General features: G+C 68.0%; 101 protein-coding genes and 6 pseudogenes (1 of these 107 cut by a window edge). 54 read left to right on the forward strand and 53 right to left on the reverse strand.

Annotation, left to right across the window (positions count from 1 at the left end; genetic code table 11):
• Both CSC76_RS03030 and CSC76_RS03035 read left to right on the forward strand, forming a co-directional pair.
• On the forward strand, positions 1-777 hold a 777-nt coding region (locus tag CSC76_RS03030; RefSeq protein ID WP_162108590.1), incomplete at its 5' end, for a murein hydrolase activator EnvC family protein.
• 116 nt (positions 778-893) lie between these two features.
• A pseudogene (locus CSC76_RS03035) lies at positions 894-2,213 on the forward strand (S41 family peptidase); the annotation flags it as partial.
• 31 nt (positions 2,214-2,244) lie between these two features.
• Here the strand turns inward: CSC76_RS03035 and CSC76_RS03040 are convergent.
• The 3 genes and pseudogenes from CSC76_RS03040 to CSC76_RS03050 all read right to left on the reverse strand — a co-directional run.
• Positions 2,245-3,510 carry a cation:proton antiporter gene (locus CSC76_RS03040; protein WP_162108592.1) on the reverse strand — a complete coding sequence of 422 codons (1,266 nt, stop codon included), beginning with the start codon at positions 3,508-3,510 and terminating at the stop codon, positions 2,245-2,247.
• 63 nt (positions 3,511-3,573) lie between these two features.
• Positions 3,574-3,894: a DUF1820 family protein gene (locus tag CSC76_RS03045; protein ID WP_162108593.1), complete on the reverse strand. Its 321-nt coding sequence runs from the start codon at positions 3,892-3,894 to the stop codon at positions 3,574-3,576.
• A gap of 82 nt (positions 3,895-3,976) precedes the next feature.
• Positions 3,977-4,540 (reverse strand): annotated as a pseudogene (locus CSC76_RS03050) (rhomboid family intramembrane serine protease); the annotation flags it as partial.
• A gap of 355 nt (positions 4,541-4,895) precedes the next feature.
• Here CSC76_RS03050 and CSC76_RS03055 point away from each other — a divergent pair.
• Positions 4,896-6,332 (forward strand): outer membrane protein transport protein, encoded by a 1,437-nt coding sequence (locus tag CSC76_RS03055; RefSeq protein ID WP_162108595.1) that lies wholly within the window; start codon positions 4,896-4,898, stop codon positions 6,330-6,332.
• 109 nt (positions 6,333-6,441) lie between these two features.
• On the opposite strand, the gene CSC76_RS03060 is transcribed toward CSC76_RS03055, so the two are convergent.
• Together CSC76_RS03060 and CSC76_RS03065 are read right to left on the reverse strand one after the other, a co-directional pair.
• The gene (locus CSC76_RS03060; RefSeq protein WP_238394855.1) at positions 6,442-7,395 is read right to left on the reverse strand and encodes an SMP-30/gluconolactonase/LRE family protein; all 954 of its coding nucleotides are present in this window, start codon (positions 7,393-7,395) and stop codon (positions 6,442-6,444) included.
• 14 nt (positions 7,396-7,409) lie between these two features.
• Positions 7,410-8,294 (reverse strand): GGDEF domain-containing protein, encoded by an 885-nt coding sequence (locus CSC76_RS03065; RefSeq protein ID WP_162108596.1) that lies wholly within the window; start codon positions 8,292-8,294, stop codon positions 7,410-7,412.
• Positions 8,295-8,341: 47 nt separating this feature from the next.
• On the opposite strand from CSC76_RS03065, the pseudogene CSC76_RS03070 reads away from it, so the two are divergent.
• Together CSC76_RS03070 and CSC76_RS03075 are read left to right on the forward strand one after the other, a co-directional pair.
• Positions 8,342-8,560: pseudogene (locus CSC76_RS03070) on the forward strand (transposase); the annotation flags it as partial.
• Positions 8,561-8,643: 83 nt separating this feature from the next.
• Positions 8,644-9,624 (forward strand): IS5 family transposase, encoded by a 981-nt coding sequence (locus CSC76_RS03075; protein WP_162108597.1) that lies wholly within the window; start codon positions 8,644-8,646, stop codon positions 9,622-9,624.
• A 409-nt stretch (positions 9,625-10,033) separates the two neighbouring features.
• Here CSC76_RS03075 and CSC76_RS03080 read toward each other — a convergent pair whose 3' ends face one another.
• On the reverse strand, positions 10,034-10,840 hold the full coding sequence (locus tag CSC76_RS03080; protein ID WP_162108598.1) for a hypothetical protein: 807 nt from the start codon (positions 10,838-10,840) through the stop codon (positions 10,034-10,036).
• Between the two features lie 348 nt (positions 10,841-11,188).
• On the opposite strand from CSC76_RS03080, the gene CSC76_RS03085 reads away from it, so the two are divergent.
• A complete protein-coding gene (locus CSC76_RS03085; RefSeq protein ID WP_162108687.1) occupies positions 11,189-13,168 on the forward strand; it encodes a lipase family alpha/beta hydrolase in 1,980 nt (659 codons plus the stop codon).
• Between the two features lie 515 nt (positions 13,169-13,683).
• Here CSC76_RS03085 and putA read toward each other — a convergent pair.
• On the reverse strand, positions 13,684-16,899 hold the full coding sequence (gene putA / locus CSC76_RS03090) for a bifunctional proline dehydrogenase/L-glutamate gamma-semialdehyde dehydrogenase PutA (protein WP_379606023.1): 3,216 nt from the start codon (positions 16,897-16,899) through the stop codon (positions 13,684-13,686).
• 262 nt (positions 16,900-17,161) lie between these two features.
• Between putA and CSC76_RS03095 the strand changes: the two genes are divergently transcribed.
• The 6 genes from CSC76_RS03095 to CSC76_RS03115 are packed head-to-tail and all read left to right on the forward strand — an operon-like array spanning position 17,162 to position 21,867.
• Positions 17,162-17,638 carry a DUF2244 domain-containing protein gene (locus CSC76_RS03095; RefSeq protein ID WP_162108599.1) on the forward strand — a complete coding sequence of 159 codons (477 nt, stop codon included), beginning with the start codon at positions 17,162-17,164 and terminating at the stop codon, positions 17,636-17,638.
• A gap of 18 nt (positions 17,639-17,656) precedes the next feature.
• A complete protein-coding gene (gene coxB / locus CSC76_RS03100; protein WP_162108600.1) occupies positions 17,657-18,583 on the forward strand; it encodes a cytochrome c oxidase subunit II in 927 nt (308 codons plus the stop codon).
• A gap of 35 nt (positions 18,584-18,618) precedes the next feature.
• On the forward strand, positions 18,619-20,232 hold the full coding sequence (gene ctaD, locus CSC76_RS03105) for a cytochrome c oxidase subunit I (protein ID WP_162108601.1): 1,614 nt from the start codon (positions 18,619-18,621) through the stop codon (positions 20,230-20,232).
• A gap of 19 nt (positions 20,233-20,251) precedes the next feature.
• Entirely contained in the window at positions 20,252-20,386 is a 135-nt protein-coding gene (locus CSC76_RS19225) for a hypothetical protein (RefSeq protein ID WP_260618863.1), read from the forward strand.
• A complete protein-coding gene (locus CSC76_RS03110; protein WP_162108602.1) occupies positions 20,383-20,961 on the forward strand; it encodes a cytochrome c oxidase assembly protein in 579 nt (192 codons plus the stop codon). The genes CSC76_RS19225 and CSC76_RS03110 overlap by 4 nt, the downstream gene beginning before the upstream one ends.
• A 27-nt stretch (positions 20,962-20,988) precedes the next feature.
• Positions 20,989-21,867: a cytochrome c oxidase subunit 3 gene (locus tag CSC76_RS03115; RefSeq protein WP_162108603.1), complete on the forward strand. Its 879-nt coding sequence runs from the start codon at positions 20,989-20,991 to the stop codon at positions 21,865-21,867.
• Between the two features lie 120 nt (positions 21,868-21,987).
• Here CSC76_RS03115 and CSC76_RS03120 read toward each other — a convergent pair whose 3' ends face one another.
• Complete coding sequence (locus tag CSC76_RS03120; RefSeq protein ID WP_162108604.1) at positions 21,988-22,209, reverse strand: twin transmembrane helix small protein; 222 nt, start codon at positions 22,207-22,209, stop codon at positions 21,988-21,990.
• A gap of 89 nt (positions 22,210-22,298) precedes the next feature.
• Between CSC76_RS03120 and CSC76_RS03125 the strand changes: the two genes are divergently transcribed.
• From CSC76_RS03125 to cyoE, 4 genes are all read left to right on the forward strand, one after another.
• A complete protein-coding gene (locus CSC76_RS03125) occupies positions 22,299-23,033 on the forward strand; it encodes an SURF1 family protein (RefSeq protein ID WP_162108605.1) in 735 nt (244 codons plus the stop codon).
• Between the two features lie 253 nt (positions 23,034-23,286).
• On the forward strand, positions 23,287-23,859 hold the full coding sequence (locus CSC76_RS03130; RefSeq protein WP_162108606.1) for a hypothetical protein: 573 nt from the start codon (positions 23,287-23,289) through the stop codon (positions 23,857-23,859).
• A 25-nt stretch (positions 23,860-23,884) separates the two neighbouring features.
• Entirely contained in the window at positions 23,885-25,030 is a 1,146-nt protein-coding gene (locus CSC76_RS03135; protein ID WP_162108690.1) for a COX15/CtaA family protein, read from the forward strand.
• Positions 25,030-25,968, forward strand: a complete 939-nt coding sequence (cyoE, locus tag CSC76_RS03140) for a heme o synthase (protein ID WP_238394856.1) — start codon at positions 25,030-25,032, stop codon at positions 25,966-25,968. The genes CSC76_RS03135 and cyoE overlap by 1 nt, the downstream gene beginning before the upstream one ends.
• A gap of 152 nt (positions 25,969-26,120) precedes the next feature.
• Here cyoE and CSC76_RS03145 read toward each other — a convergent pair whose 3' ends face one another.
• Both CSC76_RS03145 and dnaG read right to left on the reverse strand, forming a co-directional pair.
• Positions 26,121-26,612: a protein tyrosine phosphatase family protein gene (locus CSC76_RS03145; protein WP_162108607.1), complete on the reverse strand. Its 492-nt coding sequence runs from the start codon at positions 26,610-26,612 to the stop codon at positions 26,121-26,123.
• A 10-nt stretch (positions 26,613-26,622) separates the two neighbouring features.
• Positions 26,623-28,353 (reverse strand): DNA primase, encoded by a 1,731-nt coding sequence (gene dnaG, locus CSC76_RS03150; RefSeq protein ID WP_162108608.1) that lies wholly within the window; start codon positions 28,351-28,353, stop codon positions 26,623-26,625.
• Positions 28,354-28,424: 71 nt separating this feature from the next.
• Here dnaG and dld point away from each other — a divergent pair, with 71 nt between their 5' ends.
• Positions 28,425-30,113 carry a D-lactate dehydrogenase gene (gene dld, locus CSC76_RS03155; protein WP_162108691.1) on the forward strand — a complete coding sequence of 563 codons (1,689 nt, stop codon included), beginning with the start codon at positions 28,425-28,427 and terminating at the stop codon, positions 30,111-30,113.
• Between the two features lie 45 nt (positions 30,114-30,158).
• On the opposite strand, the gene CSC76_RS03160 is transcribed toward dld, so the two are convergent.
• From CSC76_RS03160 to rpsU, 4 genes and pseudogenes are all read right to left on the reverse strand, one after another.
• Positions 30,159-31,040, reverse strand: a complete 882-nt coding sequence (locus tag CSC76_RS03160) for a YihY/virulence factor BrkB family protein (RefSeq protein WP_162108609.1) — start codon at positions 31,038-31,040, stop codon at positions 30,159-30,161.
• A 58-nt stretch (positions 31,041-31,098) separates the two neighbouring features.
• Positions 31,099-31,593, reverse strand: a complete 495-nt coding sequence (locus tag CSC76_RS03165) for a GNAT family N-acetyltransferase (RefSeq protein WP_162108610.1) — start codon at positions 31,591-31,593, stop codon at positions 31,099-31,101.
• A gap of 42 nt (positions 31,594-31,635) precedes the next feature.
• On the reverse strand, positions 31,636-32,082 hold the full coding sequence (locus CSC76_RS03170; RefSeq protein WP_162108692.1) for a GatB/YqeY domain-containing protein: 447 nt from the start codon (positions 32,080-32,082) through the stop codon (positions 31,636-31,638).
• Positions 32,083-32,184: 102 nt separating this feature from the next.
• Positions 32,185-32,397, reverse strand: a pseudogene (rpsU, locus tag CSC76_RS03175) (30S ribosomal protein S21); the annotation flags it as partial.
• A gap of 122 nt (positions 32,398-32,519) precedes the next feature.
• On the opposite strand from rpsU, the gene tsaD reads away from it, so the two are divergent.
• The 4 genes and pseudogenes from tsaD (at position 32,520) to folK (ending at position 35,854) form a co-directional block, all read left to right on the forward strand.
• Positions 32,520-33,557: a tRNA (adenosine(37)-N6)-threonylcarbamoyltransferase complex transferase subunit TsaD gene (tsaD, locus tag CSC76_RS03180; RefSeq protein ID WP_162108611.1), complete on the forward strand. Its 1,038-nt coding sequence runs from the start codon at positions 32,520-32,522 to the stop codon at positions 33,555-33,557.
• A gap of 132 nt (positions 33,558-33,689) precedes the next feature.
• Positions 33,690-34,951, forward strand: a pseudogene (locus CSC76_RS19230) (mechanosensitive ion channel family protein).
• A 53-nt stretch (positions 34,952-35,004) separates the two neighbouring features.
• Entirely contained in the window at positions 35,005-35,364 is a 360-nt protein-coding gene (gene folB, locus CSC76_RS03190) for a dihydroneopterin aldolase (RefSeq protein ID WP_162108612.1), read from the forward strand.
• 4 nt (positions 35,365-35,368) lie between these two features.
• Entirely contained in the window at positions 35,369-35,854 is a 486-nt protein-coding gene (folK, locus tag CSC76_RS03195; protein ID WP_162108613.1) for a 2-amino-4-hydroxy-6-hydroxymethyldihydropteridine diphosphokinase, read from the forward strand.
• 111 nt (positions 35,855-35,965) lie between these two features.
• Here the strand turns inward: folK and CSC76_RS03200 are convergent, their stop codons facing one another.
• A complete protein-coding gene (locus tag CSC76_RS03200) occupies positions 35,966-36,706 on the reverse strand; it encodes a pteridine reductase (RefSeq protein ID WP_162108614.1) in 741 nt (246 codons plus the stop codon).
• A gap of 182 nt (positions 36,707-36,888) precedes the next feature.
• Between CSC76_RS03200 and CSC76_RS03205 the strand changes: the two genes are divergently transcribed.
• Positions 36,889-38,346, forward strand: coding sequence for a circularly permuted type 2 ATP-grasp protein (locus CSC76_RS03205; RefSeq protein ID WP_162108615.1), 1,458 nt, complete (start codon positions 36,889-36,891; stop codon positions 38,344-38,346).
• On the forward strand, positions 38,346-39,287 hold the full coding sequence (locus CSC76_RS03210) for an alpha-E domain-containing protein (RefSeq protein WP_162108616.1): 942 nt from the start codon (positions 38,346-38,348) through the stop codon (positions 39,285-39,287). Before CSC76_RS03205 ends, CSC76_RS03210 begins: the two co-directional genes overlap by 1 nt.
• A gap of 6 nt (positions 39,288-39,293) precedes the next feature.
• Here the strand turns inward: CSC76_RS03210 and CSC76_RS03215 are convergent, their stop codons facing one another.
• Complete coding sequence (locus CSC76_RS03215; protein WP_162108617.1) at positions 39,294-39,482, reverse strand: hypothetical protein; 189 nt, start codon at positions 39,480-39,482, stop codon at positions 39,294-39,296.
• Positions 39,483-39,488: 6 nt separating this feature from the next.
• Positions 39,489-40,322, reverse strand: a complete 834-nt coding sequence (locus CSC76_RS03220; protein ID WP_162108618.1) for a proteasome-type protease — start codon at positions 40,320-40,322, stop codon at positions 39,489-39,491.
• Between the two features lie 120 nt (positions 40,323-40,442).
• Between CSC76_RS03220 and CSC76_RS03225 the strand changes: the two genes are divergently transcribed.
• Both CSC76_RS03225 and CSC76_RS03230 read left to right on the forward strand, forming a co-directional pair.
• Positions 40,443-41,627 (forward strand): class I SAM-dependent methyltransferase, encoded by a 1,185-nt coding sequence (locus CSC76_RS03225; protein WP_162108619.1) that lies wholly within the window; start codon positions 40,443-40,445, stop codon positions 41,625-41,627.
• Positions 41,615-42,037, forward strand: a complete 423-nt coding sequence (locus CSC76_RS03230) for a VanZ family protein (protein WP_374500532.1) — start codon at positions 41,615-41,617, stop codon at positions 42,035-42,037. The genes CSC76_RS03225 and CSC76_RS03230 overlap by 13 nt, the downstream gene beginning before the upstream one ends.
• A gap of 55 nt (positions 42,038-42,092) precedes the next feature.
• Here the strand turns inward: CSC76_RS03230 and CSC76_RS18970 are convergent, their stop codons facing one another.
• The 4 genes from CSC76_RS18970 to CSC76_RS03245 all read right to left on the reverse strand — a co-directional run bounded on the left by CSC76_RS18970 (position 42,093) and on the right by CSC76_RS03245 (position 48,453).
• The gene (locus CSC76_RS18970) at positions 42,093-42,536 is read right to left on the reverse strand and encodes a hypothetical protein (protein WP_238394857.1); all 444 of its coding nucleotides are present in this window, start codon (positions 42,534-42,536) and stop codon (positions 42,093-42,095) included.
• A 35-nt stretch (positions 42,537-42,571) separates the two neighbouring features.
• Entirely contained in the window at positions 42,572-44,428 is a 1,857-nt protein-coding gene (locus CSC76_RS03235) for a beta-N-acetylhexosaminidase (protein ID WP_238394858.1), read from the reverse strand.
• 102 nt (positions 44,429-44,530) lie between these two features.
• Positions 44,531-47,263, reverse strand: a complete 2,733-nt coding sequence (locus CSC76_RS03240) for a TonB-dependent receptor (RefSeq protein ID WP_162108621.1) — start codon at positions 47,261-47,263, stop codon at positions 44,531-44,533.
• Between the two features lie 113 nt (positions 47,264-47,376).
• Complete coding sequence (locus tag CSC76_RS03245; RefSeq protein ID WP_162108622.1) at positions 47,377-48,453, reverse strand: glucokinase family protein; 1,077 nt, start codon at positions 48,451-48,453, stop codon at positions 47,377-47,379.
• A gap of 178 nt (positions 48,454-48,631) precedes the next feature.
• Here CSC76_RS03245 and CSC76_RS03250 point away from each other — a divergent pair, with 178 nt between their 5' ends.
• The 6 genes and pseudogenes from CSC76_RS03250 to CSC76_RS03275 all read left to right on the forward strand — a co-directional run bounded on the left by CSC76_RS03250 (position 48,632) and on the right by CSC76_RS03275 (position 54,953).
• Positions 48,632-49,267 carry a hypothetical protein gene (locus CSC76_RS03250; RefSeq protein ID WP_162108623.1) on the forward strand — a complete coding sequence of 212 codons (636 nt, stop codon included), beginning with the start codon at positions 48,632-48,634 and terminating at the stop codon, positions 49,265-49,267.
• Positions 49,268-49,278: 11 nt separating this feature from the next.
• Positions 49,279-50,346, forward strand: a complete 1,068-nt coding sequence (locus CSC76_RS03255; RefSeq protein ID WP_162108624.1) for a LacI family DNA-binding transcriptional regulator — start codon at positions 49,279-49,281, stop codon at positions 50,344-50,346.
• Positions 50,343-51,380, forward strand: a complete 1,038-nt coding sequence (locus CSC76_RS03260; protein WP_162108625.1) for an SIS domain-containing protein — start codon at positions 50,343-50,345, stop codon at positions 51,378-51,380. Before CSC76_RS03255 ends, CSC76_RS03260 begins: the two co-directional genes overlap by 4 nt.
• Positions 51,377-52,522 carry an N-acetylglucosamine-6-phosphate deacetylase gene (gene nagA / locus CSC76_RS03265; RefSeq protein WP_162108626.1) on the forward strand — a complete coding sequence of 382 codons (1,146 nt, stop codon included), beginning with the start codon at positions 51,377-51,379 and terminating at the stop codon, positions 52,520-52,522. Before CSC76_RS03260 ends, nagA begins: the two co-directional genes overlap by 4 nt.
• A gap of 10 nt (positions 52,523-52,532) precedes the next feature.
• Entirely contained in the window at positions 52,533-53,603 is a 1,071-nt protein-coding gene (locus CSC76_RS03270) for an acyltransferase family protein (protein WP_162108627.1), read from the forward strand.
• A 280-nt stretch (positions 53,604-53,883) separates the two neighbouring features.
• A pseudogene (locus tag CSC76_RS03275) lies at positions 53,884-54,953 on the forward strand (PQQ-dependent sugar dehydrogenase).
• Here the strand turns inward: CSC76_RS03275 and CSC76_RS03280 are convergent.
• The 5 genes from CSC76_RS03280 to CSC76_RS03300 form a co-directional block, all read right to left on the reverse strand.
• Positions 54,954-55,292 carry a lipid-A-disaccharide synthase N-terminal domain-containing protein gene (locus CSC76_RS03280; RefSeq protein WP_162108628.1) on the reverse strand — a complete coding sequence of 113 codons (339 nt, stop codon included), beginning with the start codon at positions 55,290-55,292 and terminating at the stop codon, positions 54,954-54,956.
• Positions 55,289-56,023 carry a glycosyltransferase family 2 protein gene (locus CSC76_RS03285; RefSeq protein ID WP_162108629.1) on the reverse strand — a complete coding sequence of 245 codons (735 nt, stop codon included), beginning with the start codon at positions 56,021-56,023 and terminating at the stop codon, positions 55,289-55,291. Before CSC76_RS03285 ends, CSC76_RS03280 begins: the two co-directional genes overlap by 4 nt.
• Before the next feature lie 24 nt (positions 56,024-56,047).
• A complete protein-coding gene (locus tag CSC76_RS03290) occupies positions 56,048-57,664 on the reverse strand; it encodes a phosphoethanolamine transferase (RefSeq protein WP_202923476.1) in 1,617 nt (538 codons plus the stop codon).
• On the reverse strand, positions 57,616-58,431 hold the full coding sequence (locus tag CSC76_RS03295) for a phosphatase PAP2 family protein (RefSeq protein ID WP_162108631.1): 816 nt from the start codon (positions 58,429-58,431) through the stop codon (positions 57,616-57,618). Before CSC76_RS03295 ends, CSC76_RS03290 begins: the two co-directional genes overlap by 49 nt.
• A 130-nt stretch (positions 58,432-58,561) precedes the next feature.
• Positions 58,562-60,280: an ArnT family glycosyltransferase gene (locus CSC76_RS03300; protein WP_162108632.1), complete on the reverse strand. Its 1,719-nt coding sequence runs from the start codon at positions 60,278-60,280 to the stop codon at positions 58,562-58,564.
• A 136-nt stretch (positions 60,281-60,416) separates the two neighbouring features.
• Between CSC76_RS03300 and CSC76_RS03305 the strand changes: the two genes are divergently transcribed.
• From CSC76_RS03305 to CSC76_RS03315, 3 genes are read left to right on the forward strand one after another with little or no spacing between them, the layout of a single operon-like run.
• Entirely contained in the window at positions 60,417-61,109 is a 693-nt protein-coding gene (locus CSC76_RS03305) for a response regulator transcription factor (protein WP_162108633.1), read from the forward strand.
• Between the two features lie 32 nt (positions 61,110-61,141).
• A complete protein-coding gene (locus tag CSC76_RS03310; protein WP_162108693.1) occupies positions 61,142-62,374 on the forward strand; it encodes a sensor histidine kinase in 1,233 nt (410 codons plus the stop codon).
• 28 nt (positions 62,375-62,402) lie between these two features.
• The gene (locus tag CSC76_RS03315; RefSeq protein WP_202923472.1) at positions 62,403-63,080 is read left to right on the forward strand and encodes an MliC family protein; all 678 of its coding nucleotides are present in this window, start codon (positions 62,403-62,405) and stop codon (positions 63,078-63,080) included.
• Positions 63,081-63,092: 12 nt separating this feature from the next.
• Here the strand turns inward: CSC76_RS03315 and CSC76_RS03320 are convergent, their stop codons facing one another.
• The 3 genes from CSC76_RS03320 to CSC76_RS03330 form a co-directional block, all read right to left on the reverse strand.
• Positions 63,093-63,752: a DUF3011 domain-containing protein gene (locus CSC76_RS03320; protein ID WP_238394859.1), complete on the reverse strand. Its 660-nt coding sequence runs from the start codon at positions 63,750-63,752 to the stop codon at positions 63,093-63,095.
• A 99-nt stretch (positions 63,753-63,851) separates the two neighbouring features.
• Positions 63,852-65,081 (reverse strand): multifunctional CCA addition/repair protein, encoded by a 1,230-nt coding sequence (locus CSC76_RS03325; protein WP_162108634.1) that lies wholly within the window; start codon positions 65,079-65,081, stop codon positions 63,852-63,854.
• Positions 65,082-65,205: 124 nt separating this feature from the next.
• Positions 65,206-67,164, reverse strand: coding sequence for a transglycosylase SLT domain-containing protein (locus CSC76_RS03330; protein ID WP_162108635.1), 1,959 nt, complete (start codon positions 67,162-67,164; stop codon positions 65,206-65,208).
• 77 nt (positions 67,165-67,241) lie between these two features.
• On the opposite strand from CSC76_RS03330, the gene CSC76_RS03335 reads away from it, so the two are divergent.
• Both CSC76_RS03335 and CSC76_RS03340 read left to right on the forward strand, forming a co-directional pair.
• Positions 67,242-68,024: a sulfite exporter TauE/SafE family protein gene (locus CSC76_RS03335; RefSeq protein WP_238394860.1), complete on the forward strand. Its 783-nt coding sequence runs from the start codon at positions 67,242-67,244 to the stop codon at positions 68,022-68,024.
• A 210-nt stretch (positions 68,025-68,234) separates the two neighbouring features.
• Positions 68,235-71,126 carry a TonB-dependent receptor plug domain-containing protein gene (locus tag CSC76_RS03340; protein ID WP_162108636.1) on the forward strand — a complete coding sequence of 964 codons (2,892 nt, stop codon included), beginning with the start codon at positions 68,235-68,237 and terminating at the stop codon, positions 71,124-71,126.
• 98 nt (positions 71,127-71,224) lie between these two features.
• On the opposite strand, the gene CSC76_RS03345 is transcribed toward CSC76_RS03340, so the two are convergent.
• From CSC76_RS03345 to CSC76_RS03360, 4 genes are all read right to left on the reverse strand, one after another.
• Positions 71,225-72,001: an endonuclease/exonuclease/phosphatase family protein gene (locus tag CSC76_RS03345; RefSeq protein ID WP_162108637.1), complete on the reverse strand. Its 777-nt coding sequence runs from the start codon at positions 71,999-72,001 to the stop codon at positions 71,225-71,227.
• A 23-nt stretch (positions 72,002-72,024) separates the two neighbouring features.
• Positions 72,025-72,846, reverse strand: a complete 822-nt coding sequence (locus tag CSC76_RS03350) for a thiol:disulfide interchange protein DsbA/DsbL (RefSeq protein WP_162108638.1) — start codon at positions 72,844-72,846, stop codon at positions 72,025-72,027.
• Between the two features lie 97 nt (positions 72,847-72,943).
• Entirely contained in the window at positions 72,944-73,600 is a 657-nt protein-coding gene (locus CSC76_RS03355; protein WP_162108639.1) for a thiol:disulfide interchange protein DsbA/DsbL, read from the reverse strand.
• Positions 73,601-73,699: 99 nt separating this feature from the next.
• Positions 73,700-74,482, reverse strand: a complete 783-nt coding sequence (locus CSC76_RS03360) for a c-type cytochrome (protein ID WP_162108640.1) — start codon at positions 74,480-74,482, stop codon at positions 73,700-73,702.
• Positions 74,483-74,610: 128 nt separating this feature from the next.
• Between CSC76_RS03360 and yihA the strand changes: the two genes are divergently transcribed.
• On the forward strand, positions 74,611-75,210 hold the full coding sequence (gene yihA / locus CSC76_RS03365) for a ribosome biogenesis GTP-binding protein YihA/YsxC (RefSeq protein WP_162108641.1): 600 nt from the start codon (positions 74,611-74,613) through the stop codon (positions 75,208-75,210).
• A 3-nt stretch (positions 75,211-75,213) separates the two neighbouring features.
• On the opposite strand, the gene CSC76_RS03370 is transcribed toward yihA, so the two are convergent.
• Positions 75,214-75,930, reverse strand: a complete 717-nt coding sequence (locus tag CSC76_RS03370; protein ID WP_162108642.1) for a VIT1/CCC1 transporter family protein — start codon at positions 75,928-75,930, stop codon at positions 75,214-75,216.
• Between the two features lie 176 nt (positions 75,931-76,106).
• Here CSC76_RS03370 and CSC76_RS03375 point away from each other — a divergent pair, with 176 nt between their 5' ends.
• Positions 76,107-77,471 carry a glutamate--cysteine ligase gene (locus tag CSC76_RS03375; RefSeq protein WP_162108643.1) on the forward strand — a complete coding sequence of 455 codons (1,365 nt, stop codon included), beginning with the start codon at positions 76,107-76,109 and terminating at the stop codon, positions 77,469-77,471.
• Between the two features lie 38 nt (positions 77,472-77,509).
• Here CSC76_RS03375 and arsN2 read toward each other — a convergent pair whose 3' ends face one another.
• From arsN2 to CSC76_RS03405, 6 genes are all read right to left on the reverse strand, one after another.
• Positions 77,510-77,941, reverse strand: a complete 432-nt coding sequence (gene arsN2, locus CSC76_RS03380) for an arsenic resistance N-acetyltransferase ArsN2 (protein WP_162108644.1) — start codon at positions 77,939-77,941, stop codon at positions 77,510-77,512.
• Positions 77,942-78,018: 77 nt separating this feature from the next.
• On the reverse strand, positions 78,019-79,239 hold the full coding sequence (gene arsJ, locus CSC76_RS03385) for an organoarsenical effux MFS transporter ArsJ (protein ID WP_162108645.1): 1,221 nt from the start codon (positions 79,237-79,239) through the stop codon (positions 78,019-78,021).
• Positions 79,240-79,243: 4 nt separating this feature from the next.
• Complete coding sequence (locus CSC76_RS03390) at positions 79,244-80,248, reverse strand: ArsJ-associated glyceraldehyde-3-phosphate dehydrogenase (protein WP_162108646.1); 1,005 nt, start codon at positions 80,246-80,248, stop codon at positions 79,244-79,246.
• 44 nt (positions 80,249-80,292) lie between these two features.
• Positions 80,293-80,787: an arsenate reductase ArsC gene (locus CSC76_RS03395; protein WP_162108647.1), complete on the reverse strand. Its 495-nt coding sequence runs from the start codon at positions 80,785-80,787 to the stop codon at positions 80,293-80,295.
• Positions 80,788-80,829: 42 nt separating this feature from the next.
• On the reverse strand, positions 80,830-81,855 hold the full coding sequence (gene arsB, locus CSC76_RS03400; RefSeq protein ID WP_162108697.1) for an ACR3 family arsenite efflux transporter: 1,026 nt from the start codon (positions 81,853-81,855) through the stop codon (positions 80,830-80,832).
• 32 nt (positions 81,856-81,887) lie between these two features.
• On the reverse strand, positions 81,888-82,223 hold the full coding sequence (locus CSC76_RS03405; protein WP_162108648.1) for an ArsR/SmtB family transcription factor: 336 nt from the start codon (positions 82,221-82,223) through the stop codon (positions 81,888-81,890).
• 41 nt (positions 82,224-82,264) lie between these two features.
• Between CSC76_RS03405 and arsH the strand changes: the two genes are divergently transcribed.
• The 5 genes from arsH to fghA all read left to right on the forward strand — a co-directional run bounded on the left by arsH (position 82,265) and on the right by fghA (position 85,752).
• Positions 82,265-83,083 carry an arsenical resistance protein ArsH gene (arsH, locus tag CSC76_RS03410; protein WP_162108649.1) on the forward strand — a complete coding sequence of 273 codons (819 nt, stop codon included), beginning with the start codon at positions 82,265-82,267 and terminating at the stop codon, positions 83,081-83,083.
• Between the two features lie 79 nt (positions 83,084-83,162).
• Entirely contained in the window at positions 83,163-83,438 is a 276-nt protein-coding gene (gene frmR / locus CSC76_RS03415) for a formaldehyde-responsive transcriptional repressor FrmR (RefSeq protein WP_162108650.1), read from the forward strand.
• A 14-nt stretch (positions 83,439-83,452) separates the two neighbouring features.
• A complete protein-coding gene (locus tag CSC76_RS03420; RefSeq protein WP_162108651.1) occupies positions 83,453-84,562 on the forward strand; it encodes an S-(hydroxymethyl)glutathione dehydrogenase/class III alcohol dehydrogenase in 1,110 nt (369 codons plus the stop codon).
• 7 nt (positions 84,563-84,569) lie between these two features.
• The gene (locus tag CSC76_RS03425; protein WP_162108652.1) at positions 84,570-84,914 is read left to right on the forward strand and encodes a DUF3658 domain-containing protein; all 345 of its coding nucleotides are present in this window, start codon (positions 84,570-84,572) and stop codon (positions 84,912-84,914) included.
• Position 84,915: 1 nt separating this feature from the next.
• Positions 84,916-85,752, forward strand: a complete 837-nt coding sequence (gene fghA / locus CSC76_RS03430) for an S-formylglutathione hydrolase (protein ID WP_162108653.1) — start codon at positions 84,916-84,918, stop codon at positions 85,750-85,752.
• A gap of 59 nt (positions 85,753-85,811) precedes the next feature.
• On the opposite strand, the gene CSC76_RS03435 is transcribed toward fghA, so the two are convergent.
• The 3 genes from CSC76_RS03435 to CSC76_RS03445 are packed head-to-tail and all read right to left on the reverse strand — an operon-like array spanning position 85,812 to position 87,842.
• Positions 85,812-86,498, reverse strand: a complete 687-nt coding sequence (locus CSC76_RS03435; protein ID WP_162108654.1) for a Dph6-related ATP pyrophosphatase — start codon at positions 86,496-86,498, stop codon at positions 85,812-85,814.
• On the reverse strand, positions 86,495-86,839 hold the full coding sequence (locus CSC76_RS03440; protein WP_162108655.1) for a hypothetical protein: 345 nt from the start codon (positions 86,837-86,839) through the stop codon (positions 86,495-86,497). The genes CSC76_RS03435 and CSC76_RS03440 overlap by 4 nt, the downstream gene beginning before the upstream one ends.
• Before the next feature lie 55 nt (positions 86,840-86,894).
• Complete coding sequence (locus tag CSC76_RS03445) at positions 86,895-87,842, reverse strand: DegV family protein (RefSeq protein ID WP_162108656.1); 948 nt, start codon at positions 87,840-87,842, stop codon at positions 86,895-86,897.
• A 267-nt stretch (positions 87,843-88,109) separates the two neighbouring features.
• Between CSC76_RS03445 and CSC76_RS03450 the strand changes: the two genes are divergently transcribed.
• Complete coding sequence (locus CSC76_RS03450; RefSeq protein WP_162108657.1) at positions 88,110-89,792, forward strand: sensor domain-containing diguanylate cyclase; 1,683 nt, start codon at positions 88,110-88,112, stop codon at positions 89,790-89,792.
• Between the two features lie 11 nt (positions 89,793-89,803).
• On the opposite strand, the gene CSC76_RS03455 is transcribed toward CSC76_RS03450, so the two are convergent.
• Positions 89,804-91,117 (reverse strand): amidohydrolase family protein, encoded by a 1,314-nt coding sequence (locus CSC76_RS03455; RefSeq protein WP_162108658.1) that lies wholly within the window; start codon positions 91,115-91,117, stop codon positions 89,804-89,806.
• Positions 91,118-91,185: 68 nt separating this feature from the next.
• A complete protein-coding gene (locus CSC76_RS03460; RefSeq protein ID WP_162108659.1) occupies positions 91,186-92,607 on the reverse strand; it encodes an amidohydrolase in 1,422 nt (473 codons plus the stop codon).
• A 114-nt stretch (positions 92,608-92,721) separates the two neighbouring features.
• On the opposite strand from CSC76_RS03460, the gene CSC76_RS03465 reads away from it, so the two are divergent.
• From CSC76_RS03465 to CSC76_RS03480, 4 genes are read left to right on the forward strand one after another with little or no spacing between them, the layout of a single operon-like run.
• Entirely contained in the window at positions 92,722-93,498 is a 777-nt protein-coding gene (locus tag CSC76_RS03465) for an AMP nucleosidase (RefSeq protein WP_162108660.1), read from the forward strand.
• A 34-nt stretch (positions 93,499-93,532) separates the two neighbouring features.
• Positions 93,533-94,360, forward strand: coding sequence for a three-Cys-motif partner protein TcmP (gene tcmP, locus CSC76_RS03470; protein ID WP_162108661.1), 828 nt, complete (start codon positions 93,533-93,535; stop codon positions 94,358-94,360).
• Between the two features lie 11 nt (positions 94,361-94,371).
• Positions 94,372-95,118 (forward strand): phage Gp37/Gp68 family protein, encoded by a 747-nt coding sequence (locus CSC76_RS03475; RefSeq protein WP_162108698.1) that lies wholly within the window; start codon positions 94,372-94,374, stop codon positions 95,116-95,118.
• A complete protein-coding gene (locus tag CSC76_RS03480) occupies positions 95,115-95,654 on the forward strand; it encodes a DUF924 family protein (protein WP_162108662.1) in 540 nt (179 codons plus the stop codon). The genes CSC76_RS03475 and CSC76_RS03480 overlap by 4 nt, the downstream gene beginning before the upstream one ends.
• Before the next feature lie 182 nt (positions 95,655-95,836).
• Here the strand turns inward: CSC76_RS03480 and grxD are convergent, their stop codons facing one another.
• Positions 95,837-96,766 carry a Grx4 family monothiol glutaredoxin gene (grxD, locus tag CSC76_RS03485; protein ID WP_162108663.1) on the reverse strand — a complete coding sequence of 310 codons (930 nt, stop codon included), beginning with the start codon at positions 96,764-96,766 and terminating at the stop codon, positions 95,837-95,839.
• 54 nt (positions 96,767-96,820) lie between these two features.
• Between grxD and CSC76_RS03490 the strand changes: the two genes are divergently transcribed.
• Positions 96,821-97,633 carry a polysaccharide deacetylase family protein gene (locus CSC76_RS03490; RefSeq protein ID WP_162108664.1) on the forward strand — a complete coding sequence of 271 codons (813 nt, stop codon included), beginning with the start codon at positions 96,821-96,823 and terminating at the stop codon, positions 97,631-97,633.
• Positions 97,634-97,783: 150 nt separating this feature from the next.
• Here the strand turns inward: CSC76_RS03490 and CSC76_RS03495 are convergent, their stop codons facing one another.
• On the reverse strand, positions 97,784-98,431 hold the full coding sequence (locus CSC76_RS03495; RefSeq protein WP_162108665.1) for an SGNH/GDSL hydrolase family protein: 648 nt from the start codon (positions 98,429-98,431) through the stop codon (positions 97,784-97,786).
• Between the two features lie 191 nt (positions 98,432-98,622).
• Positions 98,623-99,903: a pyridoxal phosphate-dependent aminotransferase gene (locus CSC76_RS03500; RefSeq protein WP_162108666.1), complete on the reverse strand. Its 1,281-nt coding sequence runs from the start codon at positions 99,901-99,903 to the stop codon at positions 98,623-98,625.
• 101 nt (positions 99,904-100,004) lie between these two features.
• On the opposite strand from CSC76_RS03500, the gene rsgA reads away from it, so the two are divergent.
• Positions 100,005-101,129, forward strand: a complete 1,125-nt coding sequence (gene rsgA, locus CSC76_RS03505; RefSeq protein ID WP_162108667.1) for a ribosome small subunit-dependent GTPase A — start codon at positions 100,005-100,007, stop codon at positions 101,127-101,129.
• 189 nt (positions 101,130-101,318) lie between these two features.
• Here rsgA and gltS read toward each other — a convergent pair whose 3' ends face one another.
• On the reverse strand, positions 101,319-102,521 hold the full coding sequence (gltS, locus tag CSC76_RS03510) for a sodium/glutamate symporter (protein ID WP_162108668.1): 1,203 nt from the start codon (positions 102,519-102,521) through the stop codon (positions 101,319-101,321).
• A gap of 102 nt (positions 102,522-102,623) precedes the next feature.
• Between gltS and CSC76_RS03515 the strand changes: the two genes are divergently transcribed.
• Both CSC76_RS03515 and CSC76_RS03520 read left to right on the forward strand, forming a co-directional pair.
• Positions 102,624-103,862, forward strand: a complete 1,239-nt coding sequence (locus tag CSC76_RS03515) for a flavohemoglobin expression-modulating QEGLA motif protein (protein WP_162108669.1) — start codon at positions 102,624-102,626, stop codon at positions 103,860-103,862.
• A gap of 141 nt (positions 103,863-104,003) precedes the next feature.
• Complete coding sequence (locus CSC76_RS03520; RefSeq protein WP_162108670.1) at positions 104,004-106,301, forward strand: NADP-dependent malic enzyme; 2,298 nt, start codon at positions 104,004-104,006, stop codon at positions 106,299-106,301.
• A gap of 155 nt (positions 106,302-106,456) precedes the next feature.
• Here the strand turns inward: CSC76_RS03520 and CSC76_RS03525 are convergent, their stop codons facing one another.
• The 4 genes from CSC76_RS03525 to CSC76_RS03540 form a co-directional block, all read right to left on the reverse strand.
• A complete protein-coding gene (locus tag CSC76_RS03525; protein WP_162108699.1) occupies positions 106,457-106,843 on the reverse strand; it encodes an STAS domain-containing protein in 387 nt (128 codons plus the stop codon).
• Between the two features lie 99 nt (positions 106,844-106,942).
• A complete protein-coding gene (locus CSC76_RS03530) occupies positions 106,943-107,329 on the reverse strand; it encodes an STAS domain-containing protein (RefSeq protein WP_162108671.1) in 387 nt (128 codons plus the stop codon).
• Positions 107,326-107,763 carry an ATP-binding protein gene (locus CSC76_RS03535; protein WP_162108672.1) on the reverse strand — a complete coding sequence of 146 codons (438 nt, stop codon included), beginning with the start codon at positions 107,761-107,763 and terminating at the stop codon, positions 107,326-107,328. The genes CSC76_RS03530 and CSC76_RS03535 overlap by 4 nt, the downstream gene beginning before the upstream one ends.
• Complete coding sequence (locus tag CSC76_RS03540) at positions 107,735-109,765, reverse strand: SpoIIE family protein phosphatase (RefSeq protein WP_162108673.1); 2,031 nt, start codon at positions 109,763-109,765, stop codon at positions 107,735-107,737. The genes CSC76_RS03535 and CSC76_RS03540 overlap by 29 nt, the downstream gene beginning before the upstream one ends.
• Before the next feature lie 232 nt (positions 109,766-109,997).
• Between CSC76_RS03540 and aceE the strand changes: the two genes are divergently transcribed.
• Complete coding sequence (aceE, locus tag CSC76_RS03545) at positions 109,998-112,691, forward strand: pyruvate dehydrogenase (acetyl-transferring), homodimeric type (protein ID WP_162108674.1); 2,694 nt, start codon at positions 109,998-110,000, stop codon at positions 112,689-112,691.
• 215 nt (positions 112,692-112,906) lie between these two features.
• Positions 112,907-113,122, forward strand: partial view of a S8 family serine peptidase gene (locus tag CSC76_RS03550; RefSeq protein ID WP_162108675.1) — the 5' end (the start) only. It continues 1,296 nt past the right edge of the window; only the first 216 of its 1,512 coding nucleotides appear in the window; the start codon lies at positions 112,907-112,909; its stop codon lies off the right edge, out of view.

Below are 113,122 nucleotides of genomic sequence, written 5' to 3' on the forward strand. Positions count from 1 at the left end.
TCCACCGATCTGGCGGCGCTCGAGCAGGTGGAACAGGAGATCGTCGCACGCGCGGCCTCGAGTTGGGCGCGCCGTGCGCAGCAGCGCGACGCGGTCATGCAGCTGGAGAAGGACCGCAAGACGCGCGCGAGCCTGGTCGCCGACCTGGACGAGCGCTACCAGGACCGCGCGGCCAAGGAAAAGGCCCTGGGCCAGGACGCCCGTTCGCTGGAACGCCTGCTCGCCAACCTGCGCGCCGCCGCCGCGCGTGCCGAAGCCGAACGCCGGGCCGCCGCGCGCCGCGCCGCCGCCGAAGCCGCCGCGGCAAAGAAGCGCGAGAACGCCGCGGGTACCGGCCGGTCCACGCGCGACAGCGCGCCTGCGCGACCCGTCGTCGCATCGGCGCCGCCCTTGAAGGTGGGCGGCCTGGGCTGGCCGGTCTCGGGCAGCCTGCTGGCGCGTTACGGCGGCCGCATGCCCGATGGCCGCACCAGCACCGGCGTGTTGATCGGCGCAGCGGCGGGCACGCCGGTGACGGCGGTGGCGGACGGCCCCGTCGCCTTCTCCGAATGGATGACCGGCTACGGCCTGATCCAGATCCTGGACCACGGCAACGGCTACATGAGCCTGTACGCGCACAACGACAGCCTGCTCAAGGACAGCGGCGACCGGGTCAAGCGTGGCGATGCGGTGGCCCGCGTCGGCACCTCGGGCGGACAGGGCCAGGCGGCGCTGTACTTCGAACTGCGGCGCAATGGCCAACCCGTGGACCCGTCCTCGTGGCTGCAGCGGCGATGAACGGTGCGGCGGTGCATAACCGGGCTTGAACATCCGCGTCGCACGGCTTCACGCATAATCCGGGGGAGCTCCCGCACCGTGCGCGGAGTCCATCCAGGCCCCACCCGGAGTTCCGCATGCTGCAGCGTCTTCCCCTGGCCCTCCTGACTGTCGCGCTGCTCGCGGCCATGCCCGCGCGGGCGCAGCAGGCGCCGCAGGAATCGCCGCCGGTGGTGGCGCCCAGCGACGACCCCGATGCCGCCGAGAATGCGCCGTCGAAGGTGCCGCTGGAGGAGATCCGCCGCTACGTCGCCGTATTCAATGCGGTGAAGGAAGCGTACGTGGAGCCGGTGGAGGACAAGCAGCTGATGCAGTCCGCGATCCGTGGGCTGCTGCTGGACCTGGACCCGCACAGCACCTACTTCGACAAGGCGGATTCGGAGGCGTTCGACGAGCAGGCCAACGGTGCCTACGAAGGCATCGGCGTGGAACTGCAGCAGGAGCCGGACCGCAGCCTGCGCGTGGTCGCGCCTATCGACGACACGCCCGCGGCCCGCGCCGGCATCCGGTCCGGCGACCTCATCACCGCCATCGACGGCAAGCCCATCAGTGCCGAAGACGGCATGGAGCCGCTGCGTGGCGCACCCGGCAGCAAGATCGTGCTGACCATCGTGCGCGAGGGCACGCCCAAGCCGTTCGACGTCACCCTGGTGCGCGACACCATCCGCGTGACCAGCGTGCGCGGCCGCCTGCTGGAGCCGGGCTACGGCTACGTGCGCATCAGCGCGTTCCAGACCGACACCGCCGCCGATTTCCAGAAGCAGCTCGAGCGCCTGCAGGAAGGCGGTGCCCTGCGCGGGCTGGTGCTGGACCTGCGCAGCAACCCGGGTGGACTGCTGCTGGCCGCCGTGCAGGTGGCCGACGACCTGCTGGACAAGGGCACCATCGTCAGCACACGGGGGCGCCTGCCGATCAGCGATTCCAAGTTCGATGCCACGCCGGGCGACCGCCTGAACGGTGCGCCGGTGGTGGTGCTGGTCGACGCCGGCTCGGCCAGCGCCTCGGAAGTGCTGGCCGGCGCGCTGCGCGACAACGGCCGGGCACGCGTGGTCGGCAGCCGCACCTTCGGCAAGGGCTCCGTGCAGACGGTGCTGCCGCTGGACAACGGCGACTCGGTCAAGCTCACCACTGCCCGTTACTACACGCCCAGCGGCAAGTCGATCCAGGCCAGCGGCATCGTCCCCGACGTGGTGGTCAAACCGGAAGACGGAACGCCCGATGCCATCGTCGGCCAGGACGGCCAGCTCTATGTCACCGAGGCCACCCTGCCCGGTCACCTGCGCGGCGATGAAGAAGGCCTGGCGGGCTACACGCCCGGCGATGTGCTGGACGGCGAAGCGCCGGTGAATGCCGCACTGGCGGAGCTGAAGAAACTCGCCGTCACCGCGCGCGCCAGACCGACCGCCGTCCCGCGCTGATTCCCGCGGCTCATGCCGGCGGGTCGCCCGTCGCCGGCAAGGCGGTCGCGGGACGGTCGCGCATGATCCGGTTGAACAACGGCGTGGCCATCAGCGTGGTCAGGATCGCCATGATCACCAGGATGGTGAAGAGGCCGGGCTTGATGAGGCCCGCCTGCAGGCCGATGTTGATGATGATCAGCTCCATCAGGCCGCGCGCGTTCATCAGCGCACCGATGGCTTTCGCGTCGCGCGGCGATTCGCCGGACAGCCGTGCCGCCGCCCAGCACGCGATCGCCTTTCCGCCGAACGAGGCCAGCAGGATGACGATCGCCGGCATCAGGATGGCGGGATCGAGCAGCACGGAGAGCTGGGTCTTCAAGCCGGAGTAGGTGAAGAACAGCGGCAGCAGGACCACCACGACCATGCCCTGCAGGCGCTCGCGCAGGCGTTCGGTCAGCGCGCCACGCGGCAGGCAGACACCGAGGATGAAGCCGCCGAACACCGCGTGGATGCCGATGGCGTCCATCGCCCACGCGCACAGGAAGAAGGCGGCCATCACCCACGCGAATACCGGTGTGGGCAGGGGGCCATCCGCCGGCACCTGTGCTGCCAGCGGCGCCAGAAGGCGTCGCCCTGCCAGCAGCATGAAGGCGGCGTAGGCGATGCCGCCGCCGATCGCCAGCCATGCCTGTTCCCAACTGCCGCCGAAGCTGGCCAGCACGATCGCCAGGATGCACCAGGCGGCCGCGTCGTCCATCGCGCCGGCGGTGAGCGCCAGCGTGCCCAGTGGCGTTCCGGCCAGGCCGCGCTCCTGGATGATCCGCGCGAGCATCGGAAACGCGGTGATCGCGATGGCAGCACCGAGGAACAGGGCGACTTCGAGGAAGCGCGCGTTATCCGCGAACAATCCCGGCACGTGCTGCAACCACGGCGCCAGCGCGAAAGCGAGCAGGAAGGGCACCGCGATGCCGGCCCACGATACCGCCATCGCGCTGCGGTAGCGCGAGCGGATATGCGCCGCCTGGAATTCCGTGCCCACCAGGAACATGTACATGCCCACGCCCACCTGACCGCCCACGTAGAGCGTGTCGAGCGTGGCCTTGGGGAACAGGACCTCCTGCGCCTCGGGCAGTACCGCGCCCAACAGCGAGGGTCCCAGCATCACGCCGGCGATCATCTCGCCCACCACCTGGGGCTGGCCCAGGCGCTGGGCGAGCTTTCCGACCAGGCGGCAGGCCACGATGATCAGGCCCGCCTGCAGGAAGAAGTAGACCGACAGCTGTGAGGTGGACATCGGGCGCCCCGTGCGTGGAGCGCCATCATAGGGCCGGCGGGGCCGCCCCGTGCCTGCGTCGGGTCAGCGCGGCTTGGCCGGCATGGGGAACGGCGTCACCACCTTCTCGCCGGTGGCGGCATCGCGGATCGCGGACTGGCCTTTCCGTTCCACTTCTTCCACCCGGATGATGCTCTGCATCGGCAGGTGCAGCACCTTGGTGTTGCCGAACTCATCGCGCAGGCGCTCTTCGGTGGGGTCCACCACCAGTCCTTCGTGCACATCGAACACCAGTTCGGCGACTTCCGTGAACCCCCACAGGCCGCTGGCCGCGACCTTGCGCGCGTACACCTCGTAGACCTTAGTGTGGTTGTGGAAGGTGACCTTGTAGAGCGTGTTCTTCATGCAGGGATTATAGGAGCGAGCGAGGAGTAGTGAGGAGTGAGTGGAAACCGCAGCGGCCGTCGCGCTCCCCTCACTCCTGCCTTCAGTATCCCTGTCGCTTGCGCATCCGGCGGGCGATGGCGGCGCGCACGAACAGCGCGAACACCACGCCGAACAGGAAGCCGGCGATGTGCGCCCACCAGGCCACCGCGCCGAAGGCCGGGCCGGTATAGGCGAACACCACCTGCAGCAGCGCCCAGATGCCGATCAGCAGCGAAGCCGGAGCCTTCACGAACTCCAGGAACAGTCCCAGGGGCAGCACGACGCCCAGCTTGGCCGTCGGGAACAGGGCCAGGTAGGCGCCGATGACGGCGGAAATGGCGCCGCTGGCGCCGATGATGACGCGGTCCGGCGTGCCGATGCTCAGCACCGCCGCGACATTGGCCACTGCGCCGCCCACCAGGAACAGCAGCAGGAACCGCCACGGCCCCATGGCCCGCTCCGCGGGCAGGCCGAAGATCAGCAGGAACACCAGGTTGCCCAGCAGGTGCGCCCAGTCCGCGTGCAGGAACAGCGCCGTGAACAGCCGCAGCACGGTGCCGCGCTGCAGCGAGGCCAGCCAGACTTCGGGCGCCACCATGCCGCCGGTCAGCGCGCCCCATTGGGTCAGCAGGTGGGCCTTGGCCGCTTCCTCCAGGGTCAACGCCCAGCAGAACGTCGCCGACAGCAGCACCAGCAGCGCCGGCGTGGCCCAGCGGACGGGGGGTTTCCGGCGGGAAGGCAGGGAAACGAACATGGCGCCGCACTGTACCGGGTCGCCGCCGCACTGCCCATGGTGCGATGCGGCGAAACTGAATAGGGGCAATGACTTACAGCCGATTGTTAGTGTTTGGTTAGCAGGTATACTGCATACGGCGTCGTATGTCGGGAGGGGCTTCCGGCAGGCCGGAAAGGTGGATTACACACCGCGGCCGTGGACGACGCAGACGAACTTTTTACCCACGTCTCCGGAGAGATCACTGATGGAATTCACCAAGAACCTGGCCCGCGTTTCCGCGCTGGCCCTCGGCATTGCGGGCGTGCTGGCCTACGGCGACGTGCATGCCGCCGCCTTCCAGCTGAAGGAAAACAGCGCCAAAGGCCTGGGACGCGCCTTTGCTGGTTCGGGCAGCGCAGAGGGCGACGCGTCGGTCATCGCCGTCAACCCCGCCGCCATGCGCCAACTTGATGGCCGGCAAGTGCAGGCCGATCTCAGCGTCATCAGCTTCAGTGCCGATTTCGACGGTGAAGGCCGCTATCTCAACGGTGCGGGTGCCCCCATTTCGGGTGGCAACGGTGGCGATGCTGGCAAGGTCGCGCCGGTTCCGGCCGCGTACTTCCACCTGCCGTTCGGCGAGAACGACAATCTGCACTTCGGTGTGTCGCTGACTGCGCCCTTCGGTTTTGCTACCGATTACGACCGCAACTGGGTGGGCCGCTATAACGCCGTCAAGACCGAGCTTGAGGCCGTCGATCTTGGTCTGGCACTGTCCTATGACGTAAATCCCTACGTGTCTTTTGGCGCGTCGGTGTTCGTCGAGCACCTGAAGATCGAACTGGGCAGCGCGGTCGACTTCGGTACCGTGATCAACGTGGGTGCCCAGCAGTCAGCCGCCGCTGCGGTGCTGGCCCAGGGCGGCCCGCCGGCCCAAGCCGCCGCGGCGGCGGCGCAGGCGGCCCAGCAGGCGGCGGCGCTGGGCTTCAGTCCGGGCAGCGTCGATGGCTTCAGCACCATCAAAGGGTCGAACAACGAAGTCGGTTTCACTATCGGCACGCTGCTCAGCCCCAGCGACAACACCCACTTTGGCCTGAGCTACCGCTCCAAGGTCGAGCACAAGATCAACGACGGCGAAGCCATCTTCGATGTGCCGGACAACGCAGCCGCTTTCCTGGCGGCATCACGTCCGGGCTGGTTCGTGGATACCGATGGCCGCGCTACCGTGACCCTGCCGGCCACGCTGACCTTCAGCATCACGCACAAGGTGAACGACAAGTGGACGGTGATGGCCGATCTGACCCGCACCGCTTGGGCCTCGGCCTTTGACAGCGTCGTGGTGGACTACGCCTCGAACCAGGCCGACACCGTGCTGGATTTCGGTTACGACGATAGTACGTTTGCCTCCATCGGTGCCGACTTCCACCTCAGCGACACGCTGACGCTGCGAGGCGGCCTGGCATACGATGAAACCCCGACCTCCTACGCCCATCGTGAACTGCGCGTACCGGATGAAACCCGCAAGTGGCTGTCGCTGGGTCTGACCTGGACGCCGTCGGACAAGATCGAATACAACGTGGGCTACACACATCTGTTCGTCAACGACGCGAACGTCAGCACGACGTCGAGCACCGGCAACCGCGTGATCGGCGCGTTCGATGTGGGTGGCGACATCCTGGCTGCGTCGGTCAACTACAAGTTTTGATAGCCACGCATGGTTTGACTACTGAAAAATCCCGCTTCGGCGGGGTTTTTCTTTGTGCGTCCGCGCCGGAAGCCGCCGCCGACGGGGCCGCTTGCCACAGGGCACCTGATCAATACGGCAGGCCGGCAACGTCCAGCTCGATCGCCCACAGGCTCGCCGCGCCGGTGAGGAACAGCGTGCGCCGGTCGGCGCCACCGAAGGCGGCATTGGTGATGTTGGCATCCACGCCGATGGTGGCCAGCACCTCGCCCGCCGGCGAGAACACGCGCACGCGCCGTTCGCCGTGTTCGGTCACGTAGAGGTTGCCCAGGCAGTCCACCGCCAGGCCGTCGCCGCCCGAGATGCGGGCCAGGTCGCGACCGGCACCCGGGATACCATCGACCACCGGGTAGGCGCGCAGCACATCGCCGTCGGCCGTGCCTCCGGCCACATACAGCGTCCCGCCCTCCGGCGACAGCGCGATGCCATTGGGATTGCGCAGCGTGTCGTCCACCACGGTGGTCGCGCCGTCGCGATGGCGGTACACGCGGGTCAGCGGCTGGCCGCCCGGCGCCGCCTTGCGCTGGTAGTCCGGATCGGTGAAGAACAGCGTGCCGTCGGCGGCCATCACCAGGTCGTTCGGCGAATTGAACGGCGCACCCTCGTACGTGGAAACGAGCGCCGTCCGCGTGCCGTCGTCCAGAGCGATGCGCGCCACCTGCTTGCGGTCGTGGGTGGCGGCGATGAGGTGGCCCTCGGTATCCAGCGCCAGACCATTGCTGCCGCTGTCCTCGACCACGGTCTCCCAGCGATCGGGCGGGGTGAAACGGCGGATGCGCGAAGGGAAGCGTCCGCTGTGCACGAAATCCGACAGGTAGAGCGCGCCGTCCTTCCACACGGCGCCTTCATAGAGGCGGTCCTGGTCGTCGTCGACGGTGGCTGCGGCGATGCGTGTCGCGGTCAGTTCGCCCGACGGTGCATGGCCGGGATCGGTGGGGCACACCGAACGGTACGCGGATGCCTGGGCGAGGGGCGCGGCACCGCACAGGAGCAACGCAAGGGCAAGACGATGGCGCCGCGGCACGGCGGTCCTCGGGTTCAGGCGGGGTGCCAGCGTACCTCGATCCGGTTGCGGCCCTTGTGCTTGGCGGCATACAGGGCTTCGTCGGCCAGGCGCACCAGGGTGTCGTAGGGCGCATGGCGGTCGGCGGTGAACGACATGCCCAGGCTCACGGTGACGCGGAAACCGGTGCCGATCGGCGCGAATTCCAGCGCCATCACCTGCTGGCGGATGCGCTCGGCCAGCGCATGTGCGGCATCGGCCTGGGTGTCGCGCAGCACCAGCATGAACTCCTCGCCGCCCAGCCGCGCGAACAGGTCGTCGCTGCGGATGCACCCGCGCACCACGTCCGAGAACCGCTGCAGCACCAGATCGCCGGCCTCGTGCCCATGGTCGTCGTTGACCGTCTTGAAGTGGTCCAGGTCCAGCGCGATGACCGCCAGCCCGTGCTCGGCCGCGCGCCACGCACCTTGCGACTGCAGCTCGTTGTCCAGGCCGCGGCGGTTCAGCGCGCCGGTCAGCGGGTCGAAGAGCGCGCCGCGCCGCAAGGGTTCGGCGGCACGGAAGCTGGCCAGCATCAGCATGCAGAAGTTGAGCAGGTACCAGATCGAGAGATCCAGGTTCACCCAGATCGGATTGGGCCCGTACGTTCCGGTCAATGCCGCCAGCAGGTCGCTGCCGTACAGCCACAGCGGCACCAGGCAGCCGCCGATCATCAGGCGCGCAGGGACATGGTCGGGCGCCCGCCGAAGCACCAGCAGGTGGCCGATCATCACCACCAGCACGATCACTTCGGTGGCGCTCATCGCCGCGCCCTGCGCATCCACCGTGCCGCGCAGCACCCAGCCGCGCAGCACCCAGCCGACCAGCGAGAATTGCGATGCACACCGGCAGCAGCGCGCGTTCGCACCGCGAGAGCGCACGCTGCTGCACGAACTGGATGATCGACTAGGCCAGTCCCTCCAGGCCCGCCCTGATCCACTTCGCCAAATGTCTCAAGCCTTACTGGCGCGGCATCCTGAGCCGGGTACGCTGGCCCCTGCATACCGGGCTGCTCGAGGGCATCAACAACAAGATCAGGGTCATCAAGCGCATCGCCTACGGCTTCCGCGATCACGCCTATTTCTTCCTCAAGATCCGGGCGTCCCTCCCCGGAGTTGGGAGATCAACCATTATTTATGCCAGATAGTTGCGGGACGGGACACTAGGGAAGGTCTGAACAACACGCCATCTGTCGGCGACAATACCGCCTCACCTCCGGGATGACTTCTGATGCAGCTGACGTTCGGGGACGCCGAAGATCTTGGGCAACGCAAGCAGACGCGGCGGGAGGTGTTACTGGCGGAGATGGAGCAGGTAGTGCCGTGGAAGGCGCTGTTGTCGCTGATCGAGCCGCATTATCCGAAGCTGGGGCGTCCCGGCCGGCAGCCATACGCGTTGTCCACGATGCTGCGCATCCGCTTCCTGCAGCAGTGGTACGCGCTCAGCGACCCGGCGATGGAAGCGGCGTTGTACGACACGCCGGTGATGCGCCGGTTTGCGGGGATCGGCGGGCTGGATGGTATTCCCGACGAGACCACGATCCTCAACTTCCTTCGCCTGCTGGAGATGCATGGCCTGGCGGCCAAGCTGCTGGCGAAGGTCAATGCGCACCTGCAGCGCGAGGGTATGAGCCTGCGCAGCGGCACGATCGTGGATGCCACGATCATCGCCGCGCCCAGATCGACCAAGAACCGGGATGGCGAGCGGGATCCTGCGATGCACCAGACGAAGAAGGCCAACCAGTGGCACTTCGGGATGAAGGCGCACATCGGTGTGGACGATGCGTCCGGGCTGGTGCATCACGTGGGATGCACGGCGGCGAACGTGGCCGACGTGACCCAGGTGCACAAGCTGCTGCACGGCAAGAAAGCCACGATCTGCGGCGACAGCGGCTACACGGGCGCGGACAGGCGCGAGGAGTTGCAGCACATGGACGCCGGCTTCTGGATCGCGGAGAAACCATCGAAGCTGCGCGCGATGAAGAACAAGCGGGATCGTCGCCATGCCGCGCGCTGGGAGCACTGCAAGGCCAGCCTGCGGGCGAAGGTGGAGCACCCGATCCGGGTGATCAAGCGGCAGTTCGGCTACGTCAAGGGGCGCTATCGCGGTCTTGCGAAGAACACAGCGCAAGTACAAACCCTGTTCGCCGTGTCGAATCTGTGGATGGCGCGCCGGCAATTGCTGCCGGCGACGGGATCAGTGCGCCTGTAAGGCGGGGAAACCCCCCAAGCAGCGCCGGAAACAGCGCGTAAACGCGGTGAACGAAGCTAAAAACTGCTCTGTGGCCCGGAATTGAAGATTCGGGGCGTGTTGTTCAGATCTTCCCTAGATCATAGCGCGTATGGTTCAGGGTATGAGAGCGGGGTTTCTGCAGACTTTTTGCCACATGAGGGCCTGCAAGTAATGCCGCGGCGATGATCAGGTAGCGCCAATCCGCCGCGATCACCGCGTGCCCTAGGAAAGGTCGTCGTGCGAGCCGCAACTATGATCTCATGACCGCCAAAGAGGGCCGTTAGAACCCGGCTTGCATGTGGACGGTGTGTGCCTACAGACCAAACCAACAGCGTCAATGGTGCAGTGAAACGGCCCCTGATGTTGTGCCTTTCCAGCTACCTGCTATTCAGAACGCCAGTGTCACGCCCGCGACCGGGCCCTTGAACCGCTGGTCCAGTCCCAGCACGCTATCGCTGCCTGCCGTGCTTACATCCAGCTTGAACCAGTCGTAGCCAGCGAACAGGCCGAAGTTCCTAGTGAAGCGGTATTCCACCACAGCATTGGCGCGGCTGATGTCGCCGTCGTAGTCGCCGAAATCGCCCCAGCCTGCGTCCATGTACTGTGCCTGCAGGTTGACCAGCCACTTCTCGCCCGGGGTGAAGGTGACGCGTGCGCCCACGACGGGTGCGAAACCGTCTTCGCTGGCGCGACCGTCATAGACGTTCTCGCCGGCTTCGGCGCGAAGGCCGCCTTCCAACTTGGCCCATTGTGCGCCGATCTGCAGGCCTACGCTGACCGCATCCGACTGCATGATCGAGAAGTCGTACAACAGGCTGGCGAGTTCGAAGTTGGCTTCCGCGCGCGCGAAACCGCCGGCCGGAATGGTCACGTCGTCGTAGGACAGGTCTTCGCCGAGAGTCACTTCGCGATCCTTGTCATACTTGAAGTAATCGAAGATCAAGCGGTTGCGGTCGCTGAAGCGGAATACGCCGTCGACACGCGGTACGACCTCGCTGCCGAGGTCGAAGTCCTGCGAGAACTGCAGGTCTTCGCCCTGGAAAACGGTACTGGCATAGAATTCACTTGGGGTATCCGCGTCCATCGCACCCAGTCGAAGGGTGAAGCGATCATCGTTGTCTGCGGCATGGGCAAAGGGGGCGGCGAGGACCGACGCAAGTGCGCCGGCAAGTGTCAGCGGGGCCACATATTTCATATCGAGGTTGTCTCCTTGTGGGGGGGCGGAGTCTTTCGCCCGCGGTCATACTTGCTGGATGGGGCGTCAAGGAAGTGTGAATAGTGCGACGGTTGGACTTGCTGCGCACTGATGCGATGATATCGCCACCCTGCGGTCGATCATGACGCTAGGTATTCGCCGGAACGACGCCCCGGCCTTCAAATCCAAAGTGGCCTTGGCCGCGAACAAGGACGAGCACGAGTTGGCCGAGCGCTTCGACATCGATCCGAGGCAGATTGCTTCATGGGAAGATCAGCGGCGACCGTGCGCGGCTCCCGCAGGCGATCCGCCACAGCGCCCCCGGCATCGCGCCACGGAAGCCCCCGAATGAGCACCAGTGCAGCCACCACCCGAACCGGATCGCGGCGCTGGCGTGCGCTGCCGGCCTTGCTGCTGGCCTGCGTCCTGCTGACCGGCGGCTGCGCGATGGTCGAGGTCAAGTCGCTGGGGCCGGGTGAGTACATCGCGATGAAGCGCGGCGACATCCTGACCACGGGCAGGCTCAGCGCCGCCACCCAGGATACCGTGCGGGTTGCCGGGCTCGACGGCAAGGGGCCGTGCGCCACGCCAGCACAGGCCTGCCTGGAGGCGCTTGCCGGCACCGAGGGCATCGACCCCGAGCGCCGCCTGGCTGCCTTGACCGAACTGCGGTTGCAGCAGGTGATGGAGATCGCCTCCCGGGAAGGCGAGCCGATGTCCGACCTGCAACTGGATGCCTGGCTGGAGGTCGGCCGGCACGCCTATGCCTATCTGTTCTTCAGCGGACGCGCGCCCGGCGAACGCGCCTTCGAGGATCGCCAGACCCAGGTCCGCGACTACTACAACTACGCCATCCAGCAGGCGACGATCGGGCTGTTTCAGCGCCGGGACGAACACGCCGACCCGTCCGGCATCGGCTACACGACGCACGCGGCCGGCTGGACCATCCGCATCGACCTGTCCCGCGTGCGCCTGCCAGAAGGCCTGACCATGCCCCATGAGGTGGTCCCGGCCGCGTCGCTGGCCTTTACCGGGCTGCGCAGCACATACCGCCGCGACGGTTTCGGCGCCGAGGTGGTGGCTGTCATGGAGGACGACCCGGCGACGGCCGTCACGGAAGCTCCGCCGCCGGGAACAGAGCGTAGCCCGCGCAGGAAGGCCTACAGCGAGATGACGTCGCCTGCGCTGACCGTGCTGATCCGCTACGTCGGCGACGATCTCGACCAGGTCCTCGACACGCGCGAGATCGTGCTCAGCGCGTACGACCCTTACCGCGACGCGGCCACCGAACTGCACGGACAGAAGATGCCGCTGGCCGCCAACTACACCGCCGGGTACGGCCTGTGGCTGGCGCGCTCCGACTTCGCCACACAATCCCTGCACACCGTGCTTGGGCGGGAACAGGGTATCGACCGGCCGCACCTGTACCTGATGCAGCCGTATGACCCGCAGCGCCGCATCATCCTGATGGTGCACGGACTGGCGAGCAGCCCGGAGGCTTGGGTGAACGTCGCCAACGAGATCCTCGGCGACGAGACCCTACGCCAGAACTTCCAAGTCTGGCAGGTCTACTACCCGACCAACCTGCCGATCGCCTACAACCAGTCCGCTATCCGCCGGATCATGACCGAAACGCTGCAACACTTCGATCCGGACGGCAGCGATACGGCCTCGCGCGGCATCGTGCTGATCGGACACAGCATGGGTGGCGTGCTGTCGCGGTTGCTGGTGTCCTCATCGGGGGACCGCCTGTGGAACTGGCTGCTGGAACACCGCGACCTCGACGACGGCCGCCTGGCGCGGATCCGCGGCCGGCTGGAGCCGATGCTGCGATTCGAGCCCTTCCCCGGCGTCGAACGCGCGATCTTCATCGCGGCCCCCCACCGCGGCACGAAGGTGGCCGGCAACCTGCTGGGGCGCTGGATCTCACGGCTGGTGCGGCTGCCGCTCACCGTGCTCGCAGGTTTCGAGGACGTCCTCCACACGCTGGCCGACAGCGACGACGACCGCCCCGCCGCCCCGCCAAACAGCATCGACAACCTCAGCGAAACCGATCCCTTCATCCAGGTCGCAGCTGACCTGCCCATCTCGCCGCGGGTGCGTTACCACTCGATCATCGCCCAGAATAATCCGGATACCCCGCTGCCGGCCTCCGACGACGGGCTGGTGCCCTATCGCAGCGCGCACCTGCCCGGCGCGGCGTCGGAGAAAGTGATCGTATCCGGGCACAGCGTGCAGGAAGCCCCCGAAGCCATCCTCGAGATCCGGCGCATCCTGCACGAAGACCTCGATCAGCGCGGCCGGCTACCTCGCAAAGTGGCTCAGTGACAGGGAAGCTGCAATATGCGGCTGAATTCAGGTTGTGGGGTTGATTTCGCAAGAACTGCGAACTGGCGGTCTTGATGTCCTCGATCAGGGGGCGCCCGGCCCTTCCTTCCTCGCGCAGCAGTTCGGAGCGCGCGCGCTGATACGGCGCCACTCACTCGCGCCAGAACGAGTCCTTTCTGCGGCCATCGCCGTCGAGCGACAGAGCGAGCATGCACTGGATGTCGCGCATCAGCGGGTTGGTCGCGAGACTGTAGGAATCGTTGGCAAAATCCCAGCGAGGCGTATTGGCAATGGGCCACGCGCGCGGCCTATCAGTTCTGCGGGTGCGGGCAACTGCGGTAGAAACTTGCTGACAATGGTTTCGGAGGGATGTTCCTTGCTCTCGAAGTGGCAACAGATGGTGGCTTTGAACACCTTGCAGGATGTCGAGGGGATGCTTCTGCGCTTGGACTATCCAAAGAAAAGCCCCGCCGGAGCGGGGCTCGAAGATCGCCGAAGGGCGTATCGCGTGCGGCTCAGTCGCCCAGCGTCAGCAGCGATGCATTGCCGCCAGCGGCCGTGGTGTTGACGGTGACGGTCTTCTCGGTGGCGAAGCGCGGCAGGTAGTGCGGGCCGCCGGCCTTGGGGCCGGTGCCGGACAGGCCCTGGCCGCCGAACGGCTGCACGCCGACCACGGCGCCGATCTGGTTGCGGTTGACGTAGACGTTGCCCACCTTCACCCGCGCCGCGATGCGGTCGATGGTCTCGTCGATGCGCGAGTGCACGCCCAGGGTCAGGCCGTAGCCGGTGGCGTTGATCTGGTCAATCACCGCATCCAGCTGGTCGGCCTTCCAGCGCACCACGTGCAGGGCCGGTCCGAAGATCTCCTTGTGCAACTGGTCCAGCGACGTCAGTTCCCATGCGCGCGGCGCGAAGAACGTCCCGTGCGCGGTGTCCTCGCCGGCATTGGCCTGCTTGATCAGGCGCGCTTCCTTGGCCATGCGCGCGGCGTGGTCGTCGAGGATCTTCAGCGCATCGGCATCGATCACCGGGCCGACGTCGGTCGACAGCATGCCCGGATCGCCGATCTTCAGTTCGTCCATGGCACCGGCCAGCATGGTCATCACCTTGTCGGCGATGTCGTCCTGCACGAACAGCACGCGCGCGGCCGAGCAGCGCTGGCCCGCGGAGGTGAAGGCCGAGCCCATCGCGTCCTTGACCAGCTGTTCCGGCAGCGCGGAGGAGTCGGCGATGAAGGCGTTCTGGCCGCCGGTTTCGGCGATCAGCGTGGCGATCGGGCCGCTCTCGCGGCCGGCGAGCGCACGGTTGATCGCGCGCGCGGTCTCGGTGGAGCCGGTAAACGCCACGCCGGCCACGCGCGGGTCGTTGGTCAGCGCGGCGCCGACGGTGGCGCCGTCGCCCGGCAGGAACTGCAGCACCGCCTCGGGAATTCCGGCCTCGTGCAGCAGCTTTATCGCGGCATAGCCGATCAGGTTGGTCTGTTCGGCCGGCTTGGCGATCACGCTGTTGCCGGCGGCGAGCGCGGCGCTGACCTGGCCCAGGAAGATCGCCAGCGGGAAGTTCCACGGGCTGATGCAGACGAACACGCCGCGGCCCTGCAGCTGCAGCTGGTTGGACTCGCCGGTCGGGCCGGGCAGCTGTTCCGATGCACCGAACTGCGCGCGCGCTTGGGCGGCGTAAAAGCGCAGGAAGTCCACCGCTTCGCGCACTTCGGCCACGCTGTCGGGGATGGTCTTGCCGGCTTCCTTCACGCACAGGGCGATGTAGTCGGCCATCCGCTGTTCCAGCAGGTGCGCGGCATGCTCGAGGATCGCCGCGCGGCTGGCGGCGGGCGTGCGGTCCCACGCCGGCTGCGCGGCCACCGCGTTCGCCAGCGCCTTCTCGACGGTGCCGCTGTCGGCCGGCTGCCACTCGCCGACGGTCTGGCGGCGGTCGGCGGGATTGGTCACCGGCAACGGCGTGCTGGATAAGACGGCACCCGGCACCAGCGGCGCGGCGCGCCATGGCTTGACGGCGGCGTTGACGCGCTCGGCCAGCGCGCGCAGGTCGTTGTCGTTGGCGAGGTTGGCGCCCATGGAGTTGTCCCTGTCTGAATTCTGGATGGGAGCCGGCTGGCTCCGGAAAAGGTCGACCGGCAGCGGGATGCGCGGATGCGGAATGGCGTCGAATGCCGACACCGTCTGCACCGGGTCGCGCACCAGGTCCTCGATGGCGACGTTCTCGTCGGTGATGCGGTTGACGAAGCTGCTGTTGGCGCCGTTCTCGAGCAGGCGGCGCACCAGGTATGGCAGCAGGTCCTCGTGCGAACCGACCGGCGCATAGACGCGGCACGGGATGTCCAGTCGATGCTTCGGCACCACTTCGGCATACAGGTCGTCGCCCATGCCGTGCAGCTTCTGGTGCTCGTATGGCCGGCCCTGCGCGATGGAGCGGATCGCCGCGATCGTCTGTGCGTTGTGGGTGGCGAACATCGGGTACAGCGCATCGCCCTGGTCGAGCATGCGGCGTGCGTTGGCCAGGTACGACACGTCGGTGTTCGGCTTGCGCGTGAACACCGGGTAGCCCGGGTGGCCGTCGATCTGCGCGCGCTTGATCTCGGCGTCCCAGTACGCGCCCTTCACCAGGCGCACCGGCATGCGGCGGCCGACGCGGCGGGCCAGGTCGGCCAGGAAGTCGATCACATACGGCGTGCGCTTCTGGTAGGCCTGCACGGCCAGGCCGTAGCCTTCCCAGCCGTCGAGCGACGGGTCGGAGAAGGTGGCCTCGATCAGGTCCAGCGACAGCTCAAGCCGGTCGGCTTCCTCGGCATCGATGGTGAAGCCGATCCCGTACGACTTGGCCAGCTGCGCCAGCTCCAGGATGGCAGGGGCCAGTTCCTTCATCACGCGGGCGCGCTTGGCGTGCTCGTAGCGCGGGTGCAGCGCGGACAGCTTGATCGAGATGCTGGGGGCGGCGAACACATCCGCGAACGGCCCCGTGCGGCCGATCGCATGGATCGCCTGGCGGTAGGCCTCCAGATAGCGGGTGGCGTCCTTCGTGGTCAGCGCGCCCTCGCCCAGCATGTCGAAGGAGTAACGGTAGTCGGCGTTCCCGCCCTTGCGGCTGCGCGCCAACGCCTCGTCGATGGTCCGGCCCATGACGAACTGGTGACCCATGATGCGCATGGCCTGGCGCACGGCCAGCCGGATCACCGGTTCACCCACGCGGCCGACCAGGCGCTTGAACGCGCCGGGCACGTCGGCGCGGGTCAGGTCGTTCAGGTTGACCAGCTTGCCGGTCAGCATCAGGCCCCAGGTGGAGGCGTTCACCAGCACCGAGTCGCTCTGCCCGAGGTGCTTTTCCCAATCCGCATCGCCCAGCTTGTCGCGGATCAGCTTGTCGGCCGTGTCCTGGTCGGGGATGCGCAGCAGGGCCTCGGCCACGCACATCAGCAGCACGCCCTCCTCGCTGCCCAGGTCGTACTGGCGCATGAAGGCCTCGATGGCGCCCTGGTCCTGGGCGCGGGCGCGGACCCGCTTCACCAGGTCCACGGCCAGTTTCTGGGCCTGGGCCTGCTCGGTGCCGGGCAGGCGGGCCTGTTCCAGCAGTTCGCGCACGTGTTCGGTCTCGTCGCGCAGCCAGGCGGCCGTGATGGCGGCGCGGAGCGGCGACGGCGGTGCGGGGAGTTCGGGGGCGATGATGCCGTCCGCGGGCGGGGCGGCGGGCGACGGCGAGGGAGAGGGGCTCGACAGGACGGCGGGGCAGTCCAAAGGCAGTCCATTAGTTTAGGGCCGCAAGGTCGGCCCGGATATGCCCGTCGCCCGCCCTCTGTCGGGGGGCCCAGGCGCGCTTGTCCGTGCGGTGATGACCGTCGCGGAATGCCTCCGGAACGCCATGCCAGCGCGGGCACGACGGGCCGGCGCGCCTTGTCCAGGATCAATGCAACTTGCCGCAAAGTGTGGCCGGGGCTACCATTTGGCGGTTTTCCGCAGCCCGGATCGTGTGGCGGACGACATGATCGAAGTGGTGCCGTCAACGTGGGACGGACACGGTGCGCGGCTCAGGCTGCGGCCACCGAGGGCGCTTTCGCGCCGCCAGTTCATCCTGTTGTTCGCCGTGCTGTCGGGCGCGATGTGGATCGTCGCCATGCTGGGCTGGTGGGGAGGCAACGCCTTCGCGCCGGCTTTCGCATTGCTCCATTCGGCCATCCTCGCCCTGGCGCTGCGCGCGCTGTGGCGCGGCGGCGAACAGGGCGAGGAGATCCGCATCGGTCCCGAGGCGGTGGGGGTGACCACCTCCCGGTCCGGGGCGGTGTTCCGGGCGCACCCCTACTGGGTGCGGCTGTGCATCGAGCGGGGAGGCGAACGGGTTTCGCTGGCTTCCAGCGGCAGGCAGGTCCAGGTGGGCGATTTCCTGGGTCCGGCCGAACGCCGGGAGTTGGCGGACACGCTGCAGGATCTACTGGCGGCCGCGAGCGGCCGCAACCGATGACGCATTGGGGTCTAGGCAATGACGCAAGTGAATGGGATGTGGAAGCGGTTGGTGACGGCGTGCATGCTGCTGGCGATGCCGGCGCTGGCATGGGCGCAGTCAGCGGACCCGAAGCCGTGGCAGCTGAACATGGGCAAGGGCGTCACCGCCTCGTCCCAGCACGCCTACGACGCGCACATGGTGGCGCTGATCGTCTGCATCGTGATCGGCCTGATCGTGTTCGGCGCGATGGGCTATGCGATGTTCAAGTTCCGCAAGTCCAAGGGCGCGGTCGCGGCGCAGTTCAGCCACAACACCACCGCCGAGATCATCTGGACCGTCATCCCGGTGCTGATCCTGGTGGTAATGGCCTGGCCGGCCACCGCCAAGCTGATCGCCATGTACGACACCCGCGACGCCGAGATGACCGTGAAGGTCACCGGCTACCAGTGGATGTGGAAGTACGACTACCTGGGTGAGGACGTGTCCTTCACCAGCCGCCTGGACCGCGAATCCGACCGCATCCGCCAGAGCGGCGAGCAGCCCGACTACGCCAAGAACCCGCACTACCTGCTGGATGTCGACAATCCGCTGGTGCTGCCCACCAACACCAAGATCCGCTTCGTCATCACCGCCGACGACGTGATCCATGCATGGTGGGTGCCGGCGCTGGGCTGGAAGCAGGACGCCATCCCGGGCATCGTCAACGAGGCCTGGACCGACATCAAGGAGCCGGGCATCTACCGTGGCCAGTGCGCCGAGCTGTGCGGCAAGGACCATGGTTTCATGCCGATCGTCGTGAAGGCCGTGCCGAAGGCCGAGTTCGAGCAGTGGTTGGCCTCGAAGAAGCCCGCCCCGGCCGCCGAACCCGCACCGGCCGCGCCGGAAGCCGCGCCGGCCGACGCCGCGCCGGCCACCGACGCCGCCCCCATCGCCGAGACCCCCGCGCCGTCGGCGCAGGGCTGATCGACCGCACGCATCAGCTGCAAGAGAGCAAGCACATGGCCAACTCCGCCGTCGACCATCACGACGATCACCACGGTCACCAGCAGGGCTTCATCGAGCGGTGGTTCTTCTCCACGAACCACAAGGACATCGGTACCCTCTACCTGATCTTCAGCTTCATCATGTTCATCATCGGCGCCGGCATGTCGGTGGTGATCCGTGCCGAACTGATGGTCCCGGGCCTGCAGTGGGTCACGCCCGAATTCTTCAACCAGATGACCACCGTGCACGCGCTGGTCATGATCTTCGGCGGCGTGATGCCGGCCTTCGTGGGCCTGGCCAACTGGATGATCCCGCTGCAGGTCGGCGCGCCGGACATGGCGCTGCCGCGCATGAACAACTGGTCCTTCTGGATCATGCCGTTCGCCTTCAGCCTGCTGCTGATGTCGCTGTTCCTGCCGGGCGGCGCGCCCGCGGGCGGCTGGACGCTGTACCCGCCGCTGTCGCTGCAGGGCGGCTACAACGTGGCCTTCACCATCTTCGCCATCCACATGATGGGCATCAGCTCGATCATGGGCGCGATCAACATCATCGCCACGGTGCTGAACATGCGCGCGCCGGGCATCGACCTGCTGAAGATGCCGATCTTCTGCTGGACCTGGCTGATCACCGCGTTCCTGCTGATCGCGGTGATGCCGGTGCTGGCGGGCGCGGTGACCATGCTGCTGACCGACAAGTTCTTCGGCACCAGCTTCTTCAACGCGGCCGGCGGCGGCGACCCGGTGATGTACCAGCACATCTTCTGGTTCTTCGGTCACCCCGAGGTCTACATCATGATCCTGCCGGCGTTCGGCGTGGTGTCGGAAATCATCCCGACCTTCAGCCGCAAGCCGCTGTTCGGCTACCAGGCCATGGTGTACGCGACCGCCTCGATCGCCTTCCTGTCGTTCATCGTGTGGGCGCACCACATGTTCACGGTGGGCATGCCGCTGGGCGGCGAGATCTACTTCATGTTCGCGACCATGCTGATCGCCATCCCGACCGGCGTGAAGGTGTTCAACTGGGTCAGCACGATGTGGCGCGGCTCGCTGAGCTTCGAAACCCCGATGCTGTGGGCGGTGGGCTTCGTCATCCTGTTCACCATCGGCGGCTTCTCCGGCCTGATGCTGGCCATCGTGCCGGCGGACTTCCAGTACCACGACACCTACTTCGTGGTGGCGCACTTCCACTACGTGCTGGTGACCGGCGCGCTGTTCTCCATCATCGCCGCCACCTACTACTGGTGGCCGAAGTGGACCGGCCGCATGTACAACGAGTTCTGGGGCAAGTTCCATTTCTGGTGGACGATCGTGTTCGTCAACCTGCTGTTCTTCCCGCAGCACTTCCTGGGCCTGGCCGGCATGCCGCGCCGCATCCCGGACTACAACCCGGTGTTCGCGGACTGGAACCTGGTCAGCTCGATCGGCGCGTTCGGCATGTTCGTCACGCCGTTCATGATGGCTGCGATCCTGTGGTCCTCGCTGCGCAGCGGCAAGAAGGCCGACGCCCGCGCGTGGGAAAACGCCAAGGGCCTGGAGTGGACCGTGCCGTCGCCGGCGCCGCACCACACCTTCACCACGCCGCCGGTCATCAAGGACGGCGACCTGGCGCACGGCGACGTGACGCACTGATACGGTCGACCCTCGCGCCATGAACGCCCCCGTCCTGACCCCCGAGGAAGTCGCGCGCCGCCGCAAGGCGGTGCTGCGGACCGCGTGGGTGATCGGCGGCATCGCCTTCGCCATCTTCGTGGCGTTCATCGGCCGCGCGGTGCTGGGCGCATGAGCGCGTCCCCGTCCAACTCGGCCGGGCTGTTCAAGCTGGTGGGCGTGGCCGTGGCCGTGTTCGTGCTGACGTTCTCGCTGGTGCCGCTCTACCGCATCGCCTGCGAGAAGGTGTTCGGCATCCGCCTGGAGCAGGGCCCCGGCCAAGCCGCGGCCGTCGCTGCCGCCAAGGCCAAGCGCATCGTCACCGTGCAGTTCGACGGCGGCGTGAACTCCAAGCTGCCCTGGGCCTTCCATCCCGAGCAGCTGACCATGCAGGTGGTGCCCGGCGAGTTGTACGAGGCCAAGTATTTCGCCCGCAACGACAGCGAGCGCCCGATCGTGGGCAGCGCGGTGCCGTCGGTGGCGCCGGCGCGCGCGTCGGGCTATTTCACCAAGACCGAGTGTTTCTGCTTCACCGCCCAGACCCTGCAGGCCGGCGAAAGCCGCGACATGCCGGTCCGCTTCATCGTGGATCCGGACCTGCCGGCGGAGGTGAAGACGATCACCCTGTCGTATACCTTCTTCAAGAACGATGCACTGACCGCGCAGATCGGCAGGGGCCATGCATCGCCCTCGCCGCTCGCGGCACCCTGATCACGCTCAGCAACCGGAAGCCACGCCATGGGACAAACCCATTCGCCAGACGCCAACATCTACTTCGTGCCGCACAGCTCCAAGTGGCCGTTCGTGGGTTCCATCGCCATGTTCGTCACCATGGTCGGCGTGGCCAGCTGGCTGAACGACATCTCGTGGGGCATGTGGACCTTCTACGCCGGCGTGCTGATGCTGTGCGCCACGTTGTTCATGTGGTTCGGCGACGTCATCCGCGAGTCGGTGGGCGGCAACTACAACCGCCAGGTGGACGTGTCCTTCCGCATGGGCATGGTGTGGTTCATCTTCTCGGAAGTGATGTTCTTCGCCGCCTTCTTCGGCGCCCTGTTCTACGCGCGCACGCTGGCGCTGCCGTGGCTGGGCGGCGAGGGCGACGGCGTGATGACCAACAGCCTGCTGTGGGAAGGTTTCAGCGCCGCGTGGCCGAGCGCCGGCCCGGGCCAGGTGGGCGGTCAGTTCCAGACCATCCCCGCATGGGGCCTGCCGCTGCTCAACACGCTGATCCTGCTGACCTCGGGCGTGACCATCACCATCGCGCACCACGCGCTGAAGGCCGGCAACCGTAGTCAGCTGCTGATCTGGCTGGGCGCCACCGTGCTGCTGGGCTGCACGTTCCTGTTCTTCCAGGCCGAGGAATACATCCACGCCTACAAGGAACTGAACCTGACCCTGGGCTCGGGCATCTACGGTTCCACCTTCTTCATGCTGACCGGCTTCCACGGCCTGCACGTGACCCTCGGCACGATCATGCTGGCGATCATCTGGTTCCGTTGCGCCAAGGGCCACTTCAGCAAGGACAACCACTTCGGCTTCGAGGCCGTGGCGTGGTACTGGCACTTCGTGGACGTGGTGTGGCTGGGCCTGTTCCTGTTCGTTTACGTGCTGTAAGAGGCGGGACCAGGGATACGGGAGTCGCAGCGCGCATCCCGAGTGCACAAAGAGCGACGGTCGCCCGTCGCTCTTTGCTTTTGCGAATCCCGGATCTCTGCGGCCGGATCCCGGCCGGCGTCAGCCGGGATTGACGCCGTGCGGCTGGATCCAGCCCATCTTGATGGCAAGCACCACCAGCAGGATCAGGCCGACGGACAGGGCGATGCGCCGGGTCAGGGCGTTGACGGTGCGCTTGCTCTCGCTCTTGTCGACCAGCATGTAGTAAAGGCCGGCACCCAGGTTCCACACGATGAGAATGAGGAAGGCGATGATCAGCAGGGTTTTCAGCGAATCGTTCATGGCGTCCTTGGCGGGGCGCGGGCAATGAGGCAGGCATTATCGCTTCCCCGGCGTGAGCCCGGGGTGGGTGCGACATTCGGACGCAGTCCATGAGCCGGCGCATGCCGCTGCCGATCGGCTGGACACTGGCCGTGCTGGCCATGTCGCTGTTCGGCAGCCTGGGTGCCTGGCAGTGGGGTCGGGCCGAACAGAAGGAGGCCATGCTGGCCGACACCGCGCGCGTGCTGGCCGAGCGCCAGCCGCAGGCGATGGCGCTGGCCGCGGATGCGTCGCGGTGGCAGGCTTACGATTGGGTGGTGGGCGAGGGCGAGTTCCTGCCCGGCCCGGCCATCCTGCTGGACAACCAGACGCGCGACCGCCAGCCGGGCGTGCGCGCCTACCGCGTGTTCCTGCCCTCGGGCGGCGGCGAGCCGCTGCTGGTGGAACTGGGTTGGCTGCCCGTGCCGGGCGACCGCACGATGCCGGCCGTGGCCCCGCTGCGGGGCCCGCAGCGCATCGCCGGCCTGCTGGTGCCGCCACCGTCGGAAGGCATCGCCCGGGCTTCGCCCACGGTGTTGGCGGACGGCAGCCTGCTGGTGATCGCCCTGCAGCGGGAGGCGCTGGCGCAGGCGCTGTCCCTGCCGGCGCTGGCGCCGCGCGTGCTGAAGCTGGACCCCGACCTGCCGCTGGGCTACGCCCGCGATCTCGACATCCTGCCGAACACGCTGCCGCCGGAACGCCACATGGGCTACGCGGTGCAGTGGTTCGGCCTGGCCGCTGCGGTGTTCATCACGGCGCTGGTCCTGACCTGGCGCAGCCGGCGAGCCGGTAGACAGGGCCGGTAGACATCTTCGACCCGCCATGCCCGCATGCTCGGGGGACGCGATCGGCATGCAGTGAGCCTGCCGGCCCCCGGTATCCACGGCAGGCCGGGCTGTCGTGACGGGTCGATCATCGCGAAGCGCGTGGTTCGACAGGCTCACCACGAACGGCCATCGAGCGGCCTTGTACGACATCCAGCGGGCTTGGCCTGCGGGACCGTGTTGTCCGGCGTCGGCATAGGGGCAATGAGCGCCCGGGCATGAGAAAATGCCGCCCATGGACCCCAAACCATTCGATCCCGCCCAGCGGCGTCGCGGGCGGTGGATGCTCGTCGGCCTGTTCGCCCTGTTCTTCGGCACCGTGTCCGGGGCCGGCATCTTGCGTTTCTCCGGCTGGCAGCCTGCGGGGCACAAGAACCATGGCCAGCTGCTGCAGCCGCCCGCGGATGCACGCGATCTGGCCCCCGCACTCGTCGATGGCGGCACGTACGCATGGAACCCCGCCGAGCGCCGCTGGCGCATTGTGGCCGCACCCGCACCCGGCTGCGCGGACGCGTGCCTGACCTTGGCGCGGGACCTGGACAAGGTCTGGCAGCTGTTCGGCCATAACGCCGACGAAGTCGACATCCTGTGGATCGGCGACTACCCGGCGCAGGCGCCGCGCCACGCGGCACTGCGCCAGGTCCGTGCCGACGATCCCCTGCGCGCGCGCCTGCCGCAGGTGGACGACGCTACCGGCACGCCGGTGTACGTGATCGATCCCCACGGCTTCGTCATCCTGCGCTACGCCCCGGGCTTCGACCCTGGTCACCTGCGTACCGACGTCGCCAAGCTGATCAAGCTCATCTGAGCTCCCGAACGAACCGCAGACCATGATGAATGCTGTTGCGCGCCCCGTGATCTACCGACATTTCCACCGCATCGCCTGGCTGGCGGTCGCGCTGACGCTGTGCGTCGTCGTGTTCGGCGCCTTCGTGCGCCTGTCCGATGCCGGCCTGAGCTGCCCGGACTGGCCGACCTGTTACGGCCGCGCCGCATGGCCGAAGGCCGTCGACGAAGCGGCTTCGCACGTGGCCAGCGAGATCCGTCCGTTCGAGACCCACAAGGCATGGCGCGAACAGGTGCATCGCCACATCGCCGCGTCGCTGGGCGTGCTGGTGCTGGTGCTGGCCCTGCTGGCCGCGCGTCGTCGCCGCTGGGGCATCGCGCAGATCCTGGCGGCCGCCGGGCTGGTCGGTGCCGCCATCCCGCTGTACATGCACGGCGAGCACGTCGCCGCGTCGGCGCTGGCGATCCTCGGGGAAGCCATCCTGCTGTTCGCAGCCCTGCGCTGGTCGAACATCGATCTGGCGCGCGCCGCCGCCCTGACGCTGGCGGTGATCATCTTCCAGGCGCTGCTCGGCATGTGGACGGTGACGTGGCTGTTGAAGCCCATCGTGGTGATGGGTCACCTGCTGGGTGGCCTGACCACCTTCTCCCTGCTGGTGTGGATGGCATGGCGCGCGACTGATCGGCCCATCACGCTGGCCGACGCCCGGGTGCTGCGGCGCTGGCTGGCCGGCGGCCTGGTGCTGCTCGGCATCCAGATCGCGCTGGGCGGCTGGGTCAGCGCCAACTACGCGGCGTTGGCCTGCGGCCTGGATTTCCCCAAGTGCGTGGGCCAGTGGCTGCCGCCGGCGGACTTCCGCGAAGGCTTCGTGCTGTGGCGGGGCATCGGCGTGGACTATGAGGGCGGCGTGCTGGACGGCGCATCGCGCATCGCCATCCAGCTGACCCATCGCGCCATGGCGGTGGTCGTGGCGCTGTACGTGCTGGCCCTGGCGCTGCGCCTGTTCCGCACGCCCGGCATGCGCGGCTGGGCGCTGACGCTGATCGTGCTGATCGCCGCGCAGGTCACCCTGGGCATCCTCAACGTCAGGCTCAACCTGCCGCTGCCGGTCGCCGTGGCGCACAACGCCGGCGCCGTGCTGCTGCTGTTCACGATGGTCTCGCTGCTCGCACGCCTGCGCAGGCCCGACTGATGGCGTCCACGTTCCGCCAGTACTGGGACCTCACCAAGCCGCGCGTGGTGGCGCTGATCGTGTTCACCGCGCTGGTGGGCATGTGCCTTGCCATCGAGGGTCTGCCCGATGGGGACCAACTGCTGCGCGGCGCGCTGGGCTTCCTCGGCATCTGGCTGGCCGCCTCCAGCGCCGCCGCCATCAACCAGCTGCTGGATGCGCGCATCGACGCGAAGATGGCGCGCACCTCGTGGCGTCCGTTGGTGCAGGGCCAGGTGAAGCCGTGGCAGGCGCTGGCGTTCGCGCTGGTGCTGGCCGCACTGTCGATGGCGATCCTGGTGCTGTGGGTCAACACGATCACCGCCATCCTGACCTTCGCGTCGCTGATCGGTTACGCGGTGGTGTACACGGTGTTCCTGAAGCGCGCGACGCCGCAGAACATCGTCATCGGCGGTATCGCCGGCGCGGCGCCGCCGCTGCTGGGCTGGGCCACGATGACCGGCATGCAGGGCGAGTGGGACTGGCCGCACGCGCTGCTGCTGGTGCTGATCATCTTCGTGTGGACGCCGCCGCATTTCTGGGCCCTGGCGATCTTCCGTCGTGAAGACTATGCGCGCGCGCTGGTGCCGATGTTGCCGGTGACGCACGGTGTGACCTACACGCGCTGGCAGATCCTGTTCTACACCGTGCTGCTGGTGGAGGTGACCGTGCTGCCGGTGGTATTCGGCATGAGCGGCTTCTTCTACCTGGGCGGCGCGCTGGTGCTGGGCTCGGTGTTCCTGTGGTACGCGTGGCGCCTGCTGACCCCGCCGGACGAGTTCTTCGCCATGCGCGTGTTCAACTACTCCATCGTCTACCTGATGGCGCTGTTCGCCTTCCTGCTGGTCGACCACTGGGCGATGCCGCTGCTGCGTCCGGCCGCCTCGGTGGGCGGCATCGCGTTCGTGCCGGCGGGGTGATGCTGCTGTAGGAGCGACGTGAGTCGCGACCGCTCCTGGTCGGCGCTTCTTCTGCTTGGCTCGTGCGATGCCGTTGCCGCACTTCCGCACGAACGAACTTGAAGCGTGGCTTCGTTCGTGCGGTCGCAACTCACGTCGCGCCTACACACCCCTCAGCGTTCGGGCTTCGCCAACCGTTCCATCACCACCGGCTCCAGCGACTTCAGTCCGGCCGCACGGCCCAGGGTGAGCGCCGCTTCCGGCGATGCGCCATCGACCTGGACGGCCGCCAGCGCCAGCAGCGCACCGACGCGGTTGCCCGAGGCGCAATGCAGCAGCACTTCGCCGTCGCGCTCTTTCAGCAGGGCATGCAGGGCCGCGGCGTTCGCCGGCGTGATGTCGTCCTTGCCGGCGATCGGCAGGGCGATGTAGTCCATGCCGAGGCGACGCACCTCGGCCGCCTGGTCGTAGCCGCGATCTTCCTGGGGAGCGCGCAGGTCGATCACCGTGCGTACGCCCTCGGCTTGCAGGCGCGCAAGATCGTCGCGCGAGGGCTGGCCACCGGTATGCAGCCCGGGTCGGGGCTGGACGAAATCGTGGGCGGTGGCGGCGAAGGACGCTGCGCACAGCAGCGCGGAGAGCAGCAGGGAAGCGGTGCGTTTCATCACGGAGTCCTCAATGGCGGCCGATGCGGGCCTGCAGCAGCGTGCGCAGTTCGTACTTGTCGGCTTCGTCCAGCCCGATATTGCGTTGCTTGGCCTGCAGTTCGTCAAGACGCTGCTGCAGCATCTGCTTCTCCAGCTGAACCGCGGCATCCAGGACCTCCTGCCGCCAGCCGTCCTCGTCGCCGGGCAGGCCCTGCATCGCCAGCTTCTGCAGCGCGGCGGCCTCGTCGCGTTCGGCGAAATGTTCCAGCAGCGCACCGGTGGTGATGTCGGGGCGCGCATGGACCAGGGCCAGCAGCTCCAGCAGCAGCTCCATGCCCGGCAATCGAAGGCCCGAGAAACCATGCGTCGATTCGATCGCCAGGGCCAGCGCGGGCTTGTGCAGCAGTCGCACGATGATGTGGCGGACCAGGCTGGGCTTCTGGCCCGGCTTGGCAGCGGATGCGCGCCGTGCCGGTGCCGGCGCGGGTGACGGCGTCGCGGTGCCCGCACCCACGCCCGTCACCACCGTCAGCTGCTGGCGCATCAGGTCGCCGAAGGCGCCATCGGGAATCTGTGCCAACAAGGGGCGTGCGCGCTCCGCAAGACGCGCCTTGCCGTCCAGCGTGGACAGCCTGATGTCCTTGCCCAGTTCCTGGAAGAAGAACTCCGACAGCGGCATCGCCTGCTGCAGGCGCGCGTCGAAGCCCGCCGCGCCTTCCTGTCGCACGATGGTGTCGGGATCCTCGCCATCGGGCAGGAACAGGAAGAAGGCCTGCCGCCCATCTTTCATGCGCGGCAGTACCGATTCCAGTGCGCGCCACGCCGCGCGCTGGCCCGCGGCGTCGCCGTCGAAGCAGAAATACACGTCGGGCGCGTTGCGGAACAGCAGTTCGGCGTGTTCCGGCGTGGTCGCCGTGCCCAGCGTGGCGACGGCCTCCTTCACGCCGAACTGGAACAGCGAGACCACGTCCATGTAGCCCTCGACCACCACCAGCCGCGCGATCTTCTGGTTGGCCTGCTTCACCTGCCACAGGCCGTACAACTCGCGCCCCTTGTGGAACAGCGCGGTCTCCGGCGAATTGAGGTACTTGGGGCCATCATCCTTCTGCAGCACGCGGCCGCCGAAGGCGATCACGCGTCCGCGCCGGTCATGGATGGGAAACATCACCCGGTCACGGAACTTGTCGTAGACGTGGCCGCGGTCGTTCTTCGAGAACAGGCCGGCGCGGTCGAGCAGCTTCATCCGCCGCTCGTCGGTGCCCAGCGCGTCCTTCAGTGCGGAATAGCCATCGGGCGCGTAGCCGATCATGAACTGCGTGCGGATCGCCGCATCCACGCCGCGGCCATCGAGGTAGGCCTTGGCCTTCTCGCTGCCCTCCAGGTTGCGCTGGAAGAAGCGCGCAGCGGCTTCCAGGGCGTTGAACAGGTCGCGGGTATCGTTGTTTTCGTTGCGCTGCTGCGTCTCGCGCGGCACTTCCATGCCGTTGCGGCGGGCCAGTTCTTCCACCGCATCGAGGAATTCGAGGCGGTCGTAGTTCATCAGGAACGATAGCGCGGTGCCGTGCGCGCCGCAGCCGAAGCAGTGGTAGAACTGCTTGGTCGGCGACACCGTGAACGAGGGCGAGCGCTCGTCGTGGAACGGGCAGCAGGCCGAGTATTCCTTGCCCTGCCGCTTCAGCGGCACGCGCGCGCCCACCACCTCGACGATATCCGTCCGGGCGAGCAGTTCGTCGATGAAGGCGTCGGGGATGCGGGCCATGGGCCACATAGGATGCCATGCCCGGCCGGGCCGCCGGGGTCGCGCGCTACCATGCGGTCATGCCTGCGACGATGCCCTCCGATGAAGCCCTGTTGGTCCAGCTGCGCGAGGCCGTGGGCGCGGCGCACGTCCTGACGGGTACGCGGGCGACGCGCCGCTACCGCAAGGGCTACCGTTTCGGCGACGGCCCGGTGCTGGCCGTGGTCCGCCCCGGCACGCTGCTGGCCTTGTGGCGCGTGCTGGAGGCCACGGTGCAGGCCGGGCGCATCGTGCTGATGCAGGCGGCGAACACCGGGCTCACCGGGGGTTCCACGCCGGATGGCGACGACTACGACCGCGGCATCGTACTGGTCAGCACCCAGCGGCTGGCCGGCGTGCAGGTGATCGAAGACGGCCGCCAGGTGGTCTGCCTGCCGGGCGCGACGCTGGACGTGCTGGAAAAGACGCTCGCACCGCTGGGACGCGAACCGCATTCCGTCATCGGCTCCTCCTGCATCGGCGCTTCCGTCCTCGGCGGCGTGTGCAACAACTCGGGGGGCGCACTGGTGCGGCGTGGCCCGGCCTACACCGAGCTGGCGCTGTACGCGCAGGTGGACGACGACGGCGTGCTGCGGCTGGTCAATCATCTCGGCATCGCCCTGGGCGACACGCCGGAGGAGATCCTGACGCGGCTGCAGGCGGGCGACTACACGGCCACGGACATCGCCCGCGATGCCGACCGCGCGGCCTCCGACCGCGGCTACGCGGCCCACGTACGCCAGGTCGATGCGCCGACGCCGGCGCGCTACAACGCCGATCCGTCGCGCCTGCACGAGGCGTCGGGATGCGCGGGGCGACTGGCCGTGTTCGCGGTACGGCTGGATACGTTCGAGAAGGACGAAGCCGCCGTGTTCTACATCGGCAGCAACGATCCGGACGACCTGACGGCCGTACGACGCCACCTGCTGACCGCCTTCGAGCGGCTGCCGATCTCCGGCGAATACCTGCATCGCGACGCCTTCGATATCGGCGACCGCTACGGCAAGGACACCTTCCTGTTGATCGACCGCTTCGGCACCGACCGGGTGCCGGCGGCATTCGCCCTGAAGAGCCGCATCGACGGCTGGTGCGAGCGGTGGGGCCTGCGCGGCCTGACCGACCGCGTGCTGCAGGCGGTGTCCGGGTGGTTGCCCGACCACCTGCCGCCACGTCTGCGTGATTTCCGCGTGCGCTACGAACACCACCTGCTGCTCAAGGTGTCGGCACAGGACGCAGGTGCCACGCGCGATTTCCTCGACCGCTTCTTCGCCGGCCGCGAAGGGGCATTCTTCGCCTGCGATGCCGACGAGGGCCGCAAGGCGTTCCTGCACCGGTTCGCCGTCGCCGGCGCCGCCGTGCGGTATCGTGAAGTGCATCGCGACACCGTGGAGGACATCGTCGCGCTGGATGTCGCCCTGCGCCGCGACGACCGCGACTGGGTGGAGACGCTGCCCCCCGCGCTGGCGGACACCATGGTCGCGCGTCTCTATTACGGGCCCTTCTTCTGCCACGTCTTCCACCAGGACTACATCGTGCGCCGGGGAACGGATCCGCTTGCGGTGGAGCAGGCGCTCTGGAAGCTGCTGGATGCGCGTGGCGCCGAGTATCCGGCCGAACACAATGTGGGCCACCTCTACCACGCCAAGCCGCAGCTGGCCGCGTTCTACCGCGGGCTGGATCCCACCAACACGTTCAATCCCGGCATCGGCAAGACCAGCAAGCGGACTGATTGGAAGGAGTGAGTGGAGAGGAGTGAGGAGTGAGTAAAAGCTGCTTTCTCGCACTCCTCACTCATCCCGACTCACTTCTCGAACTCTGCGCTCGTCGATCACCGCCGTGATCAGCGCCCCGGCGAAGAACACCACGCTGGCGTAATAGATCCACACCAGCATCAGCACCAGCGCGCCCATCGATCCGTACGCGCTGCCGGGTGCCGCTTCGGCCAGGTAGAGGCCGATCAGGTAGCGCCCGCCTGCGAACAGCAGCGCCGTGATGACGCCGCCCAGGAACGCCTGCTTCCACGCCACGCGCCGGTCCGGCAGGTAGTGGTAGAAGAAGGCGAAGGCGAGCGCGTACAGCATCAGGGTACTGGTGTAGCCCAGCACGGGCAGCAGCGACGGCAGCCGTGCGAAGGCCACCTGCAGCGCCGTGGTGGCGATCATCGACACGATCAACAGGAAGCCGATGGCCAATACCACGCCCAGCGAGAACACCCGCTTCTTCAGCCACGCCACCAGGCCATTCAGACGCTGCGCGTCGGTGCGGAAGATCAGATTCAGCGCACCCTGCAACTGGGCGAAGACCACGGTCGCGCCGACCAGTAGCAGCGCGGTGCTCCACAGCCCCGCCAGCGAGCCCAGGTCGGGACGGGCGTCGGCGTTGCGGATCACGGTGGTGGCCACGGCGGCGGCATCGGAGCCGGCAAGCTGGCCAATCTGGTCCAGCAGCGACTGCTGTGCGGGCGGGTACAGCGAGGCCGTCAGCCACAGCAGCAGGATCAGCAGCGGCGCCAGCGACAGCAGCGCATAGAACGACAGCGATGCGGCCTGCGTCATCAGGTCGGTCTCGATGAAGCGGCGCATCAATGCCGCGGGCAGGCTGCGCTCGGCGCGCGCCCCCAGCCGCTGCAGGTGTTGCCGGATGGCGGGAAGGCGGACAGGCGTGTGCATGGGCCGAGGGTGGCCCGCCGCGTGTCAGCGCTTCGTTAGCGCGGCGTCGTCGGGACGTTCACGTGGACGCGTCGGCCAGCGCGCGCAGTGCCTCGCCGCTGACGCGCTGCACGGTCCATTCGTCCATGCCGGTGGCACCCAGGCGGCGATAGAAATCGATCGCGGGCGTGTTCCAGTCCAGCACCGACCATTCGAAGCGGCCGCATCCGCGTTCCACCGCCAGGCGCGCCAGATGCACCATCAGCCGCTTGCCCAGCCCCAGGCCGCGATAGCGGGGATAGACGAAGAGGTCTTCCAGATACAGCCCCGGCTGTCCGAGGAAGGTCGAGAAACTGTGGAAGAACAGGGCGAAACCGGCCGGCGTGCCGTCGGCCTCGGCGATGACGACTTCGGCCGCAGGCCGCTCCCCGAACAGGTGCTGTTCCAGCAGGGCGGGCGTGGCAACGGCCTCGTGGGCGAGTTTTTCGTACTCGGCCAGGCCGCGGATGAAATCGAGGATCTGCGGGATGTCGGCGCGGGTGGCCGGGCGCAGGGTGATGGTGGGGGTCTCCATGGCGTCAGGATGCCATGGAGACGTCCCCCGAGCGGCTTGGGCTCAGCCCGCCAGCTTCTTCTTGATCAGCGCGGACACCAGGCCCATGTCGGCCTGGCCGGCCAGGCGCGGCTTCAGCACGCCCATCAGCTTGCCCATGTCGGCCGGGCCGGACGCGCCGGTCTCGCCGATGGCGGCCTCGATGGCGGCCAGGATCCCGGCCTCGCCCAGCTTGGCTGGCAGGTAGGCGTCGATCCCCGCGATCTCGGCGCGCTCGACGGCGGCCAGGTCCTCGCGGTGGGCGGCTTCGTACTGGCTGACCGAATCCTTGCGCTGCTTGACCATCTTCTCCAGCACGGCCAGCACGGCGGCATCGTCCAGTTCCACGCGCTCGTCGACTTCCTTCTGCTTGATGGCGGCGTTGATCAGGCGGATGACGCCCAGGCGATCCTTCTCGCCGGCCTTCATCGCGGCCTTCATGTCATCGGTGAGCTGCTGTTTCAGGGACATGGGTGACTCCTGCGGAGGGTGGGGCGGCGCCCGCGGGCGCCAAAAACACAAAAAGCCGGCGACGCTTGCGCGTGCCGGCTTCTCGCGAAGCGACGCGGCCCAGTACAGGCGCTGGCGCTTGGTGACGGCGCGCGAGCTGCGGCGCAGCTGGCGCTTCACCGCGGCGGCGGCCTTGCGCTTGCGCTCCTGGGTCGGCTTCTCGTAGAACTCGCGCTTGCGGGTTTCGGCCAGGACGCCGGCCTTTTCGCAGGTGCGCTTGAAGCGACGCAGCGCAAACTCAAACGGCTCGTTTTCGCGGACTTTGACGCTGGGCATACGTAATCTCGGTGAAGTAAAGGCCCGGGCAGACCGGGTGAGCCGCGTATTATAGCGGCTGACTCCGGCGCTGCAACCCACCCCGGCTTGTCCCTGTCCCCCAGGAGCCCCAGATCCCCGTCATGAAAGTCCTCGGCATCGAAACCAGCTGCGACGAAACCGGCGTGGCCGTCTACGACACCGGCCGGTCCGGCGCGGCCGGCCTGCGGGCCCACGCGGTGTACAGCCAGATCGCCCTGCACGCCGAATACGGCGGTGTGGTGCCGGAACTGGCCAGCCGCGACCACGTGCGCAAGCTGCTGCCGCTGATCCGGCAGACCCTGGCCGAGGCCGGCCTGGAAACCCGGGACCTGGACGGCGTGGCCTACACGGCCGGTCCGGGCCTAGTCGGCGCCCTGCTGGTCGGGGCCGGCGTGGCCCGGTCGCTGGCCTGGGCGCTGGACGTGCCCGCCGTGGCCGTCCATCACATGGAAGGCCACCTGCTGGCCCCGCTGATGGAGGACGATCCGCCGGAAGCACCGTTCGTGGCGCTGCTGGTCTCCGGTGGACACACCCAGTTGGTGGCCGTGGATGCGATCGGCCGCTACCGCCTGCTGGGCGAGACGCTGGACGACGCCGCCGGCGAAGCGTTCGACAAGACCGCCAAGATGATGGGCCTGCCGTACCCCGGTGGTCCGCAGCTGGCTGCGCTGGCCGAACAGGGGACGCCGGGCCGGTTCAGGTTCGCCCGGCCGATGACCGACCGCCCCGGGCTGGACTTCAGCTTCTCCGGCCTGAAGACGCAGGTGCTGCTGGCGTGGCGCGACAGCGACCAGTCGGAACAGACCAAGGCCGACATCGCGCGCGGCTTCGAAGATGCGGTGGTCGACACGCTGGCGATCAAGTGCGAACGCGCGCTGGACGAAGCCGGCAGCGACGTCATCGTCATCGCCGGGGGCGTGGGCGCCAACAAGCGCCTGCGCGCGAAACTGCAGGACATGGCGCTCAGGCGCGGCGGCCGCGCCTGCTTCCCGCGTCCGTCGCTGTGCACCGACAACGGCGCGATGATCGCGTTCGCCGGCGCACTGAGGCTGGAGGCGGGCCAGCACGAGACGGCCGAAGTGAAGGTCACGCCGCGCTGGGACATGGCCACGCTGGCGACCGTGGCCGCAGCGGGCTGAGGGGAACGGGCGCGGCGAATTCCGTTCAGGTTCAAGGCGGTGCGGCTAGGCTTTCCCGCTCCGCCAACCGGTGCGCCCGCCTGCGCAATGCAGATGCCAGTGCGCGCATGAACCACCTCAAGGGGTAACGGAATGACCGAGCAGCTGGATGCCCTGCGCGCAAGCCTTGCGCCGTATTCATGGGCGTATACCGTCGTCGTCGCCTGCGCACTGGTACTGCTGGCGTGGCTGGCCAACTGGATCACCAAGCGCGTGCTGCTGCGCGGCCTGCGCCGGCTGCTGGCCACGCTGCCGCTGGGCCAGGGCGACCACCAGGTCCGCCTGCGGGGGATCCCGCGCCTGGCCAACGTGGTGCCCGCGGTGGTGCTGGCCGCCGGCGTCGCCTTCGTGCCGGACCTCCCGGCGCTGCTGGTGACGGTCGTCCGCAACGTCTGCTTCGCCTTCATCATCCTCACGGTCGCGCTGGCCGTCGCGGCGGCGCTGGACCTGGCCAACGAGGTCTACCAGCGGCGGCCCGATGCAGCCGACAAGCCGATCAAGGGCTACCTGCAGCTGCTGAAGATCGTCGTGTTCGTGGTCACGGCGGTGCTGATGGTCGCGGCGCTGATCGACCGCTCGCCGGTGATTCTGCTGTCGGGCCTGGGCGCGATGATGGCGGTGCTGATCCTGGTGTTCCAAGACACGCTGCTGTCGCTGGTGGCCAGCGTGACGCTCAGTTCCAACGACATGGTGCGGGTGGGCGACTGGATCGAGATGCCCAGCCAGAACGCCGACGGCGACGTCATCGACATCGCCCTGCACACGGTGAAGGTGCAGAACTGGGACAAGACCATCACCACCATCCCCACCAAGAAGCTGATCAGCGACTCGTTCAAGAACTGGCGCGGCATGAGCGAGTCCGGCGGGCGCCGGATCAAGCGCGCGTTGCACCTGGACCAGAACAGTGTGCGTTTCCTGGACGAAGACGGGCAGACGCGGCTGCGCCGCTTCCGCCTGCTGGCCGACTACCTGCAGCGCAAGGATTGCGAACTGGACGCCTGGAACGCACGCCTGGCCGAGCAGGGACGCGAGCGCGTCAACCAGCGCCGCATCACCAACCTCGGCACCTTCCGTGCCTACGTCGAGGCCTACCTGCGCGCGCATCCGACATCCACGACGGCATGACGCTGCTGGTGCGCCAGTTGCCGCCGGGCCCGACCGGCCTGCCGCTGGAGGTCTACTGCTTCACCCGCACCGTGGCATGGGGGCCGTACGAGGGCATCCAGTCGGACATCTTCGACCATCTGCTGGCGATCCTGCCGGAGTTCGGGCTGCTGGTGTTCCAGCAGCCGGGTGGGGCCGACGTGCGCCGGCTGCACGGTGTGCCAGGTGCGGCCGTGGCGGCCATGGGCTGAGCGCGCCCATCGATTGCGCGTACCATTCCCGCACCCGGATCCAGAGCCCCCCCATGGACATCGTTTTCATCGAAGACCTGCGCATCGAGACCGTCATCGGCATCTACGACTGGGAGCGCGGCATCCGCCAGACCGTGGCGCTGGACGTGGAGATGGCGTTCGACAACCGCGTGCCGGCGGCGAGCGACGACATCGCGCACACGCTGGACTACAAGGCCGTGTCCAAGCGGCTGATCTCCTTCGTGGAGGGGGCGAACTTCGGCCTGGTCGAGACACTGGCGGAGCGGTGCGCAGCGATCATCCGCGACGAATTCGGCGTGGCCTGGGTGCGGTTGAAGCTCAGCAAGCCCGGCGCGGTCACCGGCGCCCGCAACGTGGGCGTGCTGATCGAACGCGGCGAACGTCCGGCCTGACGCCATGGGAATGGCCTATCTCAGCCTGGGCAGCAACGTCGAGCCCGAACGCCACCTGCGCGCCGCCGTCGCCGCCCTGCGCGCGCGGTTCGGCGAGGTGCTGCTGTCGCCGGTCTACCGCACGCGGTCGGTCGGTTTCGACGGCACCGACTTCCTCAATGCCGCCGCCGTGATCGACAGCGACCTCGACCCCTTCGCGCTCAACGACTGGCTGCATGCGCTGGAAGATGCGCATGGCCGGGATCGCAGCGGGCCGCGCTTCTCCGACCGCACGCTCGACATCGACATCGTGCTTTATGACGACCTGGTGCTGCAGGGGCCGGGCAACCTGCGGCTGCCCCGCGATGAGTTGAAGCACGCGTTCGTGCTGCTGCCGCTGGTGGACATCGCGCCGGAGGCGGTCGAGCCGCGCAGTGGACGCACGCTGGCGGCGCTGTGGCGCGAACATTCTGACCACGCCACGCCTCCCCAAGCGGTGCCATTCCCGTAGCGTGCGCCGCGCGCACGACCTTCGGGACCCGAATCATCGCGCCGCTCCACCCACCGCATGACCGGGCTACGCTGCGGTCGTGCGCATGGCGCACGCTACGGCGTGCGTGCGCTACGTGATGTGCCGGCCGCCGTCGACGTGGATCACCTGGCCGGTGACGTAGCCGGCGGTGTCGCCGAGCAGCCAGGCGACGGTGCCGGCGATGTCGCCGGGATCGCCGATGCGGCCCAGCGGTGTCTGCGCCAGCAGTCGGTCCTGCACGTGTGGATCGATCCCGCCATCCGGCCACAGGATGGCGCCGGGCGACACCGCGTTCACCCGCACCTCCGGCGCCAGCGATGCCGCCAGCCCGCGCGAGACCGCCAGCAGCGCGGCCTTGGAGGCGGCGTACACCGCCAGGTCCGCACGCGGTTTCTCGGCATAGATGTCGGCGATGTTGACGATGGCGCCGCGTGCGGCCCGCAGGTGCGGCGCTGCCGCCTGCGCCAGGAAGAATGGCGCGCGCGCGTTGACCGCGAACAGTTCCTCCCATTGCGCCGGGGTGGCGCCGCCCACGGGCGTGGGATAGAACGCCGATGCGTTGTTGACCAGGGCGTCCAGACGGCCGAAATGGCCCACGGTTCTCGCCACCAGTTCGGGCAGGCGGTCGAAGACCGCCAGGTCGGCCTGCAGCATCAGCGTGCTGCCCTGGCGCCCGGCTTCCAGTTCGTCGACCAGACCGTGCATGTCGGCGGCCGAGTCCCGGTAGTGCAGCGCCACGTCGTAGCCGTCGGCATGCAGCCGGCGGGCGATCGCGGCGCCGATGCGACGGGCGGCGCCGGTGATGAGGACGACACGACGCGATGTGGGCATGGCAGGCTCCGGAACAGGAGTCCGCATTCTCCCTGCTTTGCACCGGAATGGCGCAAGACCGCACCGAAAAATGTGAGTCGATCTTCGCGTCGAAGGGATGCTTGACGACGCGAGCATCCAGCGGGCATGTTGCGACGCATCACCCCGTGCCGGATGCGCCGGCCGGGACAGCAGGAAGGCGAATGGACTGGGCGAAGTACCGCACCACGACCTTTGACGAACTGATCCAGGCCGATGGACGGCCGCGACCGGCCGCACGCCGCTTGGTCGAATACCTGGAGGGACTGTCCGGCCGTGAACTCGCCGAACGCCAGCTCGCCGCCGACGTGGTGGCGCGCGTGCAGGGCATCACCTTCACCGTGTACTCCGACGGCCGCAACGTCGACCGCACGCTGCCGTTCGACCTGATCCCGCGCATCATCCCGCTCAGCGAATGGCAGCGCACCGAAGCCGGCCTGAAGCAGCGCATGCGCGCGCTGAACCTGTTCATCGGCGACATCTACGGCAGGCAGCAGATCGTCAAGGACAAGGTGTTCCCGGCGATGCTGCTGAAGGATTCGGTGAACTTCCGCGCGCAGTGCGTCGGCATCACGCCGCCCTTGGGCGTGTGGGCGCACATCTGCGGCTCGGACCTGGTGCGCGACGGCGACGGCACGCTGTACGCGCTGGAAGACAACCTGCGCATCCCCAGCGGCGTCAGCTACATGCTGGAAAACCGCATGGTGGCCAAGCGCGTGTTCCCGGAACTGTTCGAGACCAGCTCGATCCTGCCGGTGGACGAATACCCCAGCCAGCTGTACGACACCCTGGCCGCGCTCTCGCCGCGCCCGGGCGACACGCCGGTCATCGCGCTGCTGACGCCGGGCGTGTTCAACAGCGCCTACTTCGAGCACGCCTACCTGGCGCAGGCCATGGGCATCGAACTGGTCGAAGGCAGCGACCTGTTCGTCGCCGACGACGACTGCACCTACATGCGCACGGTGTACGGGCCGAAGCGCGTGGACGTGGTCTACCGCCGGGTGGACGACCTGTTCATCGATCCGGAGGTGTTCCATCCGGATTCCGTGCTGGGCGTGCCCGGCCTGATTCGCAGCTGGCGTGCCGGCAGGGTCGCGCTGGCCAACGCGCCGGGCGCCGGCGTGGCCGACGACAAGGTGGTCTTCGCCTACGTGCCGAAGATGATCAAGTACTACCTGGACGAGGATCCCATCCTGCCCAACGTGCCGAGCTACCTGTGCCACAACGCCAAGGAGCGCAGGTACGTGCTGGAGAACATCGAGAAGCTGGTGGTGAAGCCGGCCAACGAATCCGGTGGCTACGGCATGCTGATCGGCCCGCGCTCGACCAGGCGACAGCGCGAGAAATTCAAGGCATTGATCGAAGCCAACCCACGCAACTACATGGCGCAGCCCACGCTGGCGCTGTCCACTGCGCCCATCGTCACCAAGCAGGGCCCGTCGCCGCGCCACATCGACCTGCGCCCGTTCGTGCTGTCGCGCCAGGACACCTATGTCACCACCGGCGGGCTGACGCGCGTGGCGATGGTGAAGGGTTCGCTGGTGGTCAATTCCTCGCAGGGCGGTGGCGCCAAGGACACCTGGGTGGTGGACCTGGCAGACGACGACGGGGAGAACGCCTGATGCTGTCGCGGGTGGCCGACAACCTGTACTGGTTCAGCCGCTACGTGCGGCGTGCAGAGAACACCGCGCGCCTGGTGGGCGTGGGCAGCCAGCTGCAGCTGGACATGCCCCGTTCGGTGCGGTTCGCGTGGCGGCCGATGATCGACACGGTGGGCGCGGGCGACTGCTTTGAGCAGTGCTACCCGGATGCCGGCGACGCCGCAGGCGACGTGGACGTGATCCGCTTCCTGCTGCTGGACGAACGCAATCCCTCATCGCTGCGCACGTCCGTGGATTCCGCCCGGGAAATCCTGCGCGGCATCCGCGACACGCTGCCACAGGACGTCTGGGAAGCGATCAACGACCTGCACCTTTACATCGGCGCGCAGGGCGAGCGCAGTCTGGGCCGGCGCTACCGCATGGAGTTCCTGCAGCGCATCGTCGACGGCTGCCTGAAGGTCTCCGGCCTGCTCAGCGCGAACGTCAGCCGCGACATCGGGTACCAGTTCCTGCGCCTGGGCACGGCGCTGGAGCAGGCCGACATGACCACGCGCATCATCGATGCCGGCGCCTCCGGCCTGGTCACCCCGCGCCACGAAGAGGATCGCGAAGCGTTCCAGAACATGCAGTGGATGAGCGTGCTGCGTTCGCTGGCCGCGTACCAGATGTTCCGTCGCCACGTGCGCCAGCGCGTCACCGCGGAACTGGCCCTGCGGTTCCTGCTGCAGAACAACGAGTTTCCGCGCAGCGTGCACTTCTGCCTGACGCGCGCGCAGAGCGTGCTGCCCACCATGCCGCCCCGCCCTGGCGTGGACCGCCATCTCAACCGGGTGATCGGGATGACCCGCAACGCCGATCCGGCCGTGCTCGCGGAGCGGAACCCCGCCGCGTTCATGGACGAGATCCAGACGCACCTGGGCGCGCTGCACGATGCCATCGCCGCGGGCTACTTCCACGGGTGAACCCGATCAGTCGCGGGCACGCCACGCAGCGGCCGACACGGCCGCGAGCTTGCTGGCGATCAACGTGCCGGCCACGCCCGCCGCGATACGCCATGCCGGCGGCACCCACCATGCCAGGCAGAGGGCAGTAAGCCCCAGTCCCACGCAGAACACGAGCAGCGCGACCACCCAGGGCTTCAGGCCGCCGGCAGCCATCGGTCGTTACTGCTGCTGGCCCTGGGCGTCGCCCGGATCCTGTCGCGAAGGAATCCGGCGGGGCGGCATGGCCGGCAGTGGCCCCGGCCCGTCTTCGCGTTCCTGCGGCGGTTCCCACGGGAAACGCGGCAGGCTGTGCACGGCGGCTTCCAGCTTGCGCGACCAGGTGTCGTGGATCTCGGCGTACAGCGGGGTGTCCGCTTCCAGCCGCATCTTCTGGCTGATCTTCAGGTCGCCGCTGCGCAGCAGCGCCATGTCCACCGGCATGCCGACCGACAGGTTGGAGCGGATGGTGGAATCCAGCGACACCAGTGCGCAGCGCGCCGCATCCTCCAGCGATGTTTCCGGGCGGATGATGCGGTCCAGGATCGGCTTGCCGTACTTGGACTCGCCGATCTGCAGGTACGGCGTTTCCGGCGAGGTGGCGATGCAGTTGCCGAGCGGATAGACCATGTACAGGCCGGGACGCTCGCCCGCGATCTGGCCGCCCAGGATCAGCGTGGACTGCACGTTGACGCCGCTCTGCTGCGCCTCGTCTTTCATCTTCACCTGGCTGGCGACCAGGGTGTCGCCGACGTACTCCGCCACTTCGTACAGGTGCGAGAATGTGCGCAGGCTCCGCGTCGCATCCGGATCGTCGGCATCGCGCTGCAGCCGCGAGATGGTCAGCTGCGTGGTGGCCAGGTTGCCGGCCGACATGATGACGAACACGCGGTCGCCGGGCCATTCGAATACGTGCATCTTGCGGTACACGCGCACATCGTCGAAGGAGGCGCTGGTGCGGGTGTCCGCGGCGAAGACCAGGCCTTCGTTGACTTCGATGCCGACGCAATAGGTCATGGCGTGTCCGTTGCTGCTGTGCACCACGATTCTATGCGCGACCCCCGGGGTTGGCTAGGGCCGCCATTCCAGTGTCAGACGGCCCGTACAATGACCGGGTTTCCCGCTGTCCGGTGCACCATGCAGGCCGATCTGCCCCTCCCCGACGACGACGCGCGTGCGCACAGCGAACGCCTCGCGGCCTTCATCCGCAACGAGATCGCCGCCGAGGGCGGCAGCATTCCGTTCTCGCGCTTCATGGAGTGCAGCCTCTACGCGCCCGGGCTGGGCTACTACAGCGCGGGCAGCACCAAGTTCGGCGAAGCGGGTGATTTCACCACCGCGCCGGAGCTGGGGCCGCTGTTCGCCAGCTGCGTGGCGCAGGCGGTGGCGCCGGTGCTGCAGCAGCTGGGCCCGGAAGCCGGGTTCGTCGAGATCGGCGGCGGCAGCGGTGCATTCGCCGAGATCATGCTCAAGCGGCTGCTGGAACTGGATGCGCTACCCACGCGCTACGCCATCCTCGAGCCCAGCGCCGATCTGCGCGAACGCCAGCGCGAACGGTTGGGGCGCCGGCTCATCCCGCCCGTGTTCGAACTGGTCGAGTGGCTGGATGCGCCACCGGACGAGACCTGGAATGGGGTGCTGTTCGCCAACGAAGTGATCGATGCGCTACCCACCCCGCGCTTCACGCTGCGTGACGGTGAAGTGTTCGAGGAAGGCGTCGCGCTGGACGGGGAGGGTCGTTTCGTCCGCACCGACCGTCCGGCCGACGCGCTGCTGTCGGCCGCAGTCCGCCATGTCGAACGCTACCTGGATGCGCCGTTCCCCGATGGCTACCGGTCCGAGCTGCTGCCGCAGCTGCCTTACTGGATCCAGGCGGTGATGGGCGGCCTGGACAAGGGCGTGATGCTGTTCGCCGACTACGGTTACCCGCGGCGCGAGTTCTACCAGGCCGACCGCGACGACGGCACGCTGCGCGCGTACTACCGGCATCGCGTCCACAACGATGCCTACTTGTGGCCGGGCCTGCAGGACATCACCGCATCGGTCGATTTCACCGCGTTGGCCGAGGCTGGTACGAATGCCGGCTTCGACCTCGCCGGCTACACCACGCAGGCGAACTTCCTGCTGGGCAACGGTCTGCAGGAGCGGCTGGACGAAGCGCAGGCGCGTGCGGACGAGGCCACCCTGTTGCGCCTGCGCAACGAAGCCAAGCGGCTGACGCTGCCCAGCGAGATGGGTGAGCGCTTCCAGCTGATGGGCTTCTCGCGCGATGTCGAGTTCGGCGCGGCCTTCCTGTTCAACGACCTGAGCTGGCGCCTGTGAGCGGTGTTTTCATGTTGAAGCCGTTCCATCGCCCGCGCCTGTGGTGGGGCCTGTGGCTGCTGGCTGTGACGGGCGTCGTCGTCCTGTCGCTGGTCAACCTGAGCGGCCTGCCGCCGGTGCCCGAAGGGGGCGACAAGGTGGAGCACTTCCTCGCCTACGCGCTGTTGTCGGCGTCGGCGATGCAGCTGTTCGCGACGCGACGCGGCTGCGTGGTCGTGGCAGCACTGCTGATCGCGTTGGGCGTCGGTCTGGAGTTCGCCCAGGGCGCGCTGACCGCCACGCGCATGGCCGATCCGCGCGACGCCTTGGCCAATACGCTCGGCGTGCTGGCCGGCCTGTCCACGTTGTTCACGCCCTTGCGCGACATGCTGCTGGCCTTCGATACCCGGCTTCGACCGCGACGCGCGTAGCAGGAACAGAAGAAAAGCCGGGCATTGCCCGGCTTTTCTTCGACGGCAGTATGCCTCAGCGCGGCTGCAGCGTGATGCGGTCCAGCACCCACATCTGCGGCCGGGTGTCGCCGGTGAAGCGCACGCACAGGTCCTGCCTGCCGGCGGTGCCGGCGGGCAGCGGTGCGTCTAGGTCCAGGAATCCGTCCGCGCCCGGTGCCGCCGGCAGCGGCACGCTGGCCAGCGTGTGGCCCTTGCAGCCGCCTCCCAGGATTTCCAGCTCGCCCAGCGGCGACTTGGCCGGTTCGAACGTGCGGTGCGGCTCGTCGTGCGCCAGCTGGAAGTAGTACGGGATGCGTCCCGCACGCACCTTGATCGACGCGATGCCGTCCAGGTCGGCCTGGTTCCACTGCCAGCAGGGGTAGAAGATCGTGGCATTGAAGATCGCGCGTTCGCTCTCGGCCGGGCCGTCGTCTTCCAGACGCAGCAACAGGCGGCCCGCATCGGGGCACACGGCCATCGCCTCGTCGGTGCGCGTGAGCAGTGCGGCGGGCGTCAGCTCGAACGTGGCGGCGGGCGCCAGGCGCGGCCCTCGGCGAAGGCCGCCGCACGCACGGTGACCGGCAGCTTCAGGTCGAGCGGCGATGCGAACGCCTTGGAAGTCGATGTCGGTTCACTGCCGTCGGTGGTGTAGTGCACCGGATAGCCGAGCGGATTCGACAGCGTGACCTTCACGGTGCCCGCCTTGCGGTCGTCCTCGGTCGCGATCATCGCTTCGAACGGCGTCTTCGCGTAGCCCAGGCCGATGGCGTCGTAGCGCTTCAGCTGCGTGGGCAGGCGGCGGGTGAAGTCGGCGAAGTCCTTCTTTGCCGCGGGCGTCCAGCCGGTTTCGGCGACCGCCGCCAGGCGCGGGAAGGCGTTGTGCTGCAGGCGCGCGAACGTGCGCGTGTGCTCGGTCCACAGGTTGGCCTGCAGGCCGAGGATGTGGTGGCGCTGGCTTTCCTCCAGCTCCGGCGGCACCGGCTCGAACGCGTAGACGTCCTGCAACGTGATCAGCGCGGGGCGACCCGGCGGCTCGTTCGGCGACGCCGTCTGCAGGTAGTCGAGGTAGGTCTTGTTCGACGGCGACATCACCACGTCATGGCCCTGGCGCGCGGCCTTCAGACCGCCTTCGATGCCGCGCCACGACATGACCGTGGCTTCCGGCGGCAGCTTGGCTTCGAGGATCTCGTCCCAGCCGATCAGGCGCTTGCCGTGTCCGGCGAGATACTTCTCCAGCCGCTCGACCAGATACCCCTGCAGATCCATTTCGGTCTTCGCGCCGACCTGGCGCATGCGGGCCTGCTCGCGTGCCGACGCTTCCCACTGGTCCTTCACCGCTTCGTCGCCGCCGATGTGCACGTAAGTGCCCGGGAACAACTGCACCACTTCGCCCAGCACGTTCTCCAGGAACGTGATCGTCGGTTCTTCCACGTTGACCAGGTTGGGGAACACGCCCCACTCGCTCGACGGCACCAGCGGCGTGTCGATGGAGCCGAGCTCCGGATACGCAGCGATCGCCGCCGTCGCGTGGCCCGGCACATTGATCTCGGGCACGACGGTGATGTGGCGTTCGGCGGCGTACTTCACCACGTCGCGGATCTGGTCCTGCGTGTAGAAACCGCAATAAGGGCGCGGCTCACCGGTTTTCGGGTCCTTGCCGCCATCGCCGGCGGGAATGCGGCAGCCGCCGATTTCGGTGAGCTTCGGGTACTGCTTGATCTCAATGCGCCAGCCCTGGTCGTCGGTCAGGTGCCAGTGCAGGGTGTTGAGCTTGTGCAGGGCCATCGCGTCGATGATCTTCTTCACCTCGTCGACGGTCTGGAAATGGCGCGCGGGGTCCAGCATGAAGCCGCGCCAGGCGAAGCGCGGTGCGTCTTCGATATGGAGCGCCGGCAGCGTGACGCCGCCCTTGTCGCCCTGGGTGGCGAGCTGCCACAGCGTCACCGCACCGTAGAACAGACCGCGCTCGTCGCGTGCCTTCACCGTGACGCCATCGGGCGTGATGTCCAGCGTGTAGGCCTCCGGCGAGGCCGCAGCCGCATCGCCCGTTTCCAGTACGAAGCGGATGACGTTCTTGGCATCGGCGTCCGTGATCGCCAGTGCAGGCCCGCCCGCCGACGTAAGGTAGGCGGCGAACTGGCCGGCGACGCGCGTCGCCGCGGCGCCGGTGGCGGACACGCGGGTGTCGGCATTGATGACGAACGATCCTTCGCCCGCCTGCAGCGTGGCGGGCGCGGGAATCAGAGCCGGCGTGATGGGCGCCGAAGCGGTCGCGGCGCCGGCATCGCTGCCCGTCCTGGCACAGCCGGCCAGGACCAGCAGGGTGATGGCCATGCCGGCCAGGGCGCGACGGACGAAGGGTCGTTTCATCGGAATCCTCGTGGGCGAACGAGCGGAGAGTGCCAAAAAAAAGCGGGCCCGGACAAATCCAGGCCCGCAGAGGGAGAGCGTTCCCTTACATCGGTGATGCGATCAGAACTTGAAGCGGAAGTTCAGGTAGTACTGGCGGCCGTTGCTGTAGAACGCATGCGGCAGATAGCCCGGCACCGCGTCGTTCTCCGTGTAGTACTTGAGCTTCGGATTGTTGAGGTTCAGGCCGTCCAGGCTGATCGTCAGCCAGTCGGTGGCCTTGAAGCCCAGCGAGGCGGACACGGTATCGAAGTCGTCCTGGTAGAAGTTGTCGGCGCGACTCACGCCGGCATAGAACGAGCTGCGGTAGCTGTAGTTGATACGGGCGTTGAAGCGGTCGTTCTCGTACCAGGCCGACAGGTTGTAGGTGTTCTCGGACGTGCCGTTGAGCGGCTTGCCGCCATCGGCTTCGCCATCCACATAGGTGTAGTTGGCGTTGATGCCGAAGTTCTCGCCGATCGGCTGCTCGTAGGTCAGTTCCACGCCGCGCGCCTTGCCGTTCGAGTTGACCGGGATCGACACCAGATAGTCGCTGTAGACGTCGGTACCCGCCGCCTGGCTGGCCTGCTGGTCCTTGTACTGGACGATGACGTTGCCGAAATCGACGTAGCCATCCATGTCCATCGAGAACACGCTGGCGGCCAGCAGGGCGCGTGGCGCGAAGTACCACTCGATCGAAGCGTCGAAGTTGGTCGAGACCAGCGGGTCGAGGTTCGGGTTGCCGCCGCTGCCTTCGTGGGTCAGGTCGTTCAACGTCAGCGAGCCGGCCAGCGCCGAGAAGTCCGGGCGGGTCATGGTCTTGCTGCCCGACACGCGCGCCACCAGGGTATCGGTCAGCTCGAACTTGAAGTTCACGCTGGGCAGCAGTTCGTTGTAGTCGTTGTTGACCACGACTGGCAGGTAGTCGCCGAAGGCCGAGCCGGTGATCGCGCCCGGGATGCCGGAGTTGACCGCCAGTGCCTGGTTGTAGTGAACGTCCGTCTCGGTCTGCACGTAGCGCAGACCGGCATTGCCGCTCCAGCGGTCGCCGCGGAAGTTCAGCTGGGCGTACACGGCATTGATGTCCTCCTCCACCCCGTAAACGTCGGAGAAATAGAAGCGCTCGGGGTTGTTGCGGTTGGCGAAGCGGGCGTTCAGCTCCGCCAGCTGTGCAGGCGTGTAGTACCAGATGCCTGAGGGCACGTTGCCGCCGACGCCGAAATCGCTCGGGTAGGCGCCGCCGGCCGCCGGATAGGCGTTGATGTCGGTCCAGTTGCTGGCCCAGTTCGGACCCTGTGCGAGCGAGAAGTCGTTGCTGCGCTCGTGCGTGGCGAAGCGGTAGCCGAAGTCCAGCGAGGACAGCACGTCGGACTGGAAGAAGAACTGGCCGTCGGCCGAAGCCCAGTCTTCCTTGTCCAGCACGTCGATGCCCTGTGCGCCGAAGATCCAGCCGTTCTGCGGGAGGTGGTTCGCGGCCGTGTTGGTGCCGCCCAATGACCAGTCGATGGGGTTGCCGACGCCGTTCATGCTCCAGCTCGCGCCGGCGTTGCCGGCGATGCCGGTTTCCAGCACGTCCTGGGTGGGGCTGCTGCCGTTGCCCTTGGTGGAACCCAGCTGGAAGACGAACTTCAGCGCGTCACTGGCATTCCACTCGGCATCCAGTGCGATGTACTTGGAGGTGGACTCGGCGCCCGGGCGGGAGATCATGTCGTACACGCCGTAGGGCGTGACGGCCGTGCTGGTGGTGTCCGGTGCGTAGGTGGCGCTGGTCAGCACGCCGTTCTCGATGGTGTAGCTGCTGGGGGCGCGCGCGTTGATGAACTGGCTGGCCCACATCATGTAGTTGCGGTTGTAGTTGTCCGCCTTCAGGCGCGAGTAGAACGCGTTGACGTTCAGGGTCAGGTCGTCGGTGACCTTGGCTTCGATGTTCGCCACACCACCCTGGCGCTTGCGCACCTGCTCGAACAGCGCAGCGCCGATCAGGTTGGGGGACAGCACGCCCACCAGGTCGGGATTGCTGGTCGCGACGGGAGTACGGGTGACGCCGTCCGCTTCGAACTCCGCGATCGTGCCGTAGCCGCCCACCACTTCCTGGCCGTCGCGGCGCAGGCTGCGTTGTTCATTGAAAACCTGTACCAAGAAGCCAGCGGTGCCTTCATCGTTGCGCCAGTTCAGCAGCGCATCGAGCTGGGGCTTGGTGTCGCCCGGCAGGTCGGAGTGGACCGCGCCGATGGAGCCCTGGATCGTCAGCGGCTCGGCGAACTGCAGCGGCCGGCGGGTGATGATGTTGACCGAACCGGCGGTGCCGCCCTCGACGAGCTTCGCTTCGGAGGTCTTGTGGACGACGACGCGGTCGACGATCTCGGACGGATACAGCGAGTAGCTCACGCTGCGGCCGACGTTGCCGACCTGGCTGAGCACGAACCAGTCGCCGGTGCCGATGGTGTGGCCGTTGACGAGGGTCTGGGTGAGGCTGGGATTCGTGCCGCGCAGGCTGACACGGTCGGCTTCGTCGAAGCCGCCTTCACTGGCGCTCGAGGACGCGATGTTGACGCCGGGCAGCTGGCGCAGGGTGTCGGCCACATTCTTGGCCGGCAGCTTGCCGATGTCCTCGGCGGTGACGACTTCGACGTGCGTGGCGGCATCGCGCTTGGCGTCGAGTGCTTTCTCGATGCTGCCACGGATGCCGGTGACCACCACGGTGTCGAGGTCGGTCGCCTGGGTGCCGGTCGGCTGGGCGTCCTGCGCGTGTGCCTGCACCGCCACACCCAGACAGGTCACGATGGCGGCGGAAAGGATGGATCTGCGGTACGTCATGATGTCTCTCCCATCATTCATTGTTTGAGTTTCGGCAGGTCTTGCTCGCGCTTGCTCCGCCGTGCTGAAGCCGTTACTGCAATCGACGCCACGCCTGTCCCGGCGCTTGCTCTTCAATCTTCCTGCTGTTGCTCCAGGTACCACTTGGCGGCACCCACCACCCCGAGCTGCCCGTGCTCCACCAGCTTCACGGGAATGCGTTCCAGCGCCTCGCGCATCGTTCCCTTGTTGAGGAAGCGCGCCACGAAGCTGCTGTTGATCAGGAAATCGCGGATCCTGGGCAGGATCCCGCCGGCGAGGTACACGCCACCCTGCACGCCGTAGAGCAGGGCCATGTCGCCGACCACGCTGCCGAGCAGGCCGCAGAACACGTCCAGGCTTTCGCGCGCCAGGGCGTCCTCGCCCGACAGCGCAGCGGCCGTGACCTGGCCCGGATGCGTGTAGCCCGAAGGCGCTGCGCCACGGACGGCGCACAACGCGGCATGCAGGTTCAGCAGGCCGGGGCCGGACAGCGCGTGTTCGACCGGCACGTGCGTGCGCGTCTTCAACATTTCGGCGAGCAGTGCCATTTCCAGTGCATTGCCCGCCGTCAGCGCGGCCTGGCCGGCCTCGGTGGCCAGTACCACCGCGCGTGCGCCGACGGGGATCCACACCGCTGCGCCCAGGCCGGTGCCCGGACCCAGGATCAGCGTCGGGCCGCGCGCCGGTGCGATGGCGGGGCCGGTCAGCTGCAGCACCTGGCTGGCATCCACCTGCGCGGCGGCATGCGCCACGGCTTCGAAATCGTTGACCAGGCGGACGTCGTCGAAGCCGAGCCGCGTGCGCAGGTCGGCCAGCGACAGGCGCCACGGCAGGTTGTTGGTGATGACGGTGCCGTCTTCCAGCGCATACCCGGCGCTGGCGATCACGCCGCGCGTCACCCGTCCGTGGTCGAGGCTCAGGTGGGCGAGGAAGTCCTGGACGATGTCGCCCAGGCCGGCGTGCTCGGCACAGGCGTACTTGCGGTACTCCAGCACGTGGACCGGCGTGCCGGCGTCGCCGCTGCCGCGCACCAGACCGATGCGGACGTGGGTGCCACCGACGTCCGCCGCGATGAAGGCGTCGTGCGCCCCGCGGCTGGTCTCTGTCGGCAATGGATTGGCAATGGCGACCACACGTCTCCCTACATGTCCGCGGCCGGGACCCCTCATCCCGATGGGGCCGGAGTGTGGAAAGTGTTTGACAACGTTGTCAAGACTCTGTCATGAAATAGGCGTTCGAGCGGCCAAGTGATGTCGAAGAATGACAACAATTGCCGTATTCATCATTCGATTGCGCGCAGGAATGGGTTCAATGCAGTCTTCCCGAAGACGAGAAGGGGTGAGTCCGATGGACTTCATGCTGCAGTGCATGACGCTGCTGCACTCACATCAGTCAGCCCGAAGGGGGCCTGACCCTCGCCTTTTCTCGATCCGTTCGCGCGGCCATGACAACGTTATTCCCGCTGCTGGCCGCGGACCTGGCGGGCGCGCCGGAACCGGGGATTGCATGGCCGCCGGTAACGGTTACGTCCCGCTCCGCTCGTTCGCCCTCGTCGGTACGGCGTGCTCCATCAGCGCCTTCCTCAAGCCGATGGAATCCTGCCTTACCCGCTTCTTCCCGACGCAGCCGGCGGCGCTGTCCAGACGCAGCGGCGTAAGCAAGGGACTGGCCCTCAGCCCGGTCGCGATGACAGGGGCGGCGGCGATGCTCGCCGGGTCCTTCCTCCCATGGGGGTATCCCGGTGCGCCGCCGGGCCGTGCGTGCGTCATCGGCGGTGGTCTGGCGCTGCTGCAGCCCGCGGCGCGCCCGGGCGCGGGCACGACGGGCCTGATCGATGTCGCCGCACGACACGGCGTACCGACGGGCATCCGCAACAAGCGGACCGCCATCTTTCGCAGCGCGGCGGCAGGGCATCGGGCGGGTCGTCTGCGGCCGGCGACGGCCGTGCCGGAACGCGGCATCATGGCGGACTCGCCTCCATGACGGAAACGCCCATGCGCCGACCCACCATCAAGGACGTCGCCGAACGCGCGAAGGTCTCGCTGAAGACCGTGTCCCGGGTCATCAACAACGAACCGTCGGTGCTGCAGGGCACGCGCGCGCGCGTGCTGCACGCCATCGCCGAACTGGACTACGAACCGGACCAGTCCGCGCGCAACCTGCGCAGCGGCACGCCGTTCGTGATCGGACTGGTGTACGACAACCCCAACCCGTACCACATCATCGGCGTGCAGAACGGCGTGCTGGCGGCGTGCAAGGAAACCGGCTTCGGCCTGCAGATCCATCCGGTGGATTCCACCTCGCCGTTGCTGGCGGAGGAGCTGGTGGAATTCGTGCAGCGTTCCCGCTTGGCCGGCCTGGTGCTGACCGCGCCGATGTCCGAGCGCGCCGACCTGGTGAATGCGCTGGCCGCGCGCGGGGTGAAGCTGGTGCGCATCATCGCGGCGACGGAAGATCCGGAAGACGGCCTGCCCTGTGTGTATGTCGACGACCGCGATGCGGCCTACGAGATCACCGAGCACCTGATCCAGCTCGGCCACCAGCGCATCGGCTTCCTGTGGGGCGGACTGGCGCACCGGTCGAGCACCGAACGCTATGCCGGTTACGAGAAAGCGCTGAAGGACTACGGCATCACGCTCGACAAGCATCTCGTCGTGCCGGGCGACTACACGTTCGACGACGGTTTCCGTGGCGCGCGCCGATTGCTGGCGCTGCGTGAACCGCCCACCGCGATCTTCGGCTCCAACGACGAGATCGCGGCCGGCGTGCTGGCGGCGGCCAAGTCCGCCGGCATGAACGTGCCCTACGACCTGTCCATCGCCGGCTTCGAGGACAGTCCGTTCTCCAAACAGTCGTGGCCGCCGCTGACCACCGCCAAGCAGGCCACGCAGGACATCGCCAAGCAGGCCGCGCGCCTGCTGATCGCCGGCCTGCGCCAGGACGCGTACGACGCCCATCCCACCGCCGTGCACAACCAGGGCTTCGTGCCGCAACTGGTGGTGCGCGGTTCCACTGCGCCGGTCCGTCCGCGCGCGGACCGACCCGAACCCCCGACACCATGACCGACACCCCGTTGCCCGCGCCCTCCGACACCCTGATGCACCAGGAGGCGGCCCAGACCGCCGACATCGTCGCCGACCAGTACGCGCGCAACGCCGCCACGGTGAAGGCGCTGGCCGACGACCTGCGGCGCAACCCGCCGCCGTTCGTGGTGACCTGCGCGCGCGGAAGCTCGGATCACGCAGCGACGTATGCGAAATACCTGTTCGAGACGCAGCTCGGCGTGGTCACCGCCTCGGCATCGCCGTCGGTGGTCTCGGTATACGAAGCGAAGCAGCGGTTGGCGGACGCGCTGTACGTGGTGATCTCGCAGTCGGGCAAGAGTCCGGACCTGCTGCGCAATGCGACGCAGGCGAAGGAGGCCGGTGCGCGCGTGGTGGCGCTGGTGAACGTGGAAGACTCACCGCTGGCGCTGCTGGCCGACACCGTGCTGCCCTTGCGCGCGGGTCCCGAGCGCAGCGTGGCGGCGACCAAGAGCTATCTCGGTTCGCTCGCGGCGATCCTGCAGCTGGCCGCCCACTGGAAGAACGAAGCGCCGTTGCATGCCGCCACCGAGGCGTTGCCCGATGCGCTGCGGCGGGCCTGGCAGGCGGACTGGTCGCCGCTGACCCATGGGCTGGTCGGCGCGCACAACCTGTTCGTGCTGGGGCGCGGCCTGGGCTTGGCTGCCGCGCAGGAAGCGGCGCTGAAGTTCAAGGAAACCTGCGGCCTGCATGCCGAGGCCTACAGCTCGGCGGAAGTGAAGCACGGGCCGATGGCGCTGGTCGGTCCGGGCTTCCCGGTGCTGTGCTTCGCTCAGCCGGACGAAACCGAGGCTGGCACGCTGGCGCTGGCGCAGGAATTCCGCGGTCGGGGCGCACAGGTGTGGGTCGCATCGCGCCAGGGCGATCTGCCGCTGGCCGAAGCCCCGCATCCGGCCTGCGCGCCGCTGCTGACCATCCAGAGCTTCTATCGCGCGATCAATGCGCTGGCGTTGCGGCGCGGCCACAATCCCGACGTGCCGCCGCATCTCAACAAGGTCACCGAAACGGTATGAATGCCATGCGCACCGCCACCGCCCTGTGCAATGCCCGCGTGCTGACGCCGGACGGATTCGTCGAAGGCCTGGCGGTGCTGATGCAGGACGGCCGCATCGCCGATCTGGTCGCGGACGATGCGATCCCGTCAGAGGCGGTACGGCACGATCTTCACGGCGCGACGTTGCTGCCCGGCTTCATCGATGCGCAGGTCAACGGCGGCGGTGGCGCGCTGTTCAACAACGACACGAGCGTGGAGGCGATCCGCACGATCGCGCAGGCACACCGGCGCTTCGGCACCACCGGTGTGCTGCCGACGCTGATCAGCGATGACGCCGAGGTGATGGCGCGGGCGATCGCGGCGACGCGCGAGGCCATCGCGCGGGGCGTGCCGGGCGTGCTCGGCATCCATCTGGAAGGCCCCTACATCGCACCTGCACGCAAGGGCACGCACGACGCGGCCAAGTTCCGCGTGCCCGGCGCGGACGAGATCGCGATGGCGACCTCGCTCGACAACGGGGTGACCCTGCTGACGCTGGCCCCCGAGCAGGTGCCGGCCGACATGATCCGCACGATGGTCGCGCGCGGCGCCATCGTGTTCGCCGGCCATACCGCGGGCACCTACGAACAGATCCGTGCGGGCATCGAGGCCGGGGTGTCCGGGTTCACCCATCTCTACAACGCGATGTCGCCGCTGCAGGGGCGCGAGCCCGGCGCGGTGGGTGCGGCGCTGGAAGACGACGGTTGCTGGTGCGGCGTAATCGTCGATGGCGTGCACGTGCACCCGGCCAGCCTGCGGGTGGCGCTGTCGGCCAAGCCGCGCGGCAAGGTGTTCCTGGTGACCGATGCGATGCCGATGGTCGGCGCGGACGATCCGTCGTTCGATCTCTATGGCGAAACCATCACGGCCGTCGGTGGCGTGGTGCGGAATGCGGCCGGTGCGTTGGCGGGGTCGGCGCTGGACATGGCGAGCGCCGTGCGCAACTGCGTACGGCGGCTGGATCTGCCGCTGGAGGAAGCGGCGCGCATGGCGTCCACCTATCCCGCCGATCTGCTTGGCCTCGGGGCCACGCACGGCCGCATCGCGCCCGGCTATCGGGCCGACCTGGTCGCGCTGGACGACGACCTGCAGGTCGTCGGTACCTGGATCGGCGGCGCATGATCCCGCGCGCATGAGCGCCGCGCCGGTCCGGTTCGCGTCCGTCGACGCGCTGCGCGGCCTGACGGTGGCGGCGATGCTGCTGGTCAACACGCCCGGCGACTGGTCGCACGTGTATGCGCCCCTGCTGCATGCGGAATGGCACGGCGTCACGCCGACCGACCTGGTGTTCCCGTTCTTCCTCTTCATCGTCGGCGTGTCGGTTTCGCTGGGCATCGTGCCGCGTGCCGAGGCAGGCGTGGCGCGCGACGTGCTGGTGCGCTCGCTGCTGTGGCGCGCGGCGAAGATCGTCGCGCTCGGCCTGGCGCTGCACCTGCTGGCGTACCTGATGCTGGACCGTGCGCACGTCCGTCCCTGGGGCGTGCTGCAGCGGATCGGCGTGTGCTTCGCCATCGTGGGGCTGGTGGCGCTGTATGCGAAACCGCGCACGCAGTGGGCGCTGATCGGCGTGATCCTGCTGGGCTACTGGGCGCTGCTCGCGCCGTTCGGCTACGCCCCCTACACGAATCTGCCCGCGCGGGTGGATACGGCCCTGTTCGCCCCGTGGCTTTACCAGTGGGATGCCACGCTTGCGCGCGGCCAGGACCCCGAGGGGCTGCTGAGCACGTGGCCTGCCATCGCCACCACGCTGATCGGCGTTCGCGCCGGCGCCTGGTTGCGGGGCGGTGCGCTTCGCATGCTGGTGCCGGCCGGCATGGCGGCCGTGGCCATCGGCCTGGCGTGGAGCAGCGTGTTTCCGTTGAACAAGTCGCTGTGGACCTCGTCGGTTGCGCTGTTCACCGCCGGCTGCGCGTTGCTCGCGCTGGCGCTCGCCCATGTGGCGGTGGACCGGCAGGGATGGCCGGCCGCGGGGCGACGCTTCGGTGCCAACGCCATCGCCGCGTACGTCGGTGCGGCCGTGATGACGTACGTACTGCTCGGACTCGGGTGGATGGAGCCGCTGTACCGGGCCGGATTCGCCGACTGGATGACGCCGCGCTTCGGCCCGTACGTGCCGTCGTTGGCGTTCGCGCTGTCGTTCGTCGGCGTGTGGTGGTGGGTGGTGTGGGCGATGGACCGGCGGGGCTGGTACCTGAAGGTCTGAAGGCCCGGCGACCGTCACGCTTTTCTTCGCCGACCCGGCGTACAACGACGGTCACCGTCGCCGGAGCGTCCGCATGAAGAGGCCGTTGCTGCTTGCCTGTCTGGTGTGCCTGGCGTCCTGCCAGCGCGCGACGGTCGACGAGAACGGTGCGCGGGTCGTGCTGGCGTCCAGCCCCCAGCGCGTCGCCACAACCGCGGGAATTCCCGCCTCGCAGGGGACGCTGCCCCAGGCAACGGCCACGCTTGCCCCGGTATCCGGCGCAGGGCGCACTGCGGGCGGCATGTCGCCACCCCGCGTCGTGCCCGACCCCCCGTTCACCAGCACGCCCGTCGCCACGTTCAATGAGCCCTGGGCGATGACGTTCCTGCCCGACGGCCGCCTGCTGGTCACCGAAAAGCGCGGCACCCTGCGCCTGGCCCATGTCGCCACCGGCCAGGTAGGCCAGGTCACCGGTGTGCCGGCCGTCGCCTACGGGGGCCAGGGTGGTCTCGGCGACGTGCTGCTGCATCCGCGCTTCGCCGACAACCGCCTGGTCTACCTGAGCTATGCCGAAGCGGGCAGCGGCAGCACGCGCGGCGCCGCGGTGGCGCGCGCCACGCTGACGCTGGATGCGAGCGGAAACGGCGGCAGCCTGTCCAACCTGCAGGTGATCTGGCGGCAGCTGCCCAAGGTCAACGGGGAAAGCCACTACGGCCACCGGCTGGCATTCGGTGCGGACGGCAAGTTGTGGATCACCTCCAGCGACCGCCAGGCGATGACGCCGGCGCAGGACCTGCAATCCGCGCTCGGCAAGCTGATCCGCCTCAACGACGACGGCAGCGTGCCGCCGGACAATCCGTTCGCCGCGCAGGGCGGCATCGCGGCGCAGGTGTGGACGCTGGGTCACCGCAACCTGCTGGGCATCGCGTTCGACAATGCGGGACGGCTGTGGACGCACGAGATGGGGCCGGCCGGCGGCGACGAACTGAACCTCATCGAGCGCGGCAGCAACTACGGCTGGCCGGTGGTCTCCAACGGCGACCACTACGACGGCACGCCGATCCCCGACCATGCCACGCGGCCGGAGTTCAATGCGCCCGAAGCCTGGTGGACGCCGGTGATCGCGCCGGCGGGCTTCGTCATCTACTCGGGTAACCTCTTCCCGTGGTACCGGGTCAAGGGCTTCATCGGCGGTCTGGCATCGCAGGCGCTGATCGAGATCGAATTCAACGGCACGCAGGCGCGCGAGGTGCGGCGCTACCCGATGGGACGGCGCATCCGCGACGCGAGCAGGGGCCCGACGGCGCGCTGTGGCTGCTGGAGGACGGCGGCGGCGGACGATTGTTGAAATTGACGCCCAACCGCAGCTGATCAGCGCGCGGTTCCTGCCTCGCGCTGCTGGCGCGAGTGGCGGATGTCCAGGTACAGGCTGTAGGCGGCGGTGAACGCCGGCAGCAGGTTCTGCAGCACGCCCACCGCGTCCTGCTTGGACGAGAACAGGAAGTAGCTCAGCGCCATCAGGCTGCCCGCCAGGCTCATGTACCAGAACAGGCGGGGGATCACCGGACGGCGCGCGCGCCGCGAAGCGACGAACTGCACCAGCCAGCGGCCGCCGAACATCGCCGCGCCGGTCAGGCCGATCAGCTTCCACGGCGTCATGTGCAGGCCGGTCCAGCCCAGCCAGACGATTTCCTGGTTCATCACGCTCATGGCTTGCGCCCTGTGCCGATCTCGCTGACGGGGGTGACGTGGCTGCGCTGGATCAGCCAGGACACACCCATCAGGTCCCGGATGCCGACCAGCGCACGGCCCAGGTTGGTGTACTTGGATTGGCCCGAACCGCGCGGCCGGTGCGATACCGGCACGCTGACCGTCTTCCAGCCCGCGCGCTGCATCAGTGCCGGCAGGTAGCGGTGCATGTGGTCGAAGTAGGGCAGGTCGAGGAAGGCGGCGCGCTCGAACAGCTTGATGCCGCAGCCCGTGTCCGGCGTGTCGTCGCGCAGCAGGCGCTGGCGGATCCGGTTGGCCCAGCGCGAGGCCCAGCGCTTGCTGGCGGGGTCCTTGCGGTCGACGCGCCAGCCGGCGAACAGCTTGGTCTGCGCATCGGCCTGCTCGCGCGCGGCCAGCAACTTGGGGATGTCGGCGGGGTCGTTCTGGCCGTCGCCGTCCAGGGTGGCGATCCAGGGCGACAGGGCATGCTTCACGCCGGTGCGGATGGCCGTGCTCTGCCCGCTGCGGCGCTGGTGCACCAGCACGCGCAGTTCCGGCACTTCCGCCTTCAATGCGGTCAGCACGTCGCGGGTATCGTCCTGGGACTGGTCGTCGACGCAGACGATGTCGAACGGGATGCGCCCCCGCAGGTGCTGCACCACCTCTTGCACCAGCGGGCCGATGTTGCCGCGCTCGTTGAACACCGGGATCACGATGGAAAGGGCCGTCATGGCAGACCTCACGGGAACAGCCGATTATTGTCCGGCCCGGCAGGTCAGGAAAATGTCGTGGTCCGGCTGGTACAGCGAGGTCCGAACGTCGGTCAGGCCCAGCAGCGTATGGAACAGGTCGTCGTGGCTGTGGGGGGCGGTGGCCACCCGCCGCAGGCAGGCCGCGTCCAGCCGGGTGGAGGCGCGCCAGCCGTCCGAGAACCAGGCCACCATCGGCACCTCCAGCTGCTCGCGGGGTGCGATCGAGTAGGGCATGCCGTGCAGGTACAGGCCCTTTTCGCCCAGCGACTCCCCGTGATCCGACACATACAGCAGCGCCGTGTCGTAGCCGGGCAGGGTGGCCAGTGTATCGATGGCCGTGGCCAGCACGTGGTCCGTGTAGCCCAGGGCATTGTCGTAGGCGTTGACGATCTGCTCCCGGCTGCAGCGCCCCAGGTCCGAGGATTCGCAGACCGGGGTGAACCGCTGGAATGCGGGAGGATAGCGTTCGAAATAGGTGGGGCCATGATTGCCCAGCATGTGCAGGACGATCACCTGGTCGCCCTTATGGCGGCGCGCGGCATCGGCCAACCCCTCCAGCAGGATGCCGTCATGGCAGCGCACGCCGTTGCACAACGCGGCGTCCTGGCGCGCGCGCATGTCCTCCACCTGCAGTCCCGAGCACACGCCCTTGCAGCCGGACTGGTTGTCGCGCCACAGCGTGGCCACGCCCGCGCGCTGCAGGACGTGCAGCACCGACTGGTGGCCGCGGATGGCCTTCTCGTCGTACTGCGCGCGCCCGTACGGCGAGAACATGCACGGCAGCGAAACCTCCGTGCTGCTGCCGCAGGCGGTGACGCGGGGGAAGTTCAGCACCCCGCGCCGTGCGAGCTCCGGGGTGGTCTGCCTCGCATAGCCGTTGAGGCCCCAGTTCGCGGCGCGGGCCGTTTCGCCCACCACCAGCACCAGCAGGCGCGGCCGGCGCATGGTGGCCGCCGGCGACTGCACGGCATCCTCGCCGATCGGCAGTTGCGTGCGCGCGCGGCCGGGCGGTTCTTCGCTGACCACCTTCGCCAGCGATACCAGCACGTTGGCCGGCGTCACCAGGTAGCGCACTTCGCGCTGGTTGCGCAGGAACGCGGTCAGGGGCTGGGTCACCGGCAGCACGCCCAGCACGGCGGTGCCGACCATGCCCGCCAGCAGGGCGACGCGCAGGGCCAGCGTGCGCTTCCACGTGCGTTCGCGCAGCCGCACGCGCCAGATCACCGCCAGTGCGGGCAGCGTGGCGAGAAGCGGCAGCAGTGCGTCGACGCCGGCCAGTTCGCTGGCCTCGCGCCAGTCGGTGTGCAGCACGTTGCGCACCATGTCGGCATCGATGTAGATGCCGTAGGCCGCCATGTAGTGGCCGGCCAGCGCGGACGTCACCACCAGCAGCGACAACACCAGGCGGGCGGTACGCCGCCACACCCGCAGCGTCAGCCACACGCCATTGGCTGCGGTGACCAGCAGGAACAGCGACAGCGCCCATTGCCACTGCGTCAGCGGTTGTGGTGCGGCCGCCCGCCAGAACACGCCATTGGCGAACAGGCTGAAATACAGGCACGCGCCGACGATCAGCGTCTCGGTGCCGATCCACGGACGCGCCAGGAGCAGGGCACGCATGCGCTGCCACGCGCGGGCGAACGGCGAGTCGTGCAGGGGGGTGGTGCTCCTGCGCGCGACTCCGTCGGCACGGATTCGCTGCGGCCGAAGCAGGCCTCGACCGCGCATGCCACGCTCCAGCAGACCGCCAGGCTGGCGACGTCATGCGAGAGGAAGTGCGCGCCGCGCAGCTGTTGCGCCAGCCCGAATACCGTGCCGGCGAGCAGGCCGATGCCGAGGCCCGCATAGCGCCAGCGCGGCGCCACACGCAGGAAGAAGAAATACAGCGCCACCCACGCGAAGCCGCCCGCGGCATGCGCGGCGGGAAAGCACGCGGCCGGTCCCAGTATGGCGGGGCGTGTTTCGAACAGGTCGATGAAGGGTCGCTGCCCGCCCAGTCCGGCCAGATCCCACGGGCAGTCCATGTGGGTCAGCGCCTTCAGCGCGGCCACGCAGGCGATGGACGCGAAGACGGCCAGCAGCAGGCGCGCCGCCGGCCGCGTCCACGCTGCGGTCGGCGAGCGCCAGCGCCACAGGGTGGCCACCAGCAGGCCGGTCCAAGCGACTTGGCTCAGCAGGCGACCGCCCCGATGCAGCACGCCCTCCAGCAGCACGCTCCGCTTCAGCGCCCACGTGCCGCCCTCCCATTGGAACAGCCAGCGCGCCCAGTGCAGGTCGAGCTGTCGCGCGGCCGCCCACGCGAGCAGCAACAAGGGCAGTGAAGCGAGCAGCAGTCGCGGCGTTGCGCGGCGCGGAAGAAGCAGGGCGTACGAAGGGGAAATCGACATGCAACACAAGCGCAGGAACAAGGTCCGCGCATGCTGGTGGTCGCGATGTCGTAACGCGGTCGGACAGTCGTCGGAAGTCCGTTAAAACGCGCGCGAATGATTCTCGCGCGCGTGTGCCGTTGCTGCGGATTCAGTCTTCGCTGACATCGGCCGACCAGTCGGCCGGCACATCGCAGCCTTCCCGCCATGCGTCGCCGGGCGCGAGGATCCATGCGCGCCGGTTGGAAGCGCCGATGTCGACGACCTTCGCCGGATCGAGGCAGGGCCCGATGGCTTCCTTGCGCAGGAACAGCCAGCGACGCTCCGGCGCTTCCAGCAACCAGGCATGCGCGTGCTGCCACTGGTCCACCCACGGCTGCTTGAAGCCGAAGTCGGTGACGGGGCGGTCCGCCTGCAGCAGGTGCTGTTCGCGCCAGCCCAGCATGGCCAGCTCCGCGTCCGGCCCGATCCGCTGTCCCACGCGCTGCATCAGCGCCTGGGCGGAGCTGTCGGGGCTCAGCGCCGGCATGAAGCCCATGCCGTAGGCCGTCCACAGGGCGGCGGTGACGGCCACCAGGGCCACCCCCACGCGGTGGCGGGAGGCACGCGCTATGGCGAACATCGCCACCGCCGCGACCATCGCGAAACCCACCAGCCACCGGCCCAGTTGGGCGACGGTGTCCATGTCCATGCCGCGGCCCTCGACCAGCGATTGCAGGCGTTCAGGTGGCGCCGCCAGCAGCCACGCGCCCAATGCGCCGGCCACCACCACCAGCACCGCCATGTAGGCCCACAGCGTCGCGCGCACTGCGCGTCGGCGCAGCAGCCCGGGCAACAACGGCGCCGCGGCCACCGCCAGCGCCGGCAGCATCGGGAAGATGTAGACCTCGCGCTTGCCGGGGCTGGCGCTGAAGAACACCAGCACCAGCAGCGCCCAGCCCAGCAGCAGCGCATGGCGTGCGTCCACGCGCTTCACTCGCCGCCACCAGGCGGGCAGCAGCCAGGGCGCCAGCAGCACGCCTGGCAACCAGAGCGTCAGCATCGTCTGCAGGTAATACCAGGCCGGCTTCACGTGGTGCCAGGCGTTGGCATAGCGGGTGCCGGTCTGCTTGAACAGCATCTCGCGGGCGTAGGCGTGCAGGGCGGGATCGGCCGAGGTCAGTGCGACCGACAGCATGGGCACCAGCCACACACCCGCGCCCGCGATGAAGCCCGCCAGGCCTGCCAGCGCATGCAGGCCGCGATGCGGGGGCAGCGCCTGCCGCGATTTCAGCCGCACCCACAGCCAGGGGATGAAGACCAGCAGCGGCAGGAAGCCCACGCCCTTGGTCACCGTGCCCAGGCCCGCGGCGAAGGTCCCCAGGGCGAGCAGCCAGGGGCTCGGCTTCTCCAGCAGGTAGCGCAGCAGCGCCCACAGCGACAGCGTGGTCATGCCCACCAGCACCATGTCGATCTGGGCGCGCTTGGCCTGCAGCGCGAACTGCAGGCACACGAACAGGCCGAACACCGCGTACGGCACGGCATGGCGCCCCCACAGCCGGCGCGCCATGTCGCCGCTCAGCCACAGGGTCAGCAGGGCCGCCAGCAGCGACGGCAGCAGGAAGGCGACCTGCCAGTCGCGGACCAGCAGGTAGCTGGCGGCCTGCAGCCACATGAAGACGGGCGGCTTCTCGGCATACAGCTCGATGCCCCGGTGCGGGAACAGCCACTGCCCGGTCTCCACCATGGTGCGTGCCGCCAGCACGAAGCGGGGTTCGTCGGCCGGCATCGGCTCGCGCATGCCCAGCCCGGCCAGCAGCGCCCAGGCCATCAGCAGGAGCAGCAGCGGGGTCTGCCAGCGGGGGGCGTTGCGGAGGTGCATCGGGGTCATCGGCGTTCGCGGTGGCCTGCAGCGGAACGCATCATGGTGGATCATGGCGCGTAAGAGAACCGTCGGAACTCCGACGGCGCTTCGACATCCGGCCTGCGAGACTGCGGGTCCCCTACGCGCAGCTGGGTATCCGCCGATGCGGTTGCTGGTCATCGAAGACAACCGGAGTCTGGTGGCGAACCTCTTCGATTATTTCGAGGCGCGCGGACACACCCTGGATGCCGCCCCGGATGGCCTCACCGGGCTGCACCTCGCCAGCACCCAGGTCTACGACGCGATCGTCCTGGACTGGATGCTGCCGCGGCTGGAGGGGCCCGAGGTCCTGCGCCGCCTGCGCGAGGACCACGGCTCGGACGTGCCGGTGATCATGCTGACCGCGCGCGACGAGCTGCCCGACAAGATCGCCGGCTTTCGTGCCGGCGCGGACGACTACCTGACCAAGCCTTTCGCGCTGCCGGAACTGGAAGTGCGGCTGGAGGCACTGATGGCGCGTGTGCATGGCCGCCAGCGCCGCAAGGTGCTGGAGGTGCACGACCTGAAGCTCGACCTCGCCACGCTGGAAGCCACGCGCGCCGGCCAGCCGCTGCATCTGTACCCGGCGTGCCGCAAGCTGCTGGAAACGCTGATGCAGGCCAGTCCTGCCGCGGTCACCCGCCAACAGCTGGAACACGCGCTGTGGGGCGACCATCCGCCCGATGGCGACATGCTGCGCTCGCATATCTACGAACTGCGCCGCAGCGTGGACGGGCCGTTTCCGGTGAAGCTGATCCAGACGCTGCCGCGGACCGGCTACCGGCTGGCCGTGCTGCACGCATCGGGGGACGCGTGAGGGTCCGGCGCAGCCTGCGCGCGCACATCCTGATGTGGCTGGGCGGCTATGCCCTGCTGCTGACGGCGGCGGTGATGCTGCATGGCTTCCTGGTCAACGAGATCGCCGAGCGGCTGGTCTGGGATTCGCTGCTGAAGACCGAGCTCGAGCACCACCTGCAGCGCCGCGCCGACGATCCACGCTACCGCTGGAGCGACACCGACGACCTGCAGCTGTACGCCTCCACCGATGCGCGCCCGTTGCCGCCCGAAGTCGTTAGCCTGCCGGAGGGCATCCATGACGAGCTGATGCTCGGCGATCGCGAGGTACTGGTGCTGGTGCGTACCGTCGATGGCGTGAAGTACACCCTGGTGCTGGACATCACCGAGCTCGAATCGCAGGAAGACACGCTGACGCTCATCGTGCTCGGACTGGCCATCACCCTGGTGGTGGTGATGGGTGCGCTGGTGGCCTGGGGCCTGCGTCGATCGCTGCGTCCGTTGACCGGGCTTGCGGCGGACATCGGCACACTGTCGCCGGACAGGACCGGGCAGCGCATCACGGTGCCCGAGAAAGCGACCACCGAGCTGGTGGTGATCGCCGGCGCGTTGAACGACTACCTGCGTCGGCATGAAGCCTTCGTCGAGCGCGAGCGCATCTTCATCGACACCACCAGCCATGAGCTGCGTACGCCGGTGGCCATCATCGCCGGCGCCAGCGAACTGGCGCTGGAGCAACCGGTCCTGCCGGCGCCGGCGCGCCAGCAGGTCCAGCGCATCCATCGCACCGCACGCGACGTCGAGCGCCTGATCGCACTGTTGCTGACGCTGGCGAAGGATCCCGCGCGCCTGTCGCGCAGCAGCGACGTGGTGATGCTGCACGAACTGCTTCCCGACATCATCGACGACCACCGCCACCTGCTGGCTGGCAAGGATCTGCAGGTGATCGTCGACGACCTGCAGCCCTGCAGCGTGTCCGCTCCGCTCCACATCGTCCAGGCCGCGATCGGCAACCTGCTGCGCAACGCGATCGAGAACAGCGACCGCGGCCAGATCCACGTGCGGCTGGATGCCGACGCCACCGTCACCCTGCAGGACCCCGGCCATGGCATGACGCCGGAGGACATCAGTCGGCTGTACGCACAGATGGCCCGCGGCGGCGGCCGCGAGGGCGGCGGCATCGGCCTGGATCTGCTGGCCCGCCTGTGCGAACACCTGGGCTGGACCCTGTCCATCCAGTCCGCGCCGGGGCGCGGCACGATCAGCCGGTTGCGCCTGTCGCGTTGACGCGGACTTTCGTCCGGATGGCGCTAGCATGGCCCGTCGCCACCGAGTCGAGCGCATCGCCATGAAGCTGCCGCTGTCGTGTCCTGCCTTCATCCTGCTGGCGGCCTGCACGCCGGCGCCGCCTCCACCGCCCGCCGTGCCGGCTGCGCCGCCGCCGGCAACGTCACCGAAGGTGCCATCGGCCGCTTCGCCCACTGCGCCCGCGCTGGCACCGCCCTCCTTCGATTGCGCCAGGGCGGGCAGCGCCGCCGAGAAGCTGGTCTGCGGCGATGCCGAACTGGCGGCGCTGGATCGTCAGCTGGCCGCGCGTTACGCCCAATTCACGGACGCAGACCCGGCCTTGCAGCGCGGGTGGGTGAAGGAACGCGATGCGTGCTGGAAGGCGGACGACCTGCGCCTGTGCGTGCTGGAGGCGTACCGGACCCGGCTGGTGGAACTGGCGATCGGCGCGCCCGGGCGGGTGGTTCCCACGACCGTGGAGTACCGCTGCAGCGACAACCGCAAGCCTTTCACCATGGTGTACTACAACGACATCGATCCGCAGGCGGCGGTGATGACCTGGGGCAACGACCAGGCGATCGTGTTTCCGCAGCCGGCGGCCAGTGGCGCGAAGTACGGCCGCGTCGGCATCGAATACTGGGAGCACCAGGGGGAAGCGACCGTCGACTTCTTCGGCAACAAGCTCAGCTGCAAGCCCGTCCCGTAACGCCACGCCGTTTCAGCGCACGCGGCGATAACGTACCTCGTTGTGGCGATCGCCCACCTGGGTGGTCACCAGGCCGTCGCGCGTCTGGTCGACGTCGAACACGGTGTTGCCCACGTTGAGGCGACCCTCGTTGATCCAGCCGTCGACGGTCTGGTCGCGCGTCCGCGCAGTGGCGCGGCCATCGGCATCGATGGTCAGGGTGACGTCGCGGTCATAGACCGCGTTGTAGCCCTCGAACCTGCCGACCATCCAGGACGGCACGTACGAGGAATGTCGCGCCCCCTGGTAGCGGTCGTCATCGTAGCGGTCGTCATGCTTGTTCGCGTTGTGCGCAATGGCGCCCAGGATGGCGGCGCCGATCAATACGCCTGCGGCGACCTTGGCGTCGTGGTCGTCGTGGTGTCCCGACGAACCGGTATGCACGCGGAACGTCGCACGGCAGCCGTCGTCCACCCAGATCTCGCGGCGGCTGTAGTCCCAGGTGCGGCCCTGCGTGCAGGACGCGCCGGACAGTGGCCGGTCGGGCGTGACGTAGCCGGCGGTCGCGATCGGACAACGCTGGGAGCGGTCGTTGCGGCTCTCGCAGGTGACGTAGTCGTCGGCGCGGGCGTCGGCACTCCACAGGCCGGTACCGACGAGACAGACGGACAGCAGGATGCGCATGCGTTCCATGACGGGTCCTTCGCAGGGTGGCAGGGTGCGGCCTCCCCGGCCGCGTCGCCACCATACCTTCGGCGCGCGCTGAATGTGAGCCGAAATCGCGACCGTCCGTCAGCTGTCCGCTCGCCGTCGCTCCCGGACGGCGGCCACCCGGGCGGCCTGCAGCGCCTCACCGATCTGCACCCCCGTCATGCCTTCCCGCACCACATCGCGTGCGCTGACCTGCAGCGCGGCGCGGTGCAGGTCGACCAGGGCGCGCCCCTGGGGATAGTCGGCCGCCTCCTGGCCGCCACGACCGCGCTTGTCGGCCTCGCAGACCGTGGCCAGCCAAGGAATGCGTTCCGGCCGGCGGAACGCATCGCAGCGTGCGAGCAGTTCGGTCACGGTGGCATCGCGCAGCTCGAACAGGCGGTGCACGTTGAGGTGTTCCCGGCAGGCCATCACCGCCAGTTCGCGATGATCGACCGGGACCTTGAGCCGCTCGCACAGCGCGATCACCGGCTTCACCCCGGCATGCTCGTGGCCGATGTGTTTCGGCAGCACGTCGGCCGGCGTCAAGGCCTTGCCCAGGTCATGCACCAGTGCGGCGAAGCCGATCCGCGCGTCGCCCGGCGCGAGCCGCGCCGCCATGTCGCAGACCATTTCCTGGTGGATGCCGGTATCCACCTCCGGGTGGTATTCCGCGCGCTGGGGTATGCCGTACAGGGCATCCACTTCGGGCAGCACCACGGCCAGCGCACCGCAGTCGCGCAGCGTGGACAGGAAGGCCGATGGCTGCGTGGACGCCAGTGCGCGCCGCAGTTCCTGCCATACGCGCTCGGGCACCAGCGCATCCAGTTCGCCGCTGTCGACCATCGTACGCATCAGCGCCACCGTTTCCGGCGCGAGGGTGAAGCCCAACGGGGCGAACCGCGCCATGAAACGCGCGGCGCGCAACACCCGCAGGGGATCCTCGACGAAAGCCGGGCCCACATGACGGAGCACGCGAGCCTGGATGTCGCGCGCGCCGCCGTACGGATCGACGAGCGTGCCATCGTCGGCCTGCGCGATCGCATTGATCGTGAAGTCGCGCCGCTGCAGATCCTCTTCCAGCGTCACCGAAGGATCGGCATCGACGACGAAGCCACGATAGCCACGGCCGCTCTTGCGCTCGGTCCGCGCCAGTGCGTACTCCTCGCCGGTATCGGGATGCAGGAACACCGGGAAGTCGCGACCCACGGCCTTGAAGCCTCGCGCTTCCATCCCGGCCTGGGTGGCGCCGACCACCACCCAGTCGCGATCGCCGGGCGGCAGGCCCAGCAACCGGTCGCGTACCGCGCCGCCGACGAGATAGGTCTTCATGCCGCCATGATGCCGGATCGGCAACATCACTGTCTGCGGTGAGCGGTTGTAGGAGCGTGGCCGCGAATCAGCACGACCTGCGCCATCGCGACTTACGCCGCTCCCACGGCAGGCATCGCCGGCCTCAGCTCTTCGGCATCTGCGCGGTGGGGCAGGTGAACGCTTTGCGCTTGGCCTGCACGCGCCCCATCATCCGGTCGCTCACCGGCAACGCATTGCCGTTGAGGCGCCAGTCGTAGATCACGCTGAAGGCCAGCACGCGCGCCACGTATTCGCGCGTTTCCTTGTAGCTGATCGTCTCGATCCAGAGGTCGGGATCGAAACCGGGGCGCTGCGACTGCCAGCGTGCCGTCGGTGCGGGCCCGGCGTTGTAGGCGGCGATGGCGACATAGGGCACGCCATACTTGCCCTCCATCTCGCGCAGGTAGGCCGTGCCGATGGCGATGTTGGTGTCCGCGTCGTACAGGCTGGACGCACCGGCATAGGGAATGCCCAGCCGCTTGGCCACGCCCGCGCCCGTGCCGGGCAGCACCTGCATCAGGCCCATCGCGTTCGCGCCCGAGCGGGCCTTCGGATTGAAGATGCTCTCGGCGCGGATCTCGGCGGCGACCCAGGCCGGGTCGATGGCATGCCGGGCCGCCTCGCGGCGGATGGTGTCGCCGTGGTGCAGCGGGAAGCGCAATTCGTACAGCCGCTGCTCCTCGGGCTGCCTGCCCAGCGAGAACACGGCGCGGTCGAACCAGCCGTTGTCGCGCGCCACCTCCACCGCGATCCGCCGCTGGGCATCGTTGAAGCGCGACAGCGCTTCGTTCCATTCCGTCGTGGCCCAGCCCGGGCGCTCCAGCTGCCACAGTTCCATCGCGCGCACGATGGCCGGATCGCGTGCCACCGCCTGCTTGGCGTCGGGCGGATCGCGGGGGATCCAGGCGCACAGCGCGTAGTCCTGCCCCAGCCGGTCGGCGGCGAGGAAGCCGTGGAAGGTGGGGCTGGTGGCGGCCTCGCGGAACAGGCGCTGCGCGCCGGTGCGATCACCGGTCTTCTCGCTCATGCGCGCCTCGAAGTAGCGCCAGCGCGAATCCGTACGCTGCGACGGTGGCATCTTCTGCAGCGCCGCGAGCGCCGCCGGCCAGTCGCCGCGGGACATCGCCTCGCGCACGCGCCATTCGTGCAGGCGCTCGTCGTAGGCCGATTCGGGCACGTTGCCGAGCCGGTGGGCGGAATCCGGTCCGTACGAGGCGACGGTCCACAGCGCGATCTGGTACAGCACCTGGCCGCGCTCGGTGTCGCCCATGCCCAATGCATCCGCGTACTGCGGCAGCAGGCGTTCGGCAGTGTCCGGATCGGATTGCGCCAGCTTCGCCAGTCCATGGGCGGCCATGCGTCGGCTGCGGTCGGTCTTCGGCCAGTTCAGCGCGCGCGGATGGACGGCATCGATGAAGGCGGCGTAATCGTTGGCGAGCGCCGCTTCATCCGTCGGCAGGCCGCGTGCGGCGCTGCGCATGACTCCGGTCTGGCGCTCGGCGGCCGCGGCTTCGATGCGCTCCCACCGCAGCGCCGCTGGAAGGCCGCCCTGGGTGGCGAGCACGTTGAACACCGGGTCGCAGCCGTCGGGCAGCGACTTGGCACCCTTGCGCCAGATCGCCTGCGCCTGTTCCGTCCATGCGGCATCGAGGCGTCCGGTGGCCTGGCGCGCCTGCAGGTGGGCGCACTGCAGGGCCACGCTGTCGGTGGGCTGCCAGGCGGCGAGGAAGGTCGGCCAATCCTGGCGCCGGGCGAGGGCCGCCAGCCACAGGGTGCGGAACTGGGCGGCCACCGCCTGGCCGTCGTGGCGGCGCAGGAAGTCCCTGGCCTGCGCGCTCGTCACGACATCAGGGTCGTGGCGCAGCGCCGCGAACTCCAGCCAGCCGGACAGGGGATGGCGCGCCAGTGCGGCCGAGCTGGCGGGTTCAAGGCGACCCGCTTCGGCGTTGGCGAGCGCAGTGCGGAATGCGGGGCGCTGGGCCTCGAGCGATTGCGCGTGAGCGCGTACGGACAGGCACAGGGCGGTGGCGGCAGCGAGTACGATGAGGGGAATGCGGACCATGCCGGGACTATACCCATGCCGGCTGAACGTCCCTGTAGATGGACACGACGTCGAGGTGAGGCTTGGAAGGTGTGTGGATGTTCCCCGTGCTCGGCGTGGTGGCCGGGATCCTGGCAGGCCTGCTCGGCATCGGCGGAGGCCTGGTGCTGGTGGCGGCACTGGCGTGGATACTGCCGCTGCACGGCATTCCGAAGGAGGCCGCGATGCATGCGGCGCTGGCCAGTTCGCTGGCCAGCATCATCCTGACCGCATCCTCGTCGGCGTACGCGCACCATCGCCGCGGCAGTGTGCTGTGGCCGACGGTGGCGTGGATGGTGCCGGGCCTGCTGCTGGGCGGCTGGCTGGGCAGCGGTCTGGCGGTCCATCTGGACGACCGGGTGCTGCGCTGGATCCTCGCCGGCTACTGTTTCATCGCGGGGGCGCAGATGGTGTTCGGTGGCCGCGCGCATCCGGAAGGACGTGGCGTAGCTGCGCCCCGTGGCGTGGGCATCAGCGCGGCTGGTTCGGTCATCGGCGCGGTATCGGCGGTGGTCGGCATCGGTGGGGGCAGCATGACCGTGCCGCTGCTGGTGTGGCGCGGCGTGCAGCCGGTGCGTGCCGTGGGCACGTCCAGCGCGTGCGGCGTGGCCATCGGCATCGCCAGCGCGGCGGGCTATGCGCTGCATGCGCCCGCCGGCGCATTGCCGGCGCATGCCGTGGGCTACATCTACTTGCCTGCCGCCATCGGGGTGGCCATCGCCTCCGTGCTGGCCGCGCCCTACGGCACCAGGCTGGCCCATCGCATCGGCGGCAAGGCGCTGAAACAGGTGTTCGCCGCGTTCATGGTGATGATGGGCATCGCCATCCTGGCCAGCGGCTGACAGCACATTATCTACATGCGTTTACGTGTTAATGCTTGTGACGTCTGCGTGTAGAAACTCTTGGTATATACATTTACTCCAAGATAATCTTCGTTACCATTTTCGAAACGGTGACTTGTTTCCGTTGTAGGTGTTTTACGGGTTCTTTACAACGAAGGCGCACGACGCCCGGCATCGGCCGGGCGGCCCGTCCCTCCGGAGAGAGCATCCATGAAAGCACGCCGCAAAAAACTGGCTTCGGCCATCCAGATTGCCGTATTCCTCGCCATTCCCGCCGTGGCCGTGGCGCAGGAGGCCACCACCCTCGATACGGTCACCGTGACCGGCAGCCGCATCAAGCAGACCAATGCGGTGACCGCGCAGCCGGTGTTCGTGCTGGACCGCGAGAAGATCGCCCAGACGGGCGTGCAGAGCGTTGGCGAAATCCTCCAGCAGCTCACCGCCGGCGGCAAGGCGCTGAACGCGAAGTTCAATTCCTCGGGCAACTTCGGCTATCCCTCCGACGGCGGCGGCATCGGCGCCGGCTCCGCGCAGGTCGACCTGCGCCATCTGGGCTCGCAGCGCGTGCTGGTGCTGGTGGACGGCATCCGCTGGGTGAATGAGTCGTCCGCGTCGGGCGTCAGTGGCAGCGCCGACCTCAACACCATCCCGCTGTCCATCGTCGATCGCATCGAAGTGCTGGAGGACGGCGCATCGGCCATCTATGGCTCCGACGCCATCGCCGGCGTGGTGAACATCATCACCCGCAAGAAGTTCGAAGGCGTCGAGGTCCACACCTACTACGGCGAATACAGCCGCGGCGGCGAGACCACCGAGGCCTCGCTGACGCTGGGCGGTGGCGGCGAGCGCTTCAATGGCGTGTTCTCGGCCAGCTACTACGAGCAGAAGCGCATCAGCGCAGCGGATTGGGAGCAGTCCGCGTGGCCGGAACCCGGCGCGGGTCTGGCCGCCGGCAGCTCGGCGATCCCGCAGGGCCGCTTCACGTTCTGCGATCCGGCACGGCCGGTGGGCAGCTATGGATCGTGCACGCCCAGCGAAGAATTCTTCTACGACCTGGCCCTGGACGACGGCACCACCACGCCGGTCTGGAACCCGGCCGATCCCTCGGCCGGCACGTACCACGACTTCACCGGGGCCGACCGCTTCAACTTCGCGCCGTACAACCTGCTGCTGACGCCGAGCAAGCGCAAGTCGATGTTCGGTTCGGTCAACGTCGACCTGACCGACAACGTGCGCCTGCACGCGAAGATGCTCTACAACAATCGCCAGTCCGCCAACCAGGCCGCACCGGAACCGATCTTCGTGGGTCCGTACGCAGGCACCGGCGGCATCGCCGACACCATCATGATTTCGGCGGCGAATCCTTACAACCCGTTCGGGATCGACCTGATCCCCGGGCAGAACTTCGGCTGGATCACCAAGCGCCCGGTGGAAGTCGGCCCGCGCATCTTCAACCAGGATGTGGACACCACCTACTTCAACCTCGGCCTGGATGGGCTGTTCAACCTCGGCGACCGCAGCTTCAGCTGGGATGCGAATTACGTGCATGCCGAGAACAAGGCCGAACAGGTGTTCCTCAACGGCTACAACATGGCCAACATCGCGCTGGCGCTCGGCGACCCGACGGTCTGCGCGGCGGTGCCCGGCTGCGTGCCGCTGGACCTGTTCGGCGGCCAGGGCCGGCCGATGACGCAGGAAATGATCGACTGGATCCGCACGCGCCAGATCGACAGCAGCAAGCAGGTGCTGGACATCGCGTCGGCCAACCTGACCGGCGACCTGTTCGGCATGGGCGACCGCATGGCGCAGTTCGCGGCCGGTGTGGAGCATCGCCGCTACAAGGGCGAGTTCAACCCGGATCCGCTACGCCAGACGGGCGAGTCGCAGGACTCCTTCGCTGCGCCGGTGTCGGCCGACTACGACGTCAGCGAGGTCTACACCGAGTTCAACTTCCCCGTGCTCGCCTCGTTGGACCTGAGTGCCGCGGTGCGCTTCTCCGATTACTCCACCTTCGGCAGCGAGACCACAGGCAAGCTGGGCTTCCGCTTCCAGCCGGTCGAGGATCTGGTCTTCCGTGGCACCTACTCGCAGGGCTTCCGCGCGCCGAACCTGGGCGAGCTGTACGGCCTGACCCAGTTCGGCGCGACGCTGGTCGACCCGTGCGGTCCGACCGGTTCGCCGGTGGTGGACACCACAGACGGCGTTTCGGCGGGACTGGAAGCCGCGTGCGTGGCACAGGGCGTGCCGAACAACTTCGAACAGGCCAACACGCAGATCACCACCTTCACCGGTGGCAACCCGGACCTTTCACCCGAGAAATCCGACAGCTACACGGTGGGCGTGGTGTACAGCCCGGGCTGGGCCGAGGGGCTGTCGTGGTCGGACAAGCTGGACTTCGAACTGAGCTACTACCACCACAAGATCGATGATGCGATTGCCCCGCGCGACATCCAGGCGCTGCTCAATGCCTGCCTCGCGGCCGGCGGCCAGGATCCGGCGCTGTGCTCGCCGTTCACCCGCGGCAGCAGCGGCAACCTCAATCCGCCGGAGAACTTCCTGGACAACCTGGCCACCATCGAGACCGATGGCCTGGACGTGAAGGTCAACTGGGCCAGTCCGGACTGGGGTTGGGGCGTGTTGACCGCGGCACTGCAGGCCACGACCGTCTTCAACTACGAAGCGGTGGACATCGATGGCAACCGTTCGCAGCGGCAGGTGGGCTGGGAAGTCTCCGACAGCGCCATCCCGCGCTGGCAGGGCAACCTGCAGCTGGGCTGGAAGCGCGGCAATTTCGACGCCACCTGGAACGTGCGCTACATCAGTACGGTGAAGGAAGACTGCGGCAACGCCGTCATCTCCGCCGTACCCGGCTGCCTCAACGACGAGGGCGTCAACACCCTGGGCTCCACCACCTACAACGACGTGCAGTTCGGCTGGAAGGACGCCTTCGCGCTGAACGGCCTGAAGCTGTCGCTGGGCGCCAACAACGTGTTCGGCAAGGAGCCGCCGGTGTGCGTGACCTGTTCGCTCAACGGTTACGACGCCGGTACGTACGACCTGCCGGGTGCGTTCTGGTACGTGAGCGCGGACTACCGGTTCTGAAGATCGTCCGTGGTTGCTATAGAGGAGAGCCGCCTACGGGCGGCTCTCTGCTTTTGGCTGGAGCCCGGTCGCATGGCGTGCTCCGGGGCGCGACGGCTTCAGCGCAGCGCGCTGCCCGGTACGTCGATGTCCATCGCCAGTGCCAGGTGGTCGGAATTGGCGGCGGGCATGGCGCGTGCGTTGTCGGCGCGCAGGCCCTCGCTGACCAGGATGTGGTCAATCGCCCGCTGCGGACGCCAGCTCGGAAACGTGGGCACGCAGAACGCCGGCGGGCGCAGGCGGGTGCGCTTGTAGAGCAGGTCCATCTCCGGCGTATCCGGTACGCAGTTGAAGTCGCCCATCAGCACGGCGTGGGGATAGTCCGACAGCAGTTCGCCGATGAAGGCCAACTGCGAACGCCGCGAATTCGCGCCCAGCGAGAGATGCGCCACGGCCACTGTCAGACCTTCCGCGCCCTCGCCGAAGCGGGCCATCAGCACGCCGCGGCCGCTGATGCGGCCGGGCAGGCTGTGGTCGGTGACCTCGACCGGCTCCAGCCGGCTGAGCAGGCCGTTGGCACTGCCGGCCACCCGCGCGACATTGCGGTTGGGCTGGTGTGTCCAGTAATCGAAGCCGGCGCGCTCGGCCAGATAGTGGGTCTGGTTGGTGAAGCCCGAGCGCAGGCTGCCGGGATCCGCCTCCTGCAGGCCGACAATGTCGTGCTGGCCGGCCAGTTGCGCGATGGCGTCCAGGCTGCCGCGCTTGTTGCCTGCCGGCAGCGCATGCGACCAGCTGCGGGTCACGTAGTCGCTGTAGCGGCGGGTACTGGAGCCGGCCTGGATGTTGGCGCTGAGCACGCGCAGGCGGCGCGCGGCGGCAGGAGCGGATTCGGTCATGGAAGTGGGGGCTTCCGCGCGCCTCAGCGCTTGGCGCGCTCCATCGCGATCAGGTGGTCGGTGATGCGCAGCACGTCGTCCCAGGTCCGGCCACCGGTCACGCGGTACTTGCCGTTCACCACAAGGGTCGGGGTGCTGGCAACGCCCGAGCGCTGCGCGAACTGCATGCCGCGGCCCATCTTGGCGTTGGTCGCGAAGCTGTTCATCAGGGCGACGAACTCCTGCGGGTCGACGCCGTAGCCGGCGTAGAACTTGGCGAGCTGCGCGGGATCCGCCGGCGGCTTGCCTTCGCCGGGCAGCGTGCGCTGCAGGTGGATGGCGTTGAACACGGCGTCGTGGGTCTTGTCGACCAGGCCCTTGGCCTCGGCGGCATAGAAGGCCTTGGCGTAGGGTTCCCAGGCCTTGCCGAAGGCCACCGGCACATAGCTCACGCGCACGTCGGCCGGCAGCCGGGCCTTCCATGCGCTCATGCGCGGCGCGAACGCACCACAGGCCGGGCAGACGTAGCCGAACACTTCGACCACTTCCACCTGGCCGTTGAGCGGGGCGTAGGGCTGGCCACCGGCGATTTCCTCGTAATCGCGGCCGGCGACCGGCGCCGGACCTTCCGGCGGCAGGACCGGATTGGTGTTGGCGGCCGTTGCCGCATCCGGCACCGCGTCGGTGGACGGCGTGGCGGCATTGGCGGGCGCGGCGGAGGTATCGGCCGGCGGCGCAGCGGTGTCGGCCGGGGCCGTGGCGGCCGGCGCATCACCCGTCGGCGTGGTGTCGGTGGATGGCTTCGGTCCGCAGGCGGCCAGCACCGGCAGCAGCAGGGACAGCATCAAGGCGTGGCGGAATTTCATCGCGCGTGCTCCAACGGGTCGAGAGAAGAGGGGCGCCGGCCGGGCCGGGAATGGGACATTCTGCATGGCGTCCGCGAAGGCCGCCATGACGGGATCGTCACTTGCGGGCGCGCTCGCGGGCCACCAGCCGCTCGGCGATCTTCAGCATGTCGTCGTAGGTGCGCCCGCCGATGACGCGGTACTTGCCGTTGACGATGATCGTCGGCGTACCTTCCACGCCGGCGGCGGCCACCCAGTCGCGGGCCCGGGCCAGCTGCGCATCGACCTGCGGTCCGCGCAGGGCCGCCATGAACCGGGCGCGGTCCACGCCCTGGCTGGCGTAGAAGCCGGCGATCTCCTCGGGCGAGGCGTTCTGGATGGGCAGGGCGCCGGTCTTGTGCAGGGCGTCGAACACGGCCTGGTGCGTACGCGGCTGCACGCCCAGCTGCTGCGCGGCGAAGAAGGCGCGGGCATAGGGAATCCAGTAGCCCCCGAAGGCGGCGGGCACCGGCGTCAGCTGGACGTCGCGGGGCAGGGTCTTCTTCCACGCGGCGAGGGTGGGCTCGAAGTGCGCGCAGTGGATGCAGGTGTAGCCGAACACCTCGGCGACTTCGATCTTGCCCTTGGCCGGTGCGAACGGCCTGCCTTCCGCAATCACTTCGTAATCCCGCCCTTCGACCAGCGGCGCGGGCGCCGGCGCCGCGGCCAGCGCAGTGGCCGGCAGCAGGGCCAGCAGGGTGATCAGCACGGGCAGCAGGCGGGACGCCATCGGCATTCTCCATCGCAGGAAAAAGAAACGCCGGCCATGGTGGGGCCGGCGCAATGAACAGGAGCTTGCACTTCCGACCGCGCGGGGCGGCGGAAGTTCGCGGGGTTACTTGCCGCCGGCCTTCGCCGCTGCCAGGTCGTCGGCGCGCGCGTGCAGGCCCTGCAGGTAGCTGGCGAGGGCCTGAATTTCCTGCTCGGTCAGCGGGCCGGCCACCTGGGCCATGATGTTGAAGTGGGCCGGGTCCTTCAGCGTGGTGGTGCCGGCCTTGTATTCGGTCAGGCGACGGGCCGTGTAGTCCTGCATCTGGCCGCCGATGTGCGGGTAGGCCGGGCCCGGGTTGCCGGCGCCGGTCGGGCCGTGGCAGGCCATGCAGGCCGGCACGCCGCGCTTGGCGTCGCCGTTGCGGTACAGCTGCTGGCCGACTTCATAGAACTTCATGCCCTGGTACGGGCCGTCCGCCACGAGGCTGTCGTCGGCCAGGCCGGCACCGGATTTCTGGGTGGCGAAGTATGCGCCCACGTCGCGCATGTCCTGCGCGTTGAGGGTCTGGGCGAACGGCGCCATCACCGCGGCCATGCCGGTATTGCGCTCGCCGGAGGCGAACAGCGCCAGCTGCTGGGCGATGTAGCGCTCGCTCTGGCCCGCCAGGCGCGGGTACTGCGGATCGCTGGGGTTGCCGTCGGCGCCGTGGCAGGCCGCGCAGGCGGCCGCCTTGGTCTGTCCGGCCTTGGCATCGCCCCAGGTGGTCTTGGCCAGGTTGATGTCGAGCGGCGCGGTCTCGACCGGCGCATTGTCCGGCACCGGGACCACGGTGGTCTGTGCAAAAGCGACTGCGCCCACGGCCAACACGGCCAGTCCGGCAAGTCCCATAACGCGAGCGTGGCGCATGCTAAAGCTCCGAAACCCTTGACTGATGCGGCGCCCAAGGCCACCGCGAAACCCGCGAATTATCGTCGCGGCCGGCCGTTGCGGTCAATTCAGCCGCGGATCCGGCCCGCCCGTGCGATCCTAGCGGCATGTCGAACCCGCTCAATCCCGCCCAGTACCTGCTTTCGGCGCACACCACCCGGCAGCTGCCGGCCGATGGCGGCACCGAGGTGGCCTTCGCCGGCCGGTCCAATGCCGGCAAGTCCAGCGCCCTCAATGCGCTGACCCACCGCAACGGCCTGGCCCGGGTCTCCAAGACGCCCGGCCGCACCCAGCAGCTGGTGTTCTTCCAGGTCCAGCCCGACCGCTATCTGGTGGACCTGCCCGGCTACGGCTACGCCAAGGTGCCTCAGGAGCTGCAGGCGCACTGGCAGGCCTTCATCGACCAGTATTTCCGCACCCGCGAGGCGCTTCGGGGCCTGGTGGTGGTGATGGACATCCGTCATCCGCTGAAGGACTACGACCGCCAGATGCTCGGCTACGCCGTGCAGCGCGGCCTGCCGGCCCATGCCCTGCTGACCAAGGCCGACAAATTGGGGCGCGGCCAGCAGGCGCAGGCGTTGCAGGCGGTGAAGAAGGAGCTGTTCTCCTCCTTCGGCGACACCGTCGGCGTGCAGACCTTTTCGGCCGAGTCCAAGCAGGGTGTGGAAGAGGCCCGGGCCGTGGTGGCCGGCTGGCTGGGCCTGTAGCCGCTAGATCGAGACGTGGAACAGGCGGCCCACCAGCGCGGCCGCGCCCATCGCCATCGCACCCCAGAACCCGACCCGCCACGCGCCGCGCAGGACCGGCGCGCCGCCCACGCGCGCCGCCAGGCCACCGGACAACAGCAGACCGACGAGGGTGGCGGCGGTGGTGACCATGGCCACCTTCCCGGCCGGTGCGAGCACGGTGGTGGCGATCGGCAGCAGGGCGCCGACGGTAAAAGCGGCGGCGGACGCCAGTGCCGCCTGCACCGGACGCGCGCGCAGTTCCTCGGTGATGCCCAGCTCGTCCCGCATGTGTGCGGTCAGGGCATCGCGTGCGGTGAGTTGTTCGGCCACCTGGCGCGCCAGTGCGGGCCCCAGTCCGCGGCCGACATAGATCTGGGTCAGCTCGGCCAGCTCGCTATCCGGCATGTCGCGCAGTTCGCTCTTTTCCAGGGCGAGGGCGGCGGCTTCGGCGTCGGCCTGCGACTGCACCGAGACGTATTCGCCGGCCGCCATCGACATGGCCCCGGCACCCAGGCCGGCGACGCCGGTCAGCAGGATGGTGGACGGCGTCGCCCCGCTGGTGGCCACGCCCACCACCAGGCCGGCCACCGAGACGATGCCGTCGTTGGCGCCCAGCACGGCGGCACGCAACCATCCGACACGATCGGTGCGGTGCAGTTCGCGGTGACGTGTGACCGGAGTGCGGGGATGGCGTGGCATGCCGACAGCGTACGCCGGTCCGCCCCCGTGCGTCGACCGGGCGTCATCGTCTCCATGGATGGGATACTGCGGCGTTTCCGCGGCAACGATCGCGTGCGGGAGGTCACGTTATAGTGCCGGCCTTGCGATGGGGCACGCACGCCCGGCGTCGCGTCTTCTGCTTGCGAGTCCTGCCCTTGTCCAGTCCCAGCCACGTCGCCGACACCCCCATCACCGACCGCGCCCAGCTGGTGGACTACATCGCGTCCGGCGAGAAGCCACGTGCCGACTGGCGCATCGGCACCGAGCACGAGAAGTTCGGTTTCCGCCTGGACGACCTGCGCCCGCCGAGCTTCGACGGCGACCGCGGCATCGAGGCGCTGCTGAAGGGGCTGACCCGCTTCGGCTGGGAGGCGATCGAAGAGAAGGGGCGCGTGATCGCCCTGTCGAAGGACGGTGCCTCGGTCACGCTGGAGCCCGCCGGCCAGTTGGAACTGTCCGGCGCCGCAGTGGAAACGATCCACCAGACCTGCGTGGAAGTCGGTACGCATCTGAAGGAAGTGAAGCAGGTCGCCGACGAACTGCAGCTCGGTTTCCTCGGCATGGGCTTCCAGCCCAAATGGCGTCGCGACGAGATGCCGTGGATGCCCAAGGGTCGCTACCAGATCATGAAGGCGTACATGCCCAAGGTCGGCCAGCTCGGCCTGGACATGATGACGCGCACCTGCACGGTGCAGGTCAACCTGGACTACGCCAGCGAAGCGGACATGGTGAAGAAGTTCCGCGTGTCGCTGGCACTGCAGCCGGTGGCCACGGCGCTGTTCGCCGACTCGCCGTTCACTGAGGGCAGGCCGAACGGCTACCAGAGCTACCGTTCGCACATCTGGACCGACACCGACGGCGACCGCACCGGCATGCTCGATTTCGTGTTCGAGGACGGTTTCGGCTACGAGCGCTACGTCGACTACCTGCTCGACGTGCCGATGTATTTCTCCTATCGCGACGGCATCTACCACGATGCCAGCGGCAAGTCGTTCCGCAAGTTCCTGCGGGGCGAGCTGGACGTGCTGCCGGGCGCCCTGCCCACGCTGCGCGACTGGTCCGACCACATGACCACCGCCTTCCCCGAAGTGCGGATGAAGAAATTCCTGGAAATGCGCGGCGCCGACAGCGGCCCCTGGAACCGCATCTGCGCCCTGCCCGCGTTCTGGGTGGGCCTGCTGTACGACGATGCCGCGCTCGATGCGGCCTGGGACCTGGTCAAGGATTTCTCGCTGGCCGAACGCCACGCCCTGCGCGACGGCGTGCCGAAGCATGCGCTGAAGCTGCCGTTCCGCGGTGGTACCGTGCGCGACCTCGCCCGCGAGGCGGTGAAGATCGCCATCGGCGGCCTGCAGCGCCGCGCGCGACTCAACAGCAAGGGCGTGGACGAAGCCGGCTTCCTCGATGCGTTGGTGGAGATCGTCGAGGCGAACGAGACCCCGGCCGAGCGCAAGCTCGCCCTGTTCAATGGCCCCTGGCAGGGCGATATCGACCGCGTCTTCCGCGAGTTCGCGTACTAGCTCATCCCGCCTCAAGGCACCAGGCCGCTCCGCGCTGACTACAGCGGCTTGAGCATGCAGAGGGCGCTGGCGGGGCACAGAGACCGGAACTCCGCGCTGTCGCGCACGGCATCGGGCACGGTGTCGCGCGCGACCACGTCGTAGCCCAGCCGTGCGAAGAAGGCGTCCGCTGTCTGCGTTAGCAGCACGATCCCGGTGATGCCGCGCATGCGCGCCTCGGCTTCCAGGGACTGCACGAGACGTTGGCCATGGCCTTTGCCCTGGTGCAGGGGCGACACCGCCAGCGAGCGCAGCAGGCCTGTGTCGCCATGTTGTTCCAGGCCGATCACGGCCACGATGCGACCATCCTCTTCCTCAACCCATAAGGCCACCTGCGAGGCGGCAAGGTCGGCCGTCGGCAAGGCATGCGTTTCCAGCAGTGCGGTGATGGCGTCGATGTCGTCGGCGCGGGAAGGGCGTATCGAAGTCATGGTGTTTCCCGGGGTGTCGTACGGTGTGCAAGGGCGATGATGCCTCGAAGCCGATGCGGCAGCCGGAAGCCTGCTGCTCAGCCTCTCACGTGCATGGTAGATCGCGGAAGCGCCACCGACACCGCCGCCGCCACGGCGATCAGCGCGGCGGAGATCGCCAGGCAGGCGGCCAGGCCCCATCGCTGGAAAACCCAGCCCGACAGCACCGTGCCCAGCAGGCGTCCCATGGCGTTGGCCATGTAGTAGAAGCCGACGTCCAGCGATACACCGTCTTCGCTGGCATAGCTGACGATCAGATAGCTGTGCAGCGCAGAATTCAGCGCAAACAGTACGCCGAAGACCGTCAGCCCGACGATCAGCACCCATGCCGCCGGCACGCCGTAGACCAGCAGCGCCGCCATCGTTGCCGGCACCATGGCGAGCAGAACGGCCCACGCGCTGGCCGAGCGCCCATCAGGCAAGCGACCCGTAGCGCGCCCGGTGATGTGCGGTGCGAACGATTGCACCAGCCCGTAGCCGATGACCCACGCCGCGAGGAATCCGCCCACCTGCCAGAAATCCCAGCCCAGCGTGGAAGCCAGGAACACCGGCAGCGCCACCACGAACCAGACATCCCGCGCACCGAAGAGGAACATCCGCGCGGCCGACAGCAGGTTGATGGCACGGCTCTTCGAAAAGATCTCGCGGAACTTCGGCTTGGCCCTGGCCTTGCCCAGGTCGCGCTTGAGCAACAGCAGGCTCAACAGCCACACCAGCAGCAGTGCGCCGGCCATGATCGCCACCGCGGCCGCGAACCCCACGGTGGCCAGCAGCGCGCCGCCAAGGAAGAACCCGATGCCCTTCAGCGCATTCTTCGAGCCGGTCAATGCGGCGACCCAGCGGTAGAGCGTGCCCTGCCTGTCGCCCGGCACCAGCAGCTTGATGCTGCTCTTGGCGCTCATCTTGTTGAGGTCCTTGGCGATGCCGGACAGGGCCTGCGCGCCCATGACCCACGGGACCGTCAGCCAGGCCGCGGGCACCAGCAGCATCGACAGGGCCACGACCTGCATCGCCAGCCCGATGTTCATGGTCCGGTTGAGGCCGATCCTGGCGCCCAGCCATCCACCCACCAGATTGGTGATCACACCGAAGACTTCATAGAACAGGAACAGCATCGCGATCTGCAACGGGCTGTAACCCAGCTGGTGGAAGTGCAGCACCACCAGCATGCGCAGCGCGCCGTCGGTCAGGGTGAAGGCCCAGTAGTTGCCGGTGATCAGCAGGTACTGGCGGACATCGGCCGACAGGCGCGCGAGCATGCCGTCAGCCCGCCTTGCCGACCAGGTGCACAAGCTCCGCGGTGCGGTTCACGTAGCCCCACTCGTTGTCGTACCAGGCGTACAGCTTCACCTGCGTGCCATTGATCACCAGGGTGGACAGCGCGTCGACGATGCTGGAGCGCGGATCGGTCCGGTAATCGATCGACACCAGTGGTCGCGTTTCGTAGCCCAGGATGCCGGCCAGCATGCCGTCGGCGGCGGTCTTCAGCAGCGCGTTCACTTCCTCCACCGTGGTTGCACGCTCCACTTCGAACACGCAGTCGGTCAGCGAGGCGTTGGTCAGCGGTACACGCACGGCATGGCCGTTCAGTCGCCCCTTCAACTCGGGGAAGATTTCGGCGATGGCGGTCGCCGAGCCCGTCGAGGTCGGGATCAGGCTGCTTCCGCACGCACGCGCACGGCGCAGGTCCTTGTGCGGCGCATCCACGATCACCTGCGTGTTGGTCAGGCTGTGGATCGTGGTCAGGCTGCCGTGGCGGATGCCGATGCCTTCGTGGATCACCTTCACCACCGGCGCGAAGCAGTTGGTCGTGCACGAGGCGGCGGACACGATGCGATGCTGGGCCGGATCGAAGCGGTGATGGTTCACGCCTACAACCACGTCCAGGACGCCCGGCGACTTCACCGGCGCCGTCACCACGACGCGCTTCACGCCCTGGTCCAGGTACGGCTGCAGCACGTCGGGTTTGCGGAATTTGCCCGAGGATTCGATCACCACGTCGCAGCCCGACCAGTCGGTCGCCGCGATGTCCTTGTTGCGCGTCACTGGAATGCGTGTGCCTTCGATCACCAGTGCCTCGCCTTCGGCAGTGATCCCGCGGTCCCAGCGGCCGTGGACCGAATCGAAAGCGAGCAGGTGCGCCAGCGTGGCGGCGTCGCCGGCGGGGTCGTTGATCTGCACGAACTGCAGGTCGGGATTGTCCCAGGCCGCACGCAGGGTGAGGCGGCCCATGCGGCCGAAGCCGTTGATGCCAACGCGAATGCTCATGGAAGGTTCTTGGGTGGAAAAGGAATGGAAGCGGGGTGTGGCGTTCAGGACGATCTGCCGATCTCGCGCACCCGCGTCTCCAGCGCCAGGCGATCCAGCGCCTCGGGCTTGAGCGCCAACAGCAACGTGATGCGGTGCTGCAGCAGGTGCAGCGCATGGGCGAAGGCCTGGCGTACCTGCTCCGATGAGCCGGCGACGGCGGCGGGATCTTCGACCCCCCAATGCGCCGTGACCGGATGGCCGGGCCAAACCGGGCACGCTTCGCCAGCCGCCTTGTCGCAGACGGTGATGATCAGGTCCATCGGTGGCGCGTCGGCGGTCGCGAACTCATCCCACGGTTTGCTGCGTAGTGTCGCGGTCGGCAGGCCGGCGTCCTGCAGGATCTGCAGCGCGATCGGATGCACGCGTCCGCGCGGATGGCTGCCTGCGCTATAGGCATGGAAGCGGCCCTTGCCCAGGTGGTTGGCCATGGCCTCGGCCAGGATGCTGCGGGCGGAATTGCCGGTGCACAGGAACAGCAGGTTGTAGGGGCGGTCCATGGGCGAGTCCTGAAGGAAGGGGAGTGGGTGCGGAGGAAGGAATCAGGCGCGGCGTTCGTACCAGGGCTTCGACGCATTGACGATGCGGACCACGGACAACATGACCGGCACCTCCACCAGCACGCCGACCACCGTGGCCAGCGCCGCGCCGGAATGCACGCCGAACACGCCCACGGCCGTGGCCACGGCGAGTTCGAAGAAATTGCTGGCGCCGATCAGCGCCGACGGGCCCGCCACGCAATGGGCCACGCCCAGCCTGCGGTTCAGCCAGTAGGACACGCCGGCGTTGAAATACACCTGGATCACGATGGGCACCGCGAGGATCGCGATGATCAGCGGCTGGTCGACGATCTGGCGGCCCTGGAAACCGAACAGCAGCACTAGCGTGAGCAGTAGCGCGCCCAGCGATACCGGGCCCAACCGTTTGAGCAGCGCCTGCAGCGCGACCTCGCCGCCGCGGCGCAGTATCCAGCCGCGCAGCATCGCCGCGACGATGACCGGCACCACGATGTACAGCGTGACCGACAGCATCAGCGTCGCCCACGGCACGGTGATCGACGAGATGCCCAGCAGCAGGCCGACGATGGGTGCGAAGGCCACCACCATGATCGCGTCGTTCAGCGCGACCTGGCTGAGCGTGAAGCGCGGCTCGCCATCACAGAGGTGGCTCCATACGAACACCATCGCGGTGCACGGCGCTGCCGCCAGCAGGATCAGCCCGGCCACGTACGAATCGATCTGCGCTGCAGGCAGATGACCGGCGAATACATGGCGCACGAATAGCCACGCCAGCAATGCCATCGAGAACGGCTTGATCGCCCAGTTCACGAACACGGTGACGCCGATGCCCTTCCAGTGCCGCTTCACGTCGCTCATCGCGCGGAAGTCGATCTTCAGCAGCATCGGGATGATCATCAGCCAGATCAGCACCGCCACCGGCAGGTTCACCTTGGCGATTTCCGCTGCCCCCAAGGTGGCGAACGCGCCCGGCAGCAGATAGCCCAGCGCCGTGCCCACGCCGATGCAGCCCAGCACCCACCAGGTCAGGTGGCGCTCGAAACTGCCCATGCGGCGCGACAGCGGCGGCGTATCGGCTGCCGTCATGCGCAACCTTCAGGGCCGCACGGTGCGGCAGGCGCGCATTGCGCCGTGTCGCCACCGCAGCAGTTGCGGGTCAGGAATTCGATCAACCCGTTCATCGCCGCGAAGTCGGCCCGGTAGCAGACGTGCCGCCCGCGTGCCTCGCTCTGCACCAGCCCGGCGGCCACCAGTTCCTTCAGGTGGAACGACAGCGTCGCCCCCGGAAGTCCCAGCGTCTCGGCGATCTCGCCCGCCATGCGACCGGAGGGGCCGGCCTCGACCAGCAGGCGGAAGACCGCCAGGCGAGTGGTCTGGCCGAGGGCGGCCAGGGCAACGGTTGCGTTTGTTATTTCCATAATTCTAGAATAATCGAACAATTACAGCCTAACAAGCCGACATGACAGTTACATTGCTGCCGCAGCTCGCGCCCGAGGCCTTCGACATGCCGGACGCCGACAAGCTCGCGATCGCCGGTTCGGAGCACCCGCCGCGCATCCTCATTCTGTACGGCTCGCTGCGCCCGCAATCCTTCAGCCGAAAACTGGCCCTGGAGGCCGAGCGTCTGCTGCAGCAGTTCGGTGCGGAGACGCGCGTGTTCCATCCGCACGACCTGCCCATCCTGGACAGCGTGGGTGCGGACCATCCGGAGGTGCAGCGGCTGCGCGCGTGGTCGCAGTGGTCCGAGGGCCAGGTCTGGGTCAGTCCGGAACGCCACGGCACCCTGTCGGCGGTGTTCAAGAACCAGATCGACTGGCTGCCGCTGTCCGAGGGCAGCGTGCGCCCCACCCAGGGCCGCACACTGGCGGTCATGCAGGTGTGCGGCGGCTCGCAGTCGTTCAACGTGGTCAATGCGTTGCGCGTGCTGGGTCGATGGATGCGCATGGTCACCATCCCCAACCAGTCGTCGGTGCCGAAGGCCTGGCAGGAATTCGATGAAGCAGGCCGCATGAAACCCTCGCCCTACTACGACCGCGTGGTGGACGTGATGGAGGAACTGGTGAAGTTCACCCTGCTGGTGCGCGACCGCAGCGACTACCTGACCAGCCGCTACAGCGAACGCAAGGGCGACCTGGCGGCCCGCGCCGTGACAGCCGCGTCCGGCGTGGCTGAAGAGACCGCACCTGTAGCGACCCCGCTTGCCGAAGCGCGTCAGGAAGAGGTCGCCGCCGTACCGGCCAGTCCCTGCTGCGGTCCCGCCTGCTGCGCCACCACGTAGCGATAGCCGGACGGGCGGGGCTTCATGTGCGGGGGTGAGTGACTTATACTCCCCCCCACTATCGAGGTGCGTGGCCGACATGCCCCATTCCCCCGCCGACAAGAAGAAGGCGCTTACGCGCGTGCGCCGCATCCGTGGTCAGCTGGATGCGCTCGAGCGTGCGCTGGAGGACGGCGCCGACTGCGCGCCCGTGCTGCAGCAGCTCGCCGCCGTGCGCGGTGCGGTGAACGGGCTGATGTCGGAAATCCTGGAAAGCCATCTGCGCGAGGAATCCGCGCACCCCGCCTCGACACCCGAACAGCGCGAGGCCGGCATCGATGCCGCCGTCGCGCTGGTCCGTTCCTATCTGAAATAAGCAGGAGTGCCGCCATGAAATCCCGTGCCGCCGTCGCCTTCGCCGCAGGCGAACCGCTGAAGATCGTCGAGATCGACGTCGCCCCGCCGCAGAAGGGCGAAGTGCTGGTGAAGATCACCCATACCGGCGTCTGCCACACCGATGCCTTCACGCTGTCGGGCGAGGATCCGGAGGGACTGTTTCCGGTCGTGCTGGGCCATGAAGGTGCCGGTATCGTGGTCGAGGTGGGCGAGGGCGTCACCAGCGTGAAGCCGGGCGACCACGTCATCCCGCTGTACACCGCCGAGTGTGGCGAGTGCCTGTTCTGCAAGAGCGGCAAGACCAACCTGTGCACGGCGGTGCGCGCCACCCAGGGCAAGGGCGTGATGCCGGACGGCACCTCACGCTTCTCCTATGAAGGCCAGCCGCTGTACCACTACATGGGCTGCTCGACCTTCAGCGAATACACGGTGGTCGCCGAGGTCTCGCTGGCGAAGATCAACCCCGAGGCGAATCCGGAACACGTCTGCCTGCTGGGTTGCGGCGTCACCACCGGCATCGGTGCCGTGCACAACACCGCCAAGGTGCAGGCAGGTGATTCGGTCGCGGTATTCGGCCTGGGCGGCATCGGCCTGGCCGTGATCCAGGGCGCGCGCCAGGCGAAGGCCGGCCGCATCATCGCCATCGACACCAATCCTTCGAAGTTCGAGATGGCGCGGCAGTTCGGTGCCACCGACTGCATCAATCCCAAGGACTACGACAAGCCCATCCAGCAGGTGATCGTGGAGATGACGGGCTGGGGCGTGGACCACTCCTTCGAATGCATCGGCAACGTCAACGTCATGCGCGCCGCCCTGGAGTGCGCGCATCGTGGCTGGGGCCAGAGCGTCATCATCGGCGTCGCCGGTGCGGGGCAGGAGATCAGCACGCGTCCGTTCCAGCTGGTGACGGGCCGCAAGTGGATGGGCACGGCGTTCGGCGGCGTGAAGGGCCGTTCGCAGCTGCCCGGCATGGTCGAGGACGCGATGAAGGGCGACATCGAACTGGCGCCCTTCGTCACCCACACCATGCCGCTGGACGAGATCAACGAAGCGTTCGACCTGATGCACGAAGGCAAGTCGATCCGGTCGGTGGTGCATTACTGAGATGACCATGTCCTTTGAAAAGTCCCCCTTTGACGCGACGCCTGACGCAGCGATGGAGGGCGGCGCCCTCGACCAGGAAGCCCGCGATGCGATTGCGCGACTGGGTGAACACGACCTGCTGAAGATCGATCAGGCGATCCTGTCTTCGCTGGGTCGTGAGTGGAAGAAGGCGGGTTTCATCACCGCAGGCGTCATGATTGCCGCCCCGGACGAATACGAGGATCTGCCGGAGATGTTCTACGCATCCCGGATCCGGCTGCTTGCCGAGGCATCGCGCATCGAGACGAAAGGCGATGCGCGTGCATTGAAGACCTTCGAGATCCGTCTACCGCCCGCAACGGGAGTTGCCTGACATGACGAGCGAGCGCATCGAACACCGTGCCTGCTTCGGCGGCTGGCAGGACGTCTACCGCCATCGCTCCGAGGTGCTCGGCTGCGACATGACGGTGGGCGTCTACCTGCCGCCGCAGGTCGAACAGGGACCGTGCCCGGTGCTTTACTGGCTCAGCGGCCTGACCTGCACCGAACAGAACTTCATCACCAAGGCCGGGGCGCAACGCTACGCGGCCGAACACGGGATCATCCTCGTCGCACCGGATACCAGTCCGCGCGGCGAGGACGTGGCCGACGCCGAGGGGTACGACCTCGGCAAGGGTGCGGGCTTCTACGTCAACGCGACGCAGGTGCCGTGGGCATCGCACTACCGCATGTACGACTACATCGTCGACGAGTTGCCGGCCTGGGTCGAGGCCGATCCGATGGCAAGCGACCGGCGCGCGATCAGCGGGCATTCGATGGGCGGCCACGGCGCACTGACCATCGCGCTGAAGAACCCCGGGCGCTACCGCAGCGTGTCCGCGTTCTCGCCGATCGTCGCGCCGACGCAGGTGCCGTGGGGGCAGAAGGCGGTCGCGGCCTATCTGGGCGACGATCGCGAGGCATGGAAGGCCTGGGACACGGTCGAGCTGATCAGGCAGGCACGCGAGCAGCTGCCGCTGCTCGTCGATCAAGGCGATGCGGACGAGTTCCTGCAGGGCCAGCTGAAGCCGGAACTGCTGCAGGCTGCCGCTGCCGAGGCGGGCCACCCGCTGACCCTGCGCCTGCAGCCGGGCTACGACCACAGCTACTACTTCATCGCCAGCTTCATCGGCGACCACATCGCGCACCACGCCGCGGCATTGAAGGCCTAGGGCGGGCTTCGGCCCGCCGATGATCCGCCCGCATGTGCGACGGTGGGCCGAGGCCCACCCTACGTCGCAGCCGCGAGTCCGTAGTCGGTGAAGGCGAAGCGACCCTCGCGCAGCTCGGTGTCGCCTTGCGCGAGGACTAGGGGCGCATCGAACATCGGCCCTGCCGATACGCAGGTATGGAACTCGCCGTTCTCACCGCAGGCATCGACGTGGGCAGGCAGCTCGCCGAGCAAGGCCCGGTCGAAGTCGCGACCTGCGAATCCGGCATCCAGCTGCTGCGTATCGACACAACACAGCTGCGCGCGCAGTCCCCCGTCGATCATCTCGTGTGCCAGAGAGGCGGTATCGCGGCCGAACAGCGGCGTGACGGCATCCCAGCCCACGCGGGCCAGGTTCGCCACGCGCCAGGCGCGGATGTCTTCGAGGAAGAGATCGCCGAACGCCATCGTGCGCAGCCCCGGCCAACGGTCCCTGGCTCGGGCGATGGCATCGGCCATGGCGTGTTCGTAGTCGGTGTTCGAGCACTGCGCGGGAATCATCGCTTCCAGCAGCGGCAGGCCGGTCGCGCGTGCCTGCGCATGCAGCACGCTGCGGCGGATGCCCTGCATCGATACGCGGTCGAGCTCGCGCGTGACGGTGGTCAGCAGGCCGACGACATCGACATCACCGCATTGCCGCAGGAAGTGCAGCGTCCAGGCGGCGTCCTTGCCACCGCTCCACGCCAGCAGGACGGGCGTGCGGCTCAAGCCGCCGCGACGTCGCGCAATTCCCAGGCGCCGCCGGCGAGCAGGCGCAGGCGATGCTTCAGGACATGACCGGGAATGGAAGAGCGGGCGACCAGCAGGATGCTGAGGTCGTCCTGCTGGCCGGCGACCGCGGCATCCGGGTCCACGGCACCGAGGCCGGGATCGACGTCGTCAGGATCGTCCTGGCGTGCCCGCCAGCGTTCGAACGGGCTGCTGGTACGCAGCGCGTGCTGCAGCTGCGCGGCGAATTCGTCCGCGCCGTGGGCATCGAAACTGAAAGCCGGATCGCCGCCGCGTGCGCGGGCGGGATCGGGAAGACTGATGTAGTAGCGGACCGCCATGGCGCCCCCGGTTCAAGCCAGGGGCATAGCGTAGTCCTGTCGCGTTAGGCGGTCGTTATGTCGCCTTGAACGGTGCGGGCGGCGCGGCGAAGGCGGCCACGACGGCGCCCTTTCCCACGTTGACCATGCCGGTGAGGCTCATGACGCTTTCGAACACCTCCACCTTGTTGTTCTCGCAGATGTCGCGCAGGCGCTGGTAGCCGGGCAGGGCGCGCATTTCCGACAGTTCGCCGCCGTAGCTCAGGCAGACGGTGGGCGTCATCAGGCCGGCCATCACCCGGTTGCCGGTGAACTTGAACATCTGTTCCACCGCATTCTCGAAACCCTTGATCTTGGCCACCGGCTCGGTGTTGCCGGCATGGCCGTACAGCACCGGCTTGATGTCCAGCGCGCTGCCCAGCGCCGCGCTCAGCAGGCCCACGCTGCGGTCGCCCTTGGTGCGGGCGCGGTTGCGCAGGTAGTACAGGTCGCGCGGGATCATGTAGCCGTGCGTGTTCTGCGCCAGTTCTTCCAGCCGCACGCGGATCTGCTGCACGCTGGCACCGGCGTCGCGCATGCGCACGGCTTCCACCGCCGTGATGCCCTGCGCGGCGAACAGGTTCTGGGTGTCGATCACGCGCAGCGCGAACGGCGAGTTGTGGCCTGCGGCCTGCCGCACCGGCTTGTAATCGTTGAGGATCGCGAAGCTGGCCTGCATCGCGTTGTCGTGGATCGGCGAACGCGTCTTGGTGATCGTCATGCAGAACACGTGGTCGTAATCGATCACCAGCCGGCCCAGGAACAGGTCGCGGATCTGGTTGACCGTGAACGGCGTGGTCTCGGCCTCGTGGCCGCGCTCGGCCACGTGCGCATGCAGGAAGCTAAGCGTGGCCTGCTCGTCGCGATGGTCGGCCAGCACGGCTTCGCCGATGCGCACCGTGATGGGCAGGATGACGATGTTGTTCCGTTCCAGGTACTCCAGCGGCAGATCGCACGCAGAGTCGACGACTATCCCAATGCGCATCTCAGCCCCTCCCGGCATCCGTCGCATTTGTGCTTATCTCCGCAAAACTAGCGGACAACGGTGGGCAAGTCGTCGCGTAAACGCATGAAGTGTGATTTGCGTCACTTTTTCCGGGGTGGGCGCGCGAAGCCGGAAACCCAGCCTCCATCCCGTTCCGGAGCAGGCTTGCGCCCCACTATTCATGTGACGAATGTCACAAATACGATGCGCGCCGGCTTGTCCAGGGCCCGGCCGCGCCGGACACTCGCAACGAACGCATGGGACAACATGAAACAGGGGCGGTGGATACTGCTGCTGCTTCTGGCCCTGCTGATGGCGGAGGGTGTGCGGGGGGAAAACATCGCGCGCATCGACCGCATCCAGCCGCAAGCGCTGGAACAGCAGGCGGGACAGCGCGCCGGATTGTTCTCGGAACGCCGCTTCGAAAGCGGTGGCGCGTCCATGCGCGTGATCGGCAACGGGGCGTGGCGCATCACGCCACGCCCGGGCGTACGCGAACCGCTGCTGGTGTTCTACCACCCGTATACGGCGCGGATCAGCGTGCAGGCGCCGCCGGGCGCCGCCGTGCGACGCCAGGACATCTTCAGCCCCGATCTTGACCCGCGCTACAGCCGGCGGGCGCTGGTGTTCCCGCTGAGTGGCGACGGGCCGGTCCATGTGAAGGTGGAGGGCGCGCGCTATCCCCTGCGGGTGGCCGTGGAGCCGGGGCGTGCCTATGCGGCGGCCGACCTGTGGCATGTGCGTCTGGTGCTGCCGGCGGTCGGCGTGGTGCTGGGCGTATCGCTGGCGGTGCTGCTGTTCTGGGCCATGCTGCGCGACCGCGTCTACCTGCTGTACGCGGGCGCGATGCTGTTCCAGCTGCTGTATGCCCTGTGCTCGTACGGCGAGGCCTACGCATGGCCGGGCCTCTCGAGGCTGGCGCGGTTCGGTGCCCAGGGCATCTGGGCCGTCGGGACGCGGGCCCCCATCCTGCTGGTGTACCTGTGGCTGGACTACGCCGGCCTGCGCAAGGTGACGCCGCGGCTGGCGGCCGCCGTACGTGTCGTCGGCGCCTATGGCTGCGGCCTGACGCTGGTGTTGCTGGGCTCCCCCTGGCCGGCCGACAAGGCGTGGTTTCCCGACATCGCCAACGCCCTGTTCCTGCTCACCAACGCGATCGCGCTGGTGACGCTGGTGGTGGCCTGGCGCCGCGGCCAGCGGCACGCCGCCTACGTCCTGATCGCATGGGTGCCGCTGCTGGCCTTCACCATGGCGCGCGCGCTGCGCTTCAGTGTGGGCGAACGCGCCGAGCCGTGGCTGGAGTACGGCCTGCCGTGGGTGCAGGCGTTCACCGCGGTGGGGCTGGCGCTGGGCCTGGCCGACCGCATGCTGACCTTCCGGCGCGAACGCGACCGTGCCAAGGCCCATGCCGAGCGCGACGGCCTGACCGGCGTACTGAACCGCGGCGGCATCGAGCACCGGCTCGACTGGGCGCTGATCGAGCGCGAGCGCGAACGCATGCCGGTGTCGCTGCTGTTCATCGACCTGGACAACTTCAAGCAGATCAACGACCGCCACGGCCATGCGCTCGGCGACGCCTGCCTGCGCGCGGTGACGCGCGCGGTGAGCGAGCAGTTCCAGTACGGCGACCAGCTGGGTCGGCTGGGTGGCGAGGAGTTCGTCCTGGTGCTTTCCGGCGTCGAACTGCCGGCCGCACTGCGCATCGCCGAGCAGGTGGGCGCGCGTATCCGGCGGGATTGCGCCAACGTGGAAGGCGTGGCGGTCGCCGTCACCGCCAGCATCGGCGCCGCACAGGCGCGCGACGGGGATTCGGTAGCGTCCCTGATCGCGCGCGCGGACCAGGCCATGTATGCGGCCAAGCGCGCCGGCGGCGACCGCGTGATGGCGGAAGACGCTCCGGAGCGCGTCCCGGAAAGCACGGAGGCGCCCGAAGGCGCCTCCGTGGACTGAACCCGGGCGGGTTACTTCGAATAAGCGCGCGGCAGCGGGCCCGCCTGCTGCAGGTAGCGGTCGCGCAGCTCAGTCTGGCGCGAGCGCATCGGCATCGCGCGGCCGCCCAGCCACACCTGCTGCGCCGTGTGGGCCACGTCCAGCGGATCGCCGCTCCACAGCACCAGGTCGGCCAGCTTGCCCGGCGCGATGGTGCCCACGCGGTCGCCCACGCCGAAGGTCTCCGCCGGCACGCGGGTCAGTCCGGCCAGGCCGTCTTCCCAGGGCAGGCCGTTGGCCACCGCATTGCCCGCCAGCTGGCGGATCTTGCGTGCGTTGTGCGAGGCATCGCCAGCCTGCGAGAAGCCGACGCCCACGCCGGCCGCATCCAGCCGCGCCGCGTTTTCCAGCGTGGCGCCGATCTGGTCGAAGTCCGCCGGCAGGTCCGCCAGCGCGTCGACGAACACCGGCACCTTCGCCTGCGCCAGCTGCGCTGCCAGCTTCCAGGCCTCCGCGCCGCCGGCGATGGCGACGCGCACGTTCTCGCGCTGCGCCCAGCGCAGCAGCTGGCGGATGTCGGCGGCACGGTTCACCGCCACCACGATGCGGCCATTGCCGGCCAGGTAGCGCGCCAGCGTGGCACGCCCGGCCGGCGTCAGCAGCGCGTGCGGTGAATCCACCGGCACCCGGCCGCGCGCCTCGGCCACCATCTGGTCCAGCAGCATCCACTGCGCCGCGCGCGACTTGCCGCTCAGCTCGGACGCGCCGCCGCCCAGCCGTACGAACAGCGCGCGCGGGCCGACCGGGTCGGCGCTGCCGTCCAGCCGCATCACGCCGCCCTGGCCGGCGATGAAGGAGCCGCCGGTCGCTGCGGCCAGCAGGGTGAAGCCGATGCCTTCCACGCGCGCCACCGGGATCACCACCGACGCCGGGTTGTAGGCCAGCGTCACGTCGAACTCCGGACGCATGGGCTGGTCTTCCAGCGTCACCGCCGCATCCACCGTCGACGATTCACCGGAGACCTCCTCGATGCCGATCTCGGTGATGCCGCCGAAGAAGGCCGGGGTCAGCGGACGGCCGTCGGCTTCGACCACCGTCGCGGCGGCGGGTGCGGCCAGTGCGGTACCGACCGCCTGCACCACGCCATTGCGCACCAGCACGTCCGCGTTCTTCAACGTGCCCTGCGTCCCGGCGGTGTGCACGGTGGCGTTGCGGATCAGGACGTCCTGGGCGAGTGCGCTGATCGAAGTCGACGCCAGTGCGACAGCTACCGCCAACGCCCTCACCGTCGTCCCAGCGAACGCTGGGACCCATTTGGCTTTTGTCTTGTCCGCTGCGTTCGTCATCGAAAGCGAAAGCAAGGTGGATCCCAGCATTCGCTGGGATGACGGCAAGGACACATCCTGCGCGCGGCTCATGGCATTACCTCCTGCCCCAGCATGAAGTCCGACACCGGTTGCCGGCTGCGGTCGTTGCGGTCGTACAGGCGTGCCCCGTCGATGTAGACCTGCTCGGCCTTGGCGTACACGCTGAAGGGGTTCTGGTTCCACACCACCACGTCGGCCATCTTGCCGGCCTCCAGCGTGCCGGTGCGCTCGGCGATGCCCAGCGACTTGGCCGCGTTGCCGGTCACCCAGCGGATCGCGCGCTCGGGCGGGATATCGCCCATGCCGGCGCGGCGCGCGTTCGCCATCACCTTGGCCGCCTCCTGGTTGAGGCGCTGGATGCCCTCGTCCGAATCCGAATGCACGATGGCGCAGCTGTTCGCGGGGCGGTCCACCAGCGCGATGTTCTCCTGGATGCCGTCGAAGGCCTCCATCTTGAAGCCCCACCAGTCGGCCCAAAGCGCGCCGCACACGCCTTCCTGCGCCAGCCGGTCGGCCAGCTTGTAGGCCTCCACGCCGTGGTGGAATGCGGCCACCTTGAAGCCGAACTCCTTCGCCAGGTCGAGCATCGTCGCCATCTCGTCGGCGCGGTAACAGTGGATGTGCACCAGGATCTCGCCATTGATCGCGCCCGCCAGCGTGTCCAGCTTCAGATCGCGCTTGCCGCCGCTGTCGCCACCGCTGTCCGCCCTGTCGTCGCCGGCTGCACGCTCCCACCAGCGCTTCTTCTTCGGCTGCTGCGGCTTGGGCGCGTTCTTCTTCAGGTATTCGCTGGCATCGATGAAGGCAGCGCGGTACCCCGCCACGTTGCCCATGCGCGTGGCCGGGCCGCTCTTGCCGCCGTACACCCGCTTGGGGTTCTCGCCGCAGGCCATCTTCAGACCCCAGGGCGCACCGGGAAACTTCATGCCCTGGTAGGTGGTGGACGGCACGTTCTTCAGCGTCACGCCACGGCCGCCGACCAGGTTGGCCGAGCCGGGCAGGATCTGCAGCGAGGTCACGCCGCCGGCCAGTGCGGTGTGGAAGCCCGGATCCTGTGCCCAGATGGAATGCTCGGCCCAGACATTTGCCGTCACCGGCGCGGTCATCTCGTTGCCGTCGCTGTGCGCCTTCACGCCCGGGCTGGGATACACGCCCAGGTGCGAGTGCACGTCGATCAGGCCGGGCGTCACCCACTTGCCGGTCGCATCGACGCGGGTGGCGCCTTCGGGCGCGGACAGACCCCGGCCGACCGCCGCGACCTTGCCGTCGGCCAGCAGCACGTCGGCGCCATCGAGGCGTTCACCGGTGCCGGTCAGCACCGTCGCGTTGGCCAGCAGCACCGGCGCGGCCGGGATGGCGCGGTAGGTGCTGGGGTACGGGTCCTGGGTAAAGCGGGAGGCGGGCGTGGCGGCCATCGCGCCCCCGCCCAGCGCGGCCAGTATCAGCCCGGCCAGCAAGGTCGTTCGCATCGTGTGTTCCCCTGGAAGAGACCCGAAACCTAACCGGCGGCGCCGCGGCTTGCCAAGTGCAGGCGTCGCAGTCGTGCCAGAATCGCCCCACAACAACAAGAAGAAGAGGCTTCCATGAAGGACAAGAGCGAGATCGTCGACAACTGGCTGCCGCGCTACACCGGCGTGCCGCTGGACCAGTTCGGCGAGCATATCCTGCTGACCAATTTCGGCGGCTACCTCAACGTGTTTTCGCAGCTGACCGGCGCGCCCATCGTCGGCCTGGACCGGCCGATGGCCAGCGCCACCGCCGACGGCATCACCATGATCAACTTCGGCATGGGCAGCCCCAATGCCGCCACGATGATGGACCTGCTCAGTGCGATCTGTCCCAAGGCGGTGCTGTTCCTGGGCAAGTGCGGTGGATTGAAGCGGAAGAACCAATTGGGCGATCTGATCCTGCCGATCGCCGCGATCCGTGGCGAAGGCACCAGCGAGGACTATCTCCCGCCCCAGGTGCCGGCGCTGCCCGCGTTCGCGCTGCAGCGCGCAGTCTCCACGATGATCCGCGACCTGGGCCACGACTACTGGACCGGCACGGTGTACACCACCAACCGCCGCGTGTGGGAGCACGACACCGCCTTCAAGGAACGCCTGCGCGCGATGCGCTGCATGGCCATCGACATGGAAACGGCCACCATCTTCGCCGCGGGCTTCGCCAACCGCATCCCCTGCGGCGCGCTGCTGCTGGTCAGCGACCAGCCGATGATCCCGGAAGGCGTGAAGACCGAAGCCAGCGACGCCAAGGTCAGCTCCTCGTTCGTGGAGAACCACATCACCGTGGGGATCGAGGCATTGAAGCTGATCCGCCGCAACGGGAAGTCGGTGCGGCACTTGCGGTTTGATGAGTGACCTAAACCACCACAACGGAAGCCAGAGGAAGGCAATGACAAAGTCCAGCAACGAGCGTTACCAGCTAGATTCAGATGGGACCAGGATCGAGAGTGTTGGTGCTTGGTCTCAGGAAAAGCATGACCGACTAAGAAAGTACGTCGATATTACGAGAAGGACCAGAGCAAAGTTCGTCAAGGCGGGCTCTACGTACATCGACCTCTACTGCGGTCCGGGGAAAGTGCAGATTAAGGGTGAAGCCGTAATAAAAGATGGCGGAGCTGTTCTGGCAGTACGGGAGTCTGCGAAAGACGTGCCGTTCACGGAAGTGCATGTCGGCGACCTTGATCGCAAGAATGTAGACGACTGTCTGAAGGGAGTCGCTCAGGTCGGAGCTGTGACCAAAGTTTTTGGCTATCAGGGGAAAGCTGAAGAAACAGCCGTCCAAATCACCTCAAAGCTGCATCGGTACGGGCTCCATCTCGCGTTCTTGGATCCATATAATCTTAATGCACTCCCGTTTAGCATCATTAGAACGCTCGCGACGCTTGAGCGAATGGACATGATCATCCATGTCAGCGAAATGGATCTGAATAGGAACATCCGCCTGTACAAAGAGACTGGTGTCTTGGAGGCTTTTGCGCCTGGTGTTGTGGAGAGGATTGACTGGCGGCAGAAGGATGAAATTGTTCGTCAGGGCGTGTTCGCTCATTGGCGATCTCTTCTGGAGTCGCTCGATTACAAAGTAGGTGGCGCAGAGCGAGTGACTGGCGATAAAAATCAACCTTTCTACTGGCTTGTGAGTGTTTCGCGAAACGACCTAGGCAAGAAGTTTTGGGACGAAATTCGACAGGTCGAGCCGCAGCGTGGATTCAGTTTTTGAGGGCTGCCGAAGTGACCACAAAATCTAGGATCGAGTGGACAGAAAGCACGTGGAACCCCGTCGTCGGCTGCACCAAGCTAAGCGCTGGGTGCAAGCACTGCTACGCGGAGACCATGGCGCGGCGCCTGCAGGCGATGGGCGTTGCCGGCTATGAGCAGGGGTTCAAGAAGGTACGGACACTTCCTTTCCGTCTTGATGAGCCGCTCAAGAAGAAGCAACCGACCGTCTACTTCGTCAACTCCATGAGCGACCTGTTCCACACGGCCGTGCCGGAGAGCTTCATCGATCGCGTGTTCGACGTCATGGCTCGTTGTCCGCAGCATACGTTCCAAGTGCTCACCAAGCGCGCGGAGCGCATCGCCGAATACAGTCAGGAGCGCGCGATTCCGACCAATGTCTGGATCGGAGTCTCCGTCGAGAACAAGCGTCATGGCGTGCCGCGTATCGCATACCTCCAATCTGCCAAGGCCAGCGTCAAGTTCCTCAGCGTCGAGCCGCTGCTTGAGGATGTCGGCAAGCTCGATCTGGCGGGCATCGATTGGGTGATCGTGGGTGGCGAATCGGGTCACGGAGCGCGGCCCATGAAAGAGGCATGGGCGCTGAGCGTGAAGCGCCAGTGCGACGAGCAGGGCGTGCGCTTCTTCTTCAAGCAGTGGGGCGCGTTTGGTGCGGACGGCATCAAGCGCGACAAGAAGTCCAACGGACGTGAGTTGTTGGGCCGCACATGGGACGCCATGCCGGAGTACGCATACGTATGAACGAATCCAACGACGTCATCAGCTTCTGGAAGAGCGCGGGCTACGAGAAGTGGTTCTCGCGCGATGACGCCTTCGACGCAGAGTTCGACCAGCGCTTCCGCGGGCTGCACTTCCGCGCGGCGCGGCGGGAACTGGAAGGCTGGATGGGCGACGCCGAAGGCGCGCTGGCGCTGATCCTGTTGCTGGACCAGTTTCCGCGCAACTGCTTCCGGCAGAGCGCGCATTCGTACGCCACCGACGGGCTGGCGCGGCACTATGCCGCGCGGGCCATCGAGGCGGGGTTCGACGCGCAGGTCGATCCGGCGCTGAAGATCTTCTTCTACATGCCGTTCGAGCATTCCGAAGCGCTGGACGACCAGCAGCGTTCGCTGGACCTGTTCCGCGCCACTGGTGATGAGAACTACATCAAGTACGCGCAGTTGCACTACGACCTGATCGCCCGCTTCGGCCGGTTCCCCCATCGCAATGAGGCGATGGGCCGCATCTCCACGCAGGAAGAGCGCGATTACCTGGCCAGCGGCGGGTTCTCGGGATAGGCGGGTGGCGGTGGCTTGCGGATGCGTCGCAGGTGGTGAAGGAAAGGCATCGCGCCCATGGGGCGCTCCTACAAAGCGGGTTTCTCTGTAGGAGCGCCCCATGGGCGCGATGCTTTTACGCCGAGGAAAAAAGAAAGCGGGCCGAAGCCCGCTTTCCCGTGCACAACCTGAATCGTACCGGCTCAGTACTTGCTGATCGTGCCGTCCACGTCGTCGGCCCAGGCATTGATGCCGCCGGTGACGTTGTGGACGTTGGTGAAGCCGAGTGCGCGGAACTCTTCCGCCGCCTGCTGGCTGCGGCCGCCGCTGCGGCACAGGAAGGCCAGCGCCGTGTCCTTCGGCAGCGCTTCCAGTTCGGCACGGCCGTTGCCGTCGAAGGTCTTGAACGGCAGCTTCACCGAGGCGATGGCGCGTTCGTCGGCCGGACGCACGTCGACCAGCAGCACTTCGCTGGCACGGCCCTTTGCGTCGGCATCCATCGGCGACAGCGCCTGCACCGGCTTGGGCGCGTTGGGGTTGTCGATCGCCAGGCCCTTGCCGCGGATGTCGTCCACCCAGTCGATGGTGATGCCGTCGGCGCGACGCGCGCTAGCCAGGTCGAACTGCACGCGCACGCCGTTGGATTCGCTGGCGATGGCGTTGGCGTCGAACTGCGCCAGCTGGAAGTTCGGCTGGAACTGCGCATTGATCGACAGCGCCAGCGCGGTACCCGGGCCGGCGTCGGCCACGGCGTTCTGCAGCATCTCGGCGGCGGCCGGGGTGATGGTGATCGCCGGCGGCGTGCGGTCCGGCGCCTCCAGGCCCAGCAGCGTGGCCAGTTCACCGGAGTTGGTCATCTGCTCGATGATGTCGCTGCCGCCGACCAGTTCGCCGTCGATGTACAGCTGCGGGATGGTCGGCCAGTCGCCATAGACCTTGATGCCCTCGCGGATCTCCTGGTCGGCCAGCACGTTGACGTGCGCGTAGTCCACGCCCAGCGCCGACAGCGCGCCCACCGCCTTGGCCGAGAAGCCGCACTGCGGCATGGTCGGCTGGCCCTTCATGAACAGCACCACGCGGTTGGACTGCAGGAGGGATTCGATGCGCGAGCGCAGGGCGGGGTCGAGGGACATGGACGGGTACCGGTCAGCGGGAGGGGAATTCTACGCCCCATGGCATCATGGGGCATGAGCACGACAGGAACACTGCATCGTCCGCCGCGCCGTCCCGGCCTGATATTGGGCCTGTTGGTGCTGTCGCAAGTGGGCGTGGCCTGCCTGTGGTGGCGGTTCGGCTGGCAGGTCGGCCTGCCGGTGATGGTGGCCACCCATCTGATGGTGGTGGCGGCCACGCTGCATCCGCGCGCCACCCTGTTCTGCCCGGCCCTGGCGCGGTTGCCGACGACCGAGCGGGTAGTCTGGCTGACCATCGACGACGGGCCCTCCGACGACACCGATGCGATGCTGGAACTGCTGGATCGCCACCGGGCGCGGGCCACGTTCTTCCTGGTGGGCGAGCGGGCGCGGGCGCATCCGGCGCGGGTCCAGGCCATTCGCGACCGCGGCCATGGCATCGGCAACCACAGCGCCGATCACCCCGATACGCGCTTCTGGCGGTTGGGGCCGGCCGCCATGGAAGACCAGATCGGCCGCACCCAGTCCATCCTCACCGCGATCACCGGGCAGACACCGCGCTGGTACCGCAGCGTGGTGGGCATGACCAACCCGTTCGTGGGACTGTCGCTGAAACGGCACGGCCTGGCGCGCGTGGCCTGGAGTGCGCGCGGCTTCGACGGCGTGAACTGCCGGCCCGACCAGGTGCTGGCGCGCATCACCCGCGACATCGCGCCAGGCGCCATCGTGCTGCTGCATGAAGGGGCGGCGCACGGGCACAACGTGGCCATCCTGGCGCAGCTGCTGGCGTGGCTGGACGCGGAGGGCTATCGCACGGTGCTGCCGGATGAAGATGTGCAACGCGATACGTCGATCGTGACGGCTTGAATCCTTCTCCCGCCGGGAGAAGGTGGCGCGAAGCGCCGCATGAGGGTGTGCCACCGTCGCCTATCGGGCATCTGCGCTGCGGCTCGTTCGTCCCCATCGGATCGGAGGCGCTGTGGGGCGCCCCCGCCCCTCTCCCGGGGGCAGAGAGGCTTAGGCGAGCAACCGGTGCGCCACCGGGAACGCCAGCCGCGTCCATTCGGTGTACATCGCGGCGGACGGATGCAGGCCGTCGTCCGCCACCATCGCCGGCTCGGCGCCACGTGCACGACTGACCGGGGTGATGTCGACGAAGGCCACGCCGCGTTGCGTGCAGGCCTCGCGCGCCGCGAGGTTGTAGGCATCCAGCTCGCGCGCGATCTGTGCGGCATCGCGGCCGGACTTCGCGCCGAACGGGGTCACACCCCAGTCAGGAATCGACAGCACCAGCACGCGGTCGGGCCGGTTGCCGGCAAAGCCGATGGCCCGCCACAGCAGCGCGGCGAACTGCGTGCGGTATTCCTCCACATCGCGGCCGCGGTACTGGTTGTTCACGCCGATCAACAGGCTGACGAAGTCGTGCTGGCCCAGTGGCTCGGCGGCGGTGATGGCGGCATCCAGCTCGTCGGTGGTCCAGCCGGTGGTGGCGATGATGCGCGGGTCGCCGAGCAGCACGCCCTCCTGCCGCAACAGGCGCGCCAGCTGCATGGGCCAGCGGCCCGCCTCGTCCACGGCTTCACCGATGGTGTAGGAATCGCCCAGCGCGAGGTAGCGCAGTTCGGTGGTCAGGGCGGTGGTGTGGGGGGCGGAGATCGTGGTCATGGGCAAATGATGCGCTCTTCGGACCTACTGTAGGAGCGACGTGAGTCGCGACCGTGAATCCGGTCGGCCTGGAAGATGTCGAGCACCCGATACTTCGCCAGCGGCGGTGCCCTGCTCGCGCTCGAACAGAGCAAAACGTCTGGTCGCGGCGTGCGGTCGCGACTCACGTCGCTCCTACAGGGGCAGCGCGCTTACGCCGCCGCCGGCCGCGCCGTGCCCTTGATCGGCACCACCTTGGTGGCGGCCTCGGCGCGGCGCGACAGGGCGCGGTCGATGCGGGCGAAGACTTCGCGCATCGTGGCCGCTTCCGGCAACAGGGTGACGCGGAAGTGGTGGCGGTAGGGCACGTTGAAGCTGGAGCCCGGCACGACCAGCACGCCCTCGGTTTCCATCAGTTCCAGCGCGAACGTATGGTCGTCGAAGCCCCTGGCGGCGTCGCCGACGACGGCGGGGAACGCGTACAGCGCGCCGGCCGGGTTCACCAGCGCCAGGTGCGGGCTGGCGTCGCAGGCCTCGATCACCGCGCGGCGGGTTTCGTACAGGCGGCCACCCGGCGCGCACAGCGCGCTGATGGGGTCCGGGCCGTTGACCGCCGCTTCGATGGCGTACTGGCCGGGTACGTTGGCGCACAGGCGCAGCGCGCTGAGCAGGTCCATCGCATGCAGGAAATCGCGCACCACGTCGCCGTGGCCGGACACCACGCCCCAGCCCACGCGCCAGCCGCAGGCGCGGTGCACCTTGCTCAGGCCGCTGAAGGTGATGCTCGGCACGTCGCCTGCGAGCGGGGCGACCGGCACGAAGCTCGCGCCGTCGTACAGCACCTGGTCGTAGATCTCGTCGACCATCAGCAGCAGACGGTGCTTGGCCGCGATGGCGACGATGCGTTCCAGCAGCTCGCGCGGGTACGTCGCGCCGGTGGGATTGTTGGGGTTGATCAGCACGATGGCGCGGGTGCGCGAGCTGACCAGCTGCTCGATCTCGACCGGATCGGGCAGGAAATCGTTGTCCGGATCGCAGCGGTAGTACACCGGGCGGCCGTCGTTGAGGATGGTGGCCGCCGACCACAGCGGGTAGTCGGGCGAGGGCACCAGCACTTCGTCGCCCGGATTCAGTAGCGCGCGCAGCGACAGGTCGATCAGTTCCGACACGCCGTTGCCGACGAATACGCGGTCCGGGTGCGCATCCGGCGTGCCGCGCTGGGCGTACGCCGCGGCGATCGCATCGCGCGCCGAGGGCAGGCCCTGCTGGTGCGTGTACGGATCGGTGCGGCCCATGTCGTCGGCGATCGCGCGCTGCAGGTGTTCCGGCGCACGGAAACCGAACGCGCCCGGGTTGCCGATGTTGAGCTTGATCAGCTTCTGCCCCTGGGCCTCCAGTTCCCGGGCTCGCCGCGCCAGTTCGCCCCGGATTTCATAGCGGACTTCGGACAGGCGTTCGCGCGTGGCGAGCGGTTTGACGGGCGGGGTGGGCATGGCGGGACCGCAGAAGGGCGAATGAGCTGGGGAGGGCCAGCTTAGCGGATATTCGGCCCGTCCGGCCCCGCCGGCTTCAGGGGCCGTCTAGAATGCGCGCCATGCCCGAAACCCCCGTCCCCAGTGTGCCCGACGTCACCCCGCTGAGATCGATCGGCTGGCCTTATGCGGGGAAACCGGAGGACAGCGCGTGGCGGGCCGCCATGGAGGCACATCCTGGCGCCACCCCGGCACGCGTGATCGAGCAGCACCGCTCGGGCTACGTGGTGGCCGACGCGCCGGGCGTGGGCGTGAAGGCCGAATCGCTTCCCGAATGGCAGCGCCCCCGGTTTCCTGCACACGAACGCCCCGCCGTCGGCGACTGGGTGCTGCTGGAGGATGCCACCTCCAAGCGCCCGCGCATCGTGGCGCTGCTGCCGCGCCATACCGGCATCAAGCGCGGCGCGGCCGGCGAGCATTACCACCAGCAGGTGATCGCCGCGAACATCGATACGGTGTTCATCGTCTGCGGCCTGGATGCCGACTTCAATCCGCGCCGCATCGAGCGCTACCTGCTGCTGGTCGGTGGTGGCGGTGCGCAGCCGGTCGTCGTGCTGACCAAGGCCGACCGCACCGAGTACGCCGACGACGCGGTCGAGGTACTGGCCGACCTCACCGCGCAGGGCGTGCCGGTGTTCACCGTCAACGCCAAGGATCCGGAGAGCGTCGCGCAGCTGGCACCGTGGCTGGAGCCGGGCCACACCGTGGTGCTGGTGGGGTCGTCGGGCGCGGGCAAGTCCACGCTGACCAACACGCTGCTCGGCGACGAGCGCATGAAGACCGGCGAAGTGCGCGAAAGCGACTCGCGCGGTCGCCACACCACCACGTTCCGCGCCCTCATCCCGTTGCCGGCCGGCGCCTGCCTGATCGACACGCCCGGCATGCGCGAACTCAAGCCCACCGGCGAGGAAGACCTGGCCGATGGCGGCTTCGCCGACATCGAGGCGCTGGCCGAGCAGTGCAAGTTCCGCGACTGTTCGCATGACCGCGAGCCGGGCTGCGCGGTGCGCGCGGCCATCGAGCGCGAAGAGTTGGACGAGGGCCGTTTTCTCAACTACCTCAAGCTGCGTGATGAAGTGGCCGCGGCGGCCGACAAGCTCGCTTCGCGGCTGGCCGACAAGGCGAATGCCAAGGTGCAGAACAAGGCGCTGAACAAGCGGCTGACCGATAAGTACGGCAAGCGCTGAGGGTCTTTCGGGGCCGTCATCCCGGCGGCATTCAACAGCCGAATGGCTGGTCAAGCCGGGACCCAGCGCCTTGCTGCGAATCTACCGTCATCCAAACACCAGAGTCACTGGGTCCCGGCCTGCGCCGGGATGACGGCGAATAGATCTCGACGGTCGATCACCTTTAGATCGATCAGCTTCAGGAATCGATCAATCCCAGAGGTTTATGAAGCCGGTGATGATCAGCGCATTGGTGAAGTCGATGAAGAACGCACCCACCAGCGGCGCCACCAGGAACGCGCGCGGCGCCATGCCGTAGCGTTCCACCAGGGTGCGCATCACCGCCATCGCGTTGGCCGTGGTGCCCAGCATGAAGCCGATGAAGCCGCCGCCCATCACCGCCGCGTCGTAGTCGCGCCCCATCACCCGGAACACCACGCCGCAGAACAGCGCCACCAGCGCCACCTGCAGCGTCAGGTTCACCAGCAGCGGTGCGGCCAGGCCGGCCAGTTCCCACAGTTTGAGGTTCATCAGCGCCACCGCCAGGAACAGCGACAGGCAGACGTTGCCGATCAGGTCGGTGGTCGCCACCGGCAGGCGGATCCAGCCCGTGCGATCGTCGATCCAGCGGATCAGCGCGCCCACCATCATCGCGCCGACGTAGGCGGGCAGGGTCAGGCCCGCCGCGCTCAGCCCGGCGCTGACCCCTGCGCCCAGCCACATCGCCACCAGGATCACCACGATGCTCTTCAGCGCATTGGATTCGCGGGTGGCGAAGTCCGGCGTATCGCGTGCGCCCAGCGGTTCGGCCGCGGATTCGTCCGGCGCGCCCAGTCGCACGCCGCCATACAGCTTGTGACGCCGGATCAGCACGGTCGCCACGGGACCGCCGAGCAGGCCGCCGCACAGGATGCCGGCCATCGCCGAGGCGACGGCGATCGATTCCGCCCCCGTTACCCCGGCCTGCTCGAACAGCGGCGCGAACGCCAGGCCGGTCGCCGGCCCGCCGGTCAGCGTGGTCGAGCCGGCCAGCACGCCGAACAGCGGATGCAGACCGAACCCCAATGCCACCGCCATGCCCAGCAGGTTCTGCACGATCGCAAACGCAGACGCCAGCAGCAGGAACACCAGCACCTGGCGCCCGCTGAGCTTCAACAGCGCCACGCTGGCGTTGACGCCGATGGTGGTGAAGAAGGCGATCATCAGCGGCGCCTGCAGGCTGGTGTCCAGGGTGAACAGGGTGACCTCGCGGCTGCGCGCCACCAGCACGGCCAGCGCCACCACCAGGCCGCCGATCACCGGCGCCGGCAGGTTGTAGCGGTTGAACAGCGGGACCACGCGGCACAGCGCATAACCGAGGAAGAGGGCCAGGCCGGCGAAGGCCAGCGTCTGCACCGCATCGAGTTCCAGCATGCCGCCCCCGCACCGATGGAAGAGCGTCGAGCATAGTCCAGGCGTGGACGCTTGTGCCGTCCACCGCATGCGCTGGGCTACAGTGTGCGCCAGGGAGGATCCATGCAGCCCGACATCGCCCATCACGCCGCGCTCGACGAGCGCCTGGTCAAGGCCGTGCGCGGCATCAGGCTGCTCAGCCTGGCCAGTTGGCCGGCCGACGCCCAGACCCGCTTCCTGGCGGGCGTGGCGCGCGGCCAGCCGGCATTGCCGGCGATCGAATACCCGCGCCTGGACTTCGGCGATGCGCGCCGGGAACTGGCCGCCATCGCGGCCGCTGCGGACCCCGCCCATCCGCTGGGATGCTACCTGCGCGACTCGGTGCACAGCTGGGACATCGCCGCGCGGTTGCTGGAGTCGCTGGGGACGCCGACCGTGACCACGCATTCGGTGGCGCTGTTCGGCACGCCGGAGGAATGCCTGCCCGGCGACGGTCCGACCACGCGCGAAGCGGCCGGGCACTTCATCGCCATCGCCAACGACCTGGACCACGAACTGCTGGCGCCGGAGGAGCACGTCCCGGTATCGGCCCCCGCCCTGCAGTTGCAGCTGCAGGCCGACCTGGACGAGTTCTTCGACGGCCGCGTCATCACCGTCGAGCTGGACCCTACGCTGATCGCGAAAGCGGCGGCCGGCGCCCCCCGCATCCGCCTGCGCCACGGCGCCGCCTTCAGCGACTACGACCGCCGGCAGCTGTTGCAGCACGAGGCTCTGGTGCATTCGCTGACCGCGTTGAACGGGCGCGAGCAGACGGTGCTGCCCAGCCTGGCGCTGGCCTCGCCCCGGGTGACCGCCACCCAGGAAGGACTGGCGACCTTCGCCGAACAGATCACCGGCAGCATCGACATCGAGCGTATGAAGCGCATCAGCCTGCGCATCGAAGCGGTGGCCATGGCCCTGGCCGGCGCCGACTTCATCCAGGTCTTCGACTATTTCCGCGATGCCGGGCAGAGCCAGGCGGAAAGCTTCTCTTCGGCGCAGCGGGTGTTCCGCGGCGTGCCCACCACCGGCGGATCGGCGTTCACCAAGGACACGGTGTACCTGCGCGGCCTGATCGGCGTGCATACCTTCTTCCGCCGCTCGCTGCAGCAGGACCGGCTGCGCCTGTGCCGGCGGCTGTTCGCCGGCAAGATGACACTGGACGACGTCGCCGCCTTCGAGCCCCTGTTCGAGGACGGCGTGTTGGCCCCGCCGCGCTGGCTGCCGCGCTGGGTCAGCCGCGCCAATGGGCTGGCCGGCGTGCTGGCGTTCTCGCTGTTCGCCAACCGCATCCGGCTGGACAGGCTGTCGGCCGACGGCTGATCACCCGCCGCCGCTCGACCCTCGCAGGCGATGCACGTTGGCGCACTGCGTGATGCAGCGCCGCATCTGCGAAAACCGGCCCCGGCGGGGACCGGTTAGAATTGCCGCTCCCCCGCCTTCACCACAGGCACCGTTTCCGCAATGACGAACGACGATTTCAAGCAGGCCGCGCTGGAATACCACCGGCTGTCCCCGCCCGGCAAGATCAAGGTCGCGCCGACCAAGCCGATGCTGACCCAGCGCGATCTGGCGCTGGCCTATTCGCCGGGCGTGGCCTATGCCTGCGAGGCGATCGTCGAGAATCCCACCAGCGCCAGCGAGCTCACTGCGCGCGGCAACCTGGTGGCCGTGGTCACCAACGGCACCGCGGTGCTGGGCCTGGGCAACATCGGCCCGCTGGCCGGCAAGCCGGTGATGGAAGGCAAGGGCGTGCTGTTCCAGAAGTTCGCCGGCCTCGACGTGTTCGACATCGAGATCGACGAGACCGACCCGGACAAGCTGGTCGACATCATCGCTTCGCTCGAACCCACCTTCGGCGGCATCAACCTGGAAGACATCAAGGCGCCGGAGTGCTTCATCGTCGAGCGCAAGCTGCGCGAGCGGATGAACATCCCGGTCTTCCACGACGACCAGCACGGCACCGCGATCATCGTCGGCGCGGCGGTGGTCAATGCGCTGGAGGTGGTGGGCAAGAAGATCGGCGACGTGAAGCTGGCCACCAGCGGCGCCGGCGCGGCCGGCATTGCCTGTCTGGACATGCTGGTGGCGCTGGGCCTGAAGCCGGAGAACATCCTGGCCTTCGACCGCGACGGCGTGATCTACACCGGCCGCCCGAACCTGGATCCGGACAAGGCGCGCTACGCGCGCGACACCGACAAGCGCTCGCTGGCGGAGATCGTCGCCGGCGCGGACATCTTCCTGGGCCTGTCGGCCGGCGGCATCCTGAAGCCGGAGATGGTCGCCACCATGGCGGACAAGCCCATCATCCTGGCGCTGGCCAATCCGAATCCCGAGATCTCGCCGGCCGATGCCAAGGCCGTGCGTCCGGACGCCATCATCGGCACGGGCCGCAGCGACTACCCGAACCAGGTCAACAACGCGCTCTGCTTCCCGTACATCTTCCGCGGCGCGCTGGACGTGGGTGCCACCGTCATCAACGAGGCGATGAAGGTCGCCTGCGTGCATGCCATCGCCAACCTGGCGCGCCGCGAAGCGTCCGACCTGGGCAGCGCATACGGCGACGACGTACCCTGCTTCGGCCCCGAATACCTCATCCCGCGCCCGTTCGATCCGCGCCTGCTGGTGGAAGTGGCCGCCGCGGTCGCGCAGGCCGCCATGGATTCTGGCGTGGCGCTGCGTCCGATCGCCGACATGTGGGCCTACCGCGAGAAGCTGGGCCAGTTCGTCTACCGCACCAGCCTGATGATGAAGCCGGTGTACGACCGTGCGCGCGCCGACAAGAAGCGCGTGGTGTACGCCGAAGGCGAAGAAGAGACCGTGCTGCGCGCCGTGCAGACGGTGATCGACGAAGGCCTGGCCTTCCCGATCCTGATCGGCCGCCCCGAGGTGATCGACGCGCGCATCCAGCGCCTGGGCCTGCGCATGCGCGCGGGCGTGGATTTCGAGCTGACCAACCAGAACGACGATCCGCGCTTCAACGACTACTGGCAGCACTACCATGCGCTGACCGCACGCCGTGGCGTGACCCCGGCGGCGGCGAAGAACCTGATGCGTTCGCGCCCCACGCTGATCGCTTCGGTGATGGTGGCGCGCGGCGAGGCGGATGCGCTGATCACCGGCATCGTCGGGCGCTTCCACAAGAAGCTGGGCTACGTGCGCAGCATGATCCCGCTGGATCCGGGCGTGCAGTCCACCTCGGCCATGACCGGCGTGATCAACAACCAGGGCGCGTACTTCTTCCTGGACACGCACGTGCAGGACGATCCCACTGCTGAACAGATCGCCGAGGCCCCGCTGCAGGCGGCCTACCGGCTGAAGCTGTTCGGCATCGAACCGCGCATCGCGCTGCTGTCGCACTCCAACTTCGGCAGCCACGAAACCCCGGGCTCGCTGAAGATGCGCAAGGTGCGCGAGCTGCTGCTCAAGCGCAAGCCGGACCTCAACGTGGACGGCGAGATGCAGGGCGACACCGCCTGGGACGAAGTGCTGCGCAACCGGATCATGCCGGGCAGCACCCTGAGCGGGCGCGCCAACCTGTTCGTGCTGCCCAACCTGGACGCGGCCAACATCGCCTACAACATGGTGCGCGTGGTCACCGATGGCGTGGCCATCGGCCCCATCCTGATGGGCATCTCCAAGCCGGTGCACATCCTGACCACCAGCGCCACGCCGCGCCGGGTGATCAACATGACCGCCATCGCCGCCGTCGACGCGCAGATCCGCCAGCAGCGCGAGGCCGAGCGCAGCGGGCCGGGTTGATCGGGCCGAGTCCTGGAGAGAAAAAGCCCCGCATGCGGGGCTTTTTTCCGTTGGGGATCCCTGTAGGAGCGACGTCAGTCGCGACCGCATGCCATCAGACACCTTGGACACGTGATTCATGCGGTCGCGACTGACGTCGCTCCTACAGAATACGATCAGGGCTCTTCCTCGCCATCGAGAATGCGCCTCTGCAGCGCATCCAGGTAGGCGTCGGCATCGGCGGTGGACTCGAAGATCTCGTCCATCGGCACGGCCTGCACGATCTCGATCACCTTGCGGATCTGTTCCTGCGGGTGCACCACCAGCAGGCGGCCTTCGTGCGGGGCCAGCGCCTTGCGCGCCTTCAGGATGCTGCGCACGCCGGCGCTGCTGATGTAGTCCAGGTGCGCCAGGTCCAGCACCAGCGCCTGCGGGCGCGCCGCCAGCATCGGGGCCAGCGCCTCGTCCAGCTGCGCGTGGCTCAACGTGTCCAGGCGGCCCCCCAGCATCACGTACTGGTTGCCGTTCACCGGTGGGTAGACCTCAATCTCCAATGTCATCAGGCATCTCGGTGCAGCGGATGTACCGGGTGGGGGTGGCCCGGGGAGGAGGGGTGGAGGTCGGATCGTAATGGAAAAGTGAGACGAGGCGGTCGGCGTGCGTCAGTCCTCGTCCTCGCCGGCCTCCAGCACCCGGCGCTGCATCAGGTCCAGGTAGTCGTCGGCTTCGGCGGTGGACGAGAAGATCTCGTTCAACGGCACCGCCTTGACCATGTCCAGCACCTTCTGGATCTGCGGCTGCGGGTTGACCAGCAGCACCTTGCCGCCGTGCGGGGCCAGCGTCTTGCGCGCCTTGAAGATGGAGCGGATGCCCGCGCTGCTGATGTAGTCCAGCCCCGACAGGTCCAGCACCAGCGAATGCAGCTGGCGCGTGAGCAGGGGCGCCAGTGCCTCGTCCAGGTCCTCGTAGGTGTGGGTATCCAGTCGTCCCTCCACCGCGACGCGCTGGCTGCCCTTGCCGGGCGGCAGGATCTCGATGCGCAGGCTCATGCTCCGGTCTCCTCGGTGGGGATGCGCAGGGTCAGGCGCACCACGTTGTAGTTGCCGACGCGCTGGTAGCTCGCCTGTTCCGACCCCTGCCGTACCAGGTGAAGGCCCAGTCCTCCGGTGGGACGGGCCAGGATGTCGGCATCCAGATCCGGGGGCGGCTGTTCAAGCAGATTGAAAGGCGCGCCGCTTTCGCGGAACTCCAGCGTCAGCAGGTGCTCGCGGATGGCGATGTCCACGCACAGCTCGTGCTCCTCCGCTTCCACGCGCGCCAGGTCGCCGTGTTCGATGGCATTGCTCGCCAGCTCTTCGACGATCAGGCGCACGTCGCCCTGGATGGCCGGGCTGACGCCATTGTTGGCCAGGACGGCCTCCAGCGACGCATTGAGGTCGTCCACGCGGGCATGCTCACGGGGGATGAACAGTCGCATCTGCATGTGCGGTCTCCTGTGATGACGGAGCTTCGGGGGAAGCGGGGGCGCTGTCCAGCCGGCGACGGAGGGCGAGCGCGGTGATGTCGTCGGACTGCGGTGCGGTACCGGTAAATGCGTGAACCTGTGCGATCAGCCCTTCGCATTGTTCCCGCGCCGTCGCGCCGGGCTGCAGCGCATCGGGAATGCGCTCGGCGCCGAAGGCCTGGTCGTCGGCGTCGAAGGCCTCGGTGATGCCATCGGTCCAGGCCAGCAGGGTGGCGCCCGAGGGCACGATGCCGGACCACAGCGGGAACACGTCGCCCACCTCGAATCCCAGCGGCGGCCCGGGCTGGACGAGCAGCGTCTCCACACGTCCGTCCGCATGCAGCAGCAAGGGCGCGTCGTGGCCCGCGCTGGCCAGCACGCAGGCGCCCGTGCGCACGTCCACGCGCCCGCACAGCACGGGGGCGAACATGCAGGCGTCGTTGCCCTGCACCAGCCGGCGCGAGGCTTCGGCCAGCACGCGCTCGGGCGACTCGTGCGTGCTGGCCGCCACTTCCAGCACCGTGACCGTGCGCGCCATGAACAGCGCTGCCGGCACGCCCTTGTCGGACACATCGCCGATGGCGAACCACAGGCAGTCCGGATCGGTCTGGATGAAGCAGTAGAAATCGCCGCCCACCGCCTTGGCCGGCTCCAGCCGCGCATAGGCTTCCAGGTGCGCGTGCTCGCGGTCGATCGCCAGGCCCGGCGGCAGCATGGCCTGCTGGATCTCGCGCGCGATCGAGAGTTCGCTCTCCAGCTTCTGGCGCGCGGCGGTCATGTCCGCGATCTCGCGCAGCTGGCGCTGGATCGAACCGCGCGCATGTTCCAGCGTGCGCGCCCTCTGTCCCACCTCGTCGCGCCGCGCCACATAGGGCACCGGCATGTCGTACTCGCCGCGTCCCAGCCGCGCGGCGGCCGAGGACAGGCCCTCCACCGGCTGGCTGACATGCCGCGCCAGCTTGCGCACCACCAGCATGCAGACCAGCGCCAGCAGCGCGCCAACGGCGGCCAGCTGCCACAGTGCGTCGGTCAGGCGCGCCATGACCAGCTCGTAGGACTGCGCCACTAGCAGCGTCCAGCCACTGTCGCCGACCGGTTCCACCACGGTGAAGCGGCGTTCCAGGCTAACCGCGTCGGTATGCGCGTACTGCAGCGGCTGGCGCAGGCGCACCGCGCGGGCGGCTTCGCCCAGGTCGTGGCGGCCCGCGCGGACGATGTAGTCGTCCAGCGTCCCCAGCCGCTCCACGCCCACCTCGGGATTGAGCGCCAGCGTGCCGGCCGGCGCCACCAGCGAGACCCGCCAGCCCGGCAGGTGCGCCAGCGCGTCGACCATCCCGGTCAGGTTGGCCAGCGGCAGGTCCAGGCTGACCATGCCGCGCGTGCGTGCGCCCCGGCCGGGGTCGCGCAGCGGCATGTTGTAGGTGACCATCCACACGCCGCCGGCGGGCTGGTTGAGATAGGGCTCGGACCACCAGCCGCCGGGCGAGGCGACGGGGCGCTGGTACCAGCCCTGCGCGCGGAACGGATAGCCGTCGGCGATGAAATCGCGGTCGCGGCCATTGGCGGCCACGTAGCGGGCGAACGGCAGGTCGCCGCGCGTGCGCGGCTCCAGGATCAGCAGGCCACCAGCGCAGCCGGGGGTGGCCTTCACCATGGCGCGCAGGGTGGCCATCAGTTCGTCGGACGACAGCTGCGCGCCACCCACCAGGTCGGACATGCCGTGGGTGGTGATGGTCACCACATGCAGCGCGCCGTCCAGCCGCTGCGCCGCCTCCTGCGTGGTGGCATGGGTGTCGCGGCGCGCGTCGTCCAGGATCAGCCGGCGCGCGAACCACGCCGTCCCCAGCACCAGCAACAGCAGCAGCGCCACGTTCACCAGGCCGGCCCACAGCGCAATGCGCGTGCGCAGGCTGCTGCGCCAGTGCGCGGCACCGGCGGCTTCCTTCTGTGGCACGACATCGTTGGGCACTGCGTTGCGCATGCCGACCCTGATCGCTGCCTTCCCCTGGACGGCGATCATACGCCGGCGCGGCATGCTGCATCGCAATAGCGGAAAGGTCTGATTTTGGTGTGGTCTCTGTCCCGGGACAGGCACGCCATGTCCTTCCATACGCCTGCGTAGCCGGGTTGGGCGCAGGGTGCGTGCGTTACACTTCAAGGCTCTACAAGAACGGCAACGCCACGCCCCCACGCGCGGCGCAACAGGAGTGGGAATGAACTGGTTGAACGACATGTTGCAGAGCGATCCGGATCCGCAGGAGACCCGCGAATGGATCGATTCCATGCAGGCGGTGATCGAGAAGAACGGCGCCCTGCGTGCTCACCAGTTGCTCGAAGGCATGGTGGAAGTCACCCGCCGCGCCGGCGCCTACCTGCCGTTCTCGCCGACCACCGAATACGTCAACACCATCGCGCCGCAGAACGAGGCCAAGAGCCCGGGCGACGCCGCGCTGGAATGGCGCATCCGTTCGATCATCCGCTGGAACGCGATGGCCACCGTGGTGCGCGCCAACCGCAAGCCCGGCGACCTCGGCGGTCACATCGCCAGCTTCGCCTCCGGCGCCACGCTCTATGACGTGGGCTTCAACCACTTCTGGCGCGCGCCCAGCGACAGCCATCCGGGCGACCTGCTGTTCATCCAGGGCCACAGCGCGCCGGGCATCTACGCGCGCTCGTTCCTGGAAGGCCGCATCAGCGAGCAGCAGCTCGACAACTTCCGCATGGAAGTCGACGGCCAGGGCATCTCGTCGTACCCGCATCCGTGGCTGATGCCGGATTACTGGCAGACGCCGACCGTGTCGATGGGCCTGGGCCCGCTGGCGGCGATCTACCAGGCGCAGTTCATGAAGTACCTGGAGCACCGCGGCCTGATCGAGAAGTCCGACCGCAAGGTGTGGTGCTTCATCGGCGACGGCGAGAGCGACGAACCGGAAACCCTGGGCGCCATCGCGCTGGCCGGCCGCGAAGGCCTGGACAACCTGATCTTCGTGGTCAACTGCAACCTGCAGCGCCTGGACGGCCCGGTGCGCGGCAACGGCAAGATCATCCAGGAGCTTGAGGGCGTGTTCCGCGGCGGCGGCTGGAACGTCATCAAGCTGCTGTGGGGCAGTTACTGGGATCCGCTCCTCGCGCGCGACACCAGCGGCGTGCTGAAGAAGCTGATGATGGAAACCGTCGACGGCGAGTACCAGAACTGCAAGGCGTTCGGCGGCAAGTACACGCGCGACAACTTCTTCGGCAAGTATCCGGAGACGGCGGCCATGGTCGCCAACCTGTCCGACGACGACATCTGGCGCCTCAACCGCGGCGGCCACGATCCGCACAAGGTCTATGCGGCCTACCACGAGGCGGTGAACACGAAGGGCATGCCCACCGTGATCCTGGCCAAGACGGTGAAGGGCTACGGCATGGGTTCGGCGGGCGAATCGCTCAACCCGACCCACCAGACCAAGAAGCTGGACGACGAGGCCATCCGCACGTTCCGCGACCGCTTCAACATCCCGGTCACCGACAAGCAGCTGGAAGAAGCGGCGCAGGTGCCGTTCTACCACCCGGGCGAGAACTCGCCGGAAGTGCAGTACCTGAAGGAACGCCGCGCCGCGCTGGGCGGCTACCTGCCGCAGCGCCGCCGCAAGGCCAGCCAGTCGTTCGAGACGCCCAAGCTGGAAGCCTTCGACCGTTTGCTCAAGAGCACCGGCGACCGCGAGATCTCCACTACCATGGCGTTCGTGCAGGGCCTGAACATCGCGCTGCGTGACAAGCAGGTGGGTCCGCGCCTGGTGCCGATCGTCGCCGACGAGGCGCGCACCTTCGGCATGGAAGGCATGTTCCGCCAGATCGGCATCTATGCGCCGTTCGGCCAGAAGTACAAGCCGGTCGATGCCGACCAGCTGATGTACTACCGCGAGGACCAGTCCGGCCAGGTGCTGCAGCAGGGCATCAGCGAGCCGGGCGCGATGTCTTCGTGGATGGCGGCGGGCACCAGCTATTCGGTCAGCAACGTGCCCATGCTGCCGTTCTACATCTACTACTCGATGTTCGGCTTCCAGCGCATCGGCGACATCGCCTGGCAGGCGGCGGACATGCGCACGCGCGGCTTCCTGCTGGGCGGCACCGCGGGCCGCACCACGCTCAATGGCGAGGGCCTGCAGCACGAGGACGGCTTCAGCCACGTGGTGGCCGGCGGCATCCCCAACGTGCGCAGCTACGACCCGACCTTCGGTTTCGAAGTCGCGGTGGTCCTGCAGCACGGCATGCAGAAGATGCTGCAGGAGCAGGTGGACGAGTACTACTACGTCACCCTGATGAACGAGAACTACACCCACCCGGACATGCCGGAAGGTGCGGCCGAGGGCATCATCAAGGGCATGTACCTGCTCACCGACGCCGGCAAGCCGAAGAAGGGCGAGCTGCGCGTGCAGCTGCTGGGCAGCGGCACCATCCTGCGCGAGGCGATCGCGGCGGCCGAGCTGCTGGACAAGGACTTCGGCGTGACCGCCGACATCTGGTCCTGCCCCAGCTTCAACGAGCTGCGCCGCGACGGTTTCGACGCCGAGCGCTGGAACCGCCTGAACCCGGAAGCGAAGTCGCCGCGCAAGGCCTACGTGACCGAGCTGCTGGAAGGTCGCCAGGGCCCGGCCATCGCCGCCACCGACTACGTGCGGGCGTACGCGGACCAGATCCGTGCGTTCGTGCCGATGGCGTACACGGTGCTGGGCACGGACGGCTTCGGCCGCAGCGATACCCGCGCCAACCTGCGCCGCCACTTCGAAGTGGACCGCTACTACATCGCCCACGCCGCCATCGCCGCCCTGGCGAAGGAAGGCAAGATGACCGCCAAGGACGTATCCCGCGCGATCAAGCAGTACAAGATCGATGTGGAGAAGGCGAACCCGGTCACGGTTTGATGTCTAGCTTTGTCGGCTAGCCGAAGCCATAAAAGTGGGACGGTTCTAGGAAGAGCAGCCGAAAGGCTGCTCTTTTTTGCGCTTCTCGCGCCTCTTCTCGTTTGCGGGGCTGCGAACTGTCGTGATTAGATCTGCGTGCCGACGATGTCGGTACTGGAAACAGCTTCTTACAGCGCTACGTAGTCCCCATTCATTGAAGATAAGGATGAATAGCAATGACGAACGAACTGAAGCGAGTATCGCGATGGAAGCTTTTAATCGCGGTGACCTTTGCGAGCATCTGCTTATCTGGCGCCGCGGTTGCTCGCGAAAAAATGCAGCTGGAAAGGCTGTCAAATCAGCACGACTATGACCAGTTCATAGTCCGATTCAATGATGATTCGACGGCAAGGGTAGACGAATCAAAAATTCGCATTTCAATCGATGGTGCG

Origin of the sequence: Pseudoxanthomonas mexicana, assembly GCF_010093385.1 — a bacterium.
Classification (GTDB): Bacteria; Pseudomonadota; Gammaproteobacteria; order Xanthomonadales; family Xanthomonadaceae; genus Pseudoxanthomonas_A; species Pseudoxanthomonas_A mexicana.

Coding starts and splice junctions, on each gene's coding strand:
- tsaD (WP_162108611.1), top strand. CDS start 32,520: ATGAAAGTCCTCGGCATCGAAACCAGCTGCGACGAAACCGGCGTGGCC.
- CSC76_RS03340 (WP_162108636.1), top strand. CDS start 68,235: ATGAAAGCACGCCGCAAAAAACTGGCTTCGGCCATCCAGATTGCCGTA.
- nagA (WP_162108626.1), top strand. CDS start 51,377: ATGAATGCCATGCGCACCGCCACCGCCCTGTGCAATGCCCGCGTGCTG.
- CSC76_RS03500 (WP_162108666.1), bottom strand. CDS start 99,903: ATGCCCACCCCGCCCGTCAAACCGCTCGCCACGCGCGAACGCCTGTCC.
- CSC76_RS03420 (WP_162108651.1), top strand. CDS start 83,453: ATGAAATCCCGTGCCGCCGTCGCCTTCGCCGCAGGCGAACCGCTGAAG.
- CSC76_RS03310 (WP_162108693.1), top strand. CDS start 61,142: ATGTGGCTGGGCGGCTATGCCCTGCTGCTGACGGCGGCGGTGATGCTG.
- CSC76_RS03350 (WP_162108638.1), bottom strand. CDS start 72,846: ATGAAATTCCGCCACGCCTTGATGCTGTCCCTGCTGCTGCCGGTGCTG.
- CSC76_RS03225 (WP_162108619.1), top strand. CDS start 40,443: ATGCAGGCCGATCTGCCCCTCCCCGACGACGACGCGCGTGCGCACAGC.
- CSC76_RS03160 (WP_162108609.1), bottom strand. CDS start 31,040: ATGCACACGCCTGTCCGCCTTCCCGCCATCCGGCAACACCTGCAGCGG.
- dld (WP_162108691.1), top strand. CDS start 28,425: ATGCCCTCCGATGAAGCCCTGTTGGTCCAGCTGCGCGAGGCCGTGGGC.
- CSC76_RS03280 (WP_162108628.1), bottom strand. CDS start 55,292: ATGAGCGTGATGAACCAGGAAATCGTCTGGCTGGGCTGGACCGGCCTG.
- fghA (WP_162108653.1), top strand. CDS start 84,916: ATGACGAGCGAGCGCATCGAACACCGTGCCTGCTTCGGCGGCTGGCAG.
- arsB (WP_162108697.1), bottom strand. CDS start 81,855: ATGGGCAGTTTCGAGCGCCACCTGACCTGGTGGGTGCTGGGCTGCATC.
- CSC76_RS03260 (WP_162108625.1), top strand. CDS start 50,343: ATGACCGACACCCCGTTGCCCGCGCCCTCCGACACCCTGATGCACCAG.
- CSC76_RS03480 (WP_162108662.1), top strand. CDS start 95,115: ATGAACGAATCCAACGACGTCATCAGCTTCTGGAAGAGCGCGGGCTAC.
- cyoE (WP_238394856.1), top strand. CDS start 25,030: ATGGCGTCCACGTTCCGCCAGTACTGGGACCTCACCAAGCCGCGCGTG.
- CSC76_RS03460 (WP_162108659.1), bottom strand. CDS start 92,607: ATGCGAACGACCTTGCTGGCCGGGCTGATACTGGCCGCGCTGGGCGGG.
- yihA (WP_162108641.1), top strand. CDS start 74,611: ATGTCGAACCCGCTCAATCCCGCCCAGTACCTGCTTTCGGCGCACACC.
- CSC76_RS03120 (WP_162108604.1), bottom strand. CDS start 22,209: ATGAACGATTCGCTGAAAACCCTGCTGATCATCGCCTTCCTCATTCTC.
- CSC76_RS03335 (WP_238394860.1), top strand. CDS start 67,242: ATGTTCCCCGTGCTCGGCGTGGTGGCCGGGATCCTGGCAGGCCTGCTC.
- CSC76_RS18970 (WP_238394857.1), bottom strand. CDS start 42,536: ATGGCCGTGTGCCCCGATGCGGGCCGCCTGTTGCTGCGTCTGGAAGAC.
- CSC76_RS03425 (WP_162108652.1), top strand. CDS start 84,570: ATGTCCTTTGAAAAGTCCCCCTTTGACGCGACGCCTGACGCAGCGATG.
- CSC76_RS03295 (WP_162108631.1), bottom strand. CDS start 58,431: ATGTCGATTTCCCCTTCGTACGCCCTGCTTCTTCCGCGCCGCGCAACG.
- CSC76_RS19225 (WP_260618863.1), top strand. CDS start 20,252: ATGAACGCCCCCGTCCTGACCCCCGAGGAAGTCGCGCGCCGCCGCAAG.
- CSC76_RS03045 (WP_162108593.1), bottom strand. CDS start 3,894: ATGAAGAACACGCTCTACAAGGTCACCTTCCACAACCACACTAAGGTC.
- CSC76_RS03455 (WP_162108658.1), bottom strand. CDS start 91,117: ATGACGAACGCAGCGGACAAGACAAAAGCCAAATGGGTCCCAGCGTTC.
- CSC76_RS03235 (WP_238394858.1), bottom strand. CDS start 44,428: ATGAAACGACCCTTCGTCCGTCGCGCCCTGGCCGGCATGGCCATCACC.
- CSC76_RS03445 (WP_162108656.1), bottom strand. CDS start 87,842: ATGCGCATTGGGATAGTCGTCGACTCTGCGTGCGATCTGCCGCTGGAG.
- CSC76_RS03095 (WP_162108599.1), top strand. CDS start 17,162: ATGATCGAAGTGGTGCCGTCAACGTGGGACGGACACGGTGCGCGGCTC.
- CSC76_RS03220 (WP_162108618.1), bottom strand. CDS start 40,322: ATGACCTATTGCGTCGGCATCGAAGTCAACGAAGGCCTGGTCTTCGCC.
- rsgA (WP_162108667.1), top strand. CDS start 100,005: ATGCCCGAAACCCCCGTCCCCAGTGTGCCCGACGTCACCCCGCTGAGA.
- CSC76_RS03215 (WP_162108617.1), bottom strand. CDS start 39,482: ATGGCTGCCGGCGGCCTGAAGCCCTGGGTGGTCGCGCTGCTCGTGTTC.
- CSC76_RS03515 (WP_162108669.1), top strand. CDS start 102,624: ATGCAGCCCGACATCGCCCATCACGCCGCGCTCGACGAGCGCCTGGTC.
- CSC76_RS03055 (WP_162108595.1), top strand. CDS start 4,896: ATGGAATTCACCAAGAACCTGGCCCGCGTTTCCGCGCTGGCCCTCGGC.
- CSC76_RS03345 (WP_162108637.1), bottom strand. CDS start 72,001: ATGACCGAATCCGCTCCTGCCGCCGCGCGCCGCCTGCGCGTGCTCAGC.
- CSC76_RS03535 (WP_162108672.1), bottom strand. CDS start 107,763: ATGCAGATGCGACTGTTCATCCCCCGTGAGCATGCCCGCGTGGACGAC.
- CSC76_RS03520 (WP_162108670.1), top strand. CDS start 104,004: ATGACGAACGACGATTTCAAGCAGGCCGCGCTGGAATACCACCGGCTG.
- CSC76_RS03200 (WP_162108614.1), bottom strand. CDS start 36,706: ATGCCCACATCGCGTCGTGTCGTCCTCATCACCGGCGCCGCCCGTCGC.
- CSC76_RS03405 (WP_162108648.1), bottom strand. CDS start 82,223: ATGGAAATAACAAACGCAACCGTTGCCCTGGCCGCCCTCGGCCAGACC.
- folB (WP_162108612.1), top strand. CDS start 35,005: ATGGACATCGTTTTCATCGAAGACCTGCGCATCGAGACCGTCATCGGC.
- arsH (WP_162108649.1), top strand. CDS start 82,265: ATGACAGTTACATTGCTGCCGCAGCTCGCGCCCGAGGCCTTCGACATG.
- CSC76_RS03300 (WP_162108632.1), bottom strand. CDS start 60,280: ATGACCCCGATGCACCTCCGCAACGCCCCCCGCTGGCAGACCCCGCTG.
- CSC76_RS03110 (WP_162108602.1), top strand. CDS start 20,383: ATGAGCGCGTCCCCGTCCAACTCGGCCGGGCTGTTCAAGCTGGTGGGC.
- CSC76_RS03285 (WP_162108629.1), bottom strand. CDS start 56,023: ATGACGGCCCTTTCCATCGTGATCCCGGTGTTCAACGAGCGCGGCAAC.
- CSC76_RS03370 (WP_162108642.1), bottom strand. CDS start 75,930: ATGCCACGCCATCCCCGCACTCCGGTCACACGTCACCGCGAACTGCAC.
- CSC76_RS03355 (WP_162108639.1), bottom strand. CDS start 73,600: ATGCCGATGGCGTCCCGCCTGCTGCCCGTGCTGATCACCCTGCTGGCC.
- CSC76_RS03320 (WP_238394859.1), bottom strand. CDS start 63,752: ATGGAACGCATGCGCATCCTGCTGTCCGTCTGTCTCGTCGGTACCGGC.
- CSC76_RS03240 (WP_162108621.1), bottom strand. CDS start 47,263: ATGACGTACCGCAGATCCATCCTTTCCGCCGCCATCGTGACCTGTCTG.
- CSC76_RS03540 (WP_162108673.1), bottom strand. CDS start 109,765: ATGCGCAACGCAGTGCCCAACGATGTCGTGCCACAGAAGGAAGCCGCC.
- CSC76_RS03130 (WP_162108606.1), top strand. CDS start 23,287: ATGGACCCCAAACCATTCGATCCCGCCCAGCGGCGTCGCGGGCGGTGG.
- CSC76_RS03210 (WP_162108616.1), top strand. CDS start 38,346: ATGCTGTCGCGGGTGGCCGACAACCTGTACTGGTTCAGCCGCTACGTG.
- CSC76_RS03530 (WP_162108671.1), bottom strand. CDS start 107,329: ATGAGCCTGCGCATCGAGATCCTGCCGCCCGGCAAGGGCAGCCAGCGC.
- coxB (WP_162108600.1), top strand. CDS start 17,657: ATGACGCAAGTGAATGGGATGTGGAAGCGGTTGGTGACGGCGTGCATG.
- CSC76_RS03245 (WP_162108622.1), bottom strand. CDS start 48,453: ATGAGGGGTCCCGGCCGCGGACATGTAGGGAGACGTGTGGTCGCCATT.
- CSC76_RS03165 (WP_162108610.1), bottom strand. CDS start 31,593: ATGGAGACCCCCACCATCACCCTGCGCCCGGCCACCCGCGCCGACATC.
- CSC76_RS03080 (WP_162108598.1), bottom strand. CDS start 10,840: ATGAAATATGTGGCCCCGCTGACACTTGCCGGCGCACTTGCGTCGGTC.
- CSC76_RS03305 (WP_162108633.1), top strand. CDS start 60,417: ATGCGGTTGCTGGTCATCGAAGACAACCGGAGTCTGGTGGCGAACCTC.
- CSC76_RS03255 (WP_162108624.1), top strand. CDS start 49,279: ATGCGCCGACCCACCATCAAGGACGTCGCCGAACGCGCGAAGGTCTCG.
- frmR (WP_162108650.1), top strand. CDS start 83,163: ATGCCCCATTCCCCCGCCGACAAGAAGAAGGCGCTTACGCGCGTGCGC.
- CSC76_RS03040 (WP_162108592.1), bottom strand. CDS start 3,510: ATGTCCACCTCACAGCTGTCGGTCTACTTCTTCCTGCAGGCGGGCCTG.
- CSC76_RS03315 (WP_202923472.1), top strand. CDS start 62,403: ATGGCCCGTCGCCACCGAGTCGAGCGCATCGCCATGAAGCTGCCGCTG.
- CSC76_RS03325 (WP_162108634.1), bottom strand. CDS start 65,081: ATGAAGACCTATCTCGTCGGCGGCGCGGTACGCGACCGGTTGCTGGGC.
- CSC76_RS03465 (WP_162108660.1), top strand. CDS start 92,722: ATGAAGGACAAGAGCGAGATCGTCGACAACTGGCTGCCGCGCTACACC.
- CSC76_RS03135 (WP_162108690.1), top strand. CDS start 23,885: ATGAATGCTGTTGCGCGCCCCGTGATCTACCGACATTTCCACCGCATC.
- CSC76_RS03290 (WP_202923476.1), bottom strand. CDS start 57,664: ATGCGTGCCCTGCTCCTGGCGCGTCCGTGGATCGGCACCGAGACGCTG.
- CSC76_RS03490 (WP_162108664.1), top strand. CDS start 96,821: ATGAGCACGACAGGAACACTGCATCGTCCGCCGCGCCGTCCCGGCCTG.
- CSC76_RS03330 (WP_162108635.1), bottom strand. CDS start 67,164: ATGGTCCGCATTCCCCTCATCGTACTCGCTGCCGCCACCGCCCTGTGC.
- gltS (WP_162108668.1), bottom strand. CDS start 102,521: ATGCTGGAACTCGATGCGGTGCAGACGCTGGCCTTCGCCGGCCTGGCC.
- tcmP (WP_162108661.1), top strand. CDS start 93,533: ATGACAAAGTCCAGCAACGAGCGTTACCAGCTAGATTCAGATGGGACC.
- CSC76_RS03075 (WP_162108597.1), top strand. CDS start 8,644: ATGCAGCTGACGTTCGGGGACGCCGAAGATCTTGGGCAACGCAAGCAG.
- dnaG (WP_162108608.1), bottom strand. CDS start 28,353: ATGGCCCGCATCCCCGACGCCTTCATCGACGAACTGCTCGCCCGGACG.
- aceE (WP_162108674.1), top strand. CDS start 109,998: ATGAACTGGTTGAACGACATGTTGCAGAGCGATCCGGATCCGCAGGAG.
- CSC76_RS03170 (WP_162108692.1), bottom strand. CDS start 32,082: ATGTCCCTGAAACAGCAGCTCACCGATGACATGAAGGCCGCGATGAAG.
- CSC76_RS03495 (WP_162108665.1), bottom strand. CDS start 98,431: ATGACCACGATCTCCGCCCCCCACACCACCGCCCTGACCACCGAACTG.
- CSC76_RS03440 (WP_162108655.1), bottom strand. CDS start 86,839: ATGGCGGTCCGCTACTACATCAGTCTTCCCGATCCCGCCCGCGCACGC.
- CSC76_RS03085 (WP_162108687.1), top strand. CDS start 11,189: ATGAGCACCAGTGCAGCCACCACCCGAACCGGATCGCGGCGCTGGCGT.
- CSC76_RS03390 (WP_162108646.1), bottom strand. CDS start 80,248: ATGAGCATTCGCGTTGGCATCAACGGCTTCGGCCGCATGGGCCGCCTC.
- CSC76_RS03145 (WP_162108607.1), bottom strand. CDS start 26,612: ATGAAACGCACCGCTTCCCTGCTGCTCTCCGCGCTGCTGTGCGCAGCG.
- CSC76_RS03450 (WP_162108657.1), top strand. CDS start 88,110: ATGAAACAGGGGCGGTGGATACTGCTGCTGCTTCTGGCCCTGCTGATG.
- arsN2 (WP_162108644.1), bottom strand. CDS start 77,941: ATGACTTCGATACGCCCTTCCCGCGCCGACGACATCGACGCCATCACC.
- grxD (WP_162108663.1), bottom strand. CDS start 96,766: ATGTCCCTCGACCCCGCCCTGCGCTCGCGCATCGAATCCCTCCTGCAG.
- CSC76_RS03125 (WP_162108605.1), top strand. CDS start 22,299: ATGAGCCGGCGCATGCCGCTGCCGATCGGCTGGACACTGGCCGTGCTG.
- arsJ (WP_162108645.1), bottom strand. CDS start 79,239: ATGCTCGCGCGCCTGTCGGCCGATGTCCGCCAGTACCTGCTGATCACC.
- CSC76_RS03360 (WP_162108640.1), bottom strand. CDS start 74,482: ATGCGCCACGCTCGCGTTATGGGACTTGCCGGACTGGCCGTGTTGGCC.
- CSC76_RS03270 (WP_162108627.1), top strand. CDS start 52,533: ATGAGCGCCGCGCCGGTCCGGTTCGCGTCCGTCGACGCGCTGCGCGGC.
- CSC76_RS03115 (WP_162108603.1), top strand. CDS start 20,989: ATGGGACAAACCCATTCGCCAGACGCCAACATCTACTTCGTGCCGCAC.
- folK (WP_162108613.1), top strand. CDS start 35,369: ATGGGAATGGCCTATCTCAGCCTGGGCAGCAACGTCGAGCCCGAACGC.
- CSC76_RS03250 (WP_162108623.1), top strand. CDS start 48,632: ATGGACTTCATGCTGCAGTGCATGACGCTGCTGCACTCACATCAGTCA.
- CSC76_RS03205 (WP_162108615.1), top strand. CDS start 36,889: ATGGACTGGGCGAAGTACCGCACCACGACCTTTGACGAACTGATCCAG.
- CSC76_RS03395 (WP_162108647.1), bottom strand. CDS start 80,787: ATGGACCGCCCCTACAACCTGCTGTTCCTGTGCACCGGCAATTCCGCC.
- ctaD (WP_162108601.1), top strand. CDS start 18,619: ATGGCCAACTCCGCCGTCGACCATCACGACGATCACCACGGTCACCAG.